This window comes from Methylobacterium brachiatum, assembly GCF_900113845.1.
GTDB classification, from domain to species: domain Bacteria; phylum Pseudomonadota; class Alphaproteobacteria; order Rhizobiales; family Beijerinckiaceae; genus Methylobacterium; species Methylobacterium brachiatum.
This window is the reverse complement of the sequence record NZ_FOQW01000020.1, coordinates 1-107,245: the sequence shown is the minus strand read 5'-3', so window position 1 is coordinate 107,245 and position 107,245 is coordinate 1. Positions and strand designations below refer to the sequence as shown.

The 107,245-nt window shown below is 68.9% G+C and carries 109 protein-coding genes, 1 rRNA gene and 1 other RNA gene; 62 read left to right on the top strand and 49 right to left on the bottom strand.

Annotated elements, in window-relative coordinates; translation table 11 throughout:
* Nucleotides 1–932 (bottom strand): CHASE3 domain-containing protein (locus tag BMZ47_RS23295; RefSeq protein WP_139221052.1); only part of this gene is annotated, 932 nt, incomplete at its 3' end.
* Nucleotides 933–1,219: 287 nt separating this feature from the next.
* Here BMZ47_RS23295 and ssrA point away from each other — a divergent pair.
* Nucleotides 1,220–1,390: a transfer-messenger RNA gene (gene ssrA, locus BMZ47_RS29340) on the top strand.
* Between the two features lie 466 nt (nucleotides 1,391–1,856).
* Here ssrA and BMZ47_RS23285 read toward each other — a convergent pair.
* The 3 genes from BMZ47_RS23285 to ptsP are packed head-to-tail and all read right to left on the bottom strand — an operon-like array spanning nucleotide 1,857 to nucleotide 7,119.
* Nucleotides 1,857–3,590 carry a fructose-specific PTS transporter subunit EIIC gene (locus BMZ47_RS23285; protein ID WP_091864403.1) on the bottom strand — a complete coding sequence of 578 codons (1,734 nt, stop codon included), beginning with the start codon at nucleotides 3,588–3,590 and terminating at the stop codon, nucleotides 1,857–1,859.
* Nucleotides 3,591–3,637: 47 nt separating this feature from the next.
* On the bottom strand, nucleotides 3,638–4,582 hold the full coding sequence (gene pfkB / locus BMZ47_RS23280) for a 1-phosphofructokinase (RefSeq protein ID WP_091864402.1): 945 nt from the start codon (nucleotides 4,580–4,582) through the stop codon (nucleotides 3,638–3,640).
* The gene (ptsP, locus tag BMZ47_RS23275; protein WP_091864401.1) at nucleotides 4,579–7,119 is read right to left on the bottom strand and encodes a phosphoenolpyruvate--protein phosphotransferase; all 2,541 of its coding nucleotides are present in this window, start codon (nucleotides 7,117–7,119) and stop codon (nucleotides 4,579–4,581) included. The genes pfkB and ptsP overlap by 4 nt, the downstream gene beginning before the upstream one ends.
* 190 nt (nucleotides 7,120–7,309) lie before the next feature.
* Here ptsP and BMZ47_RS23270 point away from each other — a divergent pair, with 190 nt between their 5' ends.
* Complete coding sequence (locus BMZ47_RS23270) at nucleotides 7,310–8,293, top strand: LacI family DNA-binding transcriptional regulator (protein WP_091864400.1); 984 nt, start codon at nucleotides 7,310–7,312, stop codon at nucleotides 8,291–8,293.
* Nucleotides 8,294–8,429: 136 nt separating this feature from the next.
* On the opposite strand, the gene BMZ47_RS23265 is transcribed toward BMZ47_RS23270, so the two are convergent.
* From BMZ47_RS23265 to BMZ47_RS23240, 7 genes are all read right to left on the bottom strand, one after another.
* Nucleotides 8,430–8,732: a hypothetical protein gene (locus BMZ47_RS23265; protein WP_091864399.1), complete on the bottom strand. Its 303-nt coding sequence runs from the start codon at nucleotides 8,730–8,732 to the stop codon at nucleotides 8,430–8,432.
* Between the two features lie 103 nt (nucleotides 8,733–8,835).
* On the bottom strand, nucleotides 8,836–8,997 hold the full coding sequence (locus tag BMZ47_RS28695; protein ID WP_160320632.1) for a hypothetical protein: 162 nt from the start codon (nucleotides 8,995–8,997) through the stop codon (nucleotides 8,836–8,838).
* Between the two features lie 20 nt (nucleotides 8,998–9,017).
* A complete protein-coding gene (locus tag BMZ47_RS23260; protein ID WP_007558189.1) occupies nucleotides 9,018–9,461 on the bottom strand; it encodes a DMT family transporter in 444 nt (147 codons plus the stop codon).
* Nucleotides 9,462–9,650: 189 nt separating this feature from the next.
* Nucleotides 9,651–9,941 carry a hypothetical protein gene (locus BMZ47_RS23255; protein ID WP_091864398.1) on the bottom strand — a complete coding sequence of 97 codons (291 nt, stop codon included), beginning with the start codon at nucleotides 9,939–9,941 and terminating at the stop codon, nucleotides 9,651–9,653.
* A gap of 228 nt (nucleotides 9,942–10,169) precedes the next feature.
* The gene (locus BMZ47_RS23250; protein ID WP_091864397.1) at nucleotides 10,170–10,592 is read right to left on the bottom strand and encodes a DUF3618 domain-containing protein; all 423 of its coding nucleotides are present in this window, start codon (nucleotides 10,590–10,592) and stop codon (nucleotides 10,170–10,172) included.
* A complete protein-coding gene (locus tag BMZ47_RS23245) occupies nucleotides 10,589–10,984 on the bottom strand; it encodes a phage holin family protein (protein WP_007558192.1) in 396 nt (131 codons plus the stop codon). Before BMZ47_RS23245 ends, BMZ47_RS23250 begins: the two co-directional genes overlap by 4 nt.
* Nucleotides 10,985–11,110: 126 nt before the next feature.
* The gene (locus tag BMZ47_RS23240) at nucleotides 11,111–11,554 is read right to left on the bottom strand and encodes a hypothetical protein (protein WP_091864396.1); all 444 of its coding nucleotides are present in this window, start codon (nucleotides 11,552–11,554) and stop codon (nucleotides 11,111–11,113) included.
* 255 nt (nucleotides 11,555–11,809) lie between these two features.
* Between BMZ47_RS23240 and BMZ47_RS23235 the strand changes: the two genes are divergently transcribed.
* The gene (locus BMZ47_RS23235; RefSeq protein ID WP_091864395.1) at nucleotides 11,810–12,319 is read left to right on the top strand and encodes a hypothetical protein; all 510 of its coding nucleotides are present in this window, start codon (nucleotides 11,810–11,812) and stop codon (nucleotides 12,317–12,319) included.
* Entirely contained in the window at nucleotides 12,316–12,756 is a 441-nt protein-coding gene (locus tag BMZ47_RS23230) for a hypothetical protein (protein WP_091864394.1), read from the top strand. The genes BMZ47_RS23235 and BMZ47_RS23230 overlap by 4 nt, the downstream gene beginning before the upstream one ends.
* 13 nt (nucleotides 12,757–12,769) lie before the next feature.
* Here BMZ47_RS23230 and BMZ47_RS23225 read toward each other — a convergent pair whose 3' ends face one another.
* The 3 genes from BMZ47_RS23225 to BMZ47_RS23215 all read right to left on the bottom strand — a co-directional run bounded on the left by BMZ47_RS23225 (nucleotide 12,770) and on the right by BMZ47_RS23215 (nucleotide 13,954).
* Nucleotides 12,770–13,024, bottom strand: a complete 255-nt coding sequence (locus BMZ47_RS23225; protein ID WP_007558197.1) for a hypothetical protein — start codon at nucleotides 13,022–13,024, stop codon at nucleotides 12,770–12,772.
* A 38-nt stretch (nucleotides 13,025–13,062) separates the two neighbouring features.
* Nucleotides 13,063–13,365 carry a hypothetical protein gene (locus BMZ47_RS23220; RefSeq protein WP_091864393.1) on the bottom strand — a complete coding sequence of 101 codons (303 nt, stop codon included), beginning with the start codon at nucleotides 13,363–13,365 and terminating at the stop codon, nucleotides 13,063–13,065.
* A 274-nt stretch (nucleotides 13,366–13,639) separates the two neighbouring features.
* Nucleotides 13,640–13,954, bottom strand: coding sequence for a GCG_CRPN prefix-to-repeats domain-containing protein (locus BMZ47_RS23215; RefSeq protein ID WP_200905711.1), 315 nt, complete (start codon nucleotides 13,952–13,954; stop codon nucleotides 13,640–13,642).
* A 354-nt stretch (nucleotides 13,955–14,308) separates the two neighbouring features.
* On the opposite strand from BMZ47_RS23215, the gene BMZ47_RS23210 reads away from it, so the two are divergent.
* Complete coding sequence (locus BMZ47_RS23210) at nucleotides 14,309–14,491, top strand: hypothetical protein (RefSeq protein WP_091864392.1); 183 nt, start codon at nucleotides 14,309–14,311, stop codon at nucleotides 14,489–14,491.
* A 15-nt stretch (nucleotides 14,492–14,506) separates the two neighbouring features.
* Here BMZ47_RS23210 and BMZ47_RS23205 read toward each other — a convergent pair whose 3' ends face one another.
* Complete coding sequence (locus BMZ47_RS23205; RefSeq protein ID WP_091864410.1) at nucleotides 14,507–15,172, bottom strand: hypothetical protein; 666 nt, start codon at nucleotides 15,170–15,172, stop codon at nucleotides 14,507–14,509.
* Between the two features lie 168 nt (nucleotides 15,173–15,340).
* Here BMZ47_RS23205 and BMZ47_RS23200 point away from each other — a divergent pair, with 168 nt between their 5' ends.
* On the top strand, nucleotides 15,341–16,120 hold the full coding sequence (locus tag BMZ47_RS23200) for an SDR family oxidoreductase (protein WP_091864391.1): 780 nt from the start codon (nucleotides 15,341–15,343) through the stop codon (nucleotides 16,118–16,120).
* A gap of 985 nt (nucleotides 16,121–17,105) precedes the next feature.
* A complete protein-coding gene (locus BMZ47_RS23195; protein WP_091864390.1) occupies nucleotides 17,106–17,894 on the top strand; it encodes a class II aldolase/adducin family protein in 789 nt (262 codons plus the stop codon).
* A gap of 399 nt (nucleotides 17,895–18,293) precedes the next feature.
* Here the strand turns inward: BMZ47_RS23195 and BMZ47_RS23185 are convergent, their stop codons facing one another.
* On the bottom strand, nucleotides 18,294–19,193 hold the full coding sequence (locus BMZ47_RS23185) for a LysR family transcriptional regulator (protein ID WP_091864389.1): 900 nt from the start codon (nucleotides 19,191–19,193) through the stop codon (nucleotides 18,294–18,296).
* Nucleotides 19,194–19,349: 156 nt separating this feature from the next.
* Between BMZ47_RS23185 and BMZ47_RS23180 the strand changes: the two genes are divergently transcribed.
* The gene (locus tag BMZ47_RS23180) at nucleotides 19,350–21,614 is read left to right on the top strand and encodes a malate synthase G (RefSeq protein ID WP_244536917.1); all 2,265 of its coding nucleotides are present in this window, start codon (nucleotides 19,350–19,352) and stop codon (nucleotides 21,612–21,614) included.
* On the opposite strand, the gene flhB is transcribed toward BMZ47_RS23180, so the two are convergent.
* The 6 genes from flhB to motA all read right to left on the bottom strand — a co-directional run bounded on the left by flhB (nucleotide 21,535) and on the right by motA (nucleotide 26,324).
* On the bottom strand, nucleotides 21,535–22,599 hold the full coding sequence (gene flhB, locus BMZ47_RS23175) for a flagellar biosynthesis protein FlhB (protein ID WP_091864388.1): 1,065 nt from the start codon (nucleotides 22,597–22,599) through the stop codon (nucleotides 21,535–21,537). The two genes, BMZ47_RS23180 and flhB, sit on opposite strands and share 80 nt — an antisense overlap.
* Before the next feature lie 14 nt (nucleotides 22,600–22,613).
* Complete coding sequence (locus BMZ47_RS23170; RefSeq protein ID WP_091864387.1) at nucleotides 22,614–23,639, bottom strand: flagellar motor switch protein FliG; 1,026 nt, start codon at nucleotides 23,637–23,639, stop codon at nucleotides 22,614–22,616.
* A 14-nt stretch (nucleotides 23,640–23,653) separates the two neighbouring features.
* Nucleotides 23,654–24,052 (bottom strand): flagellar motor switch protein FliN, encoded by a 399-nt coding sequence (fliN, locus tag BMZ47_RS23165; protein ID WP_208601094.1) that lies wholly within the window; start codon nucleotides 24,050–24,052, stop codon nucleotides 23,654–23,656.
* Between the two features lie 133 nt (nucleotides 24,053–24,185).
* Nucleotides 24,186–24,524, bottom strand: coding sequence for a hypothetical protein (locus BMZ47_RS23160; RefSeq protein WP_244536916.1), 339 nt, complete (start codon nucleotides 24,522–24,524; stop codon nucleotides 24,186–24,188).
* Nucleotides 24,505–25,437 carry a flagellar motor switch protein FliM gene (locus BMZ47_RS23155; RefSeq protein WP_091864386.1) on the bottom strand — a complete coding sequence of 311 codons (933 nt, stop codon included), beginning with the start codon at nucleotides 25,435–25,437 and terminating at the stop codon, nucleotides 24,505–24,507. Before BMZ47_RS23155 ends, BMZ47_RS23160 begins: the two co-directional genes overlap by 20 nt.
* Complete coding sequence (motA, locus tag BMZ47_RS23150) at nucleotides 25,437–26,324, bottom strand: flagellar motor stator protein MotA (protein ID WP_091864385.1); 888 nt, start codon at nucleotides 26,322–26,324, stop codon at nucleotides 25,437–25,439. Before motA ends, BMZ47_RS23155 begins: the two co-directional genes overlap by 1 nt.
* Nucleotides 26,325–26,513: 189 nt before the next feature.
* Here motA and BMZ47_RS23145 point away from each other — a divergent pair, with 189 nt between their 5' ends.
* The 16 genes from BMZ47_RS23145 (at nucleotide 26,514) to BMZ47_RS23070 (ending at nucleotide 40,810) form a co-directional block, all read left to right on the top strand.
* The gene (locus BMZ47_RS23145; protein ID WP_091864384.1) at nucleotides 26,514–27,929 is read left to right on the top strand and encodes a DUF1217 domain-containing protein; all 1,416 of its coding nucleotides are present in this window, start codon (nucleotides 26,514–26,516) and stop codon (nucleotides 27,927–27,929) included.
* 1 nt (nucleotide 27,930) lies between these two features.
* A complete protein-coding gene (gene flgF, locus BMZ47_RS23140) occupies nucleotides 27,931–28,671 on the top strand; it encodes a flagellar basal-body rod protein FlgF (protein ID WP_091864383.1) in 741 nt (246 codons plus the stop codon).
* Between the two features lie 295 nt (nucleotides 28,672–28,966).
* Nucleotides 28,967–30,292, top strand: a complete 1,326-nt coding sequence (gene fliI / locus BMZ47_RS23135; protein WP_091864382.1) for a flagellar protein export ATPase FliI — start codon at nucleotides 28,967–28,969, stop codon at nucleotides 30,290–30,292.
* A 140-nt stretch (nucleotides 30,293–30,432) separates the two neighbouring features.
* Entirely contained in the window at nucleotides 30,433–31,647 is a 1,215-nt protein-coding gene (locus BMZ47_RS23130; RefSeq protein ID WP_091864381.1) for a flagellar hook protein FlgE, read from the top strand.
* A gap of 23 nt (nucleotides 31,648–31,670) precedes the next feature.
* Nucleotides 31,671–33,125 (top strand): flagellar hook-associated protein FlgK, encoded by a 1,455-nt coding sequence (gene flgK, locus BMZ47_RS23125; RefSeq protein WP_091864380.1) that lies wholly within the window; start codon nucleotides 31,671–31,673, stop codon nucleotides 33,123–33,125.
* A gap of 4 nt (nucleotides 33,126–33,129) precedes the next feature.
* The gene (locus BMZ47_RS23120; protein ID WP_091864379.1) at nucleotides 33,130–34,182 is read left to right on the top strand and encodes a flagellar hook-associated family protein; all 1,053 of its coding nucleotides are present in this window, start codon (nucleotides 33,130–33,132) and stop codon (nucleotides 34,180–34,182) included.
* A 98-nt stretch (nucleotides 34,183–34,280) separates the two neighbouring features.
* On the top strand, nucleotides 34,281–34,628 hold the full coding sequence (gene flaF / locus BMZ47_RS23115) for a flagellar biosynthesis regulator FlaF (protein ID WP_091864378.1): 348 nt from the start codon (nucleotides 34,281–34,283) through the stop codon (nucleotides 34,626–34,628).
* Nucleotides 34,625–35,077 carry a flagellar biosynthesis repressor FlbT gene (gene flbT / locus BMZ47_RS23110; RefSeq protein WP_091864377.1) on the top strand — a complete coding sequence of 151 codons (453 nt, stop codon included), beginning with the start codon at nucleotides 34,625–34,627 and terminating at the stop codon, nucleotides 35,075–35,077. Before flaF ends, flbT begins: the two co-directional genes overlap by 4 nt.
* A 13-nt stretch (nucleotides 35,078–35,090) precedes the next feature.
* Entirely contained in the window at nucleotides 35,091–35,516 is a 426-nt protein-coding gene (flgD, locus tag BMZ47_RS23105) for a flagellar hook assembly protein FlgD (RefSeq protein ID WP_091864376.1), read from the top strand.
* Nucleotides 35,517–35,739: 223 nt separating this feature from the next.
* Entirely contained in the window at nucleotides 35,740–36,006 is a 267-nt protein-coding gene (locus BMZ47_RS23100; RefSeq protein WP_091864375.1) for a flagellar biosynthetic protein FliQ, read from the top strand.
* Between the two features lie 139 nt (nucleotides 36,007–36,145).
* Nucleotides 36,146–38,236: a flagellar biosynthesis protein FlhA gene (flhA, locus tag BMZ47_RS23095; protein ID WP_091864374.1), complete on the top strand. Its 2,091-nt coding sequence runs from the start codon at nucleotides 36,146–36,148 to the stop codon at nucleotides 38,234–38,236.
* Nucleotides 38,233–38,988, top strand: a complete 756-nt coding sequence (fliR, locus tag BMZ47_RS23090; protein ID WP_091864373.1) for a flagellar biosynthesis protein FliR — start codon at nucleotides 38,233–38,235, stop codon at nucleotides 38,986–38,988. The genes flhA and fliR overlap by 4 nt, the downstream gene beginning before the upstream one ends.
* Before the next feature lies 1 nt (nucleotide 38,989).
* Nucleotides 38,990–39,496 carry a hypothetical protein gene (locus BMZ47_RS23085; protein WP_091864372.1) on the top strand — a complete coding sequence of 169 codons (507 nt, stop codon included), beginning with the start codon at nucleotides 38,990–38,992 and terminating at the stop codon, nucleotides 39,494–39,496.
* Complete coding sequence (locus BMZ47_RS23080) at nucleotides 39,493–39,972, top strand: rod-binding protein (RefSeq protein WP_091864371.1); 480 nt, start codon at nucleotides 39,493–39,495, stop codon at nucleotides 39,970–39,972. Before BMZ47_RS23085 ends, BMZ47_RS23080 begins: the two co-directional genes overlap by 4 nt.
* 46 nt (nucleotides 39,973–40,018) lie before the next feature.
* Nucleotides 40,019–40,354 (top strand): flagellar protein FlgN, encoded by a 336-nt coding sequence (locus BMZ47_RS23075; RefSeq protein WP_091864370.1) that lies wholly within the window; start codon nucleotides 40,019–40,021, stop codon nucleotides 40,352–40,354.
* A 6-nt stretch (nucleotides 40,355–40,360) separates the two neighbouring features.
* Nucleotides 40,361–40,810 carry a hypothetical protein gene (locus BMZ47_RS23070; protein WP_091864369.1) on the top strand — a complete coding sequence of 150 codons (450 nt, stop codon included), beginning with the start codon at nucleotides 40,361–40,363 and terminating at the stop codon, nucleotides 40,808–40,810.
* A gap of 51 nt (nucleotides 40,811–40,861) precedes the next feature.
* Here the strand turns inward: BMZ47_RS23070 and BMZ47_RS23065 are convergent, their stop codons facing one another.
* The gene (locus tag BMZ47_RS23065; RefSeq protein ID WP_167369088.1) at nucleotides 40,862–43,120 is read right to left on the bottom strand and encodes a heparinase II/III family protein; all 2,259 of its coding nucleotides are present in this window, start codon (nucleotides 43,118–43,120) and stop codon (nucleotides 40,862–40,864) included.
* A 774-nt stretch (nucleotides 43,121–43,894) separates the two neighbouring features.
* Here BMZ47_RS23065 and BMZ47_RS23060 point away from each other — a divergent pair.
* From BMZ47_RS23060 to BMZ47_RS22975, 18 genes are all read left to right on the top strand, one after another.
* Nucleotides 43,895–44,575: a response regulator transcription factor gene (locus tag BMZ47_RS23060; protein WP_091864367.1), complete on the top strand. Its 681-nt coding sequence runs from the start codon at nucleotides 43,895–43,897 to the stop codon at nucleotides 44,573–44,575.
* A 440-nt stretch (nucleotides 44,576–45,015) separates the two neighbouring features.
* Entirely contained in the window at nucleotides 45,016–45,396 is a 381-nt protein-coding gene (gene flgB / locus BMZ47_RS23055) for a flagellar basal body rod protein FlgB (RefSeq protein WP_091864366.1), read from the top strand.
* Between the two features lie 2 nt (nucleotides 45,397–45,398).
* Nucleotides 45,399–45,815: a flagellar basal body rod protein FlgC gene (gene flgC / locus BMZ47_RS23050; protein WP_091864365.1), complete on the top strand. Its 417-nt coding sequence runs from the start codon at nucleotides 45,399–45,401 to the stop codon at nucleotides 45,813–45,815.
* Nucleotides 45,815–46,147 (top strand): flagellar hook-basal body complex protein FliE, encoded by a 333-nt coding sequence (gene fliE, locus BMZ47_RS23045; protein ID WP_091864364.1) that lies wholly within the window; start codon nucleotides 45,815–45,817, stop codon nucleotides 46,145–46,147. The genes flgC and fliE overlap by 1 nt, the downstream gene beginning before the upstream one ends.
* 96 nt (nucleotides 46,148–46,243) lie before the next feature.
* On the top strand, nucleotides 46,244–47,032 hold the full coding sequence (flgG, locus tag BMZ47_RS23040; protein WP_091864363.1) for a flagellar basal-body rod protein FlgG: 789 nt from the start codon (nucleotides 46,244–46,246) through the stop codon (nucleotides 47,030–47,032).
* A 37-nt stretch (nucleotides 47,033–47,069) separates the two neighbouring features.
* Nucleotides 47,070–47,534 (top strand): flagellar basal body P-ring formation chaperone FlgA, encoded by a 465-nt coding sequence (gene flgA, locus BMZ47_RS23035; RefSeq protein WP_244536915.1) that lies wholly within the window; start codon nucleotides 47,070–47,072, stop codon nucleotides 47,532–47,534.
* Nucleotides 47,531–48,637 (top strand): flagellar basal body P-ring protein FlgI, encoded by a 1,107-nt coding sequence (flgI, locus tag BMZ47_RS23030; RefSeq protein WP_208601093.1) that lies wholly within the window; start codon nucleotides 47,531–47,533, stop codon nucleotides 48,635–48,637. Before flgA ends, flgI begins: the two co-directional genes overlap by 4 nt.
* Nucleotides 48,634–49,245, top strand: a complete 612-nt coding sequence (locus tag BMZ47_RS23025) for a MotE family protein (protein ID WP_091864360.1) — start codon at nucleotides 48,634–48,636, stop codon at nucleotides 49,243–49,245. The genes flgI and BMZ47_RS23025 overlap by 4 nt, the downstream gene beginning before the upstream one ends.
* Nucleotides 49,242–49,940 carry a flagellar basal body L-ring protein FlgH gene (flgH, locus tag BMZ47_RS23020; protein WP_091864359.1) on the top strand — a complete coding sequence of 233 codons (699 nt, stop codon included), beginning with the start codon at nucleotides 49,242–49,244 and terminating at the stop codon, nucleotides 49,938–49,940. The genes BMZ47_RS23025 and flgH overlap by 4 nt, the downstream gene beginning before the upstream one ends.
* A 22-nt stretch (nucleotides 49,941–49,962) precedes the next feature.
* Nucleotides 49,963–50,445 carry a flagellar basal body-associated FliL family protein gene (locus BMZ47_RS23015; RefSeq protein ID WP_091864358.1) on the top strand — a complete coding sequence of 161 codons (483 nt, stop codon included), beginning with the start codon at nucleotides 49,963–49,965 and terminating at the stop codon, nucleotides 50,443–50,445.
* A 60-nt stretch (nucleotides 50,446–50,505) separates the two neighbouring features.
* A complete protein-coding gene (gene fliP / locus BMZ47_RS23010; RefSeq protein WP_091864407.1) occupies nucleotides 50,506–51,243 on the top strand; it encodes a flagellar type III secretion system pore protein FliP in 738 nt (245 codons plus the stop codon).
* Between the two features lie 281 nt (nucleotides 51,244–51,524).
* Entirely contained in the window at nucleotides 51,525–52,706 is a 1,182-nt protein-coding gene (locus BMZ47_RS23005) for a flagellin N-terminal helical domain-containing protein (RefSeq protein ID WP_091864357.1), read from the top strand.
* 180 nt (nucleotides 52,707–52,886) lie between these two features.
* The gene (fliF, locus tag BMZ47_RS23000) at nucleotides 52,887–54,524 is read left to right on the top strand and encodes a flagellar basal-body MS-ring/collar protein FliF (protein ID WP_091864356.1); all 1,638 of its coding nucleotides are present in this window, start codon (nucleotides 52,887–52,889) and stop codon (nucleotides 54,522–54,524) included.
* A gap of 89 nt (nucleotides 54,525–54,613) precedes the next feature.
* Nucleotides 54,614–55,168, top strand: a complete 555-nt coding sequence (locus BMZ47_RS22995) for a hypothetical protein (protein ID WP_091864355.1) — start codon at nucleotides 54,614–54,616, stop codon at nucleotides 55,166–55,168.
* 2 nt (nucleotides 55,169–55,170) lie between these two features.
* Nucleotides 55,171–56,439 carry a MotB family protein gene (locus BMZ47_RS22990; protein ID WP_091864354.1) on the top strand — a complete coding sequence of 423 codons (1,269 nt, stop codon included), beginning with the start codon at nucleotides 55,171–55,173 and terminating at the stop codon, nucleotides 56,437–56,439.
* A complete protein-coding gene (locus BMZ47_RS22985) occupies nucleotides 56,436–57,719 on the top strand; it encodes a chemotaxis protein (protein ID WP_091864353.1) in 1,284 nt (427 codons plus the stop codon). Before BMZ47_RS22990 ends, BMZ47_RS22985 begins: the two co-directional genes overlap by 4 nt.
* Nucleotides 57,716–59,260 carry a flagellar hook-length control protein FliK gene (locus BMZ47_RS22980; RefSeq protein ID WP_139221051.1) on the top strand — a complete coding sequence of 515 codons (1,545 nt, stop codon included), beginning with the start codon at nucleotides 57,716–57,718 and terminating at the stop codon, nucleotides 59,258–59,260. The genes BMZ47_RS22985 and BMZ47_RS22980 overlap by 4 nt, the downstream gene beginning before the upstream one ends.
* Nucleotides 59,220–59,765: a transglycosylase SLT domain-containing protein gene (locus BMZ47_RS22975; protein WP_091864351.1), complete on the top strand. Its 546-nt coding sequence runs from the start codon at nucleotides 59,220–59,222 to the stop codon at nucleotides 59,763–59,765. The genes BMZ47_RS22980 and BMZ47_RS22975 overlap by 41 nt, the downstream gene beginning before the upstream one ends.
* Before the next feature lie 402 nt (nucleotides 59,766–60,167).
* Here BMZ47_RS22975 and BMZ47_RS22970 read toward each other — a convergent pair whose 3' ends face one another.
* From BMZ47_RS22970 to BMZ47_RS22960, 3 genes are all read right to left on the bottom strand, one after another.
* The gene (locus tag BMZ47_RS22970) at nucleotides 60,168–60,578 is read right to left on the bottom strand and encodes a hypothetical protein (protein ID WP_091864350.1); all 411 of its coding nucleotides are present in this window, start codon (nucleotides 60,576–60,578) and stop codon (nucleotides 60,168–60,170) included.
* Between the two features lie 507 nt (nucleotides 60,579–61,085).
* Entirely contained in the window at nucleotides 61,086–61,634 is a 549-nt protein-coding gene (locus tag BMZ47_RS22965) for a cell wall hydrolase (protein WP_244424042.1), read from the bottom strand.
* A gap of 585 nt (nucleotides 61,635–62,219) precedes the next feature.
* Entirely contained in the window at nucleotides 62,220–62,546 is a 327-nt protein-coding gene (locus BMZ47_RS22960; RefSeq protein WP_007559157.1) for a DMT family transporter, read from the bottom strand.
* 333 nt (nucleotides 62,547–62,879) lie between these two features.
* Here BMZ47_RS22960 and BMZ47_RS22955 point away from each other — a divergent pair, with 333 nt between their 5' ends.
* The gene (locus tag BMZ47_RS22955) at nucleotides 62,880–64,109 is read left to right on the top strand and encodes a serine hydrolase domain-containing protein (RefSeq protein ID WP_091864349.1); all 1,230 of its coding nucleotides are present in this window, start codon (nucleotides 62,880–62,882) and stop codon (nucleotides 64,107–64,109) included.
* Between the two features lie 177 nt (nucleotides 64,110–64,286).
* On the opposite strand, the gene BMZ47_RS22950 is transcribed toward BMZ47_RS22955, so the two are convergent.
* The gene (locus tag BMZ47_RS22950; RefSeq protein WP_091864348.1) at nucleotides 64,287–65,681 is read right to left on the bottom strand and encodes a lipoprotein N-acyltransferase Lnb domain-containing protein; all 1,395 of its coding nucleotides are present in this window, start codon (nucleotides 65,679–65,681) and stop codon (nucleotides 64,287–64,289) included.
* 211 nt (nucleotides 65,682–65,892) lie between these two features.
* On the bottom strand, nucleotides 65,893–67,599 hold the full coding sequence (locus tag BMZ47_RS22945; RefSeq protein WP_091864347.1) for an outer membrane beta-barrel protein: 1,707 nt from the start codon (nucleotides 67,597–67,599) through the stop codon (nucleotides 65,893–65,895).
* 587 nt (nucleotides 67,600–68,186) lie between these two features.
* Between BMZ47_RS22945 and BMZ47_RS22940 the strand changes: the two genes are divergently transcribed.
* Nucleotides 68,187–68,615 carry a Ros/MucR family transcriptional regulator gene (locus BMZ47_RS22940; protein ID WP_091864346.1) on the top strand — a complete coding sequence of 143 codons (429 nt, stop codon included), beginning with the start codon at nucleotides 68,187–68,189 and terminating at the stop codon, nucleotides 68,613–68,615.
* Nucleotides 68,616–68,804: 189 nt separating this feature from the next.
* On the opposite strand, the gene BMZ47_RS22935 is transcribed toward BMZ47_RS22940, so the two are convergent.
* The gene (locus BMZ47_RS22935; protein ID WP_244536914.1) at nucleotides 68,805–69,758 is read right to left on the bottom strand and encodes a helix-turn-helix domain-containing protein; all 954 of its coding nucleotides are present in this window, start codon (nucleotides 69,756–69,758) and stop codon (nucleotides 68,805–68,807) included.
* A 768-nt stretch (nucleotides 69,759–70,526) separates the two neighbouring features.
* Here BMZ47_RS22935 and BMZ47_RS22930 point away from each other — a divergent pair.
* Together BMZ47_RS22930 and BMZ47_RS22925 are read left to right on the top strand one after the other, a co-directional pair.
* Nucleotides 70,527–71,441 carry a sugar kinase gene (locus BMZ47_RS22930; protein ID WP_091864344.1) on the top strand — a complete coding sequence of 305 codons (915 nt, stop codon included), beginning with the start codon at nucleotides 70,527–70,529 and terminating at the stop codon, nucleotides 71,439–71,441.
* A gap of 175 nt (nucleotides 71,442–71,616) precedes the next feature.
* Nucleotides 71,617–72,417 carry a DUF502 domain-containing protein gene (locus BMZ47_RS22925; protein ID WP_007559144.1) on the top strand — a complete coding sequence of 267 codons (801 nt, stop codon included), beginning with the start codon at nucleotides 71,617–71,619 and terminating at the stop codon, nucleotides 72,415–72,417.
* 67 nt (nucleotides 72,418–72,484) lie between these two features.
* Here the strand turns inward: BMZ47_RS22925 and BMZ47_RS22920 are convergent, their stop codons facing one another.
* Nucleotides 72,485–72,808, bottom strand: a complete 324-nt coding sequence (locus tag BMZ47_RS22920) for a hypothetical protein (protein WP_007559143.1) — start codon at nucleotides 72,806–72,808, stop codon at nucleotides 72,485–72,487.
* Between the two features lie 308 nt (nucleotides 72,809–73,116).
* On the bottom strand, nucleotides 73,117–75,336 hold the full coding sequence (gene recG, locus BMZ47_RS22915) for an ATP-dependent DNA helicase RecG (RefSeq protein WP_244536913.1): 2,220 nt from the start codon (nucleotides 75,334–75,336) through the stop codon (nucleotides 73,117–73,119).
* Between the two features lie 107 nt (nucleotides 75,337–75,443).
* Here recG and BMZ47_RS22910 point away from each other — a divergent pair, with 107 nt between their 5' ends.
* Nucleotides 75,444–76,328, top strand: a complete 885-nt coding sequence (locus tag BMZ47_RS22910) for an alpha/beta fold hydrolase (RefSeq protein WP_091864343.1) — start codon at nucleotides 75,444–75,446, stop codon at nucleotides 76,326–76,328.
* A gap of 169 nt (nucleotides 76,329–76,497) precedes the next feature.
* Nucleotides 76,498–77,718: a UbiH/UbiF family hydroxylase gene (locus BMZ47_RS22905; RefSeq protein WP_091864342.1), complete on the top strand. Its 1,221-nt coding sequence runs from the start codon at nucleotides 76,498–76,500 to the stop codon at nucleotides 77,716–77,718.
* A gap of 196 nt (nucleotides 77,719–77,914) precedes the next feature.
* On the opposite strand, the gene BMZ47_RS22900 is transcribed toward BMZ47_RS22905, so the two are convergent.
* The gene (locus BMZ47_RS22900) at nucleotides 77,915–78,259 is read right to left on the bottom strand and encodes a hypothetical protein (protein ID WP_007559136.1); all 345 of its coding nucleotides are present in this window, start codon (nucleotides 78,257–78,259) and stop codon (nucleotides 77,915–77,917) included.
* Nucleotides 78,260–78,420: 161 nt separating this feature from the next.
* Nucleotides 78,421–79,689 (bottom strand): AMP-binding protein, encoded by a 1,269-nt coding sequence (locus BMZ47_RS22895; protein ID WP_091864341.1) that lies wholly within the window; start codon nucleotides 79,687–79,689, stop codon nucleotides 78,421–78,423.
* 449 nt (nucleotides 79,690–80,138) lie between these two features.
* Between BMZ47_RS22895 and BMZ47_RS22890 the strand changes: the two genes are divergently transcribed.
* Entirely contained in the window at nucleotides 80,139–80,924 is a 786-nt protein-coding gene (locus BMZ47_RS22890; RefSeq protein WP_007559131.1) for an invasion associated locus B family protein, read from the top strand.
* 272 nt (nucleotides 80,925–81,196) lie between these two features.
* Here BMZ47_RS22890 and hspQ read toward each other — a convergent pair whose 3' ends face one another.
* Together hspQ and BMZ47_RS22880 are read right to left on the bottom strand one after the other, a co-directional pair.
* The gene (gene hspQ / locus BMZ47_RS22885) at nucleotides 81,197–81,535 is read right to left on the bottom strand and encodes a heat shock protein HspQ (RefSeq protein ID WP_091864340.1); all 339 of its coding nucleotides are present in this window, start codon (nucleotides 81,533–81,535) and stop codon (nucleotides 81,197–81,199) included.
* A gap of 95 nt (nucleotides 81,536–81,630) precedes the next feature.
* Nucleotides 81,631–82,353: a DJ-1/PfpI family protein gene (locus tag BMZ47_RS22880; RefSeq protein ID WP_091864339.1), complete on the bottom strand. Its 723-nt coding sequence runs from the start codon at nucleotides 82,351–82,353 to the stop codon at nucleotides 81,631–81,633.
* A gap of 53 nt (nucleotides 82,354–82,406) precedes the next feature.
* Between BMZ47_RS22880 and BMZ47_RS29210 the strand changes: the two genes are divergently transcribed.
* A complete protein-coding gene (locus BMZ47_RS29210; protein ID WP_280142753.1) occupies nucleotides 82,407–82,535 on the top strand; it encodes a hypothetical protein in 129 nt (42 codons plus the stop codon).
* A gap of 3 nt (nucleotides 82,536–82,538) precedes the next feature.
* Here the strand turns inward: BMZ47_RS29210 and BMZ47_RS28215 are convergent, their stop codons facing one another.
* Nucleotides 82,539–83,549 carry a hypothetical protein gene (locus BMZ47_RS28215; protein ID WP_139221050.1) on the bottom strand — a complete coding sequence of 337 codons (1,011 nt, stop codon included), beginning with the start codon at nucleotides 83,547–83,549 and terminating at the stop codon, nucleotides 82,539–82,541.
* A 464-nt stretch (nucleotides 83,550–84,013) separates the two neighbouring features.
* On the opposite strand from BMZ47_RS28215, the gene BMZ47_RS22870 reads away from it, so the two are divergent.
* Nucleotides 84,014–84,997 carry a GlxA family transcriptional regulator gene (locus BMZ47_RS22870; RefSeq protein WP_091864405.1) on the top strand — a complete coding sequence of 328 codons (984 nt, stop codon included), beginning with the start codon at nucleotides 84,014–84,016 and terminating at the stop codon, nucleotides 84,995–84,997.
* 6 nt (nucleotides 84,998–85,003) lie between these two features.
* On the opposite strand, the gene BMZ47_RS22865 is transcribed toward BMZ47_RS22870, so the two are convergent.
* The 5 genes from BMZ47_RS22865 to mfd form a co-directional block, all read right to left on the bottom strand.
* Nucleotides 85,004–85,357 carry an endonuclease domain-containing protein gene (locus BMZ47_RS22865; RefSeq protein WP_091864337.1) on the bottom strand — a complete coding sequence of 118 codons (354 nt, stop codon included), beginning with the start codon at nucleotides 85,355–85,357 and terminating at the stop codon, nucleotides 85,004–85,006.
* Between the two features lie 296 nt (nucleotides 85,358–85,653).
* Nucleotides 85,654–86,703 carry an HpcH/HpaI aldolase/citrate lyase family protein gene (locus BMZ47_RS22860; RefSeq protein WP_007559124.1) on the bottom strand — a complete coding sequence of 350 codons (1,050 nt, stop codon included), beginning with the start codon at nucleotides 86,701–86,703 and terminating at the stop codon, nucleotides 85,654–85,656.
* A gap of 214 nt (nucleotides 86,704–86,917) precedes the next feature.
* Nucleotides 86,918–88,243, bottom strand: coding sequence for a DUF2778 domain-containing protein (locus tag BMZ47_RS22855; protein ID WP_091864336.1), 1,326 nt, complete (start codon nucleotides 88,241–88,243; stop codon nucleotides 86,918–86,920).
* 265 nt (nucleotides 88,244–88,508) lie between these two features.
* Nucleotides 88,509–89,828, bottom strand: a complete 1,320-nt coding sequence (locus BMZ47_RS22850; RefSeq protein ID WP_091864335.1) for an AmpG family muropeptide MFS transporter — start codon at nucleotides 89,826–89,828, stop codon at nucleotides 88,509–88,511.
* Between the two features lie 232 nt (nucleotides 89,829–90,060).
* Entirely contained in the window at nucleotides 90,061–93,669 is a 3,609-nt protein-coding gene (gene mfd, locus BMZ47_RS22845) for a transcription-repair coupling factor (RefSeq protein ID WP_007559118.1), read from the bottom strand.
* Nucleotides 93,670–93,791: 122 nt separating this feature from the next.
* On the opposite strand from mfd, the gene BMZ47_RS22840 reads away from it, so the two are divergent.
* A complete protein-coding gene (locus tag BMZ47_RS22840) occupies nucleotides 93,792–94,115 on the top strand; it encodes a hypothetical protein (protein WP_091864334.1) in 324 nt (107 codons plus the stop codon).
* A gap of 134 nt (nucleotides 94,116–94,249) precedes the next feature.
* On the opposite strand, the gene BMZ47_RS22835 is transcribed toward BMZ47_RS22840, so the two are convergent.
* Together BMZ47_RS22835 and BMZ47_RS22830 are read right to left on the bottom strand one after the other, a co-directional pair.
* On the bottom strand, nucleotides 94,250–94,480 hold the full coding sequence (locus BMZ47_RS22835; protein WP_007559116.1) for a hypothetical protein: 231 nt from the start codon (nucleotides 94,478–94,480) through the stop codon (nucleotides 94,250–94,252).
* A gap of 15 nt (nucleotides 94,481–94,495) precedes the next feature.
* On the bottom strand, nucleotides 94,496–94,792 hold the full coding sequence (locus BMZ47_RS22830; RefSeq protein WP_091864333.1) for an FAD assembly factor SdhE: 297 nt from the start codon (nucleotides 94,790–94,792) through the stop codon (nucleotides 94,496–94,498).
* A gap of 191 nt (nucleotides 94,793–94,983) precedes the next feature.
* On the opposite strand from BMZ47_RS22830, the gene BMZ47_RS22825 reads away from it, so the two are divergent.
* The 3 genes from BMZ47_RS22825 to BMZ47_RS22815 all read left to right on the top strand — a co-directional run bounded on the left by BMZ47_RS22825 (nucleotide 94,984) and on the right by BMZ47_RS22815 (nucleotide 96,879).
* Entirely contained in the window at nucleotides 94,984–95,961 is a 978-nt protein-coding gene (locus tag BMZ47_RS22825; RefSeq protein ID WP_091864332.1) for a quinone oxidoreductase family protein, read from the top strand.
* Nucleotides 95,958–96,584, top strand: coding sequence for a bifunctional nicotinamidase/pyrazinamidase (gene pncA / locus BMZ47_RS22820; RefSeq protein ID WP_091864331.1), 627 nt, complete (start codon nucleotides 95,958–95,960; stop codon nucleotides 96,582–96,584). Before BMZ47_RS22825 ends, pncA begins: the two co-directional genes overlap by 4 nt.
* A gap of 94 nt (nucleotides 96,585–96,678) precedes the next feature.
* On the top strand, nucleotides 96,679–96,879 hold the full coding sequence (locus BMZ47_RS22815) for a hypothetical protein (protein WP_007559109.1): 201 nt from the start codon (nucleotides 96,679–96,681) through the stop codon (nucleotides 96,877–96,879).
* A gap of 40 nt (nucleotides 96,880–96,919) precedes the next feature.
* Here the strand turns inward: BMZ47_RS22815 and BMZ47_RS22810 are convergent, their stop codons facing one another.
* From BMZ47_RS22810 to rimO, 3 genes are all read right to left on the bottom strand, one after another.
* On the bottom strand, nucleotides 96,920–97,171 hold the full coding sequence (locus BMZ47_RS22810; protein ID WP_091864330.1) for a hypothetical protein: 252 nt from the start codon (nucleotides 97,169–97,171) through the stop codon (nucleotides 96,920–96,922).
* 245 nt (nucleotides 97,172–97,416) lie between these two features.
* Entirely contained in the window at nucleotides 97,417–98,499 is a 1,083-nt protein-coding gene (gene dinB / locus BMZ47_RS22805; protein WP_091864329.1) for a DNA polymerase IV, read from the bottom strand.
* A 266-nt stretch (nucleotides 98,500–98,765) separates the two neighbouring features.
* A complete protein-coding gene (gene rimO, locus BMZ47_RS22800; protein ID WP_091864328.1) occupies nucleotides 98,766–100,118 on the bottom strand; it encodes a 30S ribosomal protein S12 methylthiotransferase RimO in 1,353 nt (450 codons plus the stop codon).
* A gap of 379 nt (nucleotides 100,119–100,497) precedes the next feature.
* Between rimO and pabB the strand changes: the two genes are divergently transcribed.
* The 6 genes from pabB (at nucleotide 100,498) to BMZ47_RS22770 (ending at nucleotide 104,862) form a co-directional block, all read left to right on the top strand.
* On the top strand, nucleotides 100,498–101,904 hold the full coding sequence (gene pabB / locus BMZ47_RS22795; RefSeq protein ID WP_244536912.1) for an aminodeoxychorismate synthase component I: 1,407 nt from the start codon (nucleotides 100,498–100,500) through the stop codon (nucleotides 101,902–101,904).
* Nucleotides 101,901–102,524 (top strand): anthranilate synthase component II, encoded by a 624-nt coding sequence (locus BMZ47_RS22790; protein ID WP_091864327.1) that lies wholly within the window; start codon nucleotides 101,901–101,903, stop codon nucleotides 102,522–102,524. Before pabB ends, BMZ47_RS22790 begins: the two co-directional genes overlap by 4 nt.
* On the top strand, nucleotides 102,511–103,374 hold the full coding sequence (locus tag BMZ47_RS22785; protein WP_091864326.1) for an aminotransferase class IV: 864 nt from the start codon (nucleotides 102,511–102,513) through the stop codon (nucleotides 103,372–103,374). Before BMZ47_RS22790 ends, BMZ47_RS22785 begins: the two co-directional genes overlap by 14 nt.
* Nucleotides 103,371–103,781, top strand: coding sequence for a DoxX family protein (locus BMZ47_RS22780; RefSeq protein WP_007559097.1), 411 nt, complete (start codon nucleotides 103,371–103,373; stop codon nucleotides 103,779–103,781). The genes BMZ47_RS22785 and BMZ47_RS22780 overlap by 4 nt, the downstream gene beginning before the upstream one ends.
* 215 nt (nucleotides 103,782–103,996) lie before the next feature.
* A complete protein-coding gene (locus BMZ47_RS22775) occupies nucleotides 103,997–104,191 on the top strand; it encodes a hypothetical protein (protein ID WP_091864325.1) in 195 nt (64 codons plus the stop codon).
* Between the two features lie 128 nt (nucleotides 104,192–104,319).
* The gene (locus BMZ47_RS22770; protein WP_091864324.1) at nucleotides 104,320–104,862 is read left to right on the top strand and encodes a YciE/YciF ferroxidase family protein; all 543 of its coding nucleotides are present in this window, start codon (nucleotides 104,320–104,322) and stop codon (nucleotides 104,860–104,862) included.
* A gap of 105 nt (nucleotides 104,863–104,967) precedes the next feature.
* Here BMZ47_RS22770 and BMZ47_RS22765 read toward each other — a convergent pair whose 3' ends face one another.
* The 3 genes from BMZ47_RS22765 to BMZ47_RS22755 all read right to left on the bottom strand — a co-directional run bounded on the left by BMZ47_RS22765 (nucleotide 104,968) and on the right by BMZ47_RS22755 (nucleotide 106,534).
* Nucleotides 104,968–105,291, bottom strand: a complete 324-nt coding sequence (locus BMZ47_RS22765) for a hypothetical protein (RefSeq protein WP_007559091.1) — start codon at nucleotides 105,289–105,291, stop codon at nucleotides 104,968–104,970.
* Between the two features lie 77 nt (nucleotides 105,292–105,368).
* Nucleotides 105,369–106,238, bottom strand: coding sequence for a nucleoside triphosphate pyrophosphohydrolase (gene mazG / locus BMZ47_RS22760; RefSeq protein WP_091864323.1), 870 nt, complete (start codon nucleotides 106,236–106,238; stop codon nucleotides 105,369–105,371).
* Between the two features lie 62 nt (nucleotides 106,239–106,300).
* Nucleotides 106,301–106,534 carry a hypothetical protein gene (locus BMZ47_RS22755; RefSeq protein WP_007559087.1) on the bottom strand — a complete coding sequence of 78 codons (234 nt, stop codon included), beginning with the start codon at nucleotides 106,532–106,534 and terminating at the stop codon, nucleotides 106,301–106,303.
* Nucleotides 106,535–107,170: 636 nt separating this feature from the next.
* Here BMZ47_RS22755 and BMZ47_RS22750 point away from each other — a divergent pair.
* Nucleotides 107,171–107,245, top strand: a 16S ribosomal RNA gene (locus BMZ47_RS22750); the annotation flags it as partial.

Genomic DNA, 107,245 nt, shown 5'->3' with positions numbered 1-107,245 from the left:
GCGCCGGAATGGGTGATCTCGTCCACCGTGGCGGCGGTCTCCTGCACGGCGGCGAATTGCTCCTCCACCGAGGCCGCCTGCTGCTGGGCCGAGGCGCGGATCTCGGCGGCGGCGGCGTTGAGGTCGGCGGTGGCGGCGCGGTTGGTCCGGGCGAGATCGGACAGGCCGTCCACCATCGCGTTCAGCGTGCGCCCCAGGCGCGCGATCTCGTGACGTCCGCCGGAATGCAGCCGGCCCGACAGATCTCCCGCGCCGACCCGCTCGACGAACCCCATCACGTCTCCGAGGGGCCGGACGATCAGGCGGTTGATGGCGATGCCGATCCCGGCGCAGATCAGGAGCGTGAGCAGGGTGCCGCCCCACAGGGCGAGGCTCTCGTTGCGTTCGGCCTGGGCGACCCGCTGGTTCAGCGCCGCCCGATGGGCCTCCTCCAGGCTCTCGATGGCGGCGAGCTTGTCGCGCAGCGTGTCGAACAGCTGCTTGCCGGTGCCCGCGGATTCGATCCGCACCGCCTCGGCCCGGGTCGCCGGGTCGGCCGCGCCCCGGATGACGGCCTGGCCGATATCGGTCTGCCAGGTGCGGGCCGCCGTCACGGCATCGGCCAGCAGGCGCGACGCGGCGGCATCCGTTCCGATCAAGCCTTTGAGGCGATCGATCGCCGCGTCCAGGGCCGGCTGCCCCTGCCGGTAGGGTTCGAGGCTGCCCTCCCGGCCGGTGATGAGATAGCCGCGCAGCCCCGTCTCCTGGTTGAGCATGGCGTTGCGGAAGGCATCGAGGCCGCGGATCGTCTGGTTCGAGCGATTCAGGGTTTCGTTCGCGTCCTGCAGCTGGCCGCGGGTCAGCAGGACCGCCCCGCTGCTGAGCACCGAGACCAGCGCGATGACGCCGATGGCGCTCCCGAGGGTGCGGTTGAGACCCAACGTGTTCGGCATGTTCGGCTTTTCCTAACCAGACTGGCGGACGGCCTCGCGCGGCCGCGGCAACCGATGGCGGCGTAAGCCCATAGCGCCCAAACCAGGCCGGTGCGAGCCGTATGCCGACCGACCCCGTCCGGGCGGGCGATCCCCCGGGGCGAGGCCTCAGGGATGCTTCGGTGTCGGCGCCGGGGCGAAGGGTGCGGAGCGTCGATCATCTCCGCCGAGACCGTGGCTGTCCCGATCCGCACGGACCTGTAGACCTTCGGCCCCACACGCGGTAGGATGCCCGTGAAGTTGACGACCGGTTCGTAATAACGTTTCAGGACCCGGGGGCGGTACCCGGCGCCTCCACCAGAAACATCCTGCCCCGGCCATCGCGCGGGGGTCGTGCAGGCAGCCACGCATCGGCGGCTTGCAGCCAGGGGGTTTCTGCTGGGGGCGAAGTTAGGTTCGACTGGACGGTAAAGGGACCGCGAGTTCTGTCCTGTTTCGGCAGGATAAGATGCGACTTTCGGTAAGGACTCGACCGGTTCGGCGCAGGCAACCCCTGTTCCGAGCACCTGACCAAAACTCTAAATGCCAACGATAACGTTGTCATGGATGCCCGCCTCGCGGCGTAAGCATCTTGCGGCAGGGCAGCCGTAGAAACAGAACCCGGGGCTTCGGCCCCGGGGCCCACCTTTTCCGACAGATCGAAGATGGACGACCCGCGGTCATGCCGTGGGCCGCCGGGGCATGTCCGTCCGGGCCTTCCCGCGTTGCGGTCGTCCGATCCGCGAACCTGCCCGGCGGGCGGCGACCGCCGCTGTGGTGCCGCAGACGCAGCCAAGCCGAGTCACCGAGCCTGCCTTCGACGCGCCGGCGAAGAGGCCCGAAGGGCTGGCCCGGCCGGCTTTCGGACGTTCGGGCTTCCGGCGCACAGGTTCGAGGGTGCGGGGCTCAGGCGCCGGAGGCGGCTCCGGCTGCACCCTTCTTGAGGAGGCCCACCGTCACCGCGGTGACGACGGTGCCGGCAACCAGCGCCAGGATCGCGGCGCCGAGATGGGTGACCGCGTTCGGGATCGGCAGGATGAACAGGCCGCCATGGGGGACCTTCAGGGTCACCCCGAGGGAGAGCGCCAGCGCGCCGGCCACGGATGAGCCGGCGACCAGGGCGGGGATCACCCGCAGCGGGTCGGCTGCGGCGAACGGGATCGCCCCCTCGGTGATGAAGGCCGCGCCGAGCACGGCGGCCGCGCCCCCGGCCTCGCGTTCGGGGGCCGTGAACCGGGCCGGGAACAGGCGGGTCGCCAGGGCGAGGCCGAGCGGGGGCGTCATGCCGCCGAGCATCACCGCCGCCATGGGCGCGTCGACCCCGGAGGAGAGCAGGGCCGCCGCCGAGGCGTAGGCGGCCTTGTTGATCGGCCCGCCCATGTCGATCGCCATCATGCCGCCGAGCACCAGGCCGAGCACCAGCGCGCTCGCCCCCTGCATGCCCTTGAGCCAGCCGGTCAGGGCGGCCAGCGCCGCCGCCACCGGCACCCCGACCACGTAGATCATCAGCAGCCCGGTGAGCGTGGTGGCGAGCAGCGGCAGGATCAGGACCGGCTTCAGCCCCTCGAGATTGCGCGGCAGCCGGATGTGCCGGTTGAGGAAGCGAGTCGTGTAGCCGGCAATGAAACCCGCCGCGATGCCGCCGAGGAAGCCGGCCTGGAGGTTCGCCGCCAGCATGCCGCCGATCATGCCCGGGGCGATGCCGGGCCGGTCGGAGATCGAGTAGGCGATGTAGCCGGCCAGCGCCGGCACGATCAGCGCGAAGGCGCCCTTGGCGCCGATCTGGCCGAGCGCGTAGCCGAGCGTGCCGGCATTGCCGGGCGCCATGGCGTCGATGCCGCCGACCGCGAAGGCGAGGGCGATGAGCAGGCCGCCCGCCACCACGAAGGGCAGCATGAACGAGACGCCGGTCATCAGGTGCTTGTAGGCACCGGCCTGCCGCTCGGCCGCCTCGGGCCGTGCCGGCGCAGCCCCGGAATCCGCGCCGGCCGCCGGCTGAACCCGGGCCTCCGCCAGGGCCGTGGCGATCAGGCCCTTGCCGTCGCGGATCGCCGCCTTGGTGGTGGTGGCGTAGACCTGCTTGCCGGCAAAGCGGGCCCGGTCGACCCCGGTATCGGCGGCGATCAGCACGAGGTCGGCCTGGGCGATCTCGGAGGCCGTGAGGGTGTCGCGGGCGCCGACCGAGCCCTGTGTCTCCACCCGGATCGCGTGGCCGAGGGCCTGGGCCGCCGCCTGGAGTCCCTCGGCCGCCATGAAGGTGTGGGCGATGCCGGTGGGGCAGGAGGTCACCGCCACGATGGTCTTGGGATTGCCCGCCGCGGGCGCGGCCGGCGCAGCGGCCGCATCGGCGAGCGCCCGGTCCAGCACGCCGTCCACGTCGGTGAGGACCTCCTCGATCGCCGCGCGCACCGGCCGGAGCGCGCCGAAGCGGCGGGCATCGAGATCGCCTGCGCCGACCAGCAGCACCGCCCCGGCGTCGCGGATCGCGTCCTCCGGCAGCGGGTTGGCGCCCGGAGCGCCGCGCAGTTCGAGGGCGATCGGCTGGTTGCGCCGGGCCGCCGCCTTGCGCAGCGCCTCCAGCGCCAGGACGGCCAGCGTCGAGCGCTCCCCGCCTTCGACCACCGCCAACAACCGCGCCATACCGTCCTCCAAGCTGTCTCGATGACCCGACCGATCCGGGGCCGCGCTCAGTCCAGCGGCTCGACGCGGACCGACCGCGCGATGGCATCCAGGGCGTCGCGCGGGGGCAGGTTCGCGCCCGCCCGGGTCAGCTTCCCGGCCGCGAAAGCCAGGGCGCGGCGCGCGATCCCGGCGAGGTCCAGATCGGCCTCGAGGGCGGCCACGAGGCCGGCCACCAGGGCATCGCCCGCCCCGACCGTGCTCGTCACCGGCGTCGCCGGGGGATGCGCGTGGACGCTGCCGCGCTCGGTCAGGAACAGCGCCCCTTCGGCCCCGAGGGAGACCACGACCACCGGGATGCCCTGCGCCCGCAGGCGCGACGCCGCCTCCCGCACGGCGCCGAGGCCGGGGAGCGGGCAGCCGGCCCATTCCTCCAGCTCGTGCCGGTTCGGCTTGACCGCGTCGGGCAGGACGTCCGCCGCCAGCGCGGCGGCGAGGGCGGGCCCGGAGGCGTCGAGCACCACCCGGGCGCCCCGGGCCTTCAGGCGGCGGGTGAGGTCCGCGTAGGTCTCCGGCGGCAGCCCCCCCGGCAGGCTGCCGGCGAGCACCACCCGGGTGCCCGCTTCCACCCGGTCGAGCAAAGCGGCCCGGGCCGCGTCGAGGTCGGCGCCGGTGACCGCGAGGCCGGGCAGGTTGATGTCGGTGGTCTCGCCGGAGCGCTGGTCCAGGAGCTTCAGGTTGGTCCGGGTCTCGCCCGGGATGCGAACGAAGCCGTCGGCAATGCCCTTCGCGGCGAGCACCTGGTCGAACGGGCCGGCATTGTCGGCGCCGAGGATCCCGGCCGCCGTGACCGGCAGGCCCCAATCGGCCAGGCAGCAGGCGACGTTGACGCCCTTGCCGCCGGCATGGGCGGTCACGGCGCGGGCCCGGTGCACGGCCCCCGGGACCAGGGCGTCGAGGAGGACGGTCTGGTCGATCGCCGGGTTCAACGTGAGGGTGACGATCGCGCTCACGCGGCCTCCCCCGGGTCGAGGGCGCGGACCGCGGCGGCGTCCTCCTGGTCGCAGGCGCGGGCCGCGAGCGCCTGGAGCGCGCCGAGCTCGGCCGCGCGCAGGCGCGCCTTGACGCCGGGCAGGTCCCGCGGGGTCATCGACAGCTCGTGGACGCCGAGCCCGGCCAGCAGGCAGGCGCCGAACGGATCCCCGGCGATGCCCCCGCAGACGCCGACGAAGCGCCCGTGGCGCGCGGCCCCCGCACAGGTCATGCGGATCAGCCGGAGCACCGCCGGATGCAGGGAATCGGCCTCCGGGGCGAGCTCGGTGTTCTGGCGGTCGATCGCCAGGGCGTATTGCGTGAGGTCGTTGGTGCCGATCGAGAAGAAGTCGCAGTGGCGGGCCAGCGCGTCGGCCTGGATCGCGGCGGCCGGCACCTCGATCATGATGCCGAGGGGCACCGGCGGCGCGCCGATTTCGGCGCGGATGCCCTCGGTGATCGCCCGCAGCCGCAGCACCTCCGGCACCGAGGTGATCATCGGCATCATGATCGAGAGCGGCGCGTCCTGGCCCGTCGGGGCGCCCGGCCCGACATGGTCCCGGGCGGCGCGGTACAGGGCGCGCAGCTGCGGCTCCAGCAGGTCCGGCCGGCGCAGCAGCAGGCGGGCGCCGCGGACGCCCAGGAAGGGGTTCTCCTCCTTGGGCAGCCGCAGGTGCGAGACCTGCTTGTCGCCTCCGATATCGAGGGTGCGCACGATCAGCGGGCGGCCGTCGAGGGCTTTCAGCATCGCCCGGTAGGTGGCGTACTGGTCGTCCTCGCCGGGCGTCTCGCCCCGCTCCAGGAACAGGAACTCGGTGCGCATCAGGCCGACGCCCTCGGCACCCTGGTCGAGGGCGAAGGGCACCTGCTCGGGATTGTTGACGTTGGCGCCGATGGTGACGGCATGCCCGTCCCGGGTCCGGGCGGGGAGGGCGCGGGCGCGCGATTCGGCCTCAGCCTGGACGCGCTGCCGCTCCTGCCAGGCGCGCGCCGCGGCGATGTCGGCCGCGCTCGGGTCGCAGTAGAGGCGGCCGGTGGTGCCGTCGAGGATCGCCTCCGAGCGGTTGGCCAGCGCCAGCAGGCCGGGCCCGCCGGCCACGATCGCGGGAATCCCCAGGGTGCGCGCCAGGATGGCGGTGTGGGAGGTCGGGCCGCCCTGGGCGGTGGCGAGCCCGAGCACCCGGGCCGGCTCGAGCCCGGCCGTGTCGGAGGGGGCGAGGTCCGGGGCGACCAGGATGCAGGGGCTGTCCGGCAGGTCGTGGCCGCCCTTGAGGGCCGGATCGATCTGCGCCAGCACCCGGCGGCCGACGTCGCGCAGATCCGCGGCGCGCCCGGCGAGCACCGGGTTGCCCAGAGCCGCGAGCTGGTTGGCGATGCGGTCGACCGCACCGTTCCACGCATAGGCGACGCCGTGGCCCTCGACCATCAGCTGGCAGGCCAGGGTGATCAGGTCGGTGTCGGCGATCAGCTCGGCCTGCGCCCGGAAGATGCCGGCATCGGCCTTGCCGAGGCGCCGCTCGGTGTCGTCGGCCAGGGCCTTCAGCTGGTCGGCGGTGGCCCCCAGCGCCCGGTGCAGGCGGTCGCCGCCGGTGGTCAGGGGCTCGGGCTCGTCCGGGACGACGATCTCGGCGCTGGCCAGGACGTGGATCGGCCCGATGGCGATGCCGGGGCTGGCCCCGATCCCGGCGATGACCTGCGGCGCGTCGGACGGGTTCCAGCCGGCGACCGGCCCCGCGGCCTTCGCGGCGGCCTCGGTCGCCCGCTGCGCCGCCGCCTTCTCGCCGGCGCTCAGATCCGTGACCGCGGCGCGCATTCGGGCGAGAGCCCCGGCCTCGTCGTCGCCCTCGGCGGAGATCGTGACCGGGTCGCCGCACTGCAGGCCGAGCTGGAGCAGGCCGATCAGGCTCTTGGCGTCGGCGACCTGCGCGCCGTGACGGACCTGGATCCGGGCCGGACAGGCTTTCGCCACCTCGACCCAGCGGGTGGCCGGCCGGGCATGCAGGCCGGCGGGATAATCGACGGTCCAGTCGAAGCGCTGGCGCAGGTCCACGGCCGGACCGGACGCGGCGGCGGCCGCATCCTCCGTCAGCGCCGCGACCAGGTCGGCCTCCCGCGTCGTGATGCGCAGCTGCGCCAGCCGCGCCTCGTCCTGGATCAGCCGGGTGAGCCGGCGCAGCACCGTGATGTGGGTGTCGGACTGGGCCGCGATGGCGACCACCAGATGGGCCACCTGCCCGTCGTGCCAGAGGATGCCCTCCGGCACCTGCAGCACCGCGAGGCCGCTCTCCCGGACCAGATGCCGGTCATCGACCAGGCCGTGCGGGATGACGACGCCGTGGCCCAGATAGGTGTTCGCCACCGCCTCCCGGCGCAGCATGCTCTCGCCGTAGGCCGCCTCGATGCAGCCGGCCGCGGTGAGGAGCTGCGCCGCCTCGCGGATCGCCGCCTCCTTGGTGGCCGGCTTAGCCGCGATCCGCACGAGGATGCGCGGCTCACGGTTCGGTGTCGGTGCGAGCATGGCGCGCTCTCCTCCCGGCTGAGGCATCGGCCTGTGGCGCCGGCTCTTCGTTGCCGCGACTGAAAACGTTTTCACAGAAGTTGTCAACGCAGCGCGGGCTTCGCCGATCGACGCGACTTGCGGTTGCGCGCGGCCGATGGCAACCAGAGCGGCGGAAGGCTGATAACGTTTTCTCAGAAGGGGCCGGGTCATGACGGTCGGGATCCGCGACGTGGCCCGGGCGGCGGGCGTCTCGACCGCGACCGTGTCGCGGGCGCTCGGGCGCGGGCCGGTGAGCGACGCCCTGCGCGAGCAGGTCGAGGCGGCCGTGAAGGCGACGGGCTACCGGCCGAACCTCTCGGCCCGGCGCCTGCGCTCGCAGGCGGCCCGGACCATCGGGTTGATCGTGGCCGACATCCGCAACCCGTTCTTCACCGCGGTGAGCCGGGCCGTCGAGGATGCGGCTTTCGCCTCGGGCCTGCGGGTGATCCTGTGCAACACCGACGAGGATCCGGCCCGCGAGGCGATGTATCTGCGCCTGATGGAGGAGGAGCGGGTCACCGGCGTGATCTTCGCCCCGACCCGGGTGACGCTGGAACGCCTCGGCGCCCGCCCGCTGGATTTCCCGGTCGTGTTGATCGACCGGGCCGGGCCGCCCGGAACCCACGACAGCGTGGTCCTCGACAACGTGACCGCGAGCGCCGCCCTGGTCGATCACGTGGTCGCCCGGGGCCGGAGACGGATCGGCGGCCTGTTCGGCGCGACCAGCACCACCGCCCGGGAGCGCCAGGCCGGCTACGAGGCGGCGATGCGGCGCCACGGGCTCACGCCCGACATCCGCACGGTCGCGCCGAACGCGGCCGCCGCGGAGGATGCGGCCGCGCGCTGGCTCGCCGCCCCCGACCGTCCGGAGGCGCTCGTCCTGTCGAACGGCCAGATCCTGATGGGCGCTGTGCGGGCGGCCCGCGCCCTCGGCCTCGCAATCCCACGGGACTTGGCGCTGGCGGGCTTCGACAACGAGCCCTGGACCGACCTGATCGAGCCCGGCCTCACCGTGATCGAGCAGCCCGTCGCCGAGATCGGGGCTCAGGCGATGCAGCGGCTGTTCGAGCGGATCGCCAAGCCGGACCAGCCGGTGCGCAAGATCGTCCTCAGCGGCCGCATGGTGGCGCGCGGCTCCACCGGGACCCGCTGAGACGGCCCGAGGCCGGGCCGGGACGATCGAAGCGCTGGGCACGGCGGGTTTCGAGGCCACGCCGCAGCGGCGCACGATCCCGGCGCGCGCGGCTCAGCCCGAGGGCGGCGCAACCTGGCCGGCCGCCGTGTCGCGCTCAGCGCTGCACCGCCTCGATATCGTCCTCGAAGATCGAATCGGGTTGGCAGGCGTGCCACTCCTTCTTCTCGTCGCTCTGCCCTTTGCGGCCCCAGCAATAGCCGGCCTGGGCCAGGCGTCCGCTCAGGCGGTCGCGCAGCCGGCACTGCTCCCGGATGATGGCGGGATCGCCCCCGCTCTCGCAGGCCAGGGCGGCCTTCGCCTCCGCGGTCAGCAATTCGGGGACTGTGGGTGGCTGCTGCTGCGCGAGCGCGCCTCCGGCAGCGACGATGTAGGGGAGGGCAGCGAGGGCGAGGCGCATGGGGGTAGAGGAACCGTAGGGGCGGGCGTGTCGAGGCGGTGGATGCCGCGGGCCGGACCTGCGCGCGATCGGGCGCAGGTCCGAAGCGTCGTTCCGGCGCGGCTCAGCGCCCCCGGAGGAAGAAGAACCAGATCAGGATGAGGACGGGAATCGGCACCCCGATCAGCCACAGCAAACCACCCGTCAGCATCGCGTTCTCCTTGTGCGTCTCAGGAGCAACCCCGCGCCGGGGGGCCTGTTCCGGAGCGTCGGCGTGGCCGATCAACCGGAGGGGGCGTTGCCCGCTCAGAACGCGGCGACCAGCGCCACGCCGGCGACCATCAGAAGCCCGCCGAGGATCCGCCAGAGGCTGGCGGCATGCCGGTCGAAGCCGACCCAGCCGAAATGGTCGAGCACGATCGAGGTGACCACGCCCGAGGTGACCAGGAGGCCGAGGAACGGCGCGGCGCCGATCTGACGCGCCACGATGAACTGCGCCAGGATGATGCAACCGCCGAGGATCCCGCCGAACCACGCCCACCACGGCATCGCCAGCGCCTGGGCCGCCGTCGGCCATGTGAGCTTGCCGGAGAGCAGGCCGACCACGAGGATGCAGGTGGCGGTCCCGGCCGCCACCACCAGCCCGGCGGTCAACGACTCGGCCAGCCCCTTGGAGAGCGCCCCGTTCTGCCCCGCCTGAACGGCATTGGCGACGCCGGCGAGAAGCACGAAGCCGTAGAGGTACCACATGGCTGGGCTCTCGATCTGTGACACCGGAAGGTTGGGCCGGCCGGGACCGGGACATCCCGTGGATGTCGACGGCGTTCGCGTCTCGCGCCCCGTCTGCGCGACGGTTGGAAGCCCCATCCGCGGGCAGCGCACGGAGGACCTCGTCACCTTGCGCCCGCCCGGCGCACGGGACGGCGCGCGACGCGCCCGTCAGCCCGCGGCGCCGTCCGGCTCCGATCCGACAGCGTTCATCCGCTCGGCCAATTCGTGGACGACTTCCTGGACGAGCGGCGGCCAGGGCACGTTGTTGTCCTGAAGGAGGCGGGCGGCACTCACCAGAGCGGTGAATTGTTCGCCCGAGATCGTGCGCCCCATGATCTGCGAGGCCAGCATCTGCTCCGCCAGCGCGGTTGCGAGGCGCAGGACCTCCGGCATCTTGGCCGCCAGGGGATCGACCTCGGCCTCGGTTTCGGTGTCGCCGTGGAGGTCCAGGTCGGTCATGTCAGGCCCCCTGCGCCGCCCGGATGCGCGCCGCCGAGGTGAATACCGGTCCGGGTGCGGACGTGTTCCCCGACCGTCTGCGATCCCCGCCCGATTTCATGACGATCGGGCGCGGATCGAAAGCAGATCGCGCTGAAGACCCGGCGGAGTCAGGTCGAAGGCCGGCACGCGCTCGGCCGACGACCGAGGGGGGCTCCACGCCCCGGCCGGCCAGGCGGCCGGGCCGCGCTATTTGGTGATCCGCACCGAGACGGGATCGCTGCCCGGAAAACTCTCCTCCAGGCCCTCGTCGAGCCGCGCCTGCATCCGCTCCGGCTGGTTCTCGGCCAGGCCCCGATCGTCCGCCGCCTGAGAGCCCCTGTAAGCGCCGACCGGGGTCAGGGCCGCGCGCCGGCGCGCCGAGCGGAACACGTCATAGACCAGCAGGCCGACCCCGGCGGCGATCAGGAGCGCCGGCACGGGGTTGACGCGCATGTCGGCGACGAAGCGCTCGACCGCCTCGCCGGCGGCCTGTCCCGACCGTTTGAGGTCGGCGAGATCCCGGGGCACGCCGGGCCCCTGGAACCGGGCCTGCAGATCGCCCAGCGTGCGATCCAGGCGCCCGCGGCTCGCCTCCACATCCTGCTCGAGTTCGTCCGCCGAGTTGTTCATACGTCCCTGCGCTCCGTGAGAATCTGTGCGTCCTGCTTGATCTGCCGTCCCGTCCGGGTCGGCTCAAGACCTGAGAGCGACGCCTTGCTGCGTCCATACAGACCCAGCCCCAGGGCGAGCACCAGGAAGGTGCCGCCCACGATCAGGGCCGCGAGGGCATCCGACTGGACCAGGACGGCGATGCCCTTCACCAGGGCCAGCAACAGGGTGAAGAGCCCGGTGATGGCCAGGACCGCCGCCGCGATGAGCAGGGTGAGACCGAGCGAGATCCGGTGGACGCCCTGGGCCATCTCGGCCCGGAACAGAGCCAGCTCGTCCGCGACGAGGTCGCGCAACTCGCGAACCGCATCGCCGACGAGGGTCGGGATGCTGCGTATGCCGGGCTCGGCCATCCTGTCCTCCTCAAGCGCCCATCGGCGCCGGGGGTAGCGGCCCGACGACGACAGCGCGTTCCATCATTTTGGGTCGGCGCCTCGCACCCGGATCCGGGGCGTGGCCCAGGGCCGTTGCCGAGCGTTCTAGATGTCCGGCGTCGGCAGGACGTCGACCGGGACCAAGGCCCGCGAGCGCGGCACCGGCCGGATTCCGGGCGCGTTGATGAGCCGGTAGAGCGCGAAGCCGGCCAGCATGGCGGCCGCCGCGGTCAGGGCCGGGCGGCGCCGGGCCGCAGCCTGGACCTCGTCGTACATCTCGCTGAACGAGCGGCGGCCGATGTCCGCGGCCAGCTCGTCGACGCCGAGGGCGGCCTGATCGAAGAAGGCTTTGAGCTGCGGCAGCCCGTCGAAGCTGGCGCCCGTGCCCCGGATGGCGTCCCCGACATCCGAGACGACCCGCGCCGCGTCGGCCTTGCGCTTGCCGGTGTAGTCCTGCGCCTGCGCGCGCAGGGCGGCGGTAAACCCGCGCGCCGCGTCCTGGTCCGGACCGGAAGCGGCCGGGCCTCGATCCTGGGCACCGTTCCGCATCAGTTCGTTCCTCCAAGCCGATCCCGTCCTGTGAGGAACAGGAACCGCCCGATACAGTTCCGCCGCCCCGTGCCGGCGGCGGGTATCCCGATGTCGCGGACGGGGCCGGCCGGGCGCGTTCGGGCCGGCCGAATTCCAGCAACCGCGCAGCCCACGTTAACAAACCCCCACCGGGCGAACTTGATTTTAACCATTTGTTAATCAATGCAGACAGTTTAATCGCATCTCAGTCTACCATCAGGGAGAGGGCGCCCCGTGAGCGAGCTGCAGCGGCTTTTGAACGACCCGCGCTTCCGCGCCACCGACAAGCCGAAGCGCGAGCCGAATGCCGGGCCGGAGGCCAATCTCGGCAACGTCCTGCGGGTGGTCTCGTCGCTGAACGAGCAGGCCCCGCTGCCGACGCCGCAATCCGCGCCGCAGGATTGGGATGCGCTGATCCACCGGGTGCAGGCCGCGGCCCGCCAGGCCCGGGAGGTCGAGGCCCAGGCCCGCGAGCGCGAGGAGCGGATCGAGCACGTTCTGGAGCGGGTCCGCGACGACATCACGGCCTCGAACGAACGGGCCCGCATCGCCGAGGTCCAGGCGCGGGACGCGCAGGTCCGCGCCGAGGCGCAGGTCATGGCCGCCGAAGAGCGCGCGAAGGCGGCCGAGGCCCGCGCCCGGGCGGCGGAGGAGCGCGCCCGTCACGCCGAGGAATGGCTGGCCCGCGTCCAGGACGCGATCATGTCCGAGTTCTCCGGCCTGACCGATCAGGCCGCGGCATGACCAGCCCGGCCCGCGCGACGGCAGCCCATCCGGAGAGCGACCCGGTGGACCGGGTGGTCGCGCTGTTCTCCGGCCCCGAGGCCCCGGCCGCCGAGGACGAGGATTGGTCGGCCTCCCTGCTGGCCGTCCGGGGCGTCGCCGCCCGGGTCCGCGAGATGCAGAAGCGCGCGCGGGACTCGGTCCGGGACGCGCAGCGCTCGGTCCGCGAGGCCGATGCGGCGGCGCGGGCGGCCGAGGACCGGGCCCGCCATGCCGAGGCGACGATGCGCGAGGCGGTCGCCCGCGCGGAGCGGGCCGAGGAGCAGGTCCGCTTGGCGGCCGAGCGCGCCGACCGGGCGGAAGCCCGCGCCACGGAGGCGCATATGTGGCTGCGGCGCATGCACGAATGCATGGTCAGCGAGTTCGGGGCGCTCGCCGTCGAGCCGACCCGGCCCTGACGGGAAGCCGGCCTCACGCGGCAGCGGGCGCCGCCACGACGTCGACCGCGTGCTGCGCCCAGGCATAGGGCTCGCTGTGGCCGTGATACACGGCGATCTCGAGCTGCAGGATGCGGACGCAATCCTCGGACAGGTCGCTCAGGATGTCGTAGCCCTCTTCGTCGACCGCAGAGCGGATCGAGACGAACGGCCGGTGCTCGTCGTACGTGACCAGCACTTCCTGCTCGGCATACGGATCGAGCGGGTTAATACAATAATGGGCCGGCATTCGCCTGCGCTCCTGAGATGACGTCACGCCGGATGCCTCTACTTCCGGGTTGTAACAGCCCGATGAAGCGTGCCGAACGGCGCGTTCGATGGCGGCGGGGGCGGGCAGGGAGGCTGACAGGAGGGCTGGCAAGGGGGCGGGAACTCCGCCCGGAGCGCCGAGAGCGCGGCGCGGATCGCCATGCGCACCGAGCGCGGCGCATCCTGGGCCTGGGCGTGCAGCTGGAGCTGCTGCAACCCGTCCCGGAGCACCCGGCGTTCCGGATCGCCGGGGAGGCCGTGATCCGCGGTGAGCAGGCTCAACAGCTGCCGGCCGAGCGGATCCGTAAAAAGGGTCGCCATGAAATCATCTCAACGCAGTACAGAGCCGGGCAATTAGCGCTCTGTGCTATATCGATCGGTATAAACCGCTGATTGGCAACTCCATAGCCGGAATGATAGGCGTAGATTACTGACCTGCGTACCCCCACGCAGGCCAGTACCGGCGGGGCGGGAGGGGGAGCCTTGCTCGCCCGCCTCGCCGGTACCCCCGCGCTCCGGAGGCCGGACCTGAAAAAGGCCGCCCCGGATGGGAGCGGCCCGAAGTCTCGGGAACCCGGCGCGGACGCAGCGTCTTCTAGCGGAACCCGCCGCCGGGCAGCCGGCCATGATACGGCGTGTTGCGGCAATGGCCCCAGGGGCCACGCCAGTAACCGGGCGGGCAGCCGTTCCCGGCCCGGGCCTGATACCAGCCGCCGGGAAGCCGCCCGACATAGGGCGTATTCCGGCAATGGCCCCAGGGCCCCCGCCAGGCCCCGGGACCGCAACCGCCCGCCACCAGCGTGACGGACGGCCCGCCCCCGGGGTCGGCGAGGATCGGCATCGCGTTCGCGCTGGCGAGCGGCACCGCCGCCAGGGCGACGCCGACAAGGATGGCACGCAATCTGTTCATGGCTGCTCGACTCGACATCTCAATACCCGACAATGGATATTGCAGCTCGACAACTTGGTCGAGGGGCGGAATCTGCATGAATTCTTGGCCATGAAACCGAAATGTTCTGGGAATCCCGACACTTTGACGAAAATCCGATCGATCGTCTGTCGTTCCCGTCCCAGGACCCATTTGAGAGGTGGGCTGTCCATCCGGTTGCTTGGTACGCCCGACTGACAGCACCGAACGCCGTATCGAAGACAGGGACTGTGCGGGCCCTCGGCGCCGGGCCGCGGCCATCCGTGGACGGTTTTATCAGTCCGCCTCAAAATGACCCTTCATCTTAATGCGGCGAAAACACATTCTCGTCCATGAATGCTGCATTCAATCAACTCGAAACTGTCGATCGCGCAGGCCGCCGTGACCCTCAGCCTCGTTCTCAGCATCACCGCGCCGCTCCTGACCGGCGTCGCCGCCCTGCTCTGGGCCGGATTCGTCGCCCCGTCCCTCGAGGAGCTGCCGGAAACGGTGGCACCGCGCGACCTGCGCACCTGGTAAGCGCTGCCGGCCCGTTCAGGGCATGCGGCGGATGTGGGTGATGTTCTCCGGCGAGAGGTCCACCGCGAGGCTCCGGTGCGGGGCGATGTCGGCGGCCCGCACCCGGGCCGACAATGCCGTGCGGTCGGCCGTGCCCGGGGCCGCGGCGGCCTGCCGGTTCGGCCAATCCTCGAGCCGCAGGGCCCGGGCCGGCTTCTGGTCGCCGCAGCCGTCGCAGACCGAGACCAGCCAGGATTGCCAGAGGCCGTCGGTCCTCTCCTGCGCCGAGCGCGCCCGCTCGCGATGCGCCGAGGCCAGGGGGAGGGTGTCGAGGTCGGATTGCTGCCGGGGCTCGGCCAGGGTCCGGAGCTCGTCGAGCTGGACGTCGCGCTTGGCCGGCGCCGGGCCGGCCTCGGGCAGGGAGCCGGTGCTGCCGGGATCCGGCCGGCAACCGATGCAGATCCGGGTGCTGATCGCGTCGTCCGCAGCCTGACGCGGCGTCCGGCGCTCGATCGGCCTGGTCGAGGCCGGGCTGGCGGCCCGGCTCGGCGGCTTGGTCTGTCCGAGGGCGGTGGTGTTGGGCGCCGTCTCGGTGGAGAGCGGATCGCCGCCCGTTCCGGTGACGGATGGCTGCGCCGCCGCCAGTCCAGCCGTTAGCGTGCACAGGATGAAGCCGAGAACGGGAGACTGGAATACGGTCATCGCCACCTCCATCCTCGGTCAATCAGGCCCATCGCATCGAGTTCAGTACTCCTTCCGGCTTATGACTGAGATCAGCGCCCGATCTTCGCACGTTGCGCGGATCGCGGCCCGGCGCGTTATCACGTGCACGGAGGCCCTTGCGGCGAGGGCCGGTTCTCGGAGGCATCCATGGATCTCGGATTGGGCGGGCGCCGGGCGCTCGTATGCGCGGCCAGCAAGGGGCTCGGCCGGGGCTGCGCCCTGGCGCTCGCCCGGGAGGGCGTCGCGGTGACGATCACGGCCCGCACCCGGGAGACCCTGGAGGCGACCGCCGAGGCCATCCGCCGGGAGACCGGCGCCGCGGTGACCGTGGTGGCCGGCGACATCGCCACCGAGGCCGGCCGGGAGGCCGCGCTCGCCGCCTGCCCGGAGCCCGACATCCTGGTGAACAATGCCGGCGGCCCGCCCCCGGGGGATTTTCGCGACTGGGACCGCGACGCCTGGATCCGGGCGCTCGACGCCAACATGCTGGCGCCGATCGCGCTCATCAAGGCGACGGTCGACGGCATGATCGGCCGGAACTTCGGCCGGATCGTCAACATCACCTCGGCGGCCGTGAAGGCGCCGATCGAGCATCTCGGCCTGTCGAACGGCGCCCGCTCGGGGCTGACCGGCTTCGTGGCCGGCCTCGCCCGCCAGACGGTGCGGCACAACGTGACGATCAACAACCTCCTGCCCGGCCCGTTCGACACCGACCGGATCCGCAGCAACGCCGCCGCCAGCGCCGCCAAGGCCGGCACCAGCGTCGAGGCGTTCCTCGAAGCCCGGGCCCGCGACAACCCCGCCGGCCGCTTCGGCCGCCCGGACGAGTTCGGCGCCGCCTGCGCGTTCCTGTGCAGCCAGCACGCCGGGTTCATCACCGGCCAGAATTTGTTGATGGACGGCGGGGCCTATCCCGGGACGTTCTGAGCGGGGGCGGCCGATCCCACCCGTCCCATCCATCCCCTCATCCTGAGGTGGCGGCGCGAAGCGTCGCCCTCGAAGGAGACCTCCAGCCGGCCGCGCGATCCCTGGAGGACTCCTTCGAGGCTTCCGCTCCGCGAAAGCGCCTCAGGATGAGGGGGATGGTTTGGAGTTCCGGGGCCTCAAAGGCTTTCGACACGCGTCATCGGCCCCGCGCGGAAAACCGCCGGGCGCATGGCCCAAACACCCAGTCGCAACCGGGGTGACGCGGGACGCCGCGAAGCCCGAACGCAACGTTGCACAAAGAGCCGGCTTCCCGGCGTCCCGCGGATCGAAGGCGCCGCCGCCAAACGGCCGGCCACGCATCCAGATCCGTCTTTTCGTCCGGTGTCCGTCACGCGGGAGCCCGCCTGCGCTAAGTTCCAGTCCCGAGGTGCTCATCGCCCCTCAGCGCTTCCGAGCGAGCCTTCGTCGCACGCCCCCTCGTAGTAGAGGGCGCCGCAGAACCGCCGCACCGCCCAGGACAGGGTCGCCGTCAGGCCTCTGAACGGCCATTGGCATTTCCTCCGCCGGCCGCCGCCCAGCCCGAGCCGGGGGGTGTCGTGCTCCCGCGCCCGGGCCTGCCGCAGCCGACGGCAGACGCAGGCACCGGCCCACCGCCGCCGACCCGGCGGCTGACCGGACCGGCGCCCCGAGACGTCTCACGACGCGTCGCGGCAGGCGAGAGACCATGAGCACAAAATAGGAACATTGTCAAGATGTCGGCCGGGCCGAAGAAGGGGTTCCCAAACGGCTGAGCCCTTTGGCGGGGTTCGGGGGCGGAGCCCCTGATCATCGGGCGAAGCCCGACACCAGGGCTCCGCCCTGGACCCGCACAAGGTCCCGGACCTTGTGAATCCCGGCCTCCATCGACCGGCCCCGATCCATTGCCGGCACGCGGCCCCTGGTGCACCCTGTCGGCGATCTCGCTCACCGAGCCAGGAGCCGTCGCATGATCGCAGCCGCCCATTCCAGCGCCCCGGACCGCGAGGCCGACCCGGACGCGATCCAGGCGATGCGCGTCGACCTGGCGGCGGCCTACCGGCTGATCCACCGGCTCGGCCTCGACGACAGCATCTACACCCACATCTCGGCGCGGCTGCCGGGGGAGGGCCACCGGTTCCTGATCAACCCCTACGGGATGCGCTTCGAGGAGGTGACGCCCCAGAACCTCGTCACGGTCGATATCGACGGGCGCGTGCTCGAGGACCCGATGGGGCTCGACATCAACCCGGCCGGCTTCACGATCCACAGCGCCATACACGCTGCGCGCCACGACGCGATCTGCGTGCTGCACACCCACACGGTCGCGGGGGTGGCGGTCTCGTGCCAGGAGGAGGGGCTGCTCGCCCTAAACCAGTGGTCGATGCAGTTCGCCGGCCGGCTCGCCTATCACGCCTATGAGGGGATCGCCCTCGACCTCGACGAGCGGGCGCGGCTGGTGGCCGATCTCGGCGACAAGCCGGTCATGGTCCTGCGCAACCACGGGCTGCTGACCTGCGGCCGCTCGGTCGGCGAGGCGTTCAAGCTGATGCACAACCTGGAGCGCTCGTGCCGGGCGCAGTTGGCGATCCAGGCCGCCGGCGCGCCGATCACCCGCCCCTCCGCCGCCATCGCGACCAAGACCGCCGGGCAATACGCAGCCGGCTACGATCGCATCGCCGTCCAGGGCGTCCCCGACAACGAGTGGGCGGCGTTCAAGCGGATGCTGGCCCGCACCGATCCCGATTTCGCGCAGTGAGCCGGCTACGGATGGCCGGGTGAGGGCAGGGGACGTCGTTCGTGACGGGCGGAACGCGCTCTCCTCCCCCTTGCGGGGAGGAGTTGGAGGTGGGGTGGTGCAGAAGGCACCGCTCCGCCCCATCCGGCACCACCCCCACCCCTGACCCCTCCCCGCAAGGGGGAGGGGAAAACGCACGTCCCTTCAAGCGCTTGAAGCCAATGAGGCGTGCGAACATCGGCGTGTGCAGGCCGCGACGCGCCCCCTCTCCCGTGCGGGAGAGGGTTGGGGTGAGGGACCCGAACTTTCCGGAGAAGTCGCACCCCTCACCCTGTCCCTCTCCCGCACGGGAGAGGGGACCCGCGTCACATCCGGCGACGTACGAATCCGGCCGCCCGCCGGTGAGCCGGGCAGGGCGCCTCACGGCTCCGGCCAGGCGGCGCTCGACCGGTAGGAGCGCTTCAGGAATTCGATGAAGGCCCGGGTCTTGGCCGGGACGAAGGCGCGGCTCGGATAGACCGCGTAGATGCCCGCCTGGGCCGCGGCCGTGTAGGCGGGCAGCACCACCTCCAGCAGGCCGCTGCGCAGCTCCGCGTGCACGTCCCAGGTGGAGCGCAAGGCGATGCCGAGGCCGCCGATCACCGCCTCACGCACCACCTCGTTGGAATGGGTGCGCAGCGGCCCGGCGGCGCTGACCGTGCAGGGCCCGTCCGGCCCGACCAGGCGCCAGGGGTTCTGGTTCTCGGTGGCCAGGCAGACATGGTTGCGCAGGTCGTCGGGGCCGGCGGGGCGCCCGGCCGCGTCGAGATAGCCGGGCCGCGCGCAGAGGACCCGGCGCACCGGGGCGAGGCGCACCGCGGTGAGCCCGGAACTCTCCAGGGTGCCGACCCGGATCGCGAGATCGTAGCCGCGCTCGACGATCGGCTCGAAATCGTCGCTGAGCTCGAGGTTCAGGACGAGGCCGGGATGGAGCGCGAAGAAGGCGCTCAGGTGCGGGACGATGTGCAGCCGGCCGAACGAGCTGGGCGCCGTCACCCGCAGGGTCCCCCGGGCCCGGGAGGCCCGCTGCGAGACCAGGGTCTCGGCCTCCGCGATGGCGTCGACGATCGGGGCGATCCGCTGGAAGAATTCCTGGCCGACATCGGTGGGCGCCACCCGCCGCGTGGTCCGGTGCAGCAACCGCACCGCCAGCCGCTCCTCCAGCCGCTTCAGCCGCTTCGAGACCACCGCCACCGACAGGCCGAGCTCGGACCCGGCCTGGGTCAGGCTGCCGGCCCGGACCACCCGGGCGAAGATCTCCAGGTCGCTGTGGTCCTGCATGGGTGGTCGGACCTGCATTCTCAACGGAGCGGAAAGAATCAAATCCCTTTTGGCGCCTTTTTCGCGCGAGCCAAGGGCTCTATCGCTGGGTCGTCAAAGATTCTTCACGCGCCGCTCAAGTTTTTCTCAAAGCGCGCGCCAGCCCAGGGGATCGCCATGTCGGGCCTCGTCGTCGCCGAAGACCTCCGCCGCTTCCTGTCCGAGGAGGCACTGCCCGGGACGGGCGTGGACGCGGACGCGTTCTGGTCGGGCTTCGCGGCGATCCTCCGGGATCTCGCGCCGCGCAACCGGGCCCTGCTCGACCGGCGCGACGGGCTCCAGGCCGATATCGATTCCTGGCACCGCGACCGCCGGGGCGCGCCGCACGATCCGGCGGCCTACGCGACGTTCCTGGCCGAGATCGGCTACCTGCAGCCGGAGCCCGATTCGGTGCGGGTCACCACCGCGGACGTGGACGCGGAGATCGCCGAGATCGCCGGCCCGCAGCTCGTGGTGCCGATCTCGAACGCCCGCTACGCCCTCAACGCCGCCAATGCCCGCTGGGGCAGCCTCTACGACGCGCTCTACGGCACCGACGCGATCCCGCAGGACGGCGATCTCGCCCCCGGCCAGGGCTTCAACCCGACCCGCGGCGCCGCCGTGGTCGCCCGGACCAAGGCGTTCCTGGACGCGGCCGTGCCCCTGGCCGGCGGGACCTGGGCCGAGGCCACGGGTTTTGCCGTGAATGCGGGCGCGCTGGCCGTCGCGCTCGGCGGCGGCCGAAGCGCCGCCTTGCGGGACGGCACCGCGCTCGCAGGTTTCTGCGGCGCCGCGCAGGCGCCCCAGACCCTCCTGCTGCGCCATCACGGCCTGCATATCGAGATCCGGATCGACCGGACCAGCCCGATCGGCCGCACCGACCCGGCCGGCATCGCCGACGTGGTGCTGGAATCCGCCCTCTCGACCATCATGGACATGGAGGATTCCGTCGCCGCCGTGGACACCGCCGACAAGGTCGCGGTGTACCGGAGCTGGCTCGGCCTGATGCGCGGCGACCTCGTCGCCCGCCTGCCCAAGGGCGGCCGCACCCTCGAGCGCCGGCTCGCCGAGGACCGGACCTACACGGCCCCCGACGGCGGCCGCCTGACCCTGCCCGGCCGGTCGCTGATGCTGGTGCGCCATGTCGGGCACCACATGTATACGGACGCCGTGACGCTGGACGGGGCCGAGATCCCCGAGACGATGCTCGACGCGGCGGTGACCGCGCTGATCGCCCTCCACGATCTCAAGGGCGCCCGGCGCAACAGCCGCGCCGGCTCGGTCTACATGGTCAAGCCGAAGCTGCACGGCCCCGACGAGGTGGCGTTCGCGGTGGAGCTGTTCGGCCGGGTCGAGGCGCTGCTCGGGCTGGCGCCGCGGACCCTGAAGATCGGCGTGATGGACGAGGAGCGGCGCACCAGCGCGAACCTCCGGGCCGCGATCGCCGCCGCCGCCGACCGCCTGTTCTTCATCAATACCGGCTTCCTCGACCGGACCGGCGACGAGATCCACACCGCCATGGAGGCCGGCCCGGTGGTCCGCAAGGATGCCATGAAGGCCACCGCCTGGATCCAGGCCTACGAGGACGGCAACGTCGATGCCGGGCTGGCCTGCGGGCTGCCGGGCCACGCGCAGATCGGCAAGGGCATGTGGGCCGCCCCCGACCGGATGGCGGCGATGCTGGACGCCAAGGGCGCCCATCCCGAAGCCGGCGCCAACACCGCCTGGGTCCCGTCCCCGACCGCGGCCACGCTCCACGCGCTCCACTATCACCGGATCGACGTGCGCGCCCGCCAGGCGGAGCTGCGCGACCGGGCGCCCGCGACCCGGGCCGCCATGCTGACCCTGCCGCTCGCCACGGAGCCGTTCGCGCCGGAGGCCGTCCGGGAGGAGCTCGACAACAATTGCCAGGGCATCCTCGGCTACGTGGTCCGCTGGATCGATCAGGGCGTCGGCTGCTCGAAGGTGCCCGACATCCACGATGTCGGGCTGATGGAGGACCGCGCCACCCTGCGCATCTCCAGCCAGCACATCGCCAACTGGCTCCGCCACGGGATCGTCGACCGCACCCAGGTCGCCGAAACCCTGCGCCGGATGGCCGGCATCGTCGATCGCCAGAATGCCGGCGATCCGGCCTACCGGCCGATGGGCCCGGATTTCGACGGGCCGGCCTTCCGGGCCGCCGAGGCGCTGGTCTTCGAGGGCGGGGCCCAGCCGAACGGCTACACCGAGTTCGTGCTGCACCGCTTCCGTCGCGAGGCAAAGCGCGGCCAGGCCGGATCGGCCAGGCGCCGCCGAGCGGGTCCCCCTCTCGGCGGCGCGCTCAGCGCTTCTTGCGCGTCATCACGTAGACGAGGAGGTTGGCGACCGCTCGGTAGAATTCCGCCGGGATCGCCTGGTTGATCTCGACGTTGTCGTACATCGCCCGGGCCAGGGTCTTGTCGACCACGATATCGATCCGGTGCTTCTCGGCGATCTCGCGAATGCGCAGGGCGAGCAGATCCTTCCCCTTGGCCAACACCATGGGCGCGTCGTTCTCCGCCTGATCGTAGCGCAACGCGATGGCGTAGTGGGTCGGGTTGGCCAGGATCATCGTGGCCCGGGGGACGGCCGCCATCATCTGCCTGCGCAGCCGGTCCTGCGCGATCGAGCGCATCTTCGCCTTGACCAGCGGATTGCCCTCGGTCTGCTTGTACTCGTCCTTCAGGTCCTGCTTCGACATCCGCAGATCGCGCTGCCATTTCACGCGCGTCCAGACCAGATCGCCCGCAACCAGGGCGATCGTCGCGACGCTGACGGCAGAAACCAGCCGGACCGACAAGCTCAACAGCAGCTCGGGCAGGCCGATCGGATCCACGAACATGATATTCACGATCTCGTGTCGATCGGCGCGCAGAATCATGAACACGACGCCGCCGATGGCCAGGAATTTGAGGACGCTTTTCCCAAATTCGATATATCCTGGAACGCTGAAAAGTCGATTCCACCCGCTGGCGGGCGAGATGCGGGACCATTGCGGCCGGATGCGCTCGCCCGCGATGCGCGGCACGTTCTGGAACACCGAGGCGGCGAGTCCCGCCGCCATCAAGATCACCAGCATGGGCAGCAGCAGCCGCCACATCGCGAAGGCCAGGGCCACGAGAAGCTGCTCGGCATCCTGACCGTTCTCCAGGGAAAAGCTGCGCGGCTGCTCGAGGAGCAGGGCGATCTGCCGGACGAACGGGGCGCCGTGATCCCGCACCACGAAGACGAGGATGAGGAGCGTCGCCACGATCGAGGCGAAGACCGGCGCCTCCCGGGAGAAGGGGACGTTGCCCTTCTCGAGCGCCTCGCTGATCTTCTTCTCGCTCGCGGCCTCGGTTTTGCTCTCCTTGTCGTCGTCCGACATCCCACCCGATCCGTTCAGCTGAAGAAGGTGTCTTCCGTCTCAGCTTGGTTGAGCTCGATCTCGCCGCGGGAGGCCATCTCCAGGGCCTGGTCGGTGATCGAGCGGCGCGCCTCGAGCACGTCGCGCTGGGAGGCCGGCTCGCCGCCCTCGAGTTCGTGCTCGACGAGGCGCCGGGTTCGGGCAGTCAGGGCGCCCAGCACAACATTGCGCAGCGTGCCGCTGGTACCCTTCAGCGCCAGGATAACCCTCTCCGGCGGGATCTGATCGAACAGGGCCGTGCGCGCCCGGGGCGTCATGTTGATGATGTCGTCGAAGGTGAAGAGCAGGCTCTTGAGAATTTCCGCCGACTTGGGGCGCGATTGAGCAAGGTTATCGAGGACCTCCTCCATGCCCTGCCGCTCCATCTTGTTGATGATATCGGCCATGCGCGCGTGGGTATCCGCACCAGCGTTGCGCGCCAGATTGATCATGAAGTCATCATGGACCGTCTGTTCGATCATCTTCATGGCGGAATCGACGATCGGCTTGAACGCCAGCATCCGGCGCATGATGCCGTTCCGTAGGGGGGCCGGAAGCTGGGCCATGACCTTGGCGGCGCAGGCGGGCTTCACCTTCGACAGGATCAAGGCCGAGGTCTGGGGATGCTCCTTCTGCAGATAGGCTGCCAGGGCAGTCTCCGACCCATTCGAGATGCGGTCCCAGATCGAGCGCTCGCCCTGGCCGAGGACGTCCGCCATGATGCTGGCGATCTGCTCGGGCGGCAGGTTGCCTTCCAGCAACTTCTCCATCTCACGGGCCGTCCCGATCAGGTTCGCCCCGTCAGAGAAGAATGCGGTCACTGCGTCGATGATGTTCTCGAGCTGTATCCGCGAGACCGGTCCCAGCTGCGCGACGGCGCGGGTTATCTGCTTCAGTTCGGCCGTATCGAAATACTTGACCAAACGACTCGCCGTCGTCTTGTTCATCGCGATGAGGACGGCTGCAACCTCCTCGGCGGGGCTCAGGACGCGCGCGACCTTGGTGACGGGGCCGACGGCCATGACGACGTGTCCCGTCAGCTGTTGGCATCGGCCGTCGCGGGACCGACGATCTCGGTCAGCGACACGCCGAAGCGCGAGTTATCATCTTCGACGACGACGACTTCGCCTCGGGCGATGACGCGACCGTTCACGACGACATCGACCGGCTCGCCGACGCGGTGGTCGAGCGGGACGATCGCCCCGCGTCCGAGCTTCATCAGGTTCGCGACCGGCATCGTCGCCGACCCGAGGACCACCTGCATCAGAACCGGGATCCGGAGAATCGAATCCAGGTTCCGGCCGCTGCCGGCTTGCTCGTCCCGCGCCCGCTGCTCCTGGGCTTGGGCCTCGATCTTCGCGAACAGACTTTCGCTGTGACCGCTGCTGGAACCACGGTCGGCTTCCGCGTCCGGAAGGTCTGAGGAGGATGACATTAAGGGCTCCTTGAGGAAATCAGGACCGGCGCAATCTCAACCGTAGCCCAGACGCGGCGACTTCGGATCGGGCTACGGTCGCCTTGCGAAGGCGCAAGAATCGCCGACGCCCCGTGCGCATCGGCAAATAGAATCAGACGCTCGGCAGGCCGCCGACCGCAGGATCACGGGCGTCCCCGATAGTCTGTACTGACGATGTCAGCCTGAGCCGCTCCGCCTTCAACTCGGCTAGGGCCGCCTTCGCGTACTCGATCTCGCTGCTGAGATCCTCCAAGACGGTCCGCCCCTCTTGAGCGAAGGCCTGCACGGCGTTGCTCGCGCCGACCATGGCACAGGCACTCCAATCGATCATGTCCCGGTACTGAGCATGGTACCGATCCAGACGCTTCAACCGCATATACATCGGGACGAGGCAGCCGGTTGTCGCGACCAGGGCCGCGAACAAAAGAGACTCAGCGAGCGAGAACATCATCGATAAACTCCTGGTCCTGGTCGATGAAGTGGTCGACGCGCAGCACAATGTTTCCATCCCGCTGACCGACATCGCACCAGAACAACTCACGATTGTTTCCTTCGAGCTTGACCTGCGTGTTCGGAGTCGCCCGCAGTTCCAGCACCTGGCCGACCTCCAAGTTGGCGATCTCACCAAGGGTCAGCGGCTTCTCCTCGAGAATTGCCTTGAGGGTCACCGGGGTCTTCTGCACCTCGCTGGCAATCTGTCGCGTCCAGCGGGAATCCCGGGACGTGCTTTCTCCCACCAGGATCCGGGCCAAGCTCTGGCGCATGGGATTGAGGACGGATTGCGGGATGACGATGAACATTTCGCCGCCGCGATTGAGCGCCTGCAGGACAAACTTCGCGGCAACGGCCTGATTATTCCGCCGGCCTATGACCGCGAAATCCATTCGCAATTCCGTTCGTTCGAGCTTGAACGGCGTATCCGCAACGAGGGCGAAGGCGGCTTGCAGCGCCTTGCCGATCTGCTCGAAGATGCGCTGGGCGATCCGCATCTCGATAGCGGAGAAGGAGCGCTCCTCGTCGAGCGGAGGCTCGGATCCGTCGGCCCCGAGAAGCACCTCCACCATGGTGAAGACGAAATCGCGGTCAAAGCCGACCAGGATGTGGCTGTCCCATTCCGGCGCCTGGAAGATGCCCGCGATGGCGTTGGCCTCGTAGGGTTCGAGGATGTCCCCGAAGCGCTGGCTCTCCACGTTGCTCAAGGAGAAATAGACGGGCGACGCCGCGAAATGGCGCAGTTGCTCGGAGCTGAACGTCGCGACCCGGTCCAGGATCACGTGCAGCATCGGCAGCCGGTCGAGCGAGAGGCCCGCGGCGTCAAGCAGTCGATCCCGGATATCGCTTGTGACCTGTTGCCTGTCCAACATCACGCCGCCTCACGTAGGCCGGCCTCGCCGCGCGAGGAATTCGTGATCGTCGCGTTCTCGACCTCGTCGATCGTCGGTCGATAATTGGCGGAGATCGCCTTTCGGCCATGCTCGATAGCGATCTGCGGCAGAGCGCCGTTCATGTAGGCCAGCAATGTCTGCTTCACGATGATGTAGACGCGCCCTTGCGATTCGCGCGTGGTCTTCACCTTGCTGGCGAGGGGAGCCATGACGCTGTAGGAGACGAAAATGCCGCTGAAGGTGCCAACCAGGGCCGCGCCGATCAGATGTCCCAGGAGCGCCGGCGACTGATCGAGGGCGCCCATCGCCTTCACGATGCCGAGGACGGCCGCGACGATGCCGAGGGCCGGCAGCCCATCGGCGACGCTGGTGAGGGCACCATATGGTTTCAGCATATTGCGCCGATGGGTGACCATCTCCTCCTCCATCAGCGCCTCGATCTCGTAGGAGCGCGCATTGCCGATGAGGATGAGGCGCACGTAGTCACAGATGAACAGCGTCAGCTCCTTGTCGCGGGTCACCTTCGGGAAGGCCTTGAAGATCTCAGATTCTTCCGGGTTCTCCAGATGCGGCTCAACCTCGTTTCGAGGCTTGGACCGCAATTCCCGGGTCAGCGCGAAGAGCAGGCCGAGCAGCGCGAGGTAATCCTCCTGCTTCGGGACCCGGGTCAGAACCGCATCCACGATCGCGACGCCGGTATCCTTCACCACCTTCATCGGGTTGGCGACCACGAAGGCGCCCAGCGCCGCGCCCCCAATGATGATGAACTCGAAGGGCTGCCAGATCACGGCAAGATGGCCGCCCATGGCCGCGAACCCACCGCCGACACAGCTGATCGCGATCAGCAAGCCTAAGATAACACCCACGCGCGGCGTCCTGATATCGTTCCAGTCGATGCCGACGGGCCTAGACCGGCATGCTTGCGTAAGGCTGGAGTAGTGTCTGGCACAACCATGCGGTCTTTGAGCATTCTTCCGGGGATTCCGGTGCGAACAAGGTTCAGGCAAGCCAAAGCGCCTAGCATCCGGAAATCCGCAAGATGAAGGATTCGCCACATGCTTTCGACCTTCATTGACTATAAAACCAAGATCACAGATTTATCTAAAACCCTCCACCGCACCGCTTCCCAGCCGGAAACGAAGCGTGAGATACAATATTTTACTGATCATATAGGCAAGGTCAAAACGCTCGATGATTTTATGGCGGATCATCGACTCTATACGTTTGCGATGAAGGCCTACGGCTTGGAGGACATGATCCCGTCTAAAGGTTTCATGAAGAAAGTTCTATCCGGCCAGCCTGACGTCAACGGGCATGTTCTGGCAGATCGGCTACAGGACGAGCGGTACCGGGATTTTGCGGCAGCGTTCAATTTCAAGGGCTACGGTCAAGACCCCAGCATACCGCAGCACTCAGACGATCCGGATATCCAGTCCATGATCGATGCTGCCGGCGTCAACAAGACGCCGCTGGAGCGGCGATTCGCCTATGACAACGACACCATTTCCCAAATTGATTATATTCGAACGATGCAGCCCTACATGTCGTCTATTGACGACATCGTAGGTGACTGGAAAGTTTCATCTTTCGTCCGGACTGCGGTTGGCCTGCCCCCGGCCAATCCTGAGGATGACAAATTTACGCAAGCCGAACAGATCAAAAGCAAATTCAATGCAGAAGCTTTTCAGGACGGCGAGGGTTTCCGCCAGCTCATCGATCAGTTCACGGCCGAGCGGCTCAAGGGTCGCAAGTCTGTCGTCGACCCGTACTTCCGGCCGGCAGGACTTTACGCGGACTCCGACGCAGAAATCAGCAAGCTGACTCAATATTTTCAGGCAAAGATGAGCGCCGTGAATAGCGCCAAGGACATTGCCAGCGATCCGGTGCTATTCGGAGTGGTCGTAAGCACGCTGGGCTTGTCCACAGCGACAGCGAAGGGGTTGGAGGCGCAGACCAAGCTGGTTGCGAGCAAGCTCGATGTCGCGTCCCTCCGGGATCCCAGGAAGCTCAGCCAGTTCCTCGACCGCTTCACCTCCCAACGCAGCGAGGCCCGCACAGCCACGGTGGACGCCTATATCCGGCAGACGCTCGAAACGGATTCTGGGAACGAGAACGAGGGCGTGAGGCTCGCCCTGTACTTCCAGCGCAAAGCGCCGAGCGTCAGGTCTGCTTATGGTCTGCTCGCCGATCCGGCCTTGGCTCAAGTTGTCCGGACCGCGCTTGGCCTGCCGCCTGAGGCAGCGAAGGGCAGCGTCGAAGCGCAAGCCAAGCTGATCCAGCGTAAGCTGGATATCTCCAGCCTTCGCGACCCGCAAAAGCTTGATCAGTTCATCAAGCGCTTCACAAACATGTGGGATGTTCAGAATAACCCGCCATCCACACCAGCCCTCGCACTTTTTAATAGTACAAATTCTGGCCTGGACTCGGACATGCTGCTGAAGCTCCAATCCATCCGGCTCGGAGGCCGGTAACATGCAATCCTCGCTCTACGTCACGCTGTCCGCCCAGGTCGCCCTCGAACAACGCCTGAACACGGTGGCGAACAACGTCGCCAACCTCGGAACCGCTGGCTACCGCGCGGAGGAGGTGAAGTTCGAGACGATCCTGTCCCAGGCGGGCGGGCGCGACGTGGCCTTCGCCACGCCGGGCGAGACCTTCCTGTCGCGCAAGGCCGGCCCGCTCAACAAGACCGACAGCCCCCTCGACGTCGGTATCCAGGGCGACGGCTGGCTGGCCGTCCGGGGCCGGTCGGGCTTGGTCTATACGCGGGACGGCCGGATGCAGATCTCGGCCGCGGGCGACCTTCAGGACCTGAACGGGCGGCCGGTCCTGGATCCGGGCGGGTCCCCGATCACGGTCGATCCCGAGGGGCCGCCGATCACCATCGGCCAGGACGGGATCATCTCGCAGGGGACCAACCAGATCGGGGCGCTCGGCGTCTTCCGCCTCGACAGCGCGGCCACGCTCACCCGCGTCGACGGCAACGCCGTCTCCTCGGACAGGCCGGGCACCCCGATCCTCGACTTCAACCAGCGGGGCGAGACGGCTGTCCGCGTGCAGCAGGGCTTCCAGGAAGGGGCCAACGTCAACCCGGTCATGGAGATGTCGCGGCTGATCATGATCACCCGCACCTTCGAGGGCGCGGCCGCCGCGGTGGCGGAAACGGAATCGTCGCTGCAGAGCGCGATCCGCGGCCTCGGTCCGGCCTCCTAAAAAACGGCGGACGGAGCCCCGACGATCGTCGTCCTTCTGGGACGGATGGCGTGCCCAGAGGGTTCAGCCCGCTGAGGGATTCAGGGGCGCCCCTGGGGCACCAGGGCTCTGCCCTGGACCCGCAAAAGGTCACGGACCTTTTGAAACCTCACTGTTCCGAGGCCTGTCCTGCGCGAGGCAGGACGGCACGCCCGCCGGGGGCGACGTCGGCCCGGATGGCCGTTCGAAACATGACTGCAGAGCTGCGCCGCCCGCTGCCAATGCATAGCCCGGGGCAGGGGCTCCGGAGAATTCCATGAACGCGCTCGATCAGCTCGCCCTCGCCCTCGAGGACCGGGGCGAACACCCGGTCATCAGGGTCGGCGGCTCGGTGAGCGAGATCGGATTCGGCCATTGCCGCATCAAGATCACCCTGCCCCTGCTGAAGCTCGGCGACCGCATGCAGATCGAGGCGGATGACCAGCGGATCGATGGCGAGGTCGTCCGGATCGACGGCGACGGCGTGATCCTCAAGCCGTTCGACACCCGGATCGAGGCCGGCCTCGGATCCCTGGCCTATCGGGTAACGGCGTTCGATCCCCGGCCCTGCGAGGCCTGGAAGAGCCGGGTCATCGACGCGCTCGGTCGGCCGATCGACGGGGCGGGCGACCTTCCCAAGGGTACCCAGCCCGTGCCGCTCGACGCCAGCCCGCCGCCGGCGATGCGCCGCTCGCGGGTGGACCAGCCGCTGAAGACCGGCGTGAAGGCCCTGGATCTGTTCACGCCCCTCTGCGCGGCGCAGCGCATCGGCATCTTCGCGGGATCGGGGGTCGGCAAGTCGACGCTGCTGTCGATGCTGGCCCGGTGCTCCGGCTTCGACACCGTGGTCGTCGCCCTGGTCGGCGAGCGCGGGCGCGAGGTGCGGGAGTTCCTCGAGGGGCCGATCCAGGAGAGCCGCGCCCGCGCGGTCGTGGTCGTCGCCACCGGGGACGAGAGCCCGATGATGCGCCGGCAGGCCCCGAAGCTCGCCTTCGCGGTGGCCGAGTATTTCCGCGATCAGGGCCAGTCGGTGCTGCTCATCCTCGACTCGGTGACGCGCTTCGCCCACGCGGCCCGGGATGTCGCCCTGGCGGCCGGCGAGCCGCCGGTGGCGCGGGGCTATCCCCCGAGCGTGTTCGGCGACCTCCCGCGCCTGCTCGAGCGGGCCGGGCCGGGCCTCGAGGGCGGCGGCACGATCACGGGCATCTTCTCGGTGCTGATCGACGGCGACGACCACAACGATCCGGTGGCCGACAGCATCCGCGGCACCCTCGACGGCCACGTCGTCCTGGATCGCGCCATCGCCGACCAGGGCCGCTACCCGGCGATCAACCTGCTCGGCTCGATCTCCCGCCTGGCCGACCTGGTCTGGACGCCGCAGCAGCGCGAGCTCGTGCGCACGCTCAAGAGCCTGATCGCCCGCTTCGAGGATTCCCGCGACCTGCGCCTGATGGGCGGCTACCAGGCGGGGACCGACCCGGAGCTCGACCAGGCCGTGGCCCTGGTCCCGAAGATCTACGCCGCCCTGCGGCAGGATCCGAGCGACCCGCAAAGCCTCGACGCCTTCCTGGATCTCGCCAACGCGCTGCGAGCGGGGGGATGAGGTGCGGGGCGGCGCCACGAAGGATGATCCGTCCAGCAAGATCCGGATCGCTGAGCGTCTAGCTGCAGCATCGAAAGCTTCGCGCAAGCGACTCCTGATCTGAAGTTCATCAAGATCGCTCAACAACGGAGATTCGTGTCATGGGTCTGTATGGTGTGCTCAACAGCGGCGTCTCCGGGATGAATGCCCAGACTAACCGCCTCGGGGTCGTGGCAGACAACATCCAGAACCAAAATACAGTCGGCTACAAGCGCGGATCGACACAATTTTCTTCGCTTTTGACGGAGTCCGGAAGCGGATCCTACGACTCCGGCGGTGTGACGACGGTCGTCCGGCACGACATCAGCAGCAAGTCGAACGTGACCGCAACGACAAGCGCTTCGGACGTTGCGATCAGCGGGAACGGTTTCTTCGTTGTCAAGGATGCGGGCGGCAAGAGCGCGCTCACGCGCGCCGGGAATTTCGTCATTGATGCGAGAACGGGCGACTTGGTGAACGCGGCGGGCATGCATCTGCAGGGTTACAGCCTGGCTTCCGGCACCCCGATCCTGTCCATGAACAGCTTCAATGGGCTGGTGCCGGTCAACCTCGCCTCAATGGCTATGAAAGCCAATCCCAGCACCGCCGGTCGCGTCGACAAGGGCAACCTCGACAGCAACGCACCGGATAAAACCGGTGACCCGAGCGACAAAAATTACACGTCGGCGACGAGTTTCGTCGCGTACGACAATCTCGGAAACCCGTTTCAAGTGGATCTTTATTTTGTAAAGAATTCTACGGGCAACTGGAAGGTTGCTGCCTACGATCACAATAAAAACACCCCGATGACCGGCACCGCACCGACGGATTTGAAGTTTGACTCTTCTGGTAAGTTGACCAGCGCATCATCATTGAGCTTTAATGTTCCTAACGGCAAACCATTCAAGATGGATTTTGCAAACCTGACGCAGCTGGCGGCCGAATTTTCGCTTAAAGGCCGCACTGATGGAAACTCGGCCCAAGACGTTGACCATGCCGCGATCGACACAGACGGGACGGTCTATGCGGTCTATGCGGATGGCCAGACAGCCGCAGCGTTCCGCATCCCGCTTGCGACCGTAGCGAGCCCCGACAACCTGACCCCGCGCTCTGGCAACGTGTTCGAGGTCACCCCCGAATCGGGAACCCCGGAGATCAACTTCGCCAATGTCGGCGGTCGCGGGTCGATCGAATCGCACTCTCTCGAGGATTCGAACGTCGATCTCGGTAACGAATTGGCCACGATGATCGAGTCGCAGACGAGCTACGGCGCCAACTCGAAGGTGTTCCAGACTGGGACTGAGATGCTTGAGACCCTCGTGAATCTGAAGCGCTGACGCGCGGCGGAAGGAGACCGGGAATGAGCCTCTCTGTAGCCACGAAGGCCGCGCGCGGCGCGTTGCAGGCGAACGCCACCCAAACCGGCGTGGTGTCGCGCAACATCGCGGGCGTCAACGATCCAGCCTATTCGCGCAAGATCGCGTCGCTGATCACGACCGAAGGACCCGTCCGGGTTGTCATCAACCGCGCCAGCGACACGCTGTTGTTCGATAAGATGATCCGCAGCACATCGGAGCTCGCGGGCCGCACCGAGATCCTTAAAAGTCTTAAAAGCCTGGAGGAGACCGTCGGCGACACCGAAGCAGGTCGCTCCATTTCCGCCAAGATCGGCGCCGTGAAAGTGGCCCTCGCAAATGCCGCAGGCAAGCCCGACGACCTGAATCTAGCCAAGGCCGCTGTTTCCGCCGCGAAAGATCTAGCGTGGACCCTGAACCAGGCGAGCGCGACGATCCAGCAAGAGCGTAAGAACACAGACGACGCCGTCGCCAAATCCGTCACGACCATCAACGACCTGCTTGGCCAATTCGATAAGGCCAACAAGGCCGTGGTGTTCGGAACGGCAACCGGAGCCGATATCAGCGACGCCCTCGACAACCGAGACAAGATCCTCGCGCAACTGTCTCAAGAAATGGGTATCCACACGGCCGTCCGGGCCGGCAACGACATGGCGATCTACGCGGACAATGGCGCGCCGCTGTTCGACCGGCTCGCTCGCCCCGTGACCTTCGCGTCGACCTCGACCTTCGCCGCAGGCACCAAGGGCAATGCGGTCCTGATTGACGGCATCCCGGTGACCGGCGCGGGCTCGATGATGCCGCTTCAATCCGGACGCATCGTCGGGTTGATGACGGTGCGCGACGAGGCCACGGTTACCTATCAGAAGCAGCTCGATGCGATTGCAGGCGGCTTGATCAACGCTTTCGCCGAGACGGACAAGACATCGACGACCGGAACGTCGTTGGCAGGTCTATTCACCAATGCCGGCAATACCGGGCTTCCAACCGTTACGACCGGGCTGGCAAGTTCCATTCAAGTCAATGCCAAGGCGGATCCGGAGCTGGGCGGTAATCCGTTTACCTTGCGCGACGGCGGCATGAATGCTGGGACGCAGTACAAGTACAACGACACCAACGCGGCCTCGTATTCCGACCACCTGCGCGCGCTGCAATCCGCACTCGGGGCTGAGCGGCCCTTCCCATCAGATAGCGAACTTCCGGCTTCGGCTTCGCTGCTGACGGCCGCTGGCGCCTCTGCGAGTTGGCTGGAAGCGACCCGCAAGGAGGCTTCGAAGCGGGTCGATGACGAATCGGCCTTCTTGGACAGCGCCTCGAACGCACTCTCCAACGCGACTGGAGTGAACCGCGACGAGGAGGTGGCGACCATGCTTGAACTTGAAAAGTCCTACGCTGCTTCCGCCAAGCTCCTCGCGACGGTCAACGCGATGTTGCAGACTCTTCTCGATGCGGTGAGGTAGCATTATGAAAGCGAATTTCATCTCCACAGCGACGCTGCTGAACAGCACGCGCTCGGACATGGCTCGCCTGCAGGCAGGCATCGCCAAGGCGAACATCGAGGTTGACAAAGGTCGCTACGCCGATATCGGCCTCGAACTGGGTTACAAGACTGGGATCGCTCTCGATCTGCGGCAGCAGTTCGACGACATCACTGCGCAGAAAGCACGCAACGATCTGACGACCGTTCGACTCGCCGACAGTCAGAGCGCGCTCAATCAGATTCGCTCGGACGGCGAGGCGTTTCTCGCGCTCATTGCGCCGGGAAAGCTGACGGATGCGAGCGGGTCCGTCGTCGCCCAGGCGGCAGCCTCGAAGCTCTCCGCGTTCGTCGGGCAGATGAATGCATCGACCGCGGGTCAATTCCTGTTCTCCGGAATCAATACTGCACAGCGCCCGCTTGCAGATTACGAAGCCTTCCCGACATCGGCCGCAAAGACCGCCTTCGCGCAAGCCTTTCAGACCACGTTCGGCTTCGCCCCGGGGACTCAGCCGGGAGCAACCCAAATCACCCCCGCGCAGATGCAGAGCTTCCTCAACGGCCCGGTCGCCAATCTGTTTGCCGATCCACAATGGGGCAACACTTGGTCAAAGGCATCGAACACAAATATTCGCGATGACATTGGGCCGGGTGAAACCGCAACGACTTCCGTAAGCGCCAACACCAAAGCGTTTCGGCAATTGGCGATGCTGTACACGATAGGGTCCGATATCGGTCTGGCGAGCCTGAGCCCAGACACGCAGTCTGTCGTCTACGAAAAAATGCGCGACATTGCCGGTCACGCCACGGTCGATGTTACCGCGATTCAGGCGAATCTCGGCATCGTCGAGGCTCGGATCACGACCCTGGGCAAACAGAAGGAAGCCCAGAAGGTCATCATGACGGACGGCATCAACTCTCTTGAAGGTGTTGATCAGGCGGAGGCCAAGACACGTCTCGACAACCTCTCGACCCAGCTCCAAATCTCTTATTCTTTGACCAGCCAGATCAGGAAGCTCAACCTCATCGACTACGTTTGACGCATCATCTGTGTATCGTTTGCAGCGGGTTGCTGCGACGACGAGGATACTGAGTCGTCACGGTCGGTCTTCCTTTCTACGAAGAGGCAAAATCTGCGATGTATGGCGCGTCTTACGCGGAAATTATGGAAGACTCGCCCTCCCTGGCCCGGGAGCGCGAACGCGCGGCCTTCGACCGGGCTATCGACTTGATGAAGCGGGCGGACGCGCCCGATGCGCCGGCCGAGGCGCGCTCCGAGGCCGTCAGCTTTGTGCAGCGCCTGTGGGGTCTGCTCATCGACGACCTCGCGAAGCCCGAGAACGAGTTGGCCGTCCAGTTGCGCGCGGACCTCATCTCGATCGGTCTCTGGAACATGAGCCAGACCGATCAGATCATTCGCGGCGATGCGTCCAGCTTCGACAGCCTGATCTACGTCAACACGATGATCCGGGACGGCCTGCGATGAGCGGCTCCATCAATCTCAGCTTGCGCGGTCGCGAGCGGATCTTCATCAACGGTGCCGTCCTGCGGGTCGACCGCAAGGTGACGATCGAGCTGCTCAACGACGCCACGTTCCTGCTCGAGGCCCATGTGCTGCAGGCCGAGGAGGCGACCACGCCGATCCGGCAACTCTACTTCATCGCGCAGGCGATGTTGATCGACCCCAAGAATGCCGAACGGGTCCGGTCGGCCTACGACGCGGTGGAATGGACCTATCTCGACCGCTGCGCCGATCCGAGCGTCGCGTCCGCTCTCGCGACGGCACGAAATTTTCTCGACGCAGGGCGCCCTTTCGACGGCCTGCGGGTCCTACGCGGCCTGTTCGAGCCGGACGTCGCTCAGCGAGCCCGGTTGGTGACCGACCTTTCCAATCCGAGCGCCTTCGGGCGCTCGGGGACCGCCAATCCGATTTGATAGAGGCAGGATCATGAGCGTACCAGTCACCAACCCCGCCAATACATCGGCCGCCGATGCGACCATAAAGGCACAGAATGCGAAGAAGAAGCACGCTGAGAAGTCGACGACACTGAACTACGACAACTTCCTGCGCCTTCTCCTGACGCAGATGAAGAACCAGGATCCAACTGCTCCGATGAAATCGACGGAGTATATGGGCCAGCTCGCCACGTTCTCTCAGGTCGAGCAGAGCGTGAACGCGAACAGCAAGCTTGATTCACTCCTCAAGTCAGCGTCGATGACGCAGGCTCAGGGACTGGTTGGTCACACCATTACCTCAGCGGACGATAAGGTCAGCGGAGAGGTCACGTCAGTCCAGGTGACCGACGACGGCGTGGTCGCCCATCTGAAGACCGGCGAAGACATCCCGTACGGTCCCGGTGTGAAAGTCTCCTGAAGCCGTTGTTGCTGAGTCCGGATCTGCGGAGACGTCCCGGCGCTCACGGAGTGGAGCAGCTCCACAGGACGCGGCCGCCGCGAGGATCGCCGCAGCGGCCCGAGCATTGGCCTCCGGCTGAAACCCGTTGCCGGCGAGGTCCGGGCTCGCCAGTCACCGCGCGGACAGAGATTGAGCAGATCGTTCTCCTCCAGGATCATTCTGTGATGCCACGTCGAGCACCATGAACGAAGTCGATGCGCTCGAACTGGTCCGCACCGCGATCTGGACCATCATCGTCGCCTCCGGGCCTTCGGTGGCGGCCGCGATGGTGGTCGGGACCCTGATCGCCCTGTTCCAGGCGCTGACCCAGATCCAGGAAGTCACCCTCACCTTCGTCCCGAAGATCATCGTGACCCTGCTCGTGATGATCGCGACCGGCTCCTTCGTCGGTGGCCAGATCTACACCTTCACCGAGCTGGTCTACGGCAAGATCATCTCCGGGTTCTGAGAGGACGCGGCCGTCACCCGCCGGCGGCAACCACGTCGACAGCAGCCGGTAGGGTCACGCCGGGCGATACCGCGGCCCGCGCAACCCAGGCGCAAGCTTGGTGCGCCAGAACCGGCACGGGCACGGAGGGGTTGAACGCGTGGCAGCGGCCGTTGAAGCTTTCACGCCGGAGCGCAGGGTCCGACGCGATATCTGGTTCGCGGTCGGGATCATCGCCATCCTGGCGGTCCTGTTCCTGCCGGTGCCGGCCATCCTGATCGATATCGGGCTGGCTTTCTCGATCGCGCTGTCCGTGCTGATCCTGATGGTGGCGCTCTGGATCCAGAAGCCCCTGGAATTCTCGTCCTTCCCGACGATCCTGCTGATCGCGACGCTCCTGCGCCTGGCGCTGGGCATCGCCACGACCCGCCTGATCCTCGCCAACGGCGATGCCGGCGTCGACGCCGCCGGCCACGTGATCCAGGGCTTCTCGCAATTCGTCATGAGCGGCGATTTCGTGATCGGGCTCGTGGTCTTCGCGATCCTGATCACGGTGAACTTCCTGGTGATCACCAAGGGCGCGACCCGCATCGCCGAGGTCGGCGCGCGCTTCACCCTGGACGCGATCCCGGGCAAGCAGATGGCCATCGACGCCGATCTCTCCGCCGGGCTGATCGATGACAAGCAGGCCCAGCAGCGCCGGCGCGAGCTCGAGGAAGAGAGCGCGTTCTTCGGCTCCATGGACGGCGCCTCGAAATTCGTGCGCGGCGAGGCGGTCGCCAGCCTGATCACCATCGCGGTCAACATCTTCGGCGGGATCATCATCGGCGTCACCCGCCACGGTCTGCCGCTGGCCACCGCGGCCGACGTCTTCACCAAGCTCTCGGTCGGAGACGGCCTGGTCTCGCAGATCCCGGCGCTCATCGTGTCGCTCGCCGCGGGCCTGCTGGTCTCGAAGGGCGGCACGCGGGGGACGGCGGAGCAGGCGGTTCTCGGCCAGCTCAGCGCCTATCCCCGGGCGCTGTTCGTCGCCTCCGGCCTGATGATGCTGTTCGCGATCATGCCCGGCATGCCGTTCGTGCCCTTCGCGGTCCTGGGCATCCTGATGAGCGTGGTCGCCTACCTGATCCCCCGCCGCATCGCGGAGGCGCAGTCGAAGGTCGCGGCTCAGGCGCAGGCCGAGGAGAGCCAGAAGCTGCTGGCGCAGCGCGAGAGCGAGGCCGTGAAGGATTCGCTCAAGACCGCCGAGATCGAGCTGCGGCTCGGCAAGCACCTCGCGGTGCAGATGCTGGGCGCGCAGGGCGAGCTGGCCCAGCGGGTCGGGCGGATGCGCCGGAAGTTCGCGCAGCAATACGGGTTCGTGGTCCCGGACATCAAGCTGGTCGAATCCGCCACCGTCCCCAGCAAGACCTACGAGATCGCGATCCACGGCACGGTCATCGCTTCGCAGCAGGTGCGCCCGGGCGAGGTGCTGATCGTCGTCGGCGATGGGCCGATGCCTTCGCTGATCGGCGAGGAGGTGCACGAGCCGGCCTTCGGCATGAAGGCGGTCTGGGTGCCGGAGGCCTACGCCCAGGAGGCCCGCCGCGAGGGGTTCAGCCCGATCGACTGGCATTCGGTGATGCTGACCCATGTCAGCGAGGTCATCCGCAACAACCTGCCGCAGCTCCTGTCCTACAAGGACCTGCGGATGCTGATCGACCGGCTCGATCCGGAATACAAGCGCCTCGTCGAGGACATCTGCCCGTCGCAGATCTCGTATTCCGGCCTGCAGGCGGTGCTCAAGCTCCTGCTGGCAGAGCGGGTCTCGATCCGGAACCTGCACCTGATCATCGAGGCCATCGCCGAGATCGTGCCGCATGCCCGCCGGGCGGAGCAGATCGCCGAGCACGTTCGCCTGCGCATCGCGCAGCAGATCTGCGGCGACCTGGCCGAGAACGGCACCCTCAACGTGCTGCGGCTGGGCAGCCGCTGGGACCTCACCTTCCACCAGGGGCTCAAGCGCGATTCGAAGGGCGACGTGTACGAGGTCGACATCGATCCGCGCCTGATCGAGCAGTTCGGCGTCGAGGCGTCGGAAGCGATCCGGGCCCACATGAAGACCTCGCACCGATTCGCCCTGGTCACCGCACCGGAGGTCCGCAGCTACGTGCGGATGATCATCGAACGCATCTTCCCGACCGTCGCCGTGCTGTCGCATGTCGAGATCGCGCGCGGCGTCGAGATCCGGTCCCTCGGCACCATTTCGTGACGGTCAACGTTTCCGAGTCGATCCTCGGCGTCTTCATGATCTTCTGCCGCATCGGCGGCTGCCTGCTCGTTGCACCGGGCATCTCCAGCGCGCGGGTGGCGCCGCGCATCCGCCTCCTGATCGCCCTGACGGTATCCCTGGCCCTGGCGCCCATGCTCCTGCCGAAGCTCGGCGACGGGCTGCGCAACCCGTCGCCGGCCGATACCCTGTGGTGGATCCTGTGCGAGACGCTGACCGGGTCGGTCATCGGCCTGTTCGGACGATCGTTCTTCTTCGCCATCGAGACGATGGGCAGCGCCCTCGCGACGATGATCGGCCTCGGGGGGATCCCCGGGACGCCGGTCGCCGACAGCGAGGCGGAATCCGTCGTCGGCTCGCTCACCATGATGGTGGCGACGATACTGGTCTTCGTCACGGATCTGCACTGGGAATTGTTCCGGGGGCTGGTCGCATCCTACGACCGGATCCCGGCCGGTGACCCGTTCGGGTCGCGCCCGATGCTCGCCGGGCTGGTCGACCGGACCAGCGCGGCCTTCACCATGGCCCTGCGGCTGACCAGCCCGTTCATCGTCTACTCGATGGTGGTGAACTTCGCGCTCGGTCTGGCCAACAAGCTCACGCCGCAGATCCCGATCTTCTTCATCGCGACTCCGTTCCTCCTGGCGGGGGGAATGCTGTTGTTCATGTTCCTCTCGAAGGACTTCTTCGGACAATTCGCCCTCGATTACGGGCAATGGCTCAGGAGAGGCTGAGATGCAGGCGCGCCTCGGCCGGGCCACCCGGCTCCTCCACGTCCAGGAACAGATGCACCGGCTCGCCGAGCGGGAACTCGCCCAGGCCGAGAGGCGGGTGCAGGACGTCGACGCGGCGCAGGCTGACGTGATTCGCGCCCTCAACGAGGCGTCCGCGTTTCTCGAGCCGCTGCGCGATGCGGCGGTCCGGCGCCTGAAGAACCTGGCGATCGAGGCGCAGGGATTGCGGGCGGCACGGGACAAGGCGGCCCAGCACCTGATCGCGCAGGCCACGCAGCACAAGCGGGCCGAACGCTGGGTCGATGGTCTCGAGGCCGAGCGCCGGCAGCAGGTGGAGAAGCAGGACTGGGCCGAACGCCTGGACAGCCTCGTCGGGGCCGCGCAGGCAAGCCTCCGGTCAGCCAGGCCTGATAAGCCGCTTGACCAGTCAGCATCCCCGACGGGTTCAGTCGAGCCCGGTGACCAGACGTGTCGTGGTCACGAACATCCGGACACGAGATCGCCGTGAGCGTCCAACTTCCCTCCGATATTGTCCTGGATGTCGCGCGCGCCGCGGATCCGGCCCGCTACCAGGCCGCCGTCACCAAGCTCACGCAAGGCGCCCCCGGCGCCTTCGCGGATGCGTTGGGCGCGGCCTCGGCCGGCGGTGCGGGCATCCCCGCGACGCCGCAGGGGAATGTCGACACGATCCTGACGCGGTTCCGGACCGCCGCGACGCTTCCGCCCCCGCGGGCCAAGGGCACGCCGCCGCAGGAATTCGAGGCCTTCGTCCTGCAGACCTTCATCGAATCGATGCTGCCCCAGAACGCGACCGCGGTGTTCGGCAAGGGCAATGCCGGCTCGATCTGGAAGTCGATGATGGCCGAACAGATCGGTGCCCAGATCGCGAAGGCCGGGGGCATCGGCATCGCCCGCATGCTGGAAGCCGCGCACCCGGCCGTCGCCTCCGACGCGGCGAAGCCCGACCCGACGCGGATCGGCTGACGCGGCCCGGCCGCTCACGCTTTCATCACACTCCCGGACGCTGCGCATGCTGCTCTCATCCCTGGCCCGCCTCGAAGCCACCATCGACGCCGAGACGGAGGCCCTGACGGTCCACGACATCCGGGAGCAGGACGACTTCAATCGCCGCAAGAGCCAGAGCCTGGTGGAATTGTCGCGTCTGGGGCGGACGATCGGCTCGACCGCGCTGAGCCCCCCGGAGATCGAGTGCCTGGAGCGCGTGCGCGCCAAGCTCCGGCGCAACCACGAGCTCCTGGCCATCCACCTGCGCGCCATGCAGGAGGTGTCGGATATCGTCACGACCATGATTCAGAGCGCGGAATCCGACGGCACCTACTCGGCCGCCCTGCGCTACCAGGAGTAGCCGCGCGTGTTCCGGATCGTCATCACGGGCCTCTGGATCTGCGCCATCACGGTGCTGTCCAGCTACGCGGTCGTCACCTGGATGCCGGACCTGCCGAAGGCGAAGTCCGAGGAATATCTGGAAGGCCTGACCTATCAGAAGCTGAAGCCGCTCAACATCCCGGTCATCGCCGAAGGGACCGTCCAGGGCTACATCATGGCGACCGTCGTGTTCACGGCGGATTCGCACCTGATCAAGGGGCTCGGCCTCACCCCCGCGCCGTTCGTCATGGACGAGTCGTTTCGCCAGATCTACAGCGACGGCGATCTCGATTTCCGCCACCTGAAGAAATACGACATCAACAAGCGCCTCGCCGAGATCAAGCTCAAGGTCAACGAGCGGCTCGGGTCCGAAGTCGTCAAGGACGTGATGATCGAGAACTTCAACTTCGTCACCAAGAAGGATATCCGGACCTAGATCCGTCCGGGATCGCCGGACGGGATCCTCTGTACCGTCGCTGCGCCGAACTCACTCCGTGAGAGGGCGCCGGAAGGCCTCATCCTCGACGACCCGCACGAGTCGCCTCAGGCTCTCGGGCGACGCGGCGATCAGGAGACCGCCGGCCACGCTCCGCCCTCCCGTGATGGCGTAGCTCAGAACCGGGCTCGATTGGGGCAGCGGATTCGGCGCGGACGCGCCGCCCGGTGCCGGCGCCTGCGGCCCGGCCGAGTATCGCCCCACCGCGACCCGGCCGAGCTGGCCGGCGAGCGCGTGCGGCACGATGTGCAGGCGCCTGTCGTTCCAGAGCCCGAACACGCGCCCGGATGCGTCCAGGGCGACCGTCACCGCAGGGTCGAGGTGCAGGAACCCGTCCAGGGACAGGGGCCTGCCGGGGGCCGCGAATCGGTCGAAGACGGCCAGGCCCGACAGGTCGTCCAGCAGCGCGAAAGCCCGGACATGCCGGTAATCGGGGCCGTGCACATCCGTGTCGATCAGGTGGACGGACGCGGCGCCCACGGTGAAGGGCGCCCGGGACAGGCCCGCCCCGGCGGTCGGCTCGCGACCGTCCGGAATGACGACGTTGTGGGCCCGGGCCGCTGCGACGTGCTGGCCGGGCGAATCGGAATGGGATCCGCCCACTTCCGTGATCCACCGCAGGCCGCCGGTGGCGAAGGTGAAGGAGGTGCAGTCCCGATGGTCCTGCGGGCGCATCTGCTCAGAAAAATCGGCCGTGAAGGAGGCCCAGTCCGGACCATCGGCCCAGCGGCGATGGACGAGGGTCTCGGACCGCGCCGACGCACCGGGACCGGGGCCGCCTCGGCGCTCCGCCTGGTCCGCCGCCGACCGACCCATCCAGGGGCGGGGGTGGGCCGCCGCAACGCGCTCGATCCAGCCGGAGCGGTCGTCATGGGTGGGCGTATCGCCGAACGGGGGCAGGGTGCCGTCCGGCTCGAACAGCGCGACCAGTCCGGCCCAGGCCTTCGCGAGGCGCAGGTCGAGCGCACCGGCGAGCGATGCCAGATCCGACCGGGCGCTCAGGACGGGCAGGAGGACCAGGGCCAGGGTCAGGATTTCGAGGCCGCGATGATATGACGGCTCCACGATCACGCCGCCGGGGTCGATCAGGGCGTCGACGCCGCTCCGCAGCGCGATCGTCGCGAGGCCGGTCCAGTGCCGCGCCATCGGCAGGGCGGGCAGGACGAGGCCGACCGCCAGGACGGCCGCGGCCACCTTCACCTCCAGCAGCGAGCCCGCCACCGTGTGCTGGGCGAGGATCTCGGCCAGCGCGAAGGCGTGCCGCAGGACCTCGCCGCCGAGAATCTCGACGGCGCGCGCATCCGTTTCCGCCGCGACGGCCAACAGGCTCAGCAGGGCCTCCAGGCGCATCGCCATGCAGGCCGGATGCAGGCTCAGCGTGTCCGCCGGCTGCCCCCAGGGATTCGCGCGGGACCAGGAGACGGCGACGGCGATCGCGCGGTCCCGGACCTGGCGCTCCGCGCTCTCGGCCGCGGCGGCGACCCAGGACAGGGATTGGAAGGCCAGGCGCCATGCCTGCGACTGGAACGGGTCGGCCGTCCAATCCACCGATTCCGGGAGCGTCCAGGCCGGCCGGCGCGCCAGGCGGAGGGCGGCCCCCGTCCAGGCCGGTGCGTCGGGGCCGTCTCTGAGGGCGATGAAGCTGCGCAGCGGGGTGGGCAGCTGGGCGAGCCGCGCGGGGTCGAGATAGGTGCGGATCGACCCCGCCAGGGCGCCCCCCACCATCGCCGGGGCGCCGCCGAGGCGCGCGAGCAGATGCGGCAGGAAGGCCTCGGCCCCGGGATCGGCATCGTCCGCGAGGTTCGCCAGGCGGAGGTCGTCGTCGAGCAGAACCTCGGGCGCGGCGGTCAGGGCGAGCGAGGCGCCCGTTTCCCAGGTCGCGAAACCGATCTCGAGCGTGGCGGCCCGCGGCGGCGGCGCGACCTTCAGGGTGAAGCGGTAGGCGGCGCGGTGCACCGGGATATCGATGAAGGCGGGGATCGCCGGGGTCGCCAGGGTGTCGGGGTAGGGCGGCGGAAGCTGATTCCCGCGCGCGTCGCGGAACACCACCTGGGCGCGGGCCCCCTCCGTCTGCCCCTGGGCGATGATCTGCCCCTTGAAGATCAGCCCGCGTCCCGGGACCAGCCCATGCCGGTACCAGAGCGGTTGGGCCCCGAGGGCGATTCGGCCGTCGCGCGTGAGCCGGCGACCGACATCGCTTGCGACCTTACCTTCGGTAAATGTCTCATTCGACCCGGCAGGCCGGATCATAGGGTCACCAACTCGAAAAGCATGGGAATTGCGCCAGCTACGAATCACGATGACCACCTGGGAAGCCGGCACCGGGAGATAGAAGCGGCGGCGTATGATGACGGCCCGCGCGTTCGCGCCGTCCTCCCAACTCGGCCCAGCAAGCCAGTCTCCCTGCGCATCGAGAGCTGTTTGGGCGAGTCCCGGAACCTGCGCAAAATCGATTCCCGAACTGTCTTCAGCGCGGAACTCTAGGCCGAACGCCGCAAAGTCCTTGGCCGCTGCAGCCTCTTCGGCCAGCGCGCAGACCATGCATGCACAAAACTCATACCAACGCCCAGCGGATAACGGACCGAACGCCAGCACGAGGCGCGACCAGCGGTTCCTATTACCAACGACATGATCCGCGTCGGTCGCCGAGGCTGCATTCGCGCTCGAACGAACAGAGATCGGCAGGTAGAGCCGTGATTCGCTCATAGGATGTGAGGAATTCGCGACATTTCGAGCACCGCGCACGAAAAAGGGGCGACCAAGATCAAGACCTGGCGTGCATCCGAATCGTCCGCCAAGTCCTATACATTACCAAAAATAAATATGCTCAAATTGAATAAGAATTCGCGAACCGTTCCAAATTCCAGCGATGGCATCAGAACCACACCCTGCAAGATTCCAAGTGAAACCATTGACGCGCTGCTCCGCTGACGTCATCTAGATTCCTGTAGCAAATGAATTTTTGCTTCAAACCATATCTCCATCATTCTTAGAAAGAATGATTAGCTGTGGAGTCCTGGGATAATGTACGTCATTGTCGATGAAAGACCGATAGTGACCGATGGATACGTCGCGAGCTTCGCCCGGGAGGGGATTTCGTCCGTCGGATTATTGGATTCCGACTTTAAGGGTTGGCTCCAGACGGCTCGAGATCCGGACGTGGACGCCGTCCAGGGCTTCCTCCTCGGTGATTGCGAGCAACGTCCAGACCTACCGGAACTCATCCAGAAGCGGTCGCGAGCGCCGATCATCGCCATGATCGAGACGCGCAGCCTGACGGAGACCCTGGATCTGTTCACGGCCGGTATCGACGACGTCGTCCGCAAGCCAATCCACGTGCGCGAGATCATGGCCCGGACCGAAGCGGTCTGGCGACGCTCCCATCGTGGGTCGGTCAAGGAGGCCGCGGTGGACCGTACGGAGCGGCTGAAAGTGTATTTCGACGGTCGCGATCCCGACATCGACGGAGAAAAGATCGTCCTGCCGAGGCGCGAGCGTCAGATCCTGGAATTCCTTGTCCGTAACCGGGGACGGCGGATGACCAAGGAGCAGGTCTTCAATGCCGTCTACGGCGCTTTCACGAGCGATGTCGATGAGAGCGTGGTTGAGGGTCATATCAGCAAGCTTCGCAAGAAGCTCCGGCAGAAGCTGAGCTTCGATCCGATCGAAGTCAGGCGCTACCTCGGATACGCCTTCGTAAGCTGATCGCAGCACAACGGAGTCCGCCTGCAGCGACCAGACACCAAAAGGAACCGTGCTCTCACTTAGGAACGATCGTTATGCCCGGCCGCGCAACCTCTTTCAGCGGTTCACGGCCGGTCTTTCTTCATAGAACGATCACGGAGCAATACGTCAGCCTGGATCGCGAGCGATCCGGTTCAGTTTTGAAGCCCGAGATGCGTACGCGAACCTTCCGGAACCAGCACCTGTCCGTGAGTTAGTCATATCGACAACCTCGCGGCCTCGGCAAGATGGCGAACGCCACCGCCGACGGCCCGCCGCAAGCTTCGGACAAGACTGGTCGGGCAAACCGCATTCCAGAACATCACGGCATCCAATAGCCGATCCAGTTTCGAACGTGCCCGGAAGGAGATAGTTCCGGAGCGACATCGATTTTTCACAGCAGAACAGAAAGCCAGCAGGTTATGAACCCGATCTTTCTGCTCAATCTTGCCTCGCGGCAGCTTCAGCATCTTTCGACCCGACAGGCCGTCATTTCCGGAAACATCGCGAATGCGAATACGCCTGGCTATCGCGCGCGGGATCTGACGCCGTTCAAGGATATGCTCGACAAGACGACGCTCGCGATGGCGTCGACGCATGCAGGCCATTTCGATCTCAACAGTCCCACGGCGCGGCCAGCTCGTCCGACCCAATCCGACGGTTGGGACGTCGTCCATTCCGGCAACTCGGTGAATCTCGAAGAGCAGCTGATGAAGTCGGGTGAAATCAGCCGCGACCAGGCGCTGAACACCAGCATCGTCAAAGCTTTCGACCGCATGTTGGCCCTGAGCGTGAAGGCCTGACCATGATCGATCCGCTGTTAGCCTCCTCCCGCATCGCCGCGTCCGGCATGGGGGCACAATCCGAGCGCATGCGCGTCGTGGCGGAAAACATCGCCAACGCGCAGTCCACGGGAAAAACGGCGGGCTCCGACCCCTACGCCCGCAAGACGATCACCTTCCGCACTGCCCTGGACCGCGCCTCCGGCACCGCAGCGGTTGCGGTCCGCCAGATCGGACAGGACAAGGCGCCGTTTCGGGTCGAATACGACCCCGGAAACCCGGCTGCGGACGCAAACGGGGCGGTCAAGCTTCCGAACGTGAACATGCTGATCGAGATGGCCGACATGCGGGAGGCTAATCGCTCCTACGAGGCGAATCTCCAGATGATCAAGCAAGCCCGTTCGATGGTCTCCAGCCTCATCGATCTTCTGAGGAAGTGATGATCCAGTCTCTCGCCGCGCTCTCGAACCTAACCGACAAGACTTCGGTCTTCGGGGTCCCTCAATTCGGCTTGGCGACGCCGGGCACGGCACCGGCTACGCCCGCGGGGGGAGCTTTCAGCTTTGGTGATCTGCTGACGCAAATCGCCGGTCAGGCGCGGGACACCGTGAAGGCCGGCGAGGCGGCCGCGATCTCCGGCATCCAGGGCAAGGCCTCGACGCAATCCGTGGTCGAGGCGGTGATGTCCGCCGAGCAGAGCCTCCAGACCGCGGTCGCCATCCGGGACAAGGTCGTCGCCGCCTATCAGGAAATCGTCCGCATGGCGATCTGACGGCGCGGCCGAGCCGGGGGAATCAGCTTTCTCCGGCGGCCGCGCGTGGACGTTGCGGAATACAGTCACACACATCCCGGGCGTAAGGACTTCATCATGAGAGCGCTTGCTATTGCTGCCACGGGAATGAATGCCCAGCAGCTGAACGTCGAAGTCATCGCGAACAACATCTCGAACCTGAACACAACGGCGTTCAAAGGCGCTCGGGCGGAATTCAAGGACTTGATCTACCAGGCCGAGCGCCCAGCGGGCGTCCCGATCCAGGCCGGCGAGGCGGCGATCCCCGAGGGCGCGATGCTCGGCCTCGGCGTCCGCAATTCGGCGATCCGGAATCTCCACCGGCAGGGCCCGCTCGCCAACACGACCAACCCGCTCGATCTCGCGATCAACGGGCGCGGCTGGTTCCAGGTCACCATGCCGAACGGCGAGATCAACTACACCCGCGCCGGCTCGTTCAACAAGAACGCCGACGGCCGCCTCGTCACCGCGGAAGGCTACAGCGTCGATCCGGCGATCATCATCCCCCAGAACGCCGTCGACGTGGTGATCAACGAGACCGGCCAGGTGATGGTGAAGCTCGACGCCCAGCCGCTTCCGCAGACGGTCGGCCAGCTGGCGCTCGCCAATTTCGCCAACGATGCCGGCCTCGAGCCGCTGGGCAACGGCCTGTACCGGGAGACCCCGGCCTCCGGCCTTCCCGTGACCGGCGTCGCCGGCGATCCGGGCTTCGGCAAGATCCAGCAGGGCTATCTCGAGAATTCCAACGTCGACCCGGTCCGGGAGATCACCAACCTGATCTCGGCCCAGCGGGCGTTCGAAATGAACTCGAAGGTGATCCAAGCGGCCGACGAGATGGCCGGCACCGTCTCGAAGGGCCTGCGCTGACATCATGACCCGGGGACATCTTTTCGTGTGGCGGTGCGTGTCGCGCGCGGCTCGGGGGCTGAGCGCCGCCTGCGCGCTCGGCCTGGTCGCCGCCCCGGCCGCCGCCGCGGAGCAGACGTTCCCGGTGCCGGTGGCGACGATCTATGCGGGCGACGTCATCAAGCCGACGATGCTCCGGGAGCAGACCTATCCGGAAAACTACAAGCCGCGGGTGCCGGCCGTCGAGACGACCGCGCGCGCAGTCGGCAAGATCGCGAAGCGGACCCTCCTGCCCGGGGAGGTGATCCCGTCGGGCGTCCTCGAAGACGTCAAGCTGGTGACGCGCGGGGCGCCGACCGTGATCGTGTTCGAGGAGCGCGGCATGGTCATCTCGACCCTGGGCACGGCCCTGGCGAACGCCACGGTGAACGAGCCCGTCACGGTGCGGAACACCGCGACCGGCCGCCTCATCCAGGGGATCGTCCAGCCCGACGGCCGGGTGCGGACGGGCGGACAGCCATGATGCGCCGCCTCCTCTCCCTGTTCCTGGTCGGCCTCGGCCTCTGGTCGGCCCCCGCGACCGCGGCCACGCGGATCAAGGACATCGCGTCGCTCCAGGGCGTCCGCGAGAACCAGGTGGTCGGCTACGGCCTCGTCACCGGCCTGCAGAGCACCGGCGACACCCTGCGCAATTCGCAATTCACCGAACAATCCCTGCAATCGATGCTGGACCGTCTCGGCATCAACGTGCGCGATCAGCGGATGCGGACCCGCAACGTCGCGGCCGTGATGGTGACCGCCAACCTGCCGGCCTATGTCGAGCCGGGCTCGCGCATCGATGTCAGCGTGAACTCGCTGGGCGACGCGACCTCCCTGCGCGGCGGCACCCTGCTGATGACGCCGCTGGCCGGCGGTGACGGGCAGGTCTACGCGGTGGCGCAGGGCGCGCTCGCCGTCTCGGGCTTCAGCGCGACCGGTCAGGCCGAATCGCTGGTCTCCGGCGTGGCGACCGCGGCCCGGATCCCCAACGGCGCGCTGGTCGAGCGGGCGGTGGCCGGCACGTTCCGGGAGCTGCCCGGTATGTCGCTCGAACTGAAGAACCCGGATTACCGCACCGCCATCCTGATCTGCGACGCGATCAACGCCTACACGCTCCAGCGCTACGGGCGCCGCGCCGCGAGCCCGCGCGACTACCGCACCGTCGTGCTGACCCGCCCCGGGAATGTCGGGCGGACGCGCTTCATGGCCGAGATCGGCGAATTGTCGGTCCAGCCGGATACCCCGGCGCGGGTGGTGATCGACCAGCGCACCGGGACCGTGGTGATCGGCCGGAACGTGCAGATCTCCACGGTGGCGGTCACCCATGGCGACCTCACGGTGCGCATCACCGAGACCCCGCAGGTCTCGCAGCCCGCGCCGTTCTCCGACGGGCAGACGGCGATCGTCCCGCGGACCGACATCAACGCCGCGGAGCAGACCGCCCGCCTGGCGGTGGTCTCGGGCCCCGACCTGCAGAGCCTGGTCCGCGGCCTGAACAATGTCGGCATGAAGCCGACCGACGTGATCGCCATCCTGCAGGCGGTGAAGACGGCGGGCGCCCTGCAGGCGGAGTTGGTGATCCAATGACCGCCCCGATCCGCCGGTGCCGCACCGGCCTGCGCCGCTGGGGCGCCCTCGTCCTGGCGGCGGCGGCCCTCCTGCCGGCCGGCGAGGCCGCCGCCCAGCAGAAGCCGGGCGAGCCGCCGAAGGCCGACGGGACCGGCGCCCCGCAATATTGCAACAGCATCGCCAACGCCGCCGCCGATGCTCGGTTCGCCTGGCAGAAGGAGACGCTCACCGCGCTCGCCAAGGATATCGAGGGGCGGATCGGCCAGCTCGAGGCGAAGCGCGCCGAGTACGAGGAGTGGCTGAAGCGCCGCCAGATGTTCCTCGCCAAGGCGGACGAGAGCGTCACGGCGATCTACGCCAAGATGAAGCCCGAGGCGGCCTCCCAGCAGCTGACCGCCATGGACAGCGAGGCGGCGGCGGCGATCCTGACGCGGCTCGATCCGCGCGCCGCCAGCGCGATCATGAACGAGATGGAGCCCGGCCGGGCGGCGCGGCTGGCCAACGTCATCACCAACACCCCGAAGAAAGCGGTGCCGCCCAGGCCCGAGCCGCCCCCGAGCACGCCGCCCGAGCCCCGCTCGGACGAGGGGGATCGCCGCCCGCAGAACAGTGAGAAATCAGGATGAAGCGGCTGGCTGCCATCGCGGCTCTGGTGACCCTCGGAGCCTGCTCGACCCCGGTTCAGGAGATCGGCCGCGCCCCGGCCATGAGCCCGGTCGGGCTCGGAATCAACGCGAGTCACGAGGCCGTGCCGCCGCTCTTCACCGCGACGCAGCGGTCCGGTTACCATTCGACCTGGGCGCAGCAGAGCGCCGACCTGTTCCAGGATCCGCGCGCCAAGAATGTCGGCGACGTGCTGACCGTGCTGATCGAGATGAACGACAAGGCGCAGTTCGACAACGCCACCGACCGGTCGCGCGATTCGCGCTCGAAGATGAGTCTCGACGTCGAACTCGACCTGTTCGGCCTCAACCCGGAATCGAAGAACAAGTACGAGGTCAACGGCAACACCTCGACCAAGGGTCAGGGCTCGATCGACCGCAAGGAGCAGCTCCGGCTCTCCGTCGCCGCGATCGTGACCAACGTGTTCCCCAACGGCAACATGATGATCAGCGGTTCCCAGGAGGTGCGGGTCAATTACGAGATCCGCGTCCTGAACATCGCGGGCATCGTCCGGCCGCGCGACATCTCGCGCAAGAACACGATCGACTACGACAAGATCGCGGAGGCGCGGGTCTCCTATGGCGGCCGTGGACGCCTGATGGAGGTGCAGCAGCCCGGCGCCGTCCAGCAGGTCTACGACTTGGTCGCACCGTTCTGAGACGATAGCGGGAACCCGAATCATGGCGTCCGATGCCGAAGCCCCCCGCTCCAAGCTCCGCTGGCTGCTGCTTCTCGCCGGGCTCACGGTCCTGGCGGTCGGGGTCGGGGGCGCGGGTGGCCTTTACATGGTCGCCACGATCGAGAAGGCCGTGACCGAGAAGAAGAAGCTCGAGGAGGAGCAGGTTCAGAAGGTCGTCGCCTACGATGCGAGCTTCAGCCTGGCCAATATCGGCACGGTGGTAACCAACCTCGCCAGCCCGAGCGACGTCTGGATCCGGCTCGAAGCCTCGATCGTGGTCAAGACCGGGACCTTCCCCAATCCCAACCCCATTGCAGCCGAGATCCGCCAGGACCTCCTCGGCTACCTGCACACCCTGTCGGTGGCGCAGATCGAAGGGCCGAGCGGCCTCGTTCACCTGCGCGAGGATCTGACCGAGCGGGTCCAGCTGCGCTCCAAGGGCCAGGTTCGCGACTTCTTCATCGAGACGCTCGTCATCCAGTAGCCCCCCTTTCACGGCCGGGTCGCGGATGCGGGGCCGATGAACATCAGGATCGGTCACACCATGCTGCGCCGCGTGTTTCTGGCGGGCTCGTTGATTCTCGTCGCCACGGCCGCGAGCGCCCAATCGTTCAGCCTGGATCAGGTCCTGCCGCCCGGGAACGGGTCGATGAGCGGGCGGATGATCCAGATGATCGCCCTGCTGACGGTCCTCTCGGTCGCGCCGGGCCTCCTCGTCATGATGACGAGCTTCACGCGATTCGTCGTGGCGCTCTCGTTCCTGCGGTCGGGGCTCGGCCTCCAGGGCGCGCCGGCCAACATGGTGCTGATCAGCCTGTCGCTGTTCATGACCTTCTACGTGATGGGCCCGACCTTCGACCGCGCCTGGCAGGACGGCATCCGTCCGCTGACCGAGAACCGCATCTCGGAGGAGGAGGCCTTCGCCAAGGTCACCGACCCGTTCCGGGACTTCATGCTGACCCATGTCCGCCCGAAGGACCTCGACACCTTCGCGGATATCGCGGCGGCCGCCTATCCCAAGGCGCAGCCCGGCAGCAAGACCGACCTCCGGGTGCTGATCCCGGCCTTCATGATCTCCGAGCTGCGCCGGGGCTTCGAGATCGGCTTCCTGATCGTCCTGCCGTTCATGGTCATCGACATGGTGGTGGCGGTGATGGTCATGTCGATGGGCATGATGATGATGCCGCCGACGGTGATCTCTTTACCGTTCAAGGTCTTGTTCTTCGTGTTGATCGATGGATGGAATATGCTCATCAGTGGACTCGTTCGATCATATTTCTGATTTTTAAGAAAATGCTTGCGATAAATTGCATCATCATCACATTCTTTCGACGGCACCAAGTTCGGTGTTGACTTACCTCCGAAAACTCCGCATTTGAGCTCCGCCACTCGATGACTGATCGGACCGAAGACGGTACGGAGGTCAGACCATCGATTGCGAGATTGATAGCAGATTGACCACGCGCAATTGGCGCATTGGCTCAAAGGCATGATGCCGCCCTGCTATGCCGGTGAAAACCCGACATGTCCCCACACTTTGATCCTCTCTGAAGGGACATCATCATGTCGAGCCTGTTGACCAACACCGCCGCGATGACGGCGCTCACCACCCTCAAGCTCACGAACCAGGACCTGGAGAAGTCGAGCAACCGCGTTTCGACCGGCATGAAGGTGGCCGTGGCCGCCGACAACGCCGCCTACTGGTCGATCGCCACCACCATCCGCGCCGACAACGGCTCGCTCAACGCCGTCAAGGACTCGATCGGCCTGGGCCTGGCCACCGTGAACTCGGCGGTGAACGGCCTCGAGCAGGTCAAGAACACGTTCCTGGATCTCAAGAACAAGCTGACCGCGGCGGTCAGCCCGAGCGTGGATCGCAACAAGATCCAGTCGGAAATCACCGCCCGCATGACCGACCTGCAGACCTCGGCCACCAGCGCGAGCCTGAACGGCGAGGCGTGGCTCGCGGTCGATTCCGGCGCCGGCAACTACTCGAAGGATCGCAAGATCGTCGCGTCCTTCACCCGCGTCCAGGGCCAGATCTCGATCGGCACCGTGACGGTGGATGTCGACCAGACCAAGCTCTACGACGCGAAGGGGGCGACGGGTGCTTCCGCTGGTACGGTGGGCGCGTCTGCTGCGGCAGGCTCCCTGGTCACCAACCGCGATACGGCGCAAACGAATTGGAATAACGCTCAGGCTACCTTCGCGGCCAGCGACAAGGGTTCGTCTGCAGTTGCCGCTCGCGATACGGCGGCAGCTAGCTACAACACCGCGATGACGACCTTCCAGAACGGCGTCAACGCCGCGAACAAAGCTGCAGCGGCGGGTGTCGACGGCAAGGGCGGCATCCTCGACAAGAACTGGGCCGTTTCGGGCGCCGACGAGAACGGCCTCAACAAGGCCTATCTGCTCTCCGTCGCCACCATCGACATCTCGGGGATCCAGAACGCCGACCTGTCGAAGCTGCGCGCCTACGTCAACATGGCCGACAAGGTGCTGACGGCCATCACGGACGTCGCCACCAAGCTCGGCGCCGTGCAGAGCCAGATCCAGTCGCAGTCGAACTACGTCGACACGCTGATCAAGAACAACGAGAAGAGCATCGGTATCCTGGTGGACGCCGATATGGAAGACGAGTCCACCAAGCTGAAGGCCCTCCAGGTCCAGCAGCAGCTCGGCATCCAGTCGCTCACGATCGCTAACACCTCGACTCAGCAGATCCTGAGCCTGTTCCGCAGCTAAAACTCAGGTTTCTGACCTCGATCAGCATTCACCCTTCGGGGTAATGCGGGCCGCGCATCTTCGGGTGCGCGGCCTTTTTGTTTGCTCCGTCTGTCGCCGGGCACCACCTCCACGCAAGATTGATCCGGCACGCTGGCGCCGAGCCACTGCGGTGGTAGCAGTGGAAGTTGAGTCTTGCCGATGCCCGGTCGTGAGCACCTCGAAAAGCTATGGACCAATATCCTGGAGCTTGGCCCGCGGCGCCTGATCGCCCTGGGCCTCGTGGGCCTCACCGTGTTCCTGACCGTGGGTCTCGGCGCCTATTATCTCAGCCGCCCGCTGCGTGAGCCGCTCTATACCGGCCTGAGTCGCGACGATGTCAGCCGCATGGCCGCCGTGCTCAAGGATGCCGGCGTTCCGTTCGACGTCAGCTCCGACGGCACCGCCGTCCTGGTCAGCTACGGGCAGACCGCCCAGGCGCGAATGCTCCTGGCCGAGAAGGGCCTGCCCCAGAGCGGCAAGGCCGGCTATGAGCTGTTCAACGACCTGGGCTCGCTGGGCCTGACCTCGTTCATGCAGGACATCACCCGGGTCCGGGCCCTGGAGGGCGAGATCGCCCGCACGGTCCAGACGCTCAAGGGCGTCAAGGCCGCCCGAGTTCATATCGTGATGCCCGATCCCGGCTCGTTCCGCCGGGAGCAGCAGCCGGCATCGGCCTCAGTGGTTGTGCGGACGGAGCCGGCCAACGATCCCTCGACCGCCCCAGCCATCCGGCAGCTCGTCGCCGCGGCCATTCCCGGCATGAAGCTCGACAAGGTAACCGTGCTCAACACCGACGGGACGATCCTGCTCTCCGGCGACGACGCCACCACGGCGCCGGCCGGCCGCATGGCGACCCTGGAACAGCTCACGAACCGCGAGATCCAGGACAACATCCGCCGGACGCTCACCCCCTATCTGGGGACGAACAACTTCGAGGTCAGCGTCGTCGCCCGGCTCAACACCGACAAGACCCAGACCAACGAGACGCTCTTCAACCCGGACCAGAAGGTCGAGCGCGGCACCCGGGTCATCAAGGAGACGGAGAACTCGCAGAACCGCGCGGCCCAGAGGCCGACCACCGCCCAACAGAACCTGCCCAACCAGAACGTTCAGTCCGGCGGGGGCGAGAATTCGAGTTCCGAGAGCCAGCGCCGCGAGGAGCAGACGAACTACGAGATCTCCACGAAGACGGTCCAGACCGTCAGCGACGGCTATTCGGTCAAGAACCTGTCGGTCGCCGTGCTGGTGAACCGTTCCCGACTGGAATCGCTGGCCAATCCCAGCGGCAAGGAGGTTGGTAAGATCGAACTCGAGTCCCAGCTCGCCGAAATCGAGCAGCTCGTTGCCTCGGCGTCCGGCTTCAACAAGGAGCGGGGCGACCAGATCAAGGTGGCAGCGGTCAGCTTCGTCAACGAAGGCCAGCCCCTCGCCCCCGTCCCGCCGCTCGGGATCGGTGATGTCCTGATGCGCCAGTCTGGGACCCTGATCAACGCGGCCACGATCCTGATCGTCGGATGCCTGCTGATCTGGTTCGGCCTGCGCCCAGCCGTCAACGCGATCCTCGCCCGGTCGCCCGACACGGAGACAGAGCTGGCGCTCGCTGCACCGGAAGCCGACACGCTTGAGATGCTGCAAGCGGGGCAAACGGCCGCGTCCGACGAGCCCAACCTCATCGAGGATCTGACGGAGCGGATGGCGCACTCGCCCATCCGGAAGCTCGAGCAGCTGGTCGAGCTCGACGAGGAGCAGGTCGCCAATATCCTGAAGCAATGGCTCAGCCGTGAAGAGGCCGCGTGATGGCCGCTGCACCTCCGGTCTGGACCGTCTTCTCGGGAGACAGACAGCGATCCTCTTCCGCCCTGGCCGCGCTGATTCCGACCAAGCGCGTGGATGCGCCCCCCCCGCCCACGCCCCCCGCAAGCCCGCCGGATCTCGACGCCATCGCGGCGGCGGCGCGGGCTGAGGGGCGCCGCGAAGGTGAGGCTCTGACAGCCCAGGCCGTCCAGGCCGCGATTGCGGCCGAGCGGGAAGCCGGCGCAACCGCCCTCGCGGAGGCTCGGCAACGCTGGGTGGACGAGGAATCGACCGTCCTGGCGCACGGATTCGCCGAGCAGGTGAGGGACCTGGAGGTGCAGCTGGCGCAGAGCCTGACCCGCGTCCTGCAACCCTTCCTGGCGGAGGCCCTGCAGCGCGAGGCGATCCGCGACCTGCACGCGACGGTGTCGACCATCGTGGCGGACGACCGGTCGGGAACGCTTTCGGTGACCGGCCCCGTGGATCTCATGGAGGCGCTCGCGAAGCGCCTCGACCTGCCGCCCGGACGGCTCGTCACCGCCTCTGACGGGGGCCCCGACCTGCAGATCCGGATGAACGGCACGGTGATTGAGACGCAGCTCCAGGCGTGGGGCGAACGCGTCGCCGCCCTGATCGAGGATCGCTGAGCATGGCCGACGAGAAGACCGAGATCATCATCGTTCGCCGAGGGTCGGACGAGGACGGGGAGCATCACGGCGGGGTCTGGAAGATCGCGCTGGCGGATTTCATGACCGCCATGATGGCGCTGTTCCTCGTCCTGTGGCTCACCAAGGCCACGAACGAGGAGACGAAGACCAGCATCGCCAACTACTTCAATCCGATCAGCCTGTCCGAGGCCCTGCCGGCCAAGAAAGGGTTGAGCGATCCCCAACCCAACTCGGCCGATCCGAGGGCGGGCGACAACGCGAATCAGCCGGAATCCGGCGCGAACGCGCGCGACAAGGCCGGCGCGTTGCCACCCGGTTCGGTGGCCCGTGAGCGGGAGCTGTTCCAGGATCCCTACGCGGTGCTGGCGAACCTAGCCACCGAGGCCGATCCGGACAAGCCTCAGAGCGCCACGATCGGCGATGTCGGCGAAGCGGGGCGTCGCGGCGGCGACATCGCGCGGGATCCGTTCGATCCGCTGTACTGGCAGGTGATCACCCTCTCGCCCGCGAAGACCGACCGGTCCGCGGCCGCCGGAATCACGCCGCCGCCGGCTAAGACCCAACCCGACGCACGCAGCGCGGGGCGGCCCGCCTCGACGCCCCCGGAAAGCACCGGTGGCAAGGAGACGGGGAAGGACACTGCCAAGGACACCGCCAAGGAGCCGAAGGACGCCAAGGCCCCCGTGAGCGGGGCCGACGCCGGCCAAGCCCAGACCCAGACTCAAGCCGCGGTGCAGACACCGGCCCAGGCAACGGCTCAGGCCTCGGCCCAAGCCCCTGCACAGGCTGACGCTGCCGCGCTAAAGGCGGAAATCGCCAAGATCTTCCCGCCCTCCGCCTCGGGCACAGCCGGGCCGCATGTCGAGGTCCAGGGGACGGCGGAGGGCCTCCTGATCAACGTAACCGACGACCTGAACTTCAGCATGTTCGCGGTGGGCTCGGCCGAGCCCCGCCCCGAGATGGTCCGGGCCATGGAGCGGATCGCGAAGGCGCTGTCCGGGCGTCCGGGCAAGATCGTAGTCCGCGGCCATACCGACAGCCGCCCGTTCCGCTCTGAGGTCTACGACAATTGGCGGCTCTCGACGGCGCGCGCCCACATCGCGTCCTACATGCTGACGCGCGCTGGCGTCGACGAGGGCCGGATCGCGCGGATCGAGGGCGCCGCCGATCGGATGCCACGGAACGCTGCGGATCCGAAAGCGCCAGAAAACCGCCGGATCGAGATCCTTCTCCAGGGAATTCCGGGATGAAGCGGATCACACGCGTCGCCCTCGGCGCTGTTCTCTCGTTCTGTCCGTACCCGGTCGCGGCGGATCCGGCGCCACCGCAAGCGGCCGAGTCGGTACTGACGACTGCCCAATCTCCGGTGTCCGAGGCCCCTGAAGCTGCCCCGAAAGCCCCCCCCGCCGATCCGCAGTCCCGCAAGAGCGGTCCTGTCGAGTGGGTGCGCACGCTGCAATTGCTGCAGGATCGGATCGCCATGGGGTCCGTGGCGGCGCATGAGAGCCAGTCCGTGCTGATCGCCCGGATCGAGGGGGATCTCCTCAACGCGGCGCCGGTGGTCTGGACCGATCGGCACAACGTGCAGGCGGCCATCGTCTTCGCCTTGAGCGGCGGCGGCCCGGCGATCCTGCGACGCCTGACGGCAGAGGGCAGCCCTGAGACGCCTGAGACCGCGCTCGCGCGTGGTGCGCTGGCCTATATCGACGGCCAGGAAGCCGAGGCGAACCGCCTGCTCAAGGACGTCGATACGGCGACCCTGCCGCCGACGCTTGCCGGGTCGATCGCCCTGACGCAGGCAGCCCTCGCGGTGAACGAGAATCCGGTTCGCGCGATCGCGCTTCTCGATCGCGTCCGGTTGCTGCTGCCCGGAACCCTCGTCGAGGAAGGCGCACTGCGCCGCGAGATCTTCGTCCTCGGGCAGGGTGGCGACCTGAAGAAGTTCGAGATCCTGGCCATCCAGTACCTGCGCCGCTTCCAGAGCTCAATCTACGGCGGCAATTTCCGGCAGCGCTTCGCGTACCAGCTGACACAGCTCGATTTCGGCCGGGACGAGACACGCTTCGCGGCCTTCACCCGGATCATGAACGAGCTCGCCCCCGAGAGCCGTCGGGATCTCTACCTGCTGATCGCCCGGACGGCGATCCAGGAGGGCAAGACCAACTCGGCTCTCATGGCGTCCGACAAGGCACTCACGCTCTGCGCCCCTGGTAGCCTGGAGGCGACCCAGGGCCAGCTCTACCGCGCGGCCGCCGAGATCGTGACCTTGTCCACCTTCCAGACGGCCCTGCGCAAGCTGAAGGCCGTAGACAGGACGAAGCTGCCCGCTCGCGACGTCCAGCTCCTCGACGCGGCTTTGTCGATGGCCGAGCAGATCGGGCGCGGGCTGGCCCGCGATCCCGCTCCGCCCGATGCCGAGGCGTCGAAGCGTGCGCAGGCAGCGGCCGCCGACGAGCCCGGCAATCTAATACCCAAGGTCGAGGCCATGATCGGTCAGGTCGATCAACTCCTTCGGAGGTCTAACCCGTGAACCCGATCTCCGCCGCGCTTCAGTCGCCCACGCCGAAGCCCGACAGGGACGTGGTGTCGTCAAGCGCCAATGACGACACGCTGCAGCAGGGGCCGGGACGCGAGAGCGCCTTCGGATCGGTCCTGCGCACACTCTCGGGCGCGGGTACCCCATCCTCGGCCGACACCGATGCCGGGAAGGGCAAGCCCGACGATGGGGAGGATGACGCACCTCCCGCGGCGGAGGTTGCACCTGCTTCCCCGGCGCCTGCTGTGCCGGTAAGCTCTGCCGCGGCGATGGTGGCGAACTTCCTGAGCGCGGCCTTCCCGGCCCTGGCGGCCGCCGCTGCCAAGACCCAGGCCTCCGTCCAGGGTCAGCCCACCGAGTCGGCCCTTGCCTCCGCCACGGGAGGCTTGCCGGTGTCCGGGCTCGGTTCGACGGCGGCACCGATCGGCGGAACGGCATCCGGATCCGCGCCGATGCCCATCAAAGTCCCGTCCGAGGATGCGACGGATATGCTGCCGGCGGACCGCACAAGCCGGGCGGACGATGGCGTTCGGCCAGAGGGTGCAGCGCGCACGGACGCGACACAGCATATGGCCGGCTCCCTCCAGACGGAGGTCGCCAAGATACTCCGCGCGGCCGCGGCGAAAGTCGAGGTGCTGGGCAGCGCGGTTCACTTCAAGCCGGTCGTCCCCGGTGCTGCGCTGGCGCCCGACGGCGCAAATGCGATCGCGACAGCGGCCGCGACCGAGGGCAGCATCGCCGCTTCGCAGATCGCCAAGCCCGAAGGACCGGCCCTGAATGCGGCGGCGGCCGCCCTGAAGCTCGCGCCCCAGATCCGGGCCGAGCCGGATCCGCGGCGCGCCACGGCGCTCAACGCGGAGGGCGAGCCCGAGAAGCCGATGGCGATGACGCCCGCGCTGGGCCATGCAATCTCCGGGGTCGAACGGGCCGTCCTGGCCGCCGTCGGCGAGCGTGCCGAGGAGGCCGCATCGTCGGCAGGACCGCATGACGGGTCCGGGATGGCCACAAGCCTGCCGGCCGGATCCCTGCCGCTGATCGCGACCGCCATCAAGGACGAGCTCGATCGCGCGACCGCGGCGCAATCCCGGATCCAGCCGGATCCGGCGGCGCCCGGCATCCCGGGCGGGCCCATGCGCACGCTCAAGATCCAGCTTCGCCCGGACGAGCTCGGGGTCGTCACCGTGGAGATGCGCCTCTCGAACGGCCAGCTCGAGACGCATCTGCGCGCCTCGCAGCCGGAGACCGCCGCGCTCCTGCACAAGGACACGGCGATCCTCACCGACCTGCTGAATCAGGGCGGCTACAAGGCCGACGTCATCGTTGGGCAGGCGCGTCCGACCGAGACGGGGACGGGATCCGGGTCCGGCGGGTCGCAGCAACAAGCCTCGCCGTCCTTCACCGACGGGGGGGCCCGCCCGGGCAACGAGGGCGCCCGACAGCGCCAGGAAGAGCAGCGCCAGGCCACCGGCAACAGACGCGAAGGAGAACGGACGGATGAAGCGGTACGTCCTCGTGACAGCGGCGTTTATCTCTAGCGCTGTCCCGGCCGCAGCGAATGTCTGCGAGGACGAGATGGGGCGCGCCTCCGCGCGCTACGGCGTGCCGCTGGGCGTGCTCTACGCCGTCGGCCTCACGGAGACCGGCCGGCGCGGCTCGCTGCAGCCCTATGCCATGAACATCGCCGGGACCGCCTATTTCGGCACGGGGCCGCGGGACGTCATGGCCCGCTTCACGGAGGCGCGCAGCAAGGGCGTGCGCCTGATCGATCTCGGCTGCATGCAGATCAACCACCATTTTCACGGCAGCAAGTTCAGCTCGGTCGAGGCGATGATCGACCCGCACGCGAACGTGCAATACGCCACGCAATTCCTGCAGGAACTGAAGAAGCGGGAGGGCAGCTGGACCATGGCGGTGGCCCGCTACCATGCCGGGCCGAACAACAATGCAGCGCAGAAGCAGTATATCTGCCGGGTCGTCGCCAACATGGTCGCAACGGGATTCGGTCAATGGACCCCGGCGGCGACGCAATTCTGCCGGTGATGCACCGTGCGCAGCCGAGTAGCCTCGGATACGCCGAATCACGCTGATGGCGGCCGGCGACAGCGCTGACCGCCCGTCGGGATAGGGGCAGAAACACCCGCACGAAACGGATTCTTCAGCGCCGACAGCGCAGATGACTCGGTACGCTATGCGGATGCCGCCTATCGGCCGCTCAGACGTTGAGCAAGACGGCAGACGCCACCATCCTTCCGGGGCTGGGGAGCATTATGAACGACGTGCCAGACCCACCCGACGGCCCGTTCACGAAGACGCTCCTGCTGTTTGCCGTCACCCTCGTGGTCATCGCGGTCTCGGCCTACATCCTGATCCGGATGGATTGATGGGCGCCGCGGCTCCGGTTTTGCGCCATCGCGCTTCCGAAGCCGCCCGCGAACCGAGACGTCAGAGGTTCCGGCAACTGCCGTAGCTCATCTTGATCTCGGTGCGATCCTCTGGGTTCAGCTGTGCCTCGACGAAGTTCAGCTTGTTGAGGTCGATCAGAAGAAAATAGACGCCGTTCTGGCATTTGATCGCATTGCGCGGCGTGCGCTCGTTCAAGCGCGGCGACGCCACCTGGCATTCGTAATAGTCGGAGCGCCCGGCGGAGATGACGGTCAGCAAGCCGCCGCTGGAGACCAGCGAGAAGGTCCGCGCCCGTTGCGGCTGCGGCTTCGCACCCTCGGGGAGGGGGACCGCGTCCAGCCCCACCGACGCCTCCTCCGTACAGGTCATGGGGCGGCGCAGCTGAGAGGCCGCCGGCGCGATGCCCAGCATCAGGACCGTGCCAGCGAGCGCTACCCTATGGGCGATCATCGGTCGGCATTCCGTGATTCGTGGGTAGTTTCAGCCAGCAAGCTAAAGCGTCATCCGTCGATGTAAACGTCGCTCCCGTCGGCGGCGAGACAGATCGACAGATTTACCGCCGGGCATGATGGCAGTTCATCTGCCATTACGGGTCACGCCAATCCGTTCGACAACATCCGCGGCCGCTGTACCGGAGCGTCGTCACGCGTCCCGCGATGTCCGCGCGGCCGGATCCGGTTCGACAGGATCGAGACCGCGGCACGGGCATGTCGGATGGCCTGACGGGTTCCGAAAACCGGCCGGCGCCTTCCGGGCGGGCGCACGGATCGGCGGGAGCACGCTCGGGCGGCGGCCTCCGCGATGCGTCCCGAGCATCGGCCTTCGACGGCCGATAGCGTCATGTCCGGACAAAGCCGCGCGGGTGCGGGGGCGGGCGGGCGGCGGGGCAGGGCGCGTGTAGCCCCGCCAGCCCACGCGCGGATCGGGCCGGCCGATCCGGCCCTCCCGTGACGAGCGCTACTGCGCCGGCGGAACTGGGCCCGCCGCATAGCTCGAGACCGCCGGAGGCAGCGCGGCGGAGGCCGGCATCTCCTTCTTGGCGGCGCGGGTATCGCGCTTCTCGTAGAAGGCATTGCCGCCGGCCACGGCGACGTAGTGCATGTTCTTGTAGGGGAAGTGATGGCCGGCGGTGTGGAAATACATCGCCTTCCCGACCTTCGGGTGACGCTCGCCGGCCAGAACCGCGTCGGCCGCCTCGGCGACCTTCTGAAGATCGCGCTCCTGCATCGGCTTCGTGAGGACGCCGGGGGCGAACTGGCCGGGCTGCCCGACCACCGCGCAGATGCCGCCGGGGAAGATCGCGGCCTCGAGCCGGTTCATGACCACGGTGCCGACGGCGATCAGGCCGCCCTCGTCGCTGCGATTCGATTCGAAATACATGGCCCGGCCGAGGCAGTCGCGCTCGGCATCGCTGACGACCATCGTCGGCTTGCGGTCGGGGATCGATCCCGTGGTCAAGGGCGACGCGGTGTTGCACGCGCCCAGGCCGCCGGCGAGGGCCAGCACGGCCAATCGGGAAACGATCTGAGTCCTCTCGCTACCTCGCATGCATCAGCGCTCCATCCTCCTGCAGCCTCGTTTCAGTGCGAGACGGCCGCCCTATCGCGGTCTCGCCTCACGCCGCCGTTGTACGCGCCAAGCTTGAGTTCACGTTCGCGGCGAGGATGTGGCGGGCTTTCGCCCGTGCCTCGCGCAGGGCGGCCCCCCGCGGGCCTCTCCAGCCGGCCGGGAAGGCCCGGAGCCCGTTCCCTTCGGGCCTGGACGGCTGCGGCGACGGGCAGGCCCGTCCGCTGGCGAAAACCTGTTTTCCGCCAGCGCCATAACGGCCGCGCGGGAATCCGCGCAGCACGCGATTCGGCGACCGTGCCGGGAAACTGTCGCGGCGGGGAGAGGATTGGGCGAAAGGCCCGGCGTTACCTCGGCGACACACAGGCCGCCGATCGGTCGCGGGACGGCGCTGCGGCGGTCCGGAACAGGATCTCGGTCACCGCCGCACCGCCGGGCGGTGTCGCGAGCGCGGGCTATGCCGGCATCGCCACCGGCCTCGGCAGGCCGCTTCCGAGCGGGGCCTGGGCAGCCGGGGCGGGGGCCTCAGTGCTGGCCCTGCCCGGCCGCCAGGATGGCCACGCCCACCGCGATGATCGCGATCCCGACCAGCATGGTCGGGCTGATCGGCTCGCCGTAGAGCCAGGCGCCGCCGAGCGCCGCGCCGATCATGCCGACCCCGGACCAGATCGCGTAGACGATCCCGATCGGCAGCATGTCCATGCTGCTCGACATCAGCCACAGGGCGGTGCCGTAGCCGACGGCCACGATCAGGGTCGGCCCCGGCTTCGTCAGGCCGTCGGCGGCTTTCAGCGCCAGGGTGGCGGTGACCTCCGCGCCGATCGCGAGCCCGAGGATCAGGAAAGGGTTCATCGCGCGGAAGACTTTCGTTCGAGAGGTGAAGACGGTTTCAAGAGGAACCCGGTTTCCCCGGCCTTGCAGCGGCGATCGGACAGCCAGTGCAGGCAGGCGTTTGTGCGCAGCCTCGGCCAGCCCTAGGATGCGGCCAGATTTCGATGCCCCTTGTCCGTCGAATCGGTGAACATTTTCGAATCATCGGGGCCGGGACCGCACGGCTGCGCCCTGAATTCAACCTTCGGCCGGGTTGGCCCTTCGTTAACGCCTCCTCATCATGGTCGCCGCGCGTGCCGTGGCCCCGGTCGACGGCGCCACGACCGTGACGATCCACAGCGATACCGATCCACCATGACCTCGTCGCCCGCGATCCCGGAACCCTCGGTCCGTCCCCGTCCGGGGCGCCGGCGGGGCGCGCGCTGGGGCGTGATCGCCGCGGCCGGCGGCATCGTGGCGGCCGGTTGCGCCTGGACGGCGACCGCGCTGATCAACGTCCCGAATCCGGTGACGCTGGCGGCCCTGGCTGTCATCGAGCCGTCCGCGATCGGCCCCTGGTTCCCCAGCCGGGTGGTGCAGGCGCCCGAACAGGCCCGCGACCTGCCGTTCCGGCCGGCCCCGATCCTGGAGCGCGTCCCCTGGAAGGGGAAGACCGTCCCGCTCGCCACGATGCTGGCGGAGACGCACACCAACGCGTTCCTAGTTGTGCAGGACGGGGTCCTGATCCACGAATGGCAGCGCCCCGGCACCAGTCCGGCGACCCTGTTCCCGTCCTGGTCGGTGGCGAAGTCGATCGTGTCGCTCCTAGTCGGCGCCGCGGTGGCGAGCGGCAAGCTCGCGGAGACCGACCGGGTCTCGGCCCTGCTGCCCGAGCTGCGCCACGGCGCGGTGTTCAGCCAGATCACCGTGCGCGACCTGCTCGACATGACGAGCGGGATCGCCGTGCCGGAGAATTACGACCCCCAGCATCCGCTCACCGGCACCGCTGGGATGTACCTGACCCGGGACATCACCGCCTTCGTGCGCGACAACGCCCATCTGGCGTTCAAGCCCGGGAGCAAGGGCCGCTACCGCAGCATCGACACCGAGCTGCTCGGCCTGATCCTGGCGCGGATCGAGGGCAAGCCGCTGGCGGACCTGCTCTCGGAACGGATCTGGAAGCCGATGGGCGCCCAGGCGGACGCGACCTGGAACCTCGACCGGGCCGGCGGCATCGAGAAGGCGTTCTGCTGCATCAACGCCACGCCCCGCGACTTCGCCCGTCTGGGCCTGCTGGTGGCCGACCAGGGCCTGGCGGGGCAGAACCGCATCATCCCGGCCCGCTGGATCGACCGGATCGAGACGCCGGCCCGCCGGGAGGTCGATGGCTGGCAGTATTCGGCGCAGTGGTGGCACGCCCCCGGGGGCGACGAGAGCGACATCTCGGCGATCGGCGTCTACGGCCAGTACGTCTACGTGAACCGCGAGACCGGCACCGTGATCGTGAAGCTCAGCGACCACGGCGCCGAGCAGGACGAGGTCGACACCCTGTCGGTGATGCAGGCCATCGCCGGCGACCTCGCCGCCCGCCGCTCCGCCCGCTGACCCGGGCGCGACACCTCCGGAAAAGCCGGATCCCTCACCCCAGCCCCCTCCCGTGCGGCAGAGGGGGCGCGTCGCGGCCTGCAACAGCGCCTGCGCCTCGAACCTGTGCAGCCCGTGCCGGAGAGGGACCCGGTCGCGCTTCGCCGGAAACGACGGCGGTGAGGGCAGGGAGGCTGCTCAGGCCTCGGTCGGGCCCGCGTCCGGTGCAGGCCGCCGCCGGGCCAGCTGAACCAACCGGGTCAGCGACCCGACCCGCCCGTTTCGGATGAACCGCCGGCCGACATTAGTCCAAGCGATGGACGTCACCGGCGAGGCGGGATCGACCAGGGCGCTGAGCGCGCGGGCGTAATCGAGCACGAGGCCGGGGGTCCAGGTCATCGACCGGGCGCCGTTCCGCAGCAGGGCCGCCGCCCAGAATTCCGGGCTGGTCAGCGCCTGGGCGAGGTTGCGCCAGGGATGACCGTCGCGGCTGAACGCGCCCTCGACCGCCACGTCCAGGGCGCGGGCGACCGTGGTCGAGCAGTTGCGGCTGATGAAGTTGTAGGTGGTATCGCGGCGATAGGCCTCCCAGAACGCCCGCAGCCGGGCGCCGTCGACGCCGTTCAGCGTGACCGCGACGGTGGCCTCGCACCAATCCTCAACCTCCGCGCGATGCGATGGCAGGAACCGGCCGGCGACATCGTTCTCGGGACCGGCGCGCAGGCTCGACCGGAGGTTGGCCGGGGAGCGATCGATCTCCACCGCGGGGTAGTGGCTGATATAGAGGTCGCCGCCCTGCTCCAGGGCCGCGTGGCCGGTGGAGTACCGCCCCGCCACATCGACGGAGGCGACGTAGCGCCGGACCAGCCGCTGCGTGGCGGGCGTCGTGGCCTGCCCGGTCGGCGTCCAGACATAGACGGTCAGGCTGTCGGACCCCGGCGCGCCTTCCGGCAGGGGCTCCGGCGCCGTCCGCCGGGTGCGCAGGCCCGCCAGGGTCAGCCGCAAGCCGTTGATGACGAGGAACATCCCGATGCAGTAGCCGACGGTGCCGACATACCAGGTCGGCCAGGGCTGCAGGTGGAACACGCCGAAGGCGACACCCAGCGCGCCCAGCGCCACCGAGGTCCGCCATTCGGGAAATTTCAGCAGGTAGGCGAGGACGATCCGGATCGTGCCGTCGACCAGGAAGACGGTGCCGAACAGCATCGCGAGCAGGAAGAAGCTCGAAGCCGAGGCCATCATGATCAGGATCGCGGCCAAGGCCAGGAACAGGCCCTTGAAGATCCGCAGCCGCCGGGCCGCTCCCGCGGCGATTAGGCCGGCGCCGAGCGAACCGACGGCGTCCACCAGCAGGAGCAGGCCGAACCAGCGCTCCGGGATATGGACCGCCCCCGCGAGGGCATCGATCATGACCGCGACGCCCAGCAGGGCCAGCGCCACGCCCGCGCCGAGGATCAGATGCGCATGCCGGCGGACCGCCTCGCCGCCGACCAGCACCTGCCAGAGCGGCGCCATCCGGGCATTGCCCTCGCGCGGCGGACGATCCGGATCGCGTCCGTCATGCCGGTGGGGCAGGGAGGGGAGATGGGCCATGACAGGTCGTCTTCGGAAGCGCGCGTGCGACCCGCACCTTTCACGAATCGCCTGATGACTTTGTTAAAGCATGCGCGGCCGGAGCGCTTCCGAGGATGGTATCCACCGGGCCCATTCGGTTCTGGTGGACCACCCGACCAGTCGAGGACCGGGATACGGTGCTGGTTTCACACGAACCGAGCACCGCTCCCAAGCCTCGACTCGACCCGGATCAGTCCTTGCGTGCGAGAACCGGTTGAGCGTCCGATCCGCCGAGCCCCAGATCCGACAGCTTGTAGGAGATCTGGGCGAAGACGCCGTAGCGATCGGTCTCGAACTTGGTCGGGCTGCCGGGGGAGAACGGGAACTTGATACGGCCCGAACCGGTCTGCATCCGCCAGTAGCGGCCGCCGACGCCGATGCTGACGGCGGGCGTTAGGTCGTACGAGACGATGCCCTCGGCGAAATAGCCATCCCCATTGCCCGTTTGTGGGAGCGGGTTGATGTTCGGCCGGAGCCAGTGCCGGTCAACGCCGGTCGCGGTCACGACGGGCAGGTAGGCGCCTTCCAGGCTGATCTTGAACCGATCGAACCGTGCCGCACCAATGAGGCCGATCCGCAGCGCATCCCATCGCAGGTTCTCGCTCAGGACGTTGATGTCGCTCGCCACGGCATTGCGGCGCGCGCAAATGGTGCCTCCAGCGACCTGGGTGCAACCGTACCCATTGGCCAGTTCGGCGTCGTACTGGTAGCCGACAAATCCGCCCAGGCTGAAGCCGTCCCGGCGGAGTGCTGTGTAGCCAAGATCGACGACGCCGTAGCTGATGTCGCCGTCTTTGATCTGCGAGAGGGTCTTCGAGTAGGGGCGTATGGCGGGCGGGAAGTCCTCGTCGTACAGACGGCCGGAGGTGACGCCGCCCGAACCGAGGAAGCCCTTGGCGAACAAGCCCGTCGGGTTGTGATCGATCCGGGCGAAGCCTTCGCCCGCATGGCCATCCGTATCCTGATAGGTCAGCCGGGAATTGACTTGCCCAGGTCGCCGGTCAGATCCGAGTGTGTAGCGGGGGCCGCCGGAACTATAGAAGTAGCGCACGCCACCCTCGAAATCCCAGACTCCGCCACCCGGAGCGACGCCTGCTGGCGGAACGTGCACCCCATCGCCAAACCGGTAGTTCAGACCGACCCGGGTCAGGAACCCGTCCGTGGAAGCGCGCGCATCAATACGATAGTCAATAGTGTCGTCGAAGACCGCGTGGCTGCCGAGATTGTAATACAGGCCTTCGACCTTGGCTGAAAGATGCTCGCTGAAGGCATATTCGAGGCCAGCACCGACTACATAGCCGAGACGAACCTCCCCATGGCGGGCATCAAAACTCGGACCAAATTGGCCCAGCAGTGTCTGTGTTGAGTCGATACGGACATTGCCGACCGCGAGCCCGCCGGTCGCGTAGACCAGCGTCGGGCCGGTGGCGAGACCAACCTTGCCCCGCAGCGTCGCAAGGTTGTCCAGCCGCTGCCCAGCATGCGCAGTGCTCAGCGGATAATCGCCCCAGCCGACGGCCTGAAAAGTCCCCTCGCGGGCCCCGTAATCCCAGAAGCGGGTGAATTGGTAATCCGCCGCGCCGCCGACGAGCAGGTGCGCCCCGAAAAGCTGGTTGTAGCCGATCTCGCCACCCGCGATGAAAGCATCATCGGTTCCCTTGCGGGCCGCGATGATCGGGCAACCGACTGCGCCGAGCACCCCGTTCGGCCCAGTGCAATCGAACCGCGTCGCGCTGTCCAGGGCTCCGTATCCGGCGAAGAGGCCGCCGTAGAATCCGGTCCAAACCGGTACGGGCCCGCTACCTGATTCGACGATTGCTTTCTTGGTAAGATCTGCTGAATACGAATTACTTAGCAATGTTGCTTCAATAATAACTGTAAAAATCAATCTTTTCATATCACAATCCTATAGATGACAATTTATTTGCCCTAAAATGACCTAGGCAATGTTTAACATCCTGTTTTGTGTCGGAAAACTTCAGGAAAGAAGACAAATTACTACGCCGGACAAAATATATATAATTAGTTACGATGCAATTTGTCTAAAAATTATGAGATATACAATATCAAGGCGATCGCTATGAACGCACTGTGAAATGAATACCTTCCGGAATCCAGGCGCACATCTGACCATTTCCTTGAACTGTTGCCTCGATCACGCACCGCCAATGAAGATGCGCGGTCTCCGGGCCTCAACTCGCTGCGGTCGACCCAGGATGAGCGCGGCACCGATCTTCGCAAATGAGCAATAATTGTCACCGCCCGCAGGCTTGGCAACCTCGTGTTGGATTTGTAGGACAAAAAAGGCTCAAAGACTATCCAAGGTAAACCCTAGACAATTTGCTCACATTTCGTATTGTTAGTTGCCAATTTTGGCGGAGCATCAGCAATCGGGCCGAAGTTCGAGCGGGACGATTCGGTAAAATTATCGGTATCTCCCGATCTTTAACTTGCGAACGCCCGCAAATCTGAAGCGAGGGGACTATGAACGCGAACGAATTGCACGAAAGCTCACAAGAACCGAATTATGACTTGATCAAATGCACGGCCTCATTGGTCGCTGCTTATGTATCGCGAAACGCCGTGGGCGTCGGCGAGTTGCCGGTTCTGATCGATCAGGTTCACACGGCCATCTCGGTGCTGCAGGGCGCCACCGCCAGCTCGACCTCGGCCTGGACCGGTCCGACGGCCGCGCAGATCGAAGCCTCGATCGGCCAGGATGGCCTGATCAGCTTCATCGATGGCCGGTCCTACAAGACGCTCAAGCGGCACCTCACCGCCCACGGCCTGACGCCCGAGCGCTACCGCGCCAAGTTCGGCCTGCCCGCCGACTACCCGATGGTCGCCCCGAGCTACGCCGAGCGCCGCTCGCAGATCGCCAAGGCGATCCAGCTCGGCCACAAGGTCGGCTGAATGAGCGTGCGCGTCCCTGCGCGGGCCGGAACCCGGTTTTGGGCCAACCGGACCGACCGCGCGGGACGCGCGCCTTGAGGGTCCCGCGTCCCGGGGGCCGAACCCATGCGTTTCGAGGCGAATCCGGAGCGCGTCGCCCTCACGCTCCGCCCACCGCTCGCGGTCACCGCCGCGGACGGCCGATCCGGTTCAGCCTTTGGCCACCGCCAGCGTGCCGTCATCCATCGGGATGAAGCGGATACCGGCGCGACGCAGCGAGGCGACAGCCTGGAGGCGGGAGCGACTCCCGCGATGCTCGCTGTCCTCCTCCAGGCGCCGGACGGTGGAATGCGACATGCCGCTGGCCTGGGCCAGGTCCATCATCGACCAGTCGAGTAGGGCGCGGGCAGCGCGCAGATGATGGCCGGTTACGGTCTGGTCGAGCGCCTCGCCCAGAGCCAGCGACGCGGGTATGGGATTCTGGACCGGGCATTTCAGCCCGCAGCGTCCGAGATAGGTGCCGTCCGGATCCCGGACAGGCACCGTAATGATCTTGAAATGCCAGAGTTCGCCGTTGGCCAGGCGCTCATGTGCCGTGCCCTGAAAGAACTCCCGCCGCTCGATCTGCGTCAAGGCCGCGTCCTGGAAGGCATCTCGCTCCTCGGGAACGATCATCGCGTAGGGATCACGGCAGATCTCCTCATACGGCAGCCCGTGCACCTGCGCGACCTCGAAGGGGAATTCGCGGCGGAGATCGAGGCCGACCGAGAAGGCCGCGATGTGCTCGGTGAGGTAGAGCGCCCCCCGCCGCCGCCGCTCCTCCTTGCGCATCAGCGACAGCTGTTCCCGGTCGGTGACGTCGAGCGCCGACCCATTGATGGCGACGGGCCGTCCCTCCCCGGAAAAGCGCGCCTCCATCATCAGCGAGAGCACGCGCACCGTGCCGTTCGGGCGGATGACCCGGACGGTCGTCTCGGGCGGGACATGGCCCTGCCGGACCTCACCGAGCGAAGGCAGCCGGTACCGATCCTCCGGATGGACCAGGCTCAAGAGGAGGTCGTAATCCGCCTTGGCGGCATTCGGGACGAGCCCGAGAAGGCGAAAAAATCCCGGCGACCAGATCTGCTCGCCACCCGCGAGCACCCAGCTCCAGGCGCCGCTCAACCCCCGGCTCTCAGTGATCGTCAGAAATTCTCCGGATGAGAACGTCAAGGCACTCAGGGCGGAATGAAACATCTCACATCATCTCGGATCTAGTCTCGGGCACCGGGATTGGTCGGACCCGGCTGTCTGTCAGCTGGCGCCGATCCCTGGGCACAGGCCCCGTCGGTCGAGGCACGGACCCGGCACGTCCTGTCCCGCACGAGGACCGGACGCGTATTTCGTATAAAACGATACATTCCGATGTCCCCGACGCATCGATCCCAAGACCGTATACGTATCGGCTTTTCGCCTCACCCCGTTCTTCAGGTAGATCGGATATGCATCGACCTCTGCATCGATCGTTCCAGATCGATAAAAACCGCATGATCTTGCTTACCGTCGGAAAGCATGTCGTGAAGTAGGCCCGAACCGCATATCCGACAATGCATGACAGAATAAATTTAATGTCACGCTAAAATGAAAGATTCAGTTCGGCTGAAATATCGTATGCCCAAGCCTGAATCTCCTGTCATTCCTGCCTTGATTGGCAGCGAATGCCTCCTTTCGGATAGGAAGAGTGCGGATTCCGGCAAGCACTAGCGGCACGGGAGCCTGCTCATTTTGCAAGTGCGCCTTGCGAGTGCGCCCGGAACGCAGTGCCGCCGCGCGGTGCGGCGGTTATGCGCCGGGAGCTCCGGGGCCTCGAGCGGCCCCGCGATTGACAGGGCGCGCCGAACGGTGCCGATCCGTTGCGAGGCTGGCGGACGGCGCCGCACAGGGAGAAGCCGCATGAGGGTCGCCTGCGTCGGCGAGTGCATGGTCGAGTTGTCGGAGCGGCCGGACGGGAGCCTCGTCCGCGGCTTCGGCGGCGATACGCTCAACACCGCCCTCTACCTCGCCCGCCTCGGCGTGACGGTCGATTACGTGACCGCCCTCGGGGACGATCCCTGGAGCGACGCGATGGTGGAGGCCTGGGGCCGTGAGGGTATCGGCCTCGGCCGGATCCGGCGATTGCCGGGCCGGATGCCGGGCCTCTACATCATCCGCACCGACGACGCCGGGGAGCGCAGCTTCCATTACTGGCGCGACAGCGCCGCCGCCCGGGACCTGTTCGCCGAGCCGGGCGCTCCCGAAACCCGCGCCGCCCTGGAGATCGACGACCTCGTCTACGTCTCCGGCATCAGCCTGTCGCTCTACGGCGAGGCCGGCCGCGCCGCCCTGGCCGAGACCCTGGCGGCCCAGCGCGCCCGGGGCGGGCTGGTCGCGTTCGACACCAATTACCGGCCCCGCGGCTGGCCGGACTGGGAGGTGGCCCGCACCGCGTTCCGCGCAGCCCTGGCGCAGGCGGATCTGATCTTCGCCTCGGTGGAGGATATGGACTGGCTGTTCGGCGCGGCGGGCGAGGACGAGGTGCTGCGCCATCGCGGCCGCGCCGAGATCGTGCTGAAGACCTCGGACGGCCCCAACCCGGTCGCGCGGGTGCTGCACGGGGCGAGCGAGACCGCCGTTCCGGCCGGCCCGGTGGAGCGGGTGGTCGACACCACGGCGGCCGGTGACAGCTTCGCGGCGGGCTACATCGCGGCCCGCATCGCCGGGCTGGCCCCGGAATCCGCCGCCGCCGAGGCGCACCGCCTGGCGGGCGCCGTGATCGGGCATCGCGGCGCCGTCATCCCTCGCGAGGCGATGCCGGCCCTGGCGTTCTGAATCCCGGGTTCCCAAAGGGCTCAGCCCTTTGGCAGGGTTCGGGGGCGGAGCCCCCGAGAACATCCATCGATCGGGCCGCCCTTGAGGCGGGCAAGCGCAGCCGCTACCTGTGCCCTCGGGGGCTCGATCGCCCCCGGGCAGGATCGCCGCGCATCGAGCGGCCGAGAGGGCACCCGTGGCGCCGAGTTCCCCGCCGATTCAGGCTCCCGAGCCCGACGCATCCGCGCCCGGCCCCGCCACCCCGAAGACGCGGGTCAGCGCGCGGGGGCGACTGCGCACCTATTTCCTCACCGGCATCATCGTGGCCGGCCCGCTGGCGATCACCGCCTACATCACGTGGTGGTTCATCGCGCTGATCGATTCCTTCGTGAAGCCGCTGGTGCCGGCGAGCTACCTGCCGGACCATTACCTGCCGTTCTCGATCCCGGGGCTGGGCCTCGTCATCGCGTTCCTGGCGGTGACGCTGCTGGGCTTCCTGACGGCCAACCTGGTCGGCCGCTCGGTGATCGAGTTCGGCGAGGTGCTGCTGGCCCGGACCCCGGTGATCTCCGGCCTGTACAAGGGCCTGCGCCAGATCTTCGAGACCCTGTTCTCGGCCAACGGCACCTCGTTCCGCACGGTCGGCCTGGTCGAGTTCCCGGTGAAGGGCACGTGGTCGGTGGTGTTCCTGTCGGCCCCCGCATCCCCGGAGGTCGAGGGCGCGCTCCAGGCCCGGAACGCGGCCGGGGCGGACGAGATGGTCGGGGTGTTCCTGCCCTGCGCCCCCAACCCGACCACGGGCTTCTTCTTCTACCTGCCGCGCTCCGCCGTGGTGGAGGTGCATATCAGCGTCGACGACGCGGCCAAGCTGGTGATGTCGGCGGGCGTGATCCAGCCGGAGGACCCGCAGGGCCGCCTGCACGCCATGGCGGCGTCCCTGCGCGCGGCGCAGCAGGCGGGCGACCCGGCGGCCCAGCGGGAGCCGCAGGACGCGTGACCGCCAAAGGAAAGGGCCGCCCCGCAATGCGGGACGGCCCTGAAACCTCGGTCGCGTGATCCGCGCGTCAGCGCTGCAGCGACGCCGTCTGCGGCGCGATGGTCGGCGGCGTCGCCTGGGCAACCGTCACGGCGCTGCGGGTCGGGGTCGGGCTCCAACCGGTGGTGCACTGGATCGTCAGGGCCAGGCCCAGCGCGATGCAGAGCCCGTTGGCGGCCAGCCAGAAGGGACGCGCGGCCCGCCGGACGGCGGCCTGCAGATCCTCCGACGTCTTCGTCACCGCCGCGGCGGCGCCATCCGAGATCGGCAGCAGCCAGGGCTCGGTCGGTAGGGCTTGGATACCGGCCATCTCGTGGGAGCCCGGCAGGTTTTGGAACAGTCCGTTCGACATGTCCGTCCTCCAGATTCGTCCGTGATGTCCCGGCTTACCGGGCCATTCGTTCATCTGCAGTTAAGGGAAGATTGTGGCTGATGCAAGGTCAAGGCCCTTGCCTACGCGCTTTCCCGCCCCCTCCGAGCCGGCCCCGAAGCACGCGGCCCCACATGCAAACACCTGACAAATATGGCCTTTCTTGGCAGGGCGTGCCTGCCGTGCATCAGGCGGCGGTTTTGTCCGGCATGTTCTCCAGCGCACATGGACGGGTGGTGCTTTCCTGAACGACGCGCTTTCCTGAACGGCGCCGTTCAGGAAAGGCCCGGTCAGCCGGCCCCGATCAGCCGGATCGCGGCGTCGCGCTCGAACAGGTAGAGCAGCACCCGAAGCGCCTTCCCGCGCGGGCTCTTCAGGCCGGGATCGCGCTCGACGATCATCCGGGCGTCGTCCCGGGCAGCCTCCAGCAGGTCGCCGTCGCTCTCGAGCCGCGCCAGCCGGAAGGCCGCGAGGCCCGACTGGCGGGTGCCCAGCACCTCGCCCTCGCCGCGCAGCTTCAGGTCGGCCTCGGCGATGCGGAAGCCGTCCTCGCTGTCGCGCATCATCTCGAGCCGCGCCCGGGCCACCTGGCCGAGCGGTCCCCGGTAGAGCAGCAGGCACGAGGACGCCTTGGAGCCGCGCCCGACCCGGCCCCGGAGCTGGTGCAGCTGCGCCAGCCCGAACCGCTCGGCATGCTCGATCACCATGATGGTCGCCTCGGGCACGTCGACCCCGACCTCGACCACCGTGGTCGAGACCAGGACCTTGGTCTCCCCGGCGGCGAAGCGGGCCATGGCGGCGTCCTTCTCGGGGCCCGGCATCTTGCCGTGGATCAGCCCGACCGCGTCGCCGAAATGCTGCTTCAGGTCGTCGAACCGCTCGGCCGCGGCGGCGAGGTCGATGAACTCGGATTCCTCGACCAGCGGGCAGATCCAGTAGACCCGCTCGCCCGTGGCGATCGCCCGGGCGAGACCGGCCACCACCTCGTCGATCCGCTCGGTCGGCAGGGTGATGGTGCGGATCGGCTGGCGGCCGGCGGGCTTCTCGTCGAGGACCGAGACGTCCATGTCGCCGAAGAAGGTCAGCGCCAGGGTGCGCGGGATCGGCGTCGCGGTCATGACCAGGAAGTCGACCGCCTCGCCCTTGGCGCCGAGCGCCAGGCGCTGGTGGACCCCGAACCGGTGCTGCTCGTCCACGACGGCGAGGCCGAGGTCCCGGAACGTCACCGCCTCCTGGAACAGGGCGTGGGTGCCGACCAGGATGTCGATCTCGCCCGCCGCGAGGGCGGCCAGCGTGCTCTTGCGCTCCGCGGCCCGGTCGCGGCCGGTCATCAGGCGCAGACGCAGACCGCCGGCCAGCGGCTGCAGCCGCTCGAAATGCTGCCGGGCCAGGATCTCGGTGGGGGCCATCAGGGCGGCCTGGCGCCCGGCCTCCACGGCCGAGGCCATGGCCAGCAAGGCCACCGCGGTCTTGCCCGAGCCGACATCGCCCTGGAGCAGGCGCAGCATCCGACGCGGCGCCGCGAGATCCGCGCGGATCTCCGCCACCGCCCGGGCCTGGGCGCCGGTGAGCGCGAAGGGCAGGGCGGCCTGGATTCGGCTGCTCAAGGCGCCGTCGCCGGCATTGACCCGGCCGGGCTTGCGCCGCTGGCGGGCGCGCATCAGGGCCAGCGCCAGCTGCGAGGCGAGCAGCTCGTCGTAGGACAGACGCCGCCTTGCGGGGGTGGCGGGGGGCGGCTGGAGCGGGTCCTCGGCCTTCGGGAGGGGCTCCTCGGGGCGGTGCTCGACGCGCAGGGCATCCGCGAAGGCGGGGAAGCGGTTTCTCTCCAGCCAGGCCGGGTCCTGCCATTCGGGCAGGATCGGCAGGCGCTCCAGGGCCGCCACCGCGAGCTTGTTGATCGCCCGGGAGGTCAGCCCCTCGGTGGCGCCGTAGATCGGCTCGACGGCGGGCAGCTCGGCGAGCCCCGCCTCGTCCACGATCCGGGACGGGTGGACCATCTGGCGGGTGCCGTCCCACAGGTCGATCCGGCCGGTGATGTAGCGATGCGCGCCCAGCGGCAGCATCTTCTCCACCCGGGCCCGAGGCATGCCGAAGAACACCAGGGAGATGTCGCCGGTGGAATCCTCCACCAGCACCCGGTGCGGGCGCTTGCCCGACCCGATCTGGGCCGGGCGGTGCGCCACCACGGTGACCCCGACGGTCACCGGTTCGCCCACGGGCGCCTCGCTGACCGAGCCCATGAGCCGGCGCGGGACGCCGCCCTGGGGCAGGTGGAACAGCAGGTCCACCACCCGGGCCTCCCGCTCCGGCGTGCCGAGCAGCTTCTCGATCAGCGGCGCCATCTTGGGGCCGACGCCCGGCAGGGCCCGGACCGGGGCGAACAGCGGGTCGAGGATGCTCGGGCGCAGCAGCGGCGCGCGGACGGCCTCGCCCTCCGGCGCCTCGGCGTCCGGGTCGTTCACGGCCGCGTCCCGGAGGGCGGCGTCCTGAGTCGCGCGTGCATCTGTCATGGTGGCTCGGCGGACATCCTGCCGGAGGCGCCTTATCATCCGGTGCATCCCGGCGCGCCAGTGCGGCGGAAGGTACACGGGCGCAGGGCACGGAGGCGACCGACCGCATGACGACGGATTTCCTGCCGGGCTTCGACCGGCACCGGATCGAGACCGCGCCGGGCGTGACCATCCATGCGCGCTCCGGCGGCTCCGGGCCGCCGGTCCTGCTGCTGCACGGCCACCCGCAGACCCTGTCGACCTGGCTGCACGTCGCCCCGCGCCTGGCCGAACGCCGCACGGTCGTGGCGATGGACCTGCGCGGCTACGGCGATTCGGACAAGCCCCCGGGCGGCGAGCGCCACGCGGCCTACGCCAAGCGCGCCATGGCGGCGGATGCGGTGGCGGTGATGCGGGCGCTGGGCCACGACCGGTTCGCGCTCGTCGGCCACGACCGCGGCGGACGCGTCGCCCACCGCCTGGCCCTGGACCATCCGGAGCGGGTCGAGCGCCTCGCGCTGTTCGACATCGCCCCCACGGCGACGATGTACGCCCGCACCGACAAGGCCTTCGCCACCCGGTATTTCTGGTGGTTCTTCTTCATCCAGCCCCATCCCCTGCCGGAGCGGCTGATCGGGGCGGATCCGGAATATTTCCTGCGCCACCACATCGAGGGCCAGTCCAAGACCCCGGGCTCGACGCCGCCGGACCTCTTCGCCGAGTACCTGCGCTGCTACGGCGACCCGGCCTGCCGCCACGCGATCTGCGAGGATTACCGGGCGGCGGCGGGCATCGACCTGGAGCACGACGCGGCCGATTCGGAGGCGCGGATCACGGCGCCGCTGCTCGCGCTCTGGGGCGCGCAGGGCACGGTCGGCCAGACCTACGACGTGCTGGAGACCTGGCGCGAGAAGGCCACCGACGTCTCGGGCCGGGCACTCGATTGCGGCCACACGCTGCAGGAGGAGCGGCCGGACGAGGTGCTTTCGGAACTCTTAGCCTTCCTCGGGTGAGGGGCGCGCTGGGACAGACAAGAGAAGCCGAGGCTTGAGGCACCGGCAGGCTCTGCTCCGGGCTGCGGCGCTGTGGCCTTCGCGGATCGGGCTTGGCAGGGATACCGGAAAGCTCAGATAGGAAACACGGGCCGGGCAGCGGAATCGGCACGGGAACGGGTGAGCAATCGTGCAGGGCAGCAGGGGCGAAGGGGCAGCATTCGACGTCGCCGTGGTGGGCGCGGGGGCCGCGGGGCTCGCTGCCGCCCTGGCGAGCGCCCAGGCCGGCATCCGGACGGCCCTGGTCGGCCGCCACGCCCCCGTGGCGGACGGGCGCACGGTTGCGCTGCTCGACGGGTCGGTGCGGTTCCTGGGGGCCCTGGGCGCCTGGGAGGCCGTGGCCCCGCATGCGAGCCCGCTCTGCACCCTGCAGATCATCGACGACACCGGCAGCCTGTTCCGGCCGCCGCCGGTGCGCTTCCAGGCCGCCGAGATCGGGCTCGACGCTTTCGGCTGGAACGTCGAGAGCGCCCGCCTGGTCGAGAGCCTGCGGGTCCGCGCCCGCACCCAAAAAAATCTCACCCTGGTCGAGGCGGATGCCGCCGGGGCCGCCCCCGGCGAGGCGGTCGCGCGCCTGACCCTGGCGGATGGCGGCACGGTCGCGGCCAAGCTGGTGGTCGGCGCCGACGGGGCGCGGTCCCCGCTGCGGGCCGCCAGCGGCGTGCGCGTGCGCGACTGGACCTACCCGCAGAGCGCCATCACCACGATCCTGGCGCATGACCGCCCGCACCGGGACGTCTCCACCGAGTTCCACACCCGCTCCGGCCCGTTCACCCTGGTGCCGCTGCCGGGCGGATACCGGTCGAGCCTGGTCTGGGTCACCGGGGAGGGCGCGGCGCGTCGGCTGGCGGCGCTCGACGACGCGGCTCTGGGCCAGGCGGTGGAGCGGCAGGCCCGGGCGATGCTGGGCGCGATGCGGGTCGACGGCCCCCGGGGCCTCGTGCCGATGCGCGGCCTCTCGGTGTCGAGCCCGGTGGCGCAGCGCCTGGCCCTGGTCGGCGAGGCGGCCCACGTCTTCCCGCCGATCGGCGCGCAGGGGCTCAATCTCGGCCTGCGCGACGCCGCCGCCCTGCGCGACGCGCTGGTGGCCGCGGCCCGGGACGGCCGCGATCCCGGTACCCGGCCGGTGCTCGACGGCTACGCCCGCAGCCGGCGCCTCGATGCCGCCGCCCGCACCGCTGCGGTCGATCTCCTGAACCGCAGCCTGCTCACGGATCTCGTCCCGGTCGACGCGCTCCGGGGCCTCGGGCTGCTGGCGATGTCGTATCTCGGCCCGCTCCGGCGGGTGGTGATGCGCGAGGGCGTGCTGCCGCGGCTCGGCGCGCCGGAACTGATGCGCGGGGCGCGCTGAGCGCGTTCTCTCGGTGGGCGCTGGACCGGCCTCGGCGGCATCGGACCCGATCGTTCGGGCGTGCCATCCTGGGCCGTCATCGCGAGCGCAGCAAAGCGACCCGGTGATGCGCCACGATTCGGGCAACCGCGCGCGGCCCTGGGTCGCTTCGCTGTGCCCGCAATGACGTGGCGCGGCGTCCGTTGAGGAACGCGTTCTAGAGGTCCGGCTGGGCTGCCACGTAGGCGCCGAGGCGGGTGGCGAGGTCCACCGGGCCGCCGGCCCGGCCCTCGGCGGCGTCGCCGATCAGGATGACCGGGATACCGCGGTCGCGCAGCTGGCCGCGCAGGCGTGCGGCGCGGCGGGCATAGGCGGGATCGCGACGGGTCGGAGCCTGGAGCAGCACCGCCGCCGGGCGGGCGATCACGGCCAGGACATCGTCCGCCGCCTCCATCGAGGCGGTGACACTTGCGTAGCCGAGGTTGGCCAGCTCGCCCGAAAGGGACCGGTCCACGGCGCGGACGCCGTCATCGACCACGAGCACTTGTTGCAGCGCACCCATAGGCTTGAGCGGTACCTCATGAAGCGTGGCTTGGGAAGATAGCCAGAACCACAATCCGAAGCGAAACCCACGAAGGCGCGGATCGGATCCGTCCCGTCATGTGCGCTTGCGAGATTATCTGCCACGCCTGAGCGCCGGATGAACCGACGAAAGGCCGCCGTTCAGGCTGTCTCCACCCCGGTTACGACCCCGTCGGACAGGATCGGCCGACAGCCCGAGTCCCGCCACGCCTCGACCTCCAGCTCCGGGATGCCGCCGCGGGGGAGTGCCGCCGTGGCGCAGGCCAGGCCGCGATAGACCAGCGGGCCTGCCAGCCCGCCGCCGGGATCCAGGATCGCGAGATCGAGGAGCGCCCGGGGCAGGGGCGCCCGGTCCGGGTGGGCCAGGGTCGCGGCGAGGTCGCGCCCGCCCGGTCGCGTGAGGACCACATCCTCGTCGAAGACCAGCGAATCGAGGCGGCGCGCCCCGGGCGATTCGGGGGCCGCGCTCACGATCGCGCGCGCGGGCGCCCGGTGGATCACGTTGAGGGCCCGCACGGTCCAGGGGAGGGGCATGGCCGCGAGCGCCGCCTCGATCAGGGACGGGACCACGAGCCGGGTCGGAACCGGCCGCATCAGGCCGGCCCGGAAGCCGGCCTCGTCGAAGGGAATCACGGTCTCGAGGCTGGCGCCGGCCGCGAGCGCCGCGCCGAGGCCGGTCACCAGGCCGCGCAGGTCGTGGGCCGGCAGGAGCGTCAGGATCCGCTCGTCCGCCGTCACCGGGAGGGTGTCGAGATGGGCCTCGATCGCCGCCGCGAGCGCCGCCGCACTGCGGTAGACCGGCCGGGCCGGATCGCCCGCCGCGAAGGTCACGAGGCCGAGGCTCGCCACGGGCTCGACGATCCCGCGCTCCAGGGCCATCGCGTCGAGGCTGATCACGCCGTCCGGAATGCCCGGACCGAAGGCCGCAAGGTAGCGCAGGCCGAAATGGCCCATGGCCGCGCGGGCGAGATCCTCGGCCGGGCGGCGGGCGCCGCGGCGGCCCTCCGTCAGCACCGTGACCAGGCCGGCGGACGCGATCCCGGCCGAGAGCTGGTCGGCATCCCAGAGGGCGGGCATCGGGCAGGGGAGGTGGCCGGCCGCCTCGACGGCCAGGTGGGCGAGGGCCGATTCGGCGCCGCCGGAGAACCACAGGCCGACCCGGCTGCCGGCGGGCAGCCGCCACGCGCCGATCCCGCGGGCGAGGCGGCCGACGATCTCGGCCGCGGCCGCGTAGGTCCAGGTGATCGGCGGGCGCCCGCACCAGGCCACCCGGTCCCCCGAATCACGCAGCGCCGTGCGCTGCGGGCCGGTCCGGGCCGCCGCGAACAGGCTGGCCGACAGGCCGCCGGACCGCGCGGACGCATCCGGCGCGGCGTCGGCCGTCCTCTCCGCCACCGCGAACGCGCTCAATCCGCCCCCCTCCCACACTGCAGATCCACCCGCATGGTCGGCCGACTATGGTTAACCCCCAGCTAAGACCCGTTCACTTGAGCGAGGCTGTCGTCGCCACGGATGGCCGGCCGCTTGGTTCGAGGGCGCGGCCGGGCGACGTCGCGCTTGCAGCGGGAGAGGCGCAGGCCTATCGGGGGCCGGCTGCGGCACGGGGTTCCCCGAGGGGCGCTCGGTGCCGCGGTGTCATGCCTTCGCCTCATTCGGAGGGGACAGGCAGGCCGCCCGGTCGCCGGGGCGAGGGATGCGCGCAACCGGCGCCCATCCCCGCCCGATGGTCGGACCGATTCATCCGGAGCCCCGGGAGGCACGCCACGGCGCTGCGCATCCGGTGGTCCGGCGGACCAGCCCGTCAGGCCGGCTCCGCATTCCGCAAGCCACACCACGTTTCTCCATAGGGGTCAGAGCCGATGTCCTTCACCCGCCCCGCGACGCTGGCACGCGCCGCCCTCCTCGGCCTCGCGGGCCTCGGCCTCGCAGCCGCCCCGGTGCTCGCCCAGGCGAAGAAGCCCGCCGCCCCCGCGCCGACCGCTCCCGCCCCCGCCGCGCCGAACACCCCGGCCGCCAACACGCCCGCCGGCGCCGCCGCCCAGACCGGCCCGCAGATCGTGGCCGTGAAGTCCGAGCCGAGCCAGGCCGACTGGACCAAGGTCTGCGGCAAGGACCAGGGCTCCGGCACCGACATCTGCTACACCACGCGCGACTTCGTGTCCGACCAGGGCCAGCCCGTGCTGGCCGTGGCGGTCTACGAGATGAAGAACGCCGCCCAGAAGCAGGAGGTGCGCGTGGTGCGCTACCTGCTGCCGCTCGGCCTGCTGCTGCAGCCGGGCATCCGCTTCAACGTCGACGGCCAGGCCGCCACGCCGGGCCGCTTCGCGGTCTGCTTCCCGAACGGCTGCTTCGCCGAGGCCGGCGGCGTCGATGCCGGCGTCATCGCCGCCATGAAGAAGGGCACGACCCTCAACGTCTCGGTCCAGAACCAGACCCAGCGCGAGGTCACCTTCGCGGTGCCGCTGGCCGGCTTCGGCAAGGCCTTCGACGGCCCGGCGATCGACCCGAAGGTCTTGGAAGAGCAGCAGAAGAAGCTCCAGGCCGAGCTGGAGAAGCGCAGCGAGGACATGCGCAAGAAGCTCGAGCAGCAGGGCGGTGCGGCCCCGGCGAACGGCGCTGCCACGCCGGCTCCGGCGGCCAAGTAAGGCCTCACCAGAATGCGATCGGGGGGTCGGACCGGGAGGTTCGGCCCCTTTTTCGTGGGCGCTCGCCTCGGGGCTCCGCCCCGATCCCCGCCGAAGGGCTCGCCCTTTGGGAACCCGGGACTGGGCGTTGGCAGGCTGCGCGGGGGCGCACAGGGTCACGGAAGCCTGAGCCCGGAAGGCGGGGGATCACCGCTTGCCTTCGAAGACGGGCCGCGGCCCCCGTCGCGTGCTCTGCGCAGACCGGCCCGGGTCAGAGCCGTCGCTTCGACGAGTCAGTTCCGGACGCGGTCGCGCATGCGGTAGCCGCCGGCCCCGTCGCGCTCGAACATCTCGGCGATGCCGGCATGGCGCAGGGCCTCGCCGGACGTGTCGGGCAGGAGGTTCTGCTCGGAGACGTAGGCGACGTACTCGGTCTCGGCGTTCTCGGCGAGCAGGTGGTAGAACGGCTGGTCCTTGCGCGGCCGGACTTCCTCGGGGATCGCCAGCCACCATTCCTCGGTGTTGTCGAAGACCGGATCGACGTCGAACACGATGCCCCGGAACGGGTAGATCCGGTGGCGCACCACCGCACCGATCGCGAATTTTGCGGTTCTCAGGGTTACGTCCGTCATGACTCTGTCCGTCCAGAGCGGACAGATAGGCCCGATGCCGGGGCGTGTCACCGGGCCGTCGTCATCTCCCGGTGACCGAACTGTGATTCGGCCGGTCACGGGGCCGGGATGCCGAGCTCGGCCGCGATCGCCCGGGCGGTGGCCTCGCGTCGGGCGGTGAGGCCGGCCGTCGCCGCCCGGATCTGCGCCACGATCGCCGGCGGGGCGCTGCGCGGGGTGCCGCTGTCGAAGGGCGGCTCCGGGGCGTATTGCATGCCGAGCTGGATCGCCCGGGCGGCATCGTCGCCGCGCAGCTCGGCCGCGAGCCGGAGCGCGCCGTCGATCCCGGCGGTGACGCCGGCGGCGAACAGCCAGGTGCGGCCGTCCTCGGCGCGGTCGATCACCACCCGCGCATCGACCGCCTCCGCCCCGAACCAGGGCAGCAGGTGGACCGCGTTCCAGTAGGTCGTGGCCCGGCGCCCGACCAGCAGCCCGGCCGCCCCGACCAGCAGCGCGCCGGTGCAGACCGAGAAGACGTGCGAAGCCCCCGCGGCCTGGCTGCGGATCCAGCCGAGCACGGCCGCGTCCCGCATCAGCGCCTCCTGGCCCTGGCCGCCAGGGATGTGCAGCACGTCGAGGCGCGGCGCCTCCGCCAGGGTGGCGTCGGGGGTGATCCGGAGGCCGCGCACGTCGCGCACCGGATCCACGGTCGGCCCGTAGATCCGGTAGGTGGAATTGGGGATCCGCGACAGCACCTCGAACGGGCCGGTGAGGTCGATCTGGTCGAGCCCCTCGAACAGCAGCGAGCCGATCTGCAGATGAGTTTCGGGGGGAATCATGCGGGGCCTCCGTGCTGGACAGGGAGACCTTACCGCGGCACGTTCTGGCCGAGATGCCAAAGACCCCTCGTTTCTCGCCACAGGCGCCGCGTCCCGTGGAGCTGCTGGCCTTCCCGGCGGTGCAGCTCCTCGACGTGGCCGGGCCGCGCCCGCGGACAGCCGGGGCGAACGGCTTGCGCTGATTTCTAAGGCGCGGCGATACTCGTAGGCTTCGTGCCAGTCTCGGTGGCGTTGCGCCTGCCAACGGCGGTGGAGGCTGAGGTGGCGGAAGTGGTCTTGGGAGACAAGATAAACGCCGCATCGCCATGGGCCCAGATGATGTAACTCACTTCCATGCCAGGGCTTTTTTTCTCCAGATCGTGCAGGTAAGCCTGATTGTAATCTGAATTAGACAACCCACCGATCCATTTGTATTTATTATCACGATTATCCAAAGCATAAGTAATGTATTCTGTAGATTTATACTGCAATTCCTGAAATTTTGAAGCTCGTATGATTTGAGCCGTACCGTTCAATAGAGCGTGAGCCGTCTGGTTTGACGGATCGATTGGATCAGTCAGCTCGGGTCCGTACAGAACTTGATTTTTGATATTCCGAAAGAATTCTTTGTCGCTGATTTGATCGTAGGTCTGGCTCCGCTCGTACCAGATCTCGCCGCCCAGGGCTTTTATCTGCACCACGTCTTCCGTCGGTGTCTCGGCCATAGATTTGTAGATTGCCTCATCGCTCGCGCGTAGTTCACGTTCGCGCGCATCTGAATGGATGGCATGTGCGTCCATATCTTTCAGTTGCTGAATGACATCGGGCGAGTTCCACGGCATCAGCGAGCTGTTCAAGGGTTCGGTTGAACGAGCCTTCAGGCTCTTCATCTGCTCGTTCCAATCGTCCAAATACGAAAAGTGCACGGGCGTGCCCTTGTTCATCCACCCAAGCATGCTCGACTGCCCCGGCGTGCCCTTGCTGGAATTCGAGACCACGCCCTGCTGAGCCTGCGGTTCCAGCACTTGGTCCCGCCGGAGTTGGGCGCGCACCTGCAACAGGCCATCGAGCGATTGCGCCGGCAGCTGATAGATCGACCTGGGATCAAGCGACTGACGAAGCGAATCATGCTCCTGCTGCGCGTGCGCCGTTTGCGGCCACACCTCCGTCTTCAGGATGGTCAGGGCCGCCGAGGACGAAGTAACTGCGGAAATCATGTCACGCCTCTATCGAGCTGATCGGTCGTCGCCGCCTGAGTTTGATCAATAAAAGCTAGTTATCTCATGACTTCACTACGAAATCATGGCCATATATTTGTTCATTACCGACTATAACTACAGATCGGACGCGAATCTTGCCGCGGCCAAAAATCTCTCGCGATTAAATGCTCACGAGCAATATTTTGATGTTTTTACATCAAACCCGGCCAATTCGGAGACACTGATAATAAACCGCAAATTTCTGCCTTCTGATCAGAACATAAACATCAACCTAGGTCAACAGAAGACGGCAAGCCCAAGAAGTACCTTGCCAAAGCCCCATCTGCGGATGTTGACTGCCGCCAACATACATCTGCAAATTTACGCGTTTGGGCAGCTCCACTGAATTCATAATCCTCTTTCGGGCCGAAGAGCCCCATGCCGTGGACAAGCGGACCCGGCAGGGCCAAACTCTGGCCGAGATGCCAAAGACCCCTCGTTTCCCGCCACAAGCACCGCGTCCCGTGGAGCTGCTGGCCTTCCCGGCGGTGCAGCTCCTCGACGTGGCCGGGCCGCTTCAGGTCTTCGCCACGGCCAACGACCTGAGCGACGGGCTCGCGCCCTACGCGCCGCGGGTGATCGCGGCCGGCAACGGGGTGCTCACCGCCTCGGCCGGGCTGCGCCTGGTGGCCGACCCTCTGCCGGAGCACGACGCGCCGGTGGACACCCTGATCGTCGCGGGCGGCCCCGGGGTCACGGCGGCTTGCGCCGACCCGGCGCTGGTGGGCTGGGCGCGGGACCGGGCCGGGCAGGCGCGCCGGGTCGCCTCGGTCTGCACCGGGGCCTTCCTGCTCGGGGCCGCCGGGCTTTTGGACGGACGGCGGGCCGTGACCCACTGGAAGCATTGCGGCGCCCTGGCCCGGCGCTACCCGCTGGCCCGGGTCGAGCCCGACCCGATCTTCGTGCAGGACGGCCCGGTCTGGACCTCGGCGGGCGTCACCGCGGGGATCGACCTGGCGCTCGCTTTGGTGGAGGCCGATCTCGGCCGCGACCTCGCCCTGGCGGTGGCGCGCCACCTCGTGATGTTCCTGAAGCGTCCCGGCGGGCAGGCGCAGTTCAGTGCGGCCCTGGCCCTGCAGGCCGCGGAGGACCGCTTCGGGGCGCTCCACGCCTTTATCGCCGACAACCTGGCGGGGGATCTCTCGCTCCCGGTCCTGGCGGAGGCCGCCGGGATGAGCGCGCGCAGCCTCAGCCGGCACTACCGGGCGGCGACCGGCCTCACCCCGGCCAGGGCCGTGGAACGCCTGCGGATCGAGGCGGCGCGGCGGGCGCTGGCCGAGACCGCGCAGCCGGTGAAGCGCATCGCCCGGACCTGCGGCTTCGGCTCCGAGGAGACCCTGCGGCGCAGCTTTTTGCGGCACGTCGCGGCGACGCCGCAGGATTATCGGGCGCGGTTCGGGGGGTGAGGGGCGTCACACCGGATCGTCGGACGGGAGGGCAGCCCAGATAGTCTCGCGCACACCGTCGAGATCCTGGTGGATGTCGGCATTCAGGATGCGCAGCAGGGCAAAACCGCAGGCCTCAATGATCCGCGCGCGTGCCGCGTCGTAGAGACGCTCTCGCTCGGTCGAATGCGTTGCGCCATCGACTTCCACCACGAGCCTCGCCTCGACACAGGCGAAATCGACGATGAAGCGGTCGATCGGATACTGGCGGCGGAACTTCCAGCCGTTGAGCGCACGGTTCCGCAGGACGCGCCAGAGCTTGGCCTCGGCGGTCGTCTGGTTCCGGCGGAGATGGCGGGCACGCGGGATCGACTTGCTCACCGGGTCGTCTCAACGGCACGGCACCGAATCGACCGGATGATACCGCGCTCTCACGCGCGCGGGTGCTCTCGCCTCCATAGACGGATTGGAGGCGCATTCATGTCTGAAAACCGCGAGGCGCCCCCTCTCCCGTGCGGGAGAGGGTTGGGGTGAGGGACCTGCCCTATCCGGAAAGACCTGCCCCCTCACCCTGTCCCTCTCCCGCACGGGAGAGGGGACCCGCGCCTCCTTCTGAACGAGTATCGCCGGGCCGTGCCGACCTTGAATTCCGGATGGCGCGCGTCGCCCCCCGCGCGCTACCCCAGCTGATACACCGCCGCCAGCTCCGGATCCTTCGCGGCAACCAGCTTGGCGAGGTCGACGATGACCTTGGCCTGCTTCCAGGTGGCGTCGTCCTGCATCTTGCCGTCGAGCATCACGGCGCCGGTGCCGTCGGGCATCGCGGCGACGATGCGGGCCGCGAAGGCGACCTCGGCGGGGTCGGGCGCAAAAACCCGCTTGGCGATCGCCACCTGGCTCGGATGCAGCGTCCAGGCGCCGGCGCAGCCCATCAGGAAGGCGTTGCGGAACTGCGCCTCGCAGGCATCGCCGTCGGAGAAGTCGCCGAACGGGCCGTAGAACGCCTTGAGGCCGTTGGCCATGCAGGCATCGACCATCTTGGCGATGGTGTAGTGCCAGAGGTCCTGCTGGGCCGTGGCCCGGGGGGCGTCGCCCGCGGGATCGCTGAGCACCCGGTAATCCGGGTGGCCGCCGCCGACCCGGGTGGTCTTCATGCCGCGCGACGCCGCGAGATCGGCCGGGCCGAGGCTCATGCCGTGCATCCGCGGCGAGGCCGACGCGATGGCGTCGACATTGGCGACACCCTCGGCGGTCTCCAGGATCGCGTGGATCAGGATCGGCTTGGTCACCCCGTGCCGGGCCTCGAGCTGGGCGAGCAGCTGGTCGACATAGTGGATATCCCAGGGCCCCTCGACCTTGGGCACCATCACGACGTCGAGCTTGCTCCCGACCTCGGCCACGATCGTGAACAGGTCGTCCAAGATCCAGGGCGAGTTGAGGGCGTTGATCCGGGTCCAGAGGCCGGTGCCGGTGGCGGCGAAATCGGTCGCCTGCGCCATGGCGACGAAGCCCTTGCGGGCCGCCTCCTTCTGGTCGGCCGGGACCGCATCCTCCAGGTTGCCCAGCACCACGTCGACGGTGCCGGCGAGCTCGGGCACCCGGGCGCGGACCTTGTCGTTGTGGGGCGGGACGAAGTGGATCATCCGCTCCAGCCGCACCGGCAGCTCGCGGAACGGGGCCGGCGCGCCGGTGGCGAGGGGCTGGAAGAAGCGGCGGGGCAGTTTCATCGGGTGCCTCTTGTCAGGGCTGGCGTCTGGCCCCGTTAAGGCAGGCTTGGGCGGGCGCGTAAAGGCGCGGGCCGTGCGGGCAGCCTCGGACTTTCGGGGCAGCCCCGCCTCAACCGAACTCCGCACGTTCCTTTCGGGGCGGCGGCGTTCAGCTTCGCTCAAGCGCCGCGCGGGCGTGCCGATACGCGCTCCGCTCTATCCGGCATACGTCAGATCAACCCCGCCGGCCCGGGCGGTCGACCATGCCGACCCGGCTGCCGAAGAAGTCGCCGCGGCTGCCGGCCACCACCACCAGGCGGCGGACCTCGCCCCGCAGGAACGCCTGCAGGAAGCGGTTGTAGTCGCGGAACGAGACGCAGCCGTTCGAGGCGCCGGGCTGGCGCAGCATGTAGGTGTGGGCGAGCAGGCCGTCGCGGCCGTGGATCGCGCGGCTGCCGCCCACCGGGTTGAGGCGGATCGCCCGGACCCCGTGGAACAAGCGCTCGCGCTCGGTCAGGTCGTAGGTGCCGGGGGGCGTCGAGCCGCGCATGCGCAGGTGGACGTAGCGCGGATCGTCCATGGCCTCGCCGAGGCCGGAATGGGCCTCTAGCACCTCGCCGGAGGGCAGGGTCACGGTGCGGGCGGTGATGTCGTAGACGGCGGTTCCGGCCACGGATTCCGGGGCCGCGCTGATCCGGGTGCGCGGCGCCTCCTGGGGCAGGGCGTCCGGGCTGGCATAGGCCAGCGCCTGGCGCGACTCGGCCCGGGGCGCGGCGGCGCCGACGCCGAACAGCTTCTCGAGGAAGGACGGCTCCTCCGCCATGGCGGCGCGGAACACGTCGCGGGTGCGGGGCAGGGGGCGGGCCGCGACCCGGGGCGCCGGGGTCACGGCCGGGCGCCGCAGCTCGGACGGACGGGCGACCGGCAGCGGGACGAGGCTCGGCGCGAGGGCCGCGGGCGTCGGCTCGGCGGCGGCGACCCGGACCGGCGCGGCCGCCCTGGGCGGCACGGCGGCGGCCTGCACGACAGGGGCTTGGATGATGGGGGCCTGCACGGCGGGAGCCGGGGCCGGCTCGACCGACGCCATCCGGGCCTGGACCACCTTCCGGGCGACCCGCTGGGCGATCTCCCGGACGGCCGGGGACGGCTCGGCCATCGCGACCTGGAAGGATGCGGCCGGGGGCGGCGCCCCGAAGGCCGTGGCGGCGCCGGAGCCAAGCGCCGGGCTCGGATCGAGCATCCAGGCGATGCTCGGACGCGGCGCGGGCCGGGATTCGGGGGCGGGCTGCGCCTCGGCCACCGGGGCGGGCGGGTTCCAGCTGATCGGCAGCCCGTGCGGCAGGGTCAGCACGGTCCAGCCGGCCATGGACAGGGCGGCCAGGGAGATCAGCGCCGTCAGCCGGGCGCGGCGGCGGGCGCGCCGCATGGCGCTCGGGTAGGGAGCCCGGGTCGGCGGCGCGTCGGGCGCCTCGTAGGCCAGACGCGGATAGGGCGCCAGGGCAAAGGCCGGCATCGGGGCCGCGTCGCGGTACGCGGGTCGGGAATACGCAACCTGGGCCATGCGGGAACTCGCGTACGCGCTTCCCCACCCGGCAGCCGTCGCCGTTCGCCCGCGGAGGCTTTTTCCGCGCACGTGGCCTGGGTTGCCCGTCTGGGGAGGACATCAACCGTCCAGCCCATTAGGCATCCCCATGGTTAATCTTGGCTAAAGACCCGACGCGGCGCGGCGGGCCGGCCTGGAACACCCGTCGACGCCGCCGGGAACTCCAGAACAACCGACCGAACACCCGTCGGCGGCCTGCGAAGACTGAGCAGGACCGGCGCGCTCACGCGGCCGGCGCCTCCATGGGTCCGTGCCGCCGGGCGACCAGGAGGCAGAGCAGGGCCACCGGCACGCCGATCAGGGCGGTGCCGACGAAGAACCACGTGAACCCGGTCTGCTCGATGACGAAGCCCGAGAGCCCGGCGAGCAGGCTGCCCGGCAGGGCGCAGAGCGAGGTCAGCAGGGCGTATTGGCTCGCCGCGTGCTCGGTGGCCGCGAGGCGCGACATGTAGGTGATCAGCACGATCGACGCGAAGGCGTAGGCGAAGCCGTCGATCCCGACCGTGACCGCGAAGGTCCAGAACGCCGCCCCGCCATGGCCGCCGTGCCAGGCGAGATAGGCGAGCGCCAGATGCGAGGCCGAGGCCGCCACGGTGCCGATCAGGAGGCTCGCCATCATGCCGATCCGCGGGATGATGGCGCTCGCCAGGAAGGTGCCGCCGAGCGCGATCCAGAAGCCGAACAGCTTGGTCACCGTGGCGATGTCGGTGTTGGTGTAGCCCAGCGTCTTGAACAGCGGGATCGCCATGGTGCTCGACACGTAGCCGGGCATCCGGAAGCCCGCGACCAGCGCGAGCACCGGCACCGCCAGGGGGCCGAGCCGGGCGAGCAGGTCGCGGATCGGCGCCCAGACCGTCTCGACGAAGCCGCCGGGCGGCAGCGGCGCGGCCGGGGGCTCCGGCGCCAGCAGCGCGGCGATCGTGCCGGGGGCGAGCAGCAGAGCCATGCACAGATAGGCGGCGCGCCAGCCATAGGCGTCCGACAGGTAGAGGGCGCCGGCCCCGGCCGCGAGGTTGCCGACCCGGTAGCCGATCTCGGCCCAGGACGACATCAGCGCCTGCCGCTCGGGCGGCGCGACGGTGATGCGCCAGCCGTCGATCACCACGTCCTGGGTCGCCCCCGCCACCCCGAGCGCCAGCGAGAACGCCACCGTCCAGGCGAGCCAATGCGCCGGGTCGCCGAAGGCCACCCCGGCCAGCGCCAGCGCCACCAGGATCTGCGCGGCGACGATCCAGCCCCGCCGCCGCCCGAGCCAGCGCCCGAGCAGGGGCGCGTCGTGCCGGTCGAGGAACGGCGCCCAGAGGAACTTGAGCTTGTACGCGATGGTCAGCTCGCTCATCAGCCCGATCGTCGCCAGCGGCACCTTGGCCTGGACCAGCCAAGCCGATTGCGTCGCGTAGACGAGCAGGAACGGGATGCCCTGCGCGAAGCCTAAGCCCAGCACCGCCACGACCCGGCGGTCGGTGAACAGGGGCGTCAGGAAGGCGTTTTTCTCGGATCCTGCCGCGTCTGACGCGCCGGTGGCCTGCGCCGGGTTTGCCATCTGCGCGTCTCCTGGGCTGTGCCGGGGCACAGAGCCAGAGACGGGCGGACGGTGCAACACGCACGCGACGCTCCCACCCACGCCCTCATCCTGAGGTGCCCGCGTCAGCGGGCCTCGAAGGAGGCTTCCAGGGATCGCAACGACTTCTGGAGGGCTCCTTCGAGGCGTCCGCTGCGCGAACGCGCCTCAGGATGAGGGGGGTGGTTTGGAGGGGCGCTGTCGCCCCCGCCCCTCACGCCGCCTTCTTCACCCGCTCGGCGATCTTGACCAGGCTGCGCAGCACCTCCGTGGCGGTCTTGAGCCGGGCCGGGATCGTGGTCAGCTCGCGCACGAACACGACGCTCATGTCGGGCCGCACCTTGGCGAAGGAGGCCTGCTCGGCGACGAACGCCACCAGCCCCTGCGGGTTGGCGTAGGACTTGTCGCGGAAGTGGACGACCACGCCCTTCGGGCCGGCCTCGACCTTCTCGACATTGGCCTTGAGGCACAGGATCTTGATCGTGCCGATCTTGAGGAGCTGCTCCACCTCCGGCGGCAGCGGCCCGAACCGGTCGATCATCTCGGCCCCGAAACTCTCCATCTCGGCATCGTCCTGGAGGGTGGCGAGCCGCCGGTAGAGGGCCAGCCGCGCGCCGAGATCCTCCACGTAGGTCTCCGGGATGGTCACGGGGGCGCCGAGCGCGATGGTCGGCGACCACGCCTCCTCGGGCACGTCCTCGATGCCGGCCTTGAGCGCCGTGACCGCGTCCTCCAGCATCTGCTGGTAGAGCTCGTAGCCGACCTCCTTGATGTGGCCGGACTGGGCGTCGCCCAGAAGGTTGCCGGCGCCGCGGATGTCGAGGTCGTGGCTGGCGAGCTGGAAGCCCGCGCCCAATGTGTCGAGGCTCTGCAGCACCTTGAGCCGCTGCTCGGCCTGGGTGGTGAGCTGGCGGTTGGCCGGGGTCGTGAACAGCGCGTAGGCGCGCGCCTTCGAGCGGCCGACCCGTCCGCGCAGCTGGTAGAGCTGGGCCAGGCCGAACATGTCGGCCCGGTGCACGATCAGCGTGTTGGCGGTGGGGATGTCGAGGCCCGATTCCACGATGGTGGTCGAGAGCAGCACGTCGAACTTGCCCTCGTAGAAGGCGGTCATCACGTCCTCGAGCTGGCCCGCCGCCATCTGGCCGTGGGCGATCGCGACCTTGATCTCCGGCATCTCGGCGTCGAGGAATTTCTTGACCTCCGCCAGGTCCTCGATGCGCGGCACGACGTAGAACGACTGGCCGCCGCGGTAGCGCTCGCGCAGCAGCGCCTCCCGGATGGTCAGCGGGTCGAACGGCGTCACGAAGGTGCGCACCACCAGCCGGTCCACCGGGGGCGTGGCGATGATCGAGAGCTCGCGCACGCCGGTCATGGCGAGCTGGAGGGTGCGCGGGATCGGGGTCGCCGAGAGCGTCAGGACGTGGACATCCGCCTGGAGCGCCTTCAGCCGCTCCTTGTGGGCGACGCCGAAATGCTGCTCCTCGTCGACGATGATCAGGCCGAGATCCTTGAACGCGATGTTCTTGGCGAGCAGCGCGTGGGTGCCGACCACGATGTCGACGGTGCCGTCGGCGAGCCCGGCCCGGGCCTGCTTCATGTCGGCGGCCGAGACGAACCGGGAGAGCTGGGCGACCTGGACCGGCAGCCCCTTGAAGCGCTCCGCGAAGGTGCGGAAATGCTGGCGGGCGAGCAGGGTGGTCGGCACGATCACCGCCACCTGCTTGCCGGCGATCGCCGCCGCGAAGGCGGCGCGCAGAGCCACCTCGGTCTTGCCGAAGCCGACATCACCGCAGACCAGCCGGTCCATCGGCCGGCCGGCATTGAGGTCGTCCAGCACCGCGTCGATGGCATTGGCCTGGTCCTCGGTCTCCTCGAACGGGAAGCGGGCGGCGAACTCGCCGTAGAGCCCCTCGGGCGCCTTGAGCACCGGGGCCTTCCGGACGAAGCGCTGGGCCGCGACCTTGATCAGTTCGCCCGCCATCTCGAGGATGCGGCGCTTCATCTTGGCCTTGCGGGCCTGCCAGGCGCCGCCGCCGAGCCGGTCGAGGGCGACCTCGGAATCCTCCGAGCCGTAGCGGGTCAGGAGCTCGATATTCTCCACCGGCAGCAGCAGCAGGCCGCCGGTGTAGCTCAGCTCCAGGCAATCGTGCGGGGCGCCGGCGGCGTGGATCGTCTTCAGGCCGGAGAACCGGCCGATGCCATGGTCGGCATGGACCACGAGGTCACCGGGCTGGAGCGCCTGCACCTCCAGGATCACGTCCTGGGGCCGCTTGGCCTTGCGCTTCTGGCGCACCAGCCGGTCGCCCAGGATGTCGCCCTCGGAGACGACGGCGAGCTCGCCCACCGTGAAGCCGGCTTCCAGGCCCCAGACCGCCACGGCGGCGTCCGAGCCGCGCTTGAGCGCGTAGACGTCCGACAGGCGGGTGATCGCCACGGGCTTCTTCAGGCCGTGGTCGGTGAGCACGCCGCAGAGCCGGTCGCGGGAGCCGTCGGACCAGGATCCCAGGATCACGTGATGCCCGGATCCCTGGAGGTCGCGGATATGGGCCACCGCCGCGTCGAACACGCTGGCGCTCTCGTTGGCGCGCTCCGGGGCGAAGCTGCGCCCGGCCTTGGCGCCGCAATCGATGACGGCACGCTCGGGCGAATCCGGCTGGGCGAACGGGGTCAGCCGCGCCACGGTGGCGGCGGCGATCCGCTCCTTCAGCTCGTTCGGGGTCAGGTAGAGGGCGCGGGGCGGCAGCGGCTTGTAGGGGGCGACGCCGGCCTGCGGCGTCTTCATCGCCCCCTCGCGGGCCTGGTAGTAATCCTGCACGAGGCTGATCCGCTCGGCGGCGGCATCCTCGACCTGCGGGTCGAACACCAGCGGCACGCCGCCGAGATAGTCGAACAGGGTGTCGAGGCGATCGTAGAACAGCGGCATCCAGTGCTCGAGGCCGGCATAGCGGCGGCCCTCGCTCACGGTCTCGTAGAGCCGGTCGTCCCGGGTCGCGGCGCCGAAGCTCTGGATGTAGCCCTGGCGGAAGCGCCGGATCGTCTCGGTGGTGAGCTGGACCTCGCTCATCGGCATCAGGTCGAGGGAGCGCAGCTGCCCGGTGGTGCGCTGGGTCTCCGGGTCGAAGGCGCGGATCGATTCGAGGGTGTCGCCGAAGAAGTCGAGGCGGATCGGCGCCGGCAGGCCGGGGGGCGACAGGTCGAGGATGCCGCCGCGCACCGCGTACTCGCCCGTATCCCGCACCGTGCCGGTGCGCATGAAGCCGTTGGCCTCGACCCAGGCGACCACGTCGTCCATCGCCACGACGTTGCCGATCGCGGCCGAGAACGCCTCCTTGGCGATGTGGCCCCGGGGCGGCACCCGCTGCACCAGGGCGTTGACCGTGGTGCACAGGATGCGCGGGCGGTCCTCGGCGGAGCGGGTCCGGGCCAGGCGGGCGAGCGCGGTCATCCGGGCGGCGGCCGTGGCCGTGGTCGGCGAGACCCGGTCGTAGGGCTGGCAGTCCCAGGCCGGCAGGTTCATCACGTCCATCTCGGGCGCGACGAAGCCGAGCGCCGACTGGAACGCCGCCGAGCGCCCGGAATCGCGCGCCACATGCACCAGCACCGCCGGCGCATCGACGGTGGGGGCCAGGGCCCGGGCGAGGTCGGCCACCGCCAGGGCGTCGAACCCCTCCGGGGCGTTCGCCAGGACCGGACTGTCGCCGCGCTTCAGGGCCTCGAGCGCCTGCGCGAGCGCCGAGGACTTCGGCAGCGCGAAGCGCGCGACCTGGGGCTTTGCAGCCGGGGCAGGGGGCTTCGGGGCGGATTTCGGCTGGGGCTTGGCCATCGGGTCTTTCGCGGGGAGTCCCGCCGGGCACAGGGAGGGCTGACGCGGGCCGGCGTTAGCCCATTGAGCCGTCGTGATAAAGCATCCCGACGGCGGCGTTGGGGTGGCTGACGATGTCCTATATGGCGGCGGCGCTCCAGCGGGGAACGTGTCTCCCGGTGCGATTCGGGGAGGCGCGCGCCTGCCGGGGCGCGGCACTTTCACCGCGCCGGACGATCACAGGGGAATCCGCCACGGCGCATGACGACGCGATCCTGTTCACGCGCGGAGCGGATGGAACGTTGCTGCAACGTCATCGCGATGGCGCGTTCCGGCCGGTGGTTACCCGGAGCGACCGCGTCAAGCTCGCGGCCCTGACGGACGAAGAGATCGAGCGCATGGGCGCATCCGACCCGGATCATCCCAGCCTCGACGATGCCTTCTGGGAGCAAGCGACACAGGTTTGAGGCACTGTCGCTCTTGCAGACTGCAACTCGCCCCCTCTCCCGCCAGGAGTCACATCCTGGCCTGTTCAAAGGCAAAAACCTGATTGGACAGCATCCGTTGCAGGCGGCCGGGAAGGGGCGCTGAGCCCCAGCTCCTACGCGTCGGGCCCGACGATCTCCGCCAGCGCGGCCTCGACCCGGCCGCGGAAGAAGTCGGCATTGGGCATGCCCTCGGTCATGGCGGCGGCGCGGCCGGTGGCCTGGCGCAGGATCTCGGCGCGCAGCGCCGGGTCGCTGCGCTCCATCATCTCCAGCATGATGCGGACCACGAGCTCGGTGGCGATCGAGCGGGCGGGATGGTCGTAGGTCGGCTTGGGTTCGTCCATCGCGGGCTTTCGCTCTCAGGAATGAATCGGCGCGTCGTGCCGGTGGAACGCGCGCACGCGGCGCCAGACCGACGTGTCGTAGTTCGACGGCGTCTCGACCTCGCCGGTGAGCCACTTGAACAGGTCGCGGTCGGGCACCTCGATCAGCGCCTCGAACTGGTCGAGCTCCGCCTCCGACAGGGTCCCGATCTCGGCATCGGCGAAGCGGCCCATGATCAGGTCCATCTCCCGGATGCCCCGGTGCCAGGACCGGTACAGGAGGCGGCGGCGGCGCGGATCGAGGTCGGCGCTGGTGCGGGTGGTGCCGGACATTGGTTCGCGACTTCCGGTCGGAGGGTAGGCGGGACCAAGATAGGCGGCGCGGGCCGCCGGATCCAGGATTCGGGTTTCAGATCGGGCCGCAACCGCAGGGCGAACGGCAAAAAGCAATTGCCTCCGGCGGGTGCTCCGTTATCTCGAGTCCGCGACGTCCCGGCGCAACGGGGCTCGAGCGGAGTACGACGATGCCGAAGGCGATCCGGGTCTACGAGTACGGCGGCCCCGAGGTGATGAAGTTCGAGGACGTGCCCCTGGCCGAGCCCGGCCCCGGGCAGATCCGGGTCCGCCAAGCCGCCATCGGCGTCAACTTCATCGACATCTACTTCCGCACCGGCGCCTACAAGTCGCCGCACCTGCCCTACACCCCCGGCAAGGAGGGCGCCGGCACCGTCTCGGCGGTGGGCGAGGGGGTCTCGAACATCAAGCCCGGCGACCGGGTGGCCTACGGCTCGGTGCCGGATGGCTGCTACGCCGAGGAGGCGGTGATCCCGGCCGCCGCCGCGGTGCCGATCCCCGACGGCGTCGACGAGAAGACCGCCGCCGCCATGATGCTCAAGGGCCTGACCGCCGAGTACCTGCTGCACCGGACCTACGCGGTGAAGCCCGGCGACACGATCCTGTGGCACGCCGCCGCCGGCGGCGTCGGCCTGATCGCCTGCCAATGGGCCAAGCATCTCGGCGCCACGGTGATCGGCACCGCCGGCAGCCCCGAGAAGGCGGAGCTGGCCAAGCAGAACGGCTGCGACCACGTCATCCTGTACCGCCAGGAGGACGTCGCCAAGCGGGTGCGCGAGCTGACGGACGGCAAGGGCGTGCCGGTGGTCTATGACGGCGTCGGCCAGGCGACCCTGATGGGCTCGCTCGACAGCCTCGCGCCGCTCGGCCTGCTGGCGAGCTTCGGCTCGGCCTCCGGGCCGATCACCGGGCTCGATCTCGGCCTGCTCGCCCCGCGCGGCTCGCTCTACGTGACCCGGCCGACGCTGGCGACCTTCTCGTCCAACCGCGCCACCCTGGAGGAGGCGGCCGCCCGCCTGTTCAAGGTGGTCGGCGACGGCGCCGTGAAGATCGCCGTCAACGCGACCTACCCGCTCGCCGAGGCGCAGCAGGTGCACCGGGACCTGGCCGGCCGGGAGACCACCGGCTCGATCGTGATGCTGCCGTGACACCCGGCGCTGCCGACCTGCTCCTCGTCATCGACGTGCAGGTCGATTTCCTGCCGGGCGGGGCCCTCCCCGTCCCGGACGGGGACGCGGTGGTCGGGCCGGTCAACGCGCTCCAGCACCGTTTCCGGCACGTGGCGCTGATGCAGGACTGGCATCCGGCCGACCATGTCTCCTTCGCGGACACCCATCCCGGGCGGGCCCCGTTCGAGACGGTGGCACTGCCCTACGGCCCGCAGGTGCTGTGGCCCCGGCACTGCGTCCAGGGCAGCCCAGGGGCGGGTTTCGCGCCGGGGCTGGCCACCGACCGGGCGAGCCTGGTGGTCCGCAAGGGCCTGGACCCGCGCGTCGACAGCTACTCGGCGTTTCTCGAGGCCGACCGCACCACCCGCACCGGGCTGGCCGGCGCGCTCACCGAGCGCGGCATCTCCCGCGTCGTCCTGTGCGGCCTCGCCACCGATTTCTGCGTGCTCTGGAGCGCGCTCGATGCCCGCGCGGCGGGTTTCGACGTCTGGGTGGTGGCGGATGCGGTGCGCGGGATCGACCTCGACGGGTCGGTCGAAGCGGCCTGGGCCCGAATGACGGCGGCCGGCGTGCGCCGGATCGGCTCGAACGCGATCGCCTGAACGCCCCCGGGAGGCGAACCGCCGCATGCGCGGCGGGCGACCGCCCGGAGCCCGACGCGTTGGCCCGGCTCCGGAACCCGACAGGAGTCAGGCCATGTCATCCAAGCACCCGAAGACCGAGACCCCGACCGACGCCGACCTCAAGGGCAATCCCGGCATCGGCACGTCCAAGGGCATGAGCGGCGCCGACCCGGAAGACCTGGAGGCGGATTCGACCTTCGAGGGCGACGTCGAGAACGAGACCAAGCCGGACGGCGGCATCGACCCGAACCATCGCCCGCGCAAGAACGCCTGATCCAGGAAGCCCGGGCCCGCCTGGCCCGGGCCGCTTCGCGTCAGCGGGCGCGGGCCGGCGCCCTCGACCGCTGCGGCGCGGTGATCGCATCGGTGGGGGTAGTCCCGTCGCTGAGGAAGCCGTAGCCCGGGCTGCCCGACGAAACGTAGAGCTGCGGAGGGCTCGCAGTGTAGCCCCGCAGGAGGGCGGCGTTGGCGGCCCCGAACGACGCGGTGTTGTCGGCGCGGGCGGCGCCCGCCGGCACGCCCAGCAGCAGAGCGGCCGCCAGGGCCAGGGAGAAGGGCTTCGACATGGGGCGGATCCTTTGATGTGGGCGCGGTTCGGGCGATCCCCGACAGCACGGGATGACCCCCATCTGTGGTTGCCGAGCCGCAGCCGACGTGTGGCACCGCACAATGGACGCGGCAGCGCACCATGGTGCGCCTGCGACGGATCGGAGCATCATTCCGAAAGGTGGTGTCCGGCCCTCGGGAAAAAGGAGGATGCGACACCGGGAACCCGGCGCATCGGTCCGGTTCCGGCGGCCCGGACGCGCCCCTAGAGTCCCAGCCCGAGCTGCAGCGGCTCTTCTTTCTCCCCCTGCTCGAAGCCCGAGAGCGCGATCCCGATCAGCCGGGCGCTGCGCCTGAGGGGAAACAGGCCGGCGAGCAGGTCCAGGCCGATCCGCTCGAGGGCGGCCCGGTCGGCCACCGGGGCGGAGAGCGACTTCGCCCGGGTGACCTGCGCGAAATCCGAGAATTTGAGCTTCAGGGTCACGGTCCGGGCCCGCATCCCCTTGGCATCCGCCCCGGCCCAGACCTTGTCGAACAGGGGCGCGAGCCGCGCCGCCAGGACGTCGAAAGCGGCCGTATCCTCCGAGAAGGTGGTCTCCGCCCCGATCGACTTGCGCACCCGGTGGGCGCGCACCGGCCGCATGTCGAGCCCGCGGGCGACCGCGTGGTAATAGGCCCCGGCCGACCCGAAGGCCTCGCGCAGCCGGTCCGGATCCCAGGCGCGCAGATCGGCCCCGGTCTCGATGCCGAGCCGCTTCATCTTCGCCTCGGTGACCGGCCCGACCCCGTGGAACCGGCCGATCGGCAGGGCGGCGACGAAATCCGGCCCCATGGACGGGGTGATGACGAACAGGGCGTCGGGCTTGCGGTAGTCGGAGGCGACCTTGGCCAGGAACTTGTTGTACGAGACCCCGGCGGAGGCGACGAGGCCGGTGCGCTCCAGGATCTCCGCCCGGATCGCCTTGGCGACGGCCGTCGCCGTGGGAAGGCCCAAGAGATTCTCGGTGACATCGAGATAGGCCTCGTCCAGGGCCACGGGCTCGATCACCGGCGTGTGCCGGGCGAACACCGCCCGGATCTCCTCCGAGACCGCCCGGTAGACCTCGAAGCGCGGCTTCACGAACAGCAGGTCCGGGCAGAGCCGCCGGGCGGTGGCCGACGGCATGGCCGAGCGCACGCCGAACCGGCGCGCCTCGTAGCTCGCGGCCATCACCACGCCCCGCTCCCGGGAGCCGCCCACGGCGAGCGGCAGCCCGCGCAGGGCGGGATCGTCGCGCTGCTCCACGGAGGCGTAGAACGCGTCCATGTCGATATGGATGATCTTGCGGAGGGCGACCTCCGGATCCATCGCCGCCTCGGGGTCCGGCTCGAGTTCTTGATCTGTTCCGAAAGAGCGCGGCGGGGCGGCGGGGTCAAGGCGGGTCGCGCGCACCTCAACAGGGATATCCGCCTCACCCCCTCATCCCGAGGTGCCGCGTCAGCGGCCTCGAAGGAGGCTTCCAGGGATCGCGCGGCCGGCTGGAGCCTCCTTCGAGGCCTCCGCTGCGCTGCGGCCCCTCAGGATGAGGGGGTGGGTCGGAGGCTCGTCCGATCCCGCGCGGGCGGCGGGCCGCCTCAGGTCACGCTGCCGTAGAGGTCGTAGGCGTCGGCCCGGTCGATCTTCACGGTGACGATGTCGCCGGGGCGCACCGGGCGCCGGAAGGCGGCGTGGACGGTGCCGTCGATCTCGGGGGCGTCGGCCTTCGACCGGCCCTTGGCGATCCCGCCCTCGACGGAATCGACGATCATGGCCAGCCGCTTGCCGACCTTGGCCCGCTGGAGCCGGAGTGAGATCGCGTTCTGCGTCTCCATGAACCGGCGCTTGCGCTCGGCCTTCAGCTCCGGCGGCACGAGGTCGCCCAGCGCGTTGGCGGTGGCGCCGGCCACCGGCTCGTATTCGAAGCAGCCGACGCGATCGAGCTTGGCCTCCTGCAGCCAGGCCAGCAGCTCCTCGAACTCGGCCTCGGTCTCGCCCGGGAAACCGACGATGAAGGTCGAGCGGATGGCGAGGTCCGGGCAGGTCTGCCGCCAGCTGCGGATCCGGTCGAGCTGGCGCTCCTGGTTGCCGGGCCGGCGCATCCGCTTGAGCACGGAGGGGCTGGCGTGCTGGAGCGGCATATCGAGATAGGGAAGGACCTTGCCCTCGGCCATCAGCGGGATGACCTCGTCCACGTGCGGGTAGGGGTAGACGTAGTGCAGCCGCACCCAGGCCCCGAGCTCGCCGAGCTCCTTGGTCAGGTCGTAGAACTTCGCCCGCACGCTCCGGTCGCGCCACGGGCTCTCACTGTAGCGGACATCGACCCCGTAGGCGCTGGTATCCTGCGAGACGACCAGGAGCTCCTTCACGCCGGCTCTGACCAGTTTTTCCGCCTCGCGCAGCACGTCGCCGGCCGGGCGGCTGACGAGGTTCCCGCGCAGGGACGGGATGATGCAGAAGCTGCAGCGGTTGCTGCAGCCTTCCGAGATCTTCAGGTAGGCGTAGTGGCGCGGGGTGAGCTTGATCCCCTGCGGCGGCACCAGATCGAGGAACGGGTCGTGGGCCGGGGGCACCGCCTCGTGGACCGCCGCCAGCACGGATTCGTAGGCCTGGGGCCCGGTGACCGCGAGCAGGTCCGGATACTTCTCGCGGATCTCCTCGGGCTGCGCGCCCATGCAGCCAGTGACGATCACCCGGCCGTTCTCGGCCATGGCCTCGCCGATCGCCGAGAGCGATTCCGCCTTGGCCGAATCCAGGAACCCGCAGGTGTTGACGATCACCACGTCCGCCCCGTCGTGGCGGCGGGCCAGCTCGTAGCCCTCGGCGCGCAGATGCGTGAGGATCCGCTCGGAATCGACCAGGGCCTTGGGGCAGCCCAGCGAGACGAACGAGATTTTGGGGGCGGCCCCGGGGGTAGCCCCCTGAGGTGCGGGCGTGGCGGTTGCGGTCATGGTCGCATTCGGAAGACGGGTCGGACGCCACCCTCGCGTGCAGCCGGTGGATCGGGTCGCACGGAGCGCGCGGATCGGCGTTCGGGATCGCGCCCTATAGCGGTTCTAACGCGCTCGCGCGAGACCGGCCGCCGCAGGGGTGCCCGGCCCGGTGCGGGAGGCTGGCACCGCCATCGAAACTTGGCTGTTTGCAGGGCTTTGCCGGCGGCTCCTGAGATCCCACATCAAGTCCTGCCGGCCTTCTCCCACGCCCGGGACGGGTCCCGACCGCCCTCGACGGGCGCGGCCTTGCGCGGAACTGCCGCTTTCCCCGCGGCATCGCCTGTGCAACGGCAGCGCGCGGGGCGCGTGCCCTCAGGACATGAGCCCGAACCCGGTCATGTGGACCCAAGCGATCTGGACCCAAGAGATCTGGACCCGAGAGATCCCCGTCATCGATCCCGTCGCGGCGGCCGCCCGGTTGCGGTCCCTGCCGGATCTGGCCTTCCTCGACAGCGCCATGCGGCACGACGCGCTCGGCCGGCACTCGATCGTGGCCGCCGACCCGTTCGCGCGCTTCCGGTTTCGCGACGGGCGCGCGACCTTGGACGGGCGCCCGGTCCCGGGCGGGCCGTTCGCGGCTTTGCGGGCCTGCCTGGCGCCCTACCGGGTCGAGCCCGATCCAAAAAACCCGTTCCCGGGGGGCGCCATCGGCTATCTCGCCTACGATCTCGGGGCGCAGCTCGAGCGGGTCGCGGCCCCTGCCCGGCGGGCGGGGCTCACCGACGACATCGCCGTCAATCTCTACGACACGGTGCTGGTGATCGACCACGCCGCCGGCACCGCCCGGCTCGTTGCCACCGGCTTCCCCGAGACCGAGCCGGCGGCCCGGCAGGCGCGGGCCGAGGCGCGGCTCGCCGCCTTCGCCGACCGGCTCGGCACCGAGATCCCGCCGGAAGAAGCGCCGCCGAGGGCCGCAAAAGACCTCGTGTGGCGCTCGAACTTCGACCGGCAAACCTATGAACAGGCTGTCGAAAAGGTCCGCGCCTATATCCGGGCCGGCGACATCTACCAGGCGAACATCGCCCAGCGCTTCAGCGCCGACCTGCCGGAGGGTTTCGACCCGTTCGCGCTCTACCGGCGCCTGCGCGCCACCAATCCGGCGACCTTCGGAGCCTATCTGGAACTCGAAGGGCTGACCGTCGCGTCCTCCTCGCCCGAGCGTTTCATCCGGCTCGACGGCCGGCACGTCGAGACCCGGCCGATCAAGGGCACCGCCCGCCGGCTCGACGATCCGGAGGCCGACCGGGCGGCGGCCGAGGCGCTCCTGGCCTCGGTCAAGGAGCGGGCCGAGAACGTCATGATCGTCGACCTCTTGCGCAACGACCTGTCCCGGGTCTGCGCGCCCGGCAGCGTCGCCGTTCCCACCCTGTGCGGGCTCGAGACCTACGCCAACGTCCACCACCTCGTCTCGGTGGTGACCGGGACGCTGCGCGACGGGCTCGACGCCCTCGACCTCCTGGAGGGCACCTTCCCCGGGGGCTCGATCACCGGGGCCCCGAAGATCCGCGCCATGGACATCATCACCGAGATCGAGGGCGATGCACGGGAACTCTATTGCGGCGCCATCGGGCGGATCGGCTTCGACGGCGCGCTCGACACCTCGATCGCGATCCGCACCGTGTTCATGGATGACAGCCAGGCCGTCCTGCAGGCCGGCGGCGGCGTGACCCTGCTGTCGGAGCCCGGCCCGGAATACGACGAGACCCTGGCCAAGGCCGCCCGGGTGTTCGAGGCCTTCGCATGATCCTCGTCCTCGACAATTACGATTCCTTCGTCTTCAACGTCGTCCGCTACCTGGAGGAGCTGGGCGAGACGGTCCGGGTCGTGCGCAGCGACGCGCTCGACGTCGCCGGCATCCGGGCGCTCGCCCCCGACGCCCTGGTGGTGTCGCCGGGCCCCTGCACCCCCGCGGAGGCCGGCATCTCCCTGCCGGCGATCCGCGACCTGTCCGGCGAGGTGCCGATCCTCGGCGTCTGCCTCGGCCACCAGGCGATTGGCGCGGCCTTCGGCGGCACGGTCGCGCGGGCGCAGCGCCCGCTGCACGGTCAGGCGACCCCGATCGAGCACCGGGGCGAGCGGCTGTTTTCCGGACTTCCGGCGCCGATGCCGGTGGGCCGCTACCACTCGCTGGTGGTCACCCCCGGCCCCGACATGGACAAGCACCTCTCGATCGACGCGGTCTCGCAGGAAGGCGAGGTGATGGCGCTCTCGCACCGGACCCAACCGACCTACGGCATCCAGTTCCACCCGGAATCGGTGCTGACCGAGGGCGGCCACGCCCTGTTCGCCAACTTTTTGGGCCTCGCCCGCGCCTGGCGCGACGAGCACAGCCATCAGGACGGGCGCGACGATGCTGTGGCGTGACGGGACGATCGTCCCTGGAACACGGGCGCCCCTGGACCACACCGATCGCGGCCTGACCCTGGGCGACGGCCTGTTCGACACGGCGCTGGCGCTGGGCGGCCGGGTGGCCTTCGAGGACGCCCATATCGCCCGGCTCTTCGCCGGGGCGGAGACCCTCGGGATCCCCGCCGAGGCGGACAGAATCCGCGCCGCCATGCGGGCGCTCGCCGGACAGGGCAGGGGGGACGCCGACCGGCTGGCGATCCGCACCACCCTCACCCGGGGCTCCGGTCCGCGCGGGCTGAAGCCCCCGGCGGATCCGCATCCGACCCTGTTCGCCACCGCGGCGCCGAGCGCCAGGGGCGCGGCCTTCGCGCCCCTGCGGCTGTGGCCGACCGGGATCGCCCGCAACGACACCTCGCCCGCCGCCCGGCTGAAGACGCTCGGCTATCTCGACGCGGTGCTGGCCGCCGGGGAGGCCGCCGCCTCGGGCTTCGACGAATCCCTGTTCTGCAACACGAGAGGCCGCGTCGCCTGCGCGGGCACCGGCAATGTCTTCGCGCTGTTCGGTGACCGGCTGGTCACGCCGCCGCTCGCCGACGGCGTGCTCGCCGGGATCGTGCGCGCGGAGGTGCTGGGGCTCGCCGGGGCGTGCGGCTTGCGCGCGGAGGAGGAATCCCTGTCCCTGCCCGAGTTCCTCGGCGCGGAGGCGGTGTTCCTCACGAACTCCCTGCGGCTCCTCGCCCCCGTGACGGCGATCGGCGCCACCGCCTTCGCCAGCCCGAACCACCCGGCCGTGGCCCGGCTGAGTGCGGCGCTGCGAAGCGCAATCGCCCGCGCCTGCGGGGTCGCGGAAGACCGGGTCGGATGACCGGGCCGACATCCGAGACCTGGCGCCGCCGGCTGCGCTACGCCCTGGCCCTCATCTATGCCGGCATCGGGATCGTCCACCTCGTGGCCGCGGACGCGATGCTGCCGCTGATGCCGGATTGGGTGCCGGCGCCGCGCTTGGTGATCCTGGCCACCGGCCTGTGCGAGATCGCCGGGGCGATCGGGCTCCTGACCCGGTCGCTGCGCCGGGCGGCCGCGATCGGGCTCGCCCTCTACGCGGTCTGCGTCTACCCGGCCAACCTCAAGCACGCCTTCGACGCCGTCCATGTCGACGGCATCCCGGATTCCTGGTGGTACCACGGCCCAAGGCTGGCGTTTCAGCCGGTCTTCGTCTGGGCGGCGCTCTGGGCCGGCGGCGTGATCGACTGGCCGGTCCGCCGCCGCTGAGGCGACAGCCTATCGAGCGCGCCGGCGAGCCGGCATTCGCGCGGCCCCGGACGGGACGGCGGCCGCGCCGGCCAGCAATGCCTGAGAAACCGTGATCACAGGATCCCGGGATCTCTGGCTCACGGCAGGCTTTGATCCTGGGATCGCCGCGGATAGACTGTGGCGCGGTCGCCGCACGCGCTGGAACATCGCGTCGCCCGGCCCCGATACGGGCGATGGACATGACGAAGCGCCGCGCGGCCGGCCGCACGACACCGATCGCCGACACGCTGCCGGAGCAGGCCGAGGTCGAGCGCGCCATCGAAGCCGTCCTCGACCGCCTGCGGCCCAAGCCGGCGGCTGCGCCCGCATCGCGGGCACCGAAGGTCGAGGGCCCGCGGGGATCGGGCCCGGGCCGGAAGGGCGACTGAGCGGTCCCGGCCGGCCCGAAAGGTTCCTCCACAGGGCGAAGATTTCGCCCGGACCCGTCGGGCCCGACCGGCGTTCCCCGTCCGGAAGCCGCGTTCCCGAACGCGGCCCGTATCGGAGATAGACCGCCATGGCCAAGCCGAAGACGCTGCACGACGCCTTCTACGAGACCCTGAAGGACGTCTATTATGCCGAGAAGCAATCCGTGAAGGCGCTCAAGAAGTCCGCCAAGGCGGCCGAGCACCCGGAGCTGCGCCAGGCCTTCGAGACCCATGCCGAGGAGAGCGCCCAGCAGGTCGAGCGCCTGACCCAGGTGTTCGAGATCATCGGCAAGCCCGCCCGCGCCAAAACTTGCGAGGCGATGCAGGGCATCACCTCGGAGATGGAGGAGGATCTGGAGGATTTCGCCGACAGCCCGGCCGCCGACGCGGTGCTGGCCGCCTGCGCCCAGGCGGTGGAGCATTACGAGATCGCCCGCTACGGCACCCTGAAGACCTGGGCCCGCCAGCTCGGCCACGAGGAGGCCGCCAAGCTCCTCGACGAGACCCTGCAGGAAGAGAAGAAGACCGACGCGCTGCTGTCCAAGATCGCCGAGACGATCAACGCCGAGGGCACCCCGGCGGACGACGATGCCGAGGCCCCGAAGGGCAAGGCCCCCAAGAAGGCGGCCTGAGTACGGCCGCGGCGGAGGAGGGCCCCCGCTCCTCCGCCTTCCTGGAGATCCGGGATCCCGAAGGGCTCAGTCCTTTGGCGGGGTCCGGGGCGGAGCCCCGAGATCCTACTTCGCCGCCTCGATGGCGCTGAGCGGCGTCCAGTAGCAGCGATCCTGCCCGCTCGTGAGGGCGAGGCACCCGTAGGTCATCGTCCGGGTCTCGAGCCGGACCTGCTCGCCGGGCTTCCACGTCCGGCACTCGCCGCTGGCCAGGCTGCCGTTCAGGAGCTGGCCGAAGCCCGATTCATCGCCGGCCATGACCAGCTTGAACAGGCGGTCGGTGACCTCCTGGGTGTGGCAGCCGAACCGTTCCTTGACGATCGTCTCGGCTCGGACGGGGAGGGCGAGGGTCGCGGCGAGGACGGCGAGGGCGGGCAGGAGGATGCGCATGGCCGAAGGATAAGCGCGACGCGCCACCTGTCGACCCCTCACGTCCGGGCGTGCCATGCGGGCGAAAGCCGCGCCCGCTACGCCGTCTCGTCCCGCTTCGCCGCCTGCCAGGCCGCCTCCATGGCGGCGAGATCCGAGCGCCCGAGCGCACCGCCCGCGGCCTTCAGATGCGCGGCCATGGCGGCGAAGCGGCGCTCGAACTTGGCGGTGCCGTCGCGCAGGGCGGTCTCGGGATCGATCCCGGCATGCCGGGCGAGGTTGGCCACCGAGAACAGCAGGTCGCCGATCTCTTCCGACAGGGCCTGCGGGTCGCCGGCCGCCAGGGCCTCGGCGACCTCGTCGGTCTCCTCCCGGACCTTGTCGATCACCTGGGCGGCGTTGCCCCAGTCGAACCCGTAGGCCGCCGCCCGGCGGGAGATCTTCTCCGCCCGGGCCAGAGCCGGCAGGGCGCGGGCGACGCCGCCCAGCGGATCCGGTTCGGCGGCACCGGGATCCCGGGCCGCCCGCTCCTGCGCCTTGATCGCCGCCCATTGCGCCTCGACCTGCGCCGGGTCGCGCAGGGTCGAGCCCGCGGGGAGGGGGGTCCCGTCCGGCTCGAACACGTGCGGGTGGCGGCGGACCAGCTTGTCACCGATCGCCCGGGCGACGTCGTCGAACCCGAAGGCGCCCTCCTCCTCGGCCATGCGGGCGTGGAACACCACCTGGAGGAGAAGGTCGCCGAGCTCGTCGCGCAGATCGTCCCGGTCGCCCCGCGCCACCGCGTCCGCGACCTCGTAGGCCTCCTCGATCGTGTAGGGCACGATGGTCGCGAAGGTCTGCCGGACGTCCCAGGCGCAGCCGCGCTCGGGATCGCGCAGATCGGCCATCAGGCGCAGGAGCCTGCGCAGGGAGGCCGGCTCGCCGGCGGCCAGGGGCTCGAACCGGCTTGAATCGGGTGCGTCGCTCATGCCCGCCGGGTTAGAGCAGGATGTGGGACAAGGGAATCCGGTGGACCCGACTAGATCTCGGGTCAGACCCGGGCGTCGCGCTCGCGCACCCGCTCGGCCTGCAGCTCGCTGAGATAGCCGGTCAGACGACCGGTGACGCCGGGATCGGCGCATTGGACCCAGAGCGGCGCCGGCAATGCCCGCACGGGCAGGCGCTGCAAGAAGGCTTCGGCCGAGAGGGCCGCCTCCCGTTCCGAGGTGGCGGCCAGGAGCCGCGCCCCCGCCTGCGTGCCGATCAGGATCGCAATCGTGGCCATGGGCGCCCTCACATCGAGATACCAACGACGCGACCGGCCTTCGCGTTGCCTCGGCCGGAGCGGGCGCTCATGTATCCGCGCCTCCGGGAAGGGCAGGGCGGCCGCTCTCGCGTCCACAATGGGCAGGTCCCCTGGCTCCGGTCTTGCGGAATCGGAGGACCGACCCTACCTCTGCGATCGCTGCCGACGCTGCGCATGGCGGGTCGGTGATCTCCTCGAGCCGAATCGCGAGCCATCCGCCCGGTGCAAGCCGGAGCCGTCTTCGCAATGCCGGCAAAAGGGTTGTTGACACGGGAATGCGGGGCGTCCTATACGGCGCCTCCCGACGCGGTGCCGAAGCAACGGCGAGCCGGTTGGACGGACTTTCTGAAGATCTCAGTAGGACTTGACCGGGGCAGCCCGGTGGTTTACTGGTCTCTTCAAGGTACTGGCGAAGGTCAGTTCCGCTCTTTGACAAGTGAATACGAGAAAGAGAAGCGTGGACGGCGCTCGTCCTTGCGGGCCCGGCGTGAGCCGGGTCGTCAAGAGGATGCGAGCTGTCATACGCTTTTTGGAAGCTCACACGGTTCGGGTGGAAACGCCCGGATCAATGTGAGCCTTCGTCAAGATGTAGTGATCAGCTTTGATCAATCTCTTCAACGTGAGAGTTTGATCCTGGCTCAGAGCGAACGCTGGCGGCAGGCTTAACACATGCAAGTCGAGCGGGCACTT

Bases quoted from the DNA above. Each gene is read 5' to 3' on its own strand.
- BMZ47_RS23285 (WP_091864403.1), bottom strand. From the start codon at position 3,590: ATGGCGCGGTTGTTGGCGGTGGTCGAAGGCGGGGAGCGCTCGACGCTG.
- ptsP (WP_091864401.1), bottom strand. From the start codon at position 7,119: ATGCTCGCACCGACACCGAACCGTGAGCCGCGCATCCTCGTGCGGATC.
- BMZ47_RS23270 (WP_091864400.1), top strand. From the start codon at position 7,310: ATGACGGTCGGGATCCGCGACGTGGCCCGGGCGGCGGGCGTCTCGACC.
- BMZ47_RS23265 (WP_091864399.1), bottom strand. From the start codon at position 8,732: ATGCGCCTCGCCCTCGCTGCCCTCCCCTACATCGTCGCTGCCGGAGGC.
- BMZ47_RS23260 (WP_007558189.1), bottom strand. From the start codon at position 9,461: ATGTGGTACCTCTACGGCTTCGTGCTTCTCGCCGGCGTCGCCAATGCC.
- BMZ47_RS23255 (WP_091864398.1), bottom strand. From the start codon at position 9,941: ATGACCGACCTGGACCTCCACGGCGACACCGAAACCGAGGCCGAGGTC.
- BMZ47_RS23250 (WP_091864397.1), bottom strand. From the start codon at position 10,592: ATGAACAACTCGGCGGACGAACTCGAGCAGGATGTGGAGGCGAGCCGC.
- BMZ47_RS23245 (WP_007558192.1), bottom strand. From the start codon at position 10,984: ATGGCCGAGCCCGGCATACGCAGCATCCCGACCCTCGTCGGCGATGCG.
- BMZ47_RS23240 (WP_091864396.1), bottom strand. From the start codon at position 11,554: ATGCGGAACGGTGCCCAGGATCGAGGCCCGGCCGCTTCCGGTCCGGAC.
- BMZ47_RS23230 (WP_091864394.1), top strand. From the start codon at position 12,316: ATGACCAGCCCGGCCCGCGCGACGGCAGCCCATCCGGAGAGCGACCCG.
- BMZ47_RS23225 (WP_007558197.1), bottom strand. From the start codon at position 13,024: ATGCCGGCCCATTATTGTATTAACCCGCTCGATCCGTATGCCGAGCAG.
- BMZ47_RS23220 (WP_091864393.1), bottom strand. From the start codon at position 13,365: ATGGCGACCCTTTTTACGGATCCGCTCGGCCGGCAGCTGTTGAGCCTG.
- BMZ47_RS23215 (WP_200905711.1), bottom strand. From the start codon at position 13,954: ATGAACAGATTGCGTGCCATCCTTGTCGGCGTCGCCCTGGCGGCGGTG.
- BMZ47_RS23210 (WP_091864392.1), top strand. From the start codon at position 14,309: ATGCTGCATTCAATCAACTCGAAACTGTCGATCGCGCAGGCCGCCGTG.
- BMZ47_RS23205 (WP_091864410.1), bottom strand. From the start codon at position 15,172: ATGACCGTATTCCAGTCTCCCGTTCTCGGCTTCATCCTGTGCACGCTA.
- BMZ47_RS23200 (WP_091864391.1), top strand. From the start codon at position 15,341: ATGGATCTCGGATTGGGCGGGCGCCGGGCGCTCGTATGCGCGGCCAGC.
- BMZ47_RS23195 (WP_091864390.1), top strand. From the start codon at position 17,106: ATGATCGCAGCCGCCCATTCCAGCGCCCCGGACCGCGAGGCCGACCCG.
- BMZ47_RS23185 (WP_091864389.1), bottom strand. From the start codon at position 19,193: ATGCAGGACCACAGCGACCTGGAGATCTTCGCCCGGGTGGTCCGGGCC.
- BMZ47_RS23180 (WP_244536917.1), top strand. From the start codon at position 19,350: ATGTCGGGCCTCGTCGTCGCCGAAGACCTCCGCCGCTTCCTGTCCGAG.
- flhB (WP_091864388.1), bottom strand. From the start codon at position 22,599: ATGTCGGACGACGACAAGGAGAGCAAAACCGAGGCCGCGAGCGAGAAG.
- BMZ47_RS23170 (WP_091864387.1), bottom strand. From the start codon at position 23,639: ATGGCCGTCGGCCCCGTCACCAAGGTCGCGCGCGTCCTGAGCCCCGCC.
- fliN (WP_208601094.1), bottom strand. From the start codon at position 24,052: ATGTCATCCTCCTCAGACCTTCCGGACGCGGAAGCCGACCGTGGTTCC.
- BMZ47_RS23160 (WP_244536916.1), bottom strand. From the start codon at position 24,524: ATGATGTTCTCGCTCGCTGAGTCTCTTTTGTTCGCGGCCCTGGTCGCG.
- BMZ47_RS23155 (WP_091864386.1), bottom strand. From the start codon at position 25,437: ATGTTGGACAGGCAACAGGTCACAAGCGATATCCGGGATCGACTGCTT.
- BMZ47_RS23145 (WP_091864384.1), top strand. From the start codon at position 26,514: ATGCTTTCGACCTTCATTGACTATAAAACCAAGATCACAGATTTATCT.
- flgF (WP_091864383.1), top strand. From the start codon at position 27,931: ATGCAATCCTCGCTCTACGTCACGCTGTCCGCCCAGGTCGCCCTCGAA.
- fliI (WP_091864382.1), top strand. From the start codon at position 28,967: ATGAACGCGCTCGATCAGCTCGCCCTCGCCCTCGAGGACCGGGGCGAA.
- BMZ47_RS23130 (WP_091864381.1), top strand. From the start codon at position 30,433: ATGGGTCTGTATGGTGTGCTCAACAGCGGCGTCTCCGGGATGAATGCC.
- flgK (WP_091864380.1), top strand. From the start codon at position 31,671: ATGAGCCTCTCTGTAGCCACGAAGGCCGCGCGCGGCGCGTTGCAGGCG.
- BMZ47_RS23120 (WP_091864379.1), top strand. From the start codon at position 33,130: ATGAAAGCGAATTTCATCTCCACAGCGACGCTGCTGAACAGCACGCGC.
- flaF (WP_091864378.1), top strand. From the start codon at position 34,281: ATGTATGGCGCGTCTTACGCGGAAATTATGGAAGACTCGCCCTCCCTG.
- flbT (WP_091864377.1), top strand. From the start codon at position 34,625: ATGAGCGGCTCCATCAATCTCAGCTTGCGCGGTCGCGAGCGGATCTTC.
- flgD (WP_091864376.1), top strand. From the start codon at position 35,091: ATGAGCGTACCAGTCACCAACCCCGCCAATACATCGGCCGCCGATGCG.
- BMZ47_RS23100 (WP_091864375.1), top strand. From the start codon at position 35,740: ATGAACGAAGTCGATGCGCTCGAACTGGTCCGCACCGCGATCTGGACC.
- BMZ47_RS23085 (WP_091864372.1), top strand. From the start codon at position 38,990: ATGCAGGCGCGCCTCGGCCGGGCCACCCGGCTCCTCCACGTCCAGGAA.
- BMZ47_RS23075 (WP_091864370.1), top strand. From the start codon at position 40,019: ATGCTGCTCTCATCCCTGGCCCGCCTCGAAGCCACCATCGACGCCGAG.
- BMZ47_RS23065 (WP_167369088.1), bottom strand. From the start codon at position 43,120: ATGATCCGGCCTGCCGGGTCGAATGAGACATTTACCGAAGGTAAGGTC.
- BMZ47_RS23060 (WP_091864367.1), top strand. From the start codon at position 43,895: ATGTACGTCATTGTCGATGAAAGACCGATAGTGACCGATGGATACGTC.
- flgB (WP_091864366.1), top strand. From the start codon at position 45,016: ATGAACCCGATCTTTCTGCTCAATCTTGCCTCGCGGCAGCTTCAGCAT.
- flgC (WP_091864365.1), top strand. From the start codon at position 45,399: ATGATCGATCCGCTGTTAGCCTCCTCCCGCATCGCCGCGTCCGGCATG.
- fliE (WP_091864364.1), top strand. From the start codon at position 45,815: ATGATCCAGTCTCTCGCCGCGCTCTCGAACCTAACCGACAAGACTTCG.
- flgG (WP_091864363.1), top strand. From the start codon at position 46,244: ATGAGAGCGCTTGCTATTGCTGCCACGGGAATGAATGCCCAGCAGCTG.
- flgI (WP_208601093.1), top strand. From the start codon at position 47,531: ATGATGCGCCGCCTCCTCTCCCTGTTCCTGGTCGGCCTCGGCCTCTGG.
- BMZ47_RS23025 (WP_091864360.1), top strand. From the start codon at position 48,634: ATGACCGCCCCGATCCGCCGGTGCCGCACCGGCCTGCGCCGCTGGGGC.
- flgH (WP_091864359.1), top strand. From the start codon at position 49,242: ATGAAGCGGCTGGCTGCCATCGCGGCTCTGGTGACCCTCGGAGCCTGC.
- BMZ47_RS23015 (WP_091864358.1), top strand. From the start codon at position 49,963: ATGGCGTCCGATGCCGAAGCCCCCCGCTCCAAGCTCCGCTGGCTGCTG.
- fliP (WP_091864407.1), top strand. From the start codon at position 50,506: ATGCTGCGCCGCGTGTTTCTGGCGGGCTCGTTGATTCTCGTCGCCACG.
- BMZ47_RS23005 (WP_091864357.1), top strand. From the start codon at position 51,525: ATGTCGAGCCTGTTGACCAACACCGCCGCGATGACGGCGCTCACCACC.
- fliF (WP_091864356.1), top strand. From the start codon at position 52,887: ATGCCCGGTCGTGAGCACCTCGAAAAGCTATGGACCAATATCCTGGAG.
- BMZ47_RS22990 (WP_091864354.1), top strand. From the start codon at position 55,171: ATGGCCGACGAGAAGACCGAGATCATCATCGTTCGCCGAGGGTCGGAC.
- BMZ47_RS22985 (WP_091864353.1), top strand. From the start codon at position 56,436: ATGAAGCGGATCACACGCGTCGCCCTCGGCGCTGTTCTCTCGTTCTGT.
- BMZ47_RS22975 (WP_091864351.1), top strand. From the start codon at position 59,220: ATGAAGCGGTACGTCCTCGTGACAGCGGCGTTTATCTCTAGCGCTGTC.
- BMZ47_RS22970 (WP_091864350.1), bottom strand. From the start codon at position 60,578: ATGATCGCCCATAGGGTAGCGCTCGCTGGCACGGTCCTGATGCTGGGC.
- BMZ47_RS22960 (WP_007559157.1), bottom strand. From the start codon at position 62,546: ATGAACCCTTTCCTGATCCTCGGGCTCGCGATCGGCGCGGAGGTCACC.
- BMZ47_RS22955 (WP_091864349.1), top strand. From the start codon at position 62,880: ATGACCTCGTCGCCCGCGATCCCGGAACCCTCGGTCCGTCCCCGTCCG.
- BMZ47_RS22950 (WP_091864348.1), bottom strand. From the start codon at position 65,681: ATGGCCCATCTCCCCTCCCTGCCCCACCGGCATGACGGACGCGATCCG.
- BMZ47_RS22945 (WP_091864347.1), bottom strand. From the start codon at position 67,599: ATGAAAAGATTGATTTTTACAGTTATTATTGAAGCAACATTGCTAAGT.
- BMZ47_RS22940 (WP_091864346.1), top strand. From the start codon at position 68,187: ATGAACGCGAACGAATTGCACGAAAGCTCACAAGAACCGAATTATGAC.
- BMZ47_RS22930 (WP_091864344.1), top strand. From the start codon at position 70,527: ATGAGGGTCGCCTGCGTCGGCGAGTGCATGGTCGAGTTGTCGGAGCGG.
- BMZ47_RS22920 (WP_007559143.1), bottom strand. From the start codon at position 72,808: ATGTCGAACGGACTGTTCCAAAACCTGCCGGGCTCCCACGAGATGGCC.
- recG (WP_244536913.1), bottom strand. From the start codon at position 75,336: ATGACAGATGCACGCGCGACTCAGGACGCCGCCCTCCGGGACGCGGCC.
- BMZ47_RS22910 (WP_091864343.1), top strand. From the start codon at position 75,444: ATGACGACGGATTTCCTGCCGGGCTTCGACCGGCACCGGATCGAGACC.
- BMZ47_RS22900 (WP_007559136.1), bottom strand. From the start codon at position 78,259: ATGGGTGCGCTGCAACAAGTGCTCGTGGTCGATGACGGCGTCCGCGCC.
- BMZ47_RS22890 (WP_007559131.1), top strand. From the start codon at position 80,139: ATGTCCTTCACCCGCCCCGCGACGCTGGCACGCGCCGCCCTCCTCGGC.
- hspQ (WP_091864340.1), bottom strand. From the start codon at position 81,535: ATGACGGACGTAACCCTGAGAACCGCAAAATTCGCGATCGGTGCGGTG.
- BMZ47_RS22880 (WP_091864339.1), bottom strand. From the start codon at position 82,353: ATGATTCCCCCCGAAACTCATCTGCAGATCGGCTCGCTGCTGTTCGAG.
- BMZ47_RS29210 (WP_280142753.1), top strand. From the start codon at position 82,407: ATGCCAAAGACCCCTCGTTTCTCGCCACAGGCGCCGCGTCCCGTGGAG.
- BMZ47_RS28215 (WP_139221050.1), bottom strand. From the start codon at position 83,549: ATGATTTCCGCAGTTACTTCGTCCTCGGCGGCCCTGACCATCCTGAAG.
- BMZ47_RS22870 (WP_091864405.1), top strand. From the start codon at position 84,014: ATGCCAAAGACCCCTCGTTTCCCGCCACAAGCACCGCGTCCCGTGGAG.
- BMZ47_RS22860 (WP_007559124.1), bottom strand. From the start codon at position 86,703: ATGAAACTGCCCCGCCGCTTCTTCCAGCCCCTCGCCACCGGCGCGCCG.
- BMZ47_RS22855 (WP_091864336.1), bottom strand. From the start codon at position 88,243: ATGGCCCAGGTTGCGTATTCCCGACCCGCGTACCGCGACGCGGCCCCG.
- BMZ47_RS22850 (WP_091864335.1), bottom strand. From the start codon at position 89,828: ATGGCAAACCCGGCGCAGGCCACCGGCGCGTCAGACGCGGCAGGATCC.
- mfd (WP_007559118.1), bottom strand. From the start codon at position 93,669: ATGGCCAAGCCCCAGCCGAAATCCGCCCCGAAGCCCCCTGCCCCGGCT.
- BMZ47_RS22840 (WP_091864334.1), top strand. From the start codon at position 93,792: ATGGCGGCGGCGCTCCAGCGGGGAACGTGTCTCCCGGTGCGATTCGGG.
- BMZ47_RS22835 (WP_007559116.1), bottom strand. From the start codon at position 94,480: ATGGACGAACCCAAGCCGACCTACGACCATCCCGCCCGCTCGATCGCC.
- BMZ47_RS22830 (WP_091864333.1), bottom strand. From the start codon at position 94,792: ATGTCCGGCACCACCCGCACCAGCGCCGACCTCGATCCGCGCCGCCGC.
- BMZ47_RS22825 (WP_091864332.1), top strand. From the start codon at position 94,984: ATGCCGAAGGCGATCCGGGTCTACGAGTACGGCGGCCCCGAGGTGATG.
- BMZ47_RS22815 (WP_007559109.1), top strand. From the start codon at position 96,679: ATGTCATCCAAGCACCCGAAGACCGAGACCCCGACCGACGCCGACCTC.
- BMZ47_RS22810 (WP_091864330.1), bottom strand. From the start codon at position 97,171: ATGTCGAAGCCCTTCTCCCTGGCCCTGGCGGCCGCTCTGCTGCTGGGC.
- dinB (WP_091864329.1), bottom strand. From the start codon at position 98,499: ATGGATCCGGAGGTCGCCCTCCGCAAGATCATCCATATCGACATGGAC.
- rimO (WP_091864328.1), bottom strand. From the start codon at position 100,118: ATGACCGCAACCGCCACGCCCGCACCTCAGGGGGCTACCCCCGGGGCC.
- pabB (WP_244536912.1), top strand. From the start codon at position 100,498: ATGTGGACCCAAGCGATCTGGACCCAAGAGATCTGGACCCGAGAGATC.
- BMZ47_RS22790 (WP_091864327.1), top strand. From the start codon at position 101,901: ATGATCCTCGTCCTCGACAATTACGATTCCTTCGTCTTCAACGTCGTC.
- BMZ47_RS22785 (WP_091864326.1), top strand. From the start codon at position 102,511: ATGCTGTGGCGTGACGGGACGATCGTCCCTGGAACACGGGCGCCCCTG.
- BMZ47_RS22780 (WP_007559097.1), top strand. From the start codon at position 103,371: ATGACCGGGCCGACATCCGAGACCTGGCGCCGCCGGCTGCGCTACGCC.
- BMZ47_RS22775 (WP_091864325.1), top strand. From the start codon at position 103,997: ATGGACATGACGAAGCGCCGCGCGGCCGGCCGCACGACACCGATCGCC.
- BMZ47_RS22770 (WP_091864324.1), top strand. From the start codon at position 104,320: ATGGCCAAGCCGAAGACGCTGCACGACGCCTTCTACGAGACCCTGAAG.
- BMZ47_RS22765 (WP_007559091.1), bottom strand. From the start codon at position 105,291: ATGCGCATCCTCCTGCCCGCCCTCGCCGTCCTCGCCGCGACCCTCGCC.
- mazG (WP_091864323.1), bottom strand. From the start codon at position 106,238: ATGAGCGACGCACCCGATTCAAGCCGGTTCGAGCCCCTGGCCGCCGGC.
- BMZ47_RS22755 (WP_007559087.1), bottom strand. From the start codon at position 106,534: ATGGCCACGATTGCGATCCTGATCGGCACGCAGGCGGGGGCGCGGCTC.